Origin of the sequence: Pandoraea horticolens, from assembly GCF_902459555.1 — a bacterium.
Taxonomy (GTDB): Bacteria; Pseudomonadota; Gammaproteobacteria; order Burkholderiales; family Burkholderiaceae; genus Pandoraea; species Pandoraea horticolens.
This window is the reverse complement of record NZ_CABPSM010000002.1, coordinates 165,820-280,499: the sequence shown is the minus strand read 5'-3', so window position 1 is coordinate 280,499 and position 114,680 is coordinate 165,820. Positions and strand designations below refer to the sequence as shown.

At 62.9% G+C, this 114,680-nt stretch carries 109 protein-coding genes, 1 tRNA gene and 1 pseudogene (2 of these 111 only partly in view); 33 read left to right on the top strand and 78 right to left on the bottom strand.

The features are described 5' to 3' along the window. The 16 genes from PHO31112_RS05115 to PHO31112_RS05040 form a co-directional block, all read right to left on the bottom strand. Window positions 1–547, bottom strand: partial view of an NADH-quinone oxidoreductase subunit J gene (locus tag PHO31112_RS05115; protein ID WP_010807405.1) — the 5' portion only. 89 nt of this gene lie to the left of the window's left edge; the window shows 547 of its 636 coding nt (coding positions 1–547); its start codon is at window positions 545–547; its stop codon lies beyond the left edge, outside the window. 79 nt (window positions 548–626) lie between these two features. Continuing rightward, the gene (nuoI, locus tag PHO31112_RS05110) at window positions 627–1,118 is read right to left on the bottom strand and encodes an NADH-quinone oxidoreductase subunit NuoI (RefSeq protein ID WP_010807406.1); all 492 of its coding nucleotides are present in this window, start codon (window positions 1,116–1,118) and stop codon (window positions 627–629) included. A gap of 23 nt (window positions 1,119–1,141) precedes the next feature. Beyond that, a complete protein-coding gene (nuoH, locus tag PHO31112_RS05105; protein ID WP_150619509.1) occupies window positions 1,142–2,206 on the bottom strand; it encodes an NADH-quinone oxidoreductase subunit NuoH in 1,065 nt (354 codons plus the stop codon). After that, window positions 2,207–4,519, bottom strand: coding sequence for an NADH-quinone oxidoreductase subunit NuoG (gene nuoG, locus PHO31112_RS05100; protein ID WP_150619508.1), 2,313 nt, complete (start codon window positions 4,517–4,519; stop codon window positions 2,207–2,209). A 29-nt stretch (window positions 4,520–4,548) separates the two neighbouring features. Beyond that, window positions 4,549–5,841 carry an NADH-quinone oxidoreductase subunit NuoF gene (nuoF, locus tag PHO31112_RS05095; RefSeq protein ID WP_150619507.1) on the bottom strand — a complete coding sequence of 431 codons (1,293 nt, stop codon included), beginning with the start codon at window positions 5,839–5,841 and terminating at the stop codon, window positions 4,549–4,551. Beyond that, window positions 5,838–6,338 carry an NADH-quinone oxidoreductase subunit NuoE gene (nuoE, locus tag PHO31112_RS05090; protein WP_010807410.1) on the bottom strand — a complete coding sequence of 167 codons (501 nt, stop codon included), beginning with the start codon at window positions 6,336–6,338 and terminating at the stop codon, window positions 5,838–5,840. The genes nuoF and nuoE overlap by 4 nt, the downstream gene beginning before the upstream one ends. Window positions 6,339–6,509: 171 nt before the next feature. Next, window positions 6,510–7,763: an NADH-quinone oxidoreductase subunit D gene (locus tag PHO31112_RS05085; RefSeq protein WP_010807411.1), complete on the bottom strand. Its 1,254-nt coding sequence runs from the start codon at window positions 7,761–7,763 to the stop codon at window positions 6,510–6,512. A 9-nt stretch (window positions 7,764–7,772) separates the two neighbouring features. Next, window positions 7,773–8,372 (bottom strand): NADH-quinone oxidoreductase subunit C, encoded by a 600-nt coding sequence (locus PHO31112_RS05080; RefSeq protein WP_150619506.1) that lies wholly within the window; start codon window positions 8,370–8,372, stop codon window positions 7,773–7,775. Window positions 8,373–8,384: 12 nt separating this feature from the next. After that, the gene (locus PHO31112_RS05075; RefSeq protein WP_010807413.1) at window positions 8,385–8,864 is read right to left on the bottom strand and encodes a NuoB/complex I 20 kDa subunit family protein; all 480 of its coding nucleotides are present in this window, start codon (window positions 8,862–8,864) and stop codon (window positions 8,385–8,387) included. 47 nt (window positions 8,865–8,911) lie between these two features. Beyond that, complete coding sequence (locus PHO31112_RS05070; protein WP_010807414.1) at window positions 8,912–9,271, bottom strand: NADH-quinone oxidoreductase subunit A; 360 nt, start codon at window positions 9,269–9,271, stop codon at window positions 8,912–8,914. 130 nt (window positions 9,272–9,401) lie between these two features. Beyond that, window positions 9,402–9,486, bottom strand: a tRNA-Leu gene (locus PHO31112_RS05065). 141 nt (window positions 9,487–9,627) lie between these two features. Then, on the bottom strand, window positions 9,628–9,996 hold the full coding sequence (gene secG / locus PHO31112_RS05060; RefSeq protein ID WP_150619775.1) for a preprotein translocase subunit SecG: 369 nt from the start codon (window positions 9,994–9,996) through the stop codon (window positions 9,628–9,630). Window positions 9,997–10,090: 94 nt separating this feature from the next. Further along, window positions 10,091–10,858: a triose-phosphate isomerase gene (tpiA, locus tag PHO31112_RS05055; protein WP_150619774.1), complete on the bottom strand. Its 768-nt coding sequence runs from the start codon at window positions 10,856–10,858 to the stop codon at window positions 10,091–10,093. A 181-nt stretch (window positions 10,859–11,039) separates the two neighbouring features. Further along, window positions 11,040–12,044: an NAD(P)H-quinone oxidoreductase gene (locus PHO31112_RS05050; protein WP_150619505.1), complete on the bottom strand. Its 1,005-nt coding sequence runs from the start codon at window positions 12,042–12,044 to the stop codon at window positions 11,040–11,042. A 415-nt stretch (window positions 12,045–12,459) separates the two neighbouring features. After that, window positions 12,460–12,831 (bottom strand): response regulator transcription factor, encoded by a 372-nt coding sequence (locus PHO31112_RS27890; protein WP_281355080.1) that lies wholly within the window; start codon window positions 12,829–12,831, stop codon window positions 12,460–12,462. A gap of 245 nt (window positions 12,832–13,076) precedes the next feature. Beyond that, the gene (locus tag PHO31112_RS05040) at window positions 13,077–15,050 is read right to left on the bottom strand and encodes a sensor domain-containing diguanylate cyclase (RefSeq protein WP_150619503.1); all 1,974 of its coding nucleotides are present in this window, start codon (window positions 15,048–15,050) and stop codon (window positions 13,077–13,079) included. A 310-nt stretch (window positions 15,051–15,360) separates the two neighbouring features. Here PHO31112_RS05040 and mutS point away from each other — a divergent pair, with 310 nt between their 5' ends. Next, window positions 15,361–18,069 carry a DNA mismatch repair protein MutS gene (gene mutS / locus PHO31112_RS05035; protein WP_150619502.1) on the top strand — a complete coding sequence of 903 codons (2,709 nt, stop codon included), beginning with the start codon at window positions 15,361–15,363 and terminating at the stop codon, window positions 18,067–18,069. 6 nt (window positions 18,070–18,075) lie between these two features. Next, window positions 18,076–19,434, top strand: a complete 1,359-nt coding sequence (locus PHO31112_RS05030) for a hypothetical protein (RefSeq protein ID WP_150619501.1) — start codon at window positions 18,076–18,078, stop codon at window positions 19,432–19,434. A gap of 139 nt (window positions 19,435–19,573) precedes the next feature. Here PHO31112_RS05030 and PHO31112_RS05025 read toward each other — a convergent pair whose 3' ends face one another. Further along, window positions 19,574–20,101: an FKBP-type peptidyl-prolyl cis-trans isomerase gene (locus tag PHO31112_RS05025; RefSeq protein ID WP_010807422.1), complete on the bottom strand. Its 528-nt coding sequence runs from the start codon at window positions 20,099–20,101 to the stop codon at window positions 19,574–19,576. A gap of 199 nt (window positions 20,102–20,300) precedes the next feature. Between PHO31112_RS05025 and PHO31112_RS05020 the strand changes: the two genes are divergently transcribed. Next, window positions 20,301–21,521, top strand: a complete 1,221-nt coding sequence (locus PHO31112_RS05020) for a ribosomal protein uL16 3-hydroxylase (RefSeq protein WP_150619500.1) — start codon at window positions 20,301–20,303, stop codon at window positions 21,519–21,521. A gap of 178 nt (window positions 21,522–21,699) precedes the next feature. After that, complete coding sequence (locus PHO31112_RS05015) at window positions 21,700–21,960, top strand: hypothetical protein (RefSeq protein ID WP_150619499.1); 261 nt, start codon at window positions 21,700–21,702, stop codon at window positions 21,958–21,960. A 129-nt stretch (window positions 21,961–22,089) separates the two neighbouring features. Here the strand turns inward: PHO31112_RS05015 and PHO31112_RS05010 are convergent, their stop codons facing one another. The 10 genes from PHO31112_RS05010 to PHO31112_RS04965 all read right to left on the bottom strand — a co-directional run bounded on the left by PHO31112_RS05010 (window position 22,090) and on the right by PHO31112_RS04965 (window position 31,160). After that, complete coding sequence (locus PHO31112_RS05010; protein ID WP_150619498.1) at window positions 22,090–22,881, bottom strand: MBL fold metallo-hydrolase; 792 nt, start codon at window positions 22,879–22,881, stop codon at window positions 22,090–22,092. 8 nt (window positions 22,882–22,889) lie between these two features. Beyond that, window positions 22,890–24,032: an outer membrane protein assembly factor BamC gene (bamC, locus tag PHO31112_RS05005; protein WP_150619497.1), complete on the bottom strand. Its 1,143-nt coding sequence runs from the start codon at window positions 24,030–24,032 to the stop codon at window positions 22,890–22,892. 50 nt (window positions 24,033–24,082) lie between these two features. Further along, window positions 24,083–25,000, bottom strand: coding sequence for a 4-hydroxy-tetrahydrodipicolinate synthase (dapA, locus tag PHO31112_RS05000; RefSeq protein ID WP_150619496.1), 918 nt, complete (start codon window positions 24,998–25,000; stop codon window positions 24,083–24,085). Between the two features lie 42 nt (window positions 25,001–25,042). After that, complete coding sequence (locus PHO31112_RS04995; protein ID WP_150619495.1) at window positions 25,043–25,639, bottom strand: class I SAM-dependent methyltransferase; 597 nt, start codon at window positions 25,637–25,639, stop codon at window positions 25,043–25,045. Next, window positions 25,636–26,838 (bottom strand): tryptophan--tRNA ligase, encoded by a 1,203-nt coding sequence (locus PHO31112_RS04990; protein ID WP_150619494.1) that lies wholly within the window; start codon window positions 26,836–26,838, stop codon window positions 25,636–25,638. Before PHO31112_RS04990 ends, PHO31112_RS04995 begins: the two co-directional genes overlap by 4 nt. 25 nt (window positions 26,839–26,863) lie before the next feature. Further along, a complete protein-coding gene (locus tag PHO31112_RS04985) occupies window positions 26,864–27,529 on the bottom strand; it encodes a site-2 protease family protein (protein ID WP_150619493.1) in 666 nt (221 codons plus the stop codon). A gap of 73 nt (window positions 27,530–27,602) precedes the next feature. After that, window positions 27,603–28,229, bottom strand: coding sequence for an L-threonylcarbamoyladenylate synthase (locus PHO31112_RS04980; protein WP_150584678.1), 627 nt, complete (start codon window positions 28,227–28,229; stop codon window positions 27,603–27,605). 12 nt (window positions 28,230–28,241) lie between these two features. Further along, entirely contained in the window at window positions 28,242–29,075 is an 834-nt protein-coding gene (locus PHO31112_RS04975) for a 3',5'-nucleoside bisphosphate phosphatase (protein ID WP_150619492.1), read from the bottom strand. Between the two features lie 141 nt (window positions 29,076–29,216). Then, window positions 29,217–30,107 carry an alpha/beta fold hydrolase gene (locus PHO31112_RS04970; RefSeq protein ID WP_150619491.1) on the bottom strand — a complete coding sequence of 297 codons (891 nt, stop codon included), beginning with the start codon at window positions 30,105–30,107 and terminating at the stop codon, window positions 29,217–29,219. Window positions 30,108–30,188: 81 nt separating this feature from the next. Further along, the gene (locus tag PHO31112_RS04965) at window positions 30,189–31,160 is read right to left on the bottom strand and encodes a ferritin-like domain-containing protein (protein WP_150619490.1); all 972 of its coding nucleotides are present in this window, start codon (window positions 31,158–31,160) and stop codon (window positions 30,189–30,191) included. A gap of 49 nt (window positions 31,161–31,209) precedes the next feature. Between PHO31112_RS04965 and PHO31112_RS04960 the strand changes: the two genes are divergently transcribed. The 3 genes from PHO31112_RS04960 to PHO31112_RS04950 all read left to right on the top strand — a co-directional run bounded on the left by PHO31112_RS04960 (window position 31,210) and on the right by PHO31112_RS04950 (window position 33,415). After that, entirely contained in the window at window positions 31,210–31,734 is a 525-nt protein-coding gene (locus PHO31112_RS04960; RefSeq protein ID WP_039373653.1) for a gamma carbonic anhydrase family protein, read from the top strand. Between the two features lie 213 nt (window positions 31,735–31,947). Beyond that, window positions 31,948–32,883 (top strand): Hsp33 family molecular chaperone HslO, encoded by a 936-nt coding sequence (gene hslO, locus PHO31112_RS04955; RefSeq protein ID WP_150619489.1) that lies wholly within the window; start codon window positions 31,948–31,950, stop codon window positions 32,881–32,883. A 295-nt stretch (window positions 32,884–33,178) separates the two neighbouring features. Beyond that, a complete protein-coding gene (locus PHO31112_RS04950; RefSeq protein ID WP_150619488.1) occupies window positions 33,179–33,415 on the top strand; it encodes a hypothetical protein in 237 nt (78 codons plus the stop codon). An 83-nt stretch (window positions 33,416–33,498) separates the two neighbouring features. On the opposite strand, the gene ftsB is transcribed toward PHO31112_RS04950, so the two are convergent. The 9 genes from ftsB to PHO31112_RS04905 form a co-directional block, all read right to left on the bottom strand. Further along, entirely contained in the window at window positions 33,499–33,930 is a 432-nt protein-coding gene (ftsB, locus tag PHO31112_RS04945; protein WP_150619487.1) for a cell division protein FtsB, read from the bottom strand. A gap of 73 nt (window positions 33,931–34,003) precedes the next feature. Next, window positions 34,004–35,287, bottom strand: a complete 1,284-nt coding sequence (gene eno, locus PHO31112_RS04940; RefSeq protein WP_010807438.1) for a phosphopyruvate hydratase — start codon at window positions 35,285–35,287, stop codon at window positions 34,004–34,006. 387 nt (window positions 35,288–35,674) lie between these two features. Beyond that, complete coding sequence (gene kdsA, locus PHO31112_RS04935; RefSeq protein ID WP_150619486.1) at window positions 35,675–36,529, bottom strand: 3-deoxy-8-phosphooctulonate synthase; 855 nt, start codon at window positions 36,527–36,529, stop codon at window positions 35,675–35,677. Between the two features lie 36 nt (window positions 36,530–36,565). Further along, the gene (pyrG, locus tag PHO31112_RS04930) at window positions 36,566–38,224 is read right to left on the bottom strand and encodes a CTP synthase (RefSeq protein ID WP_150619485.1); all 1,659 of its coding nucleotides are present in this window, start codon (window positions 38,222–38,224) and stop codon (window positions 36,566–36,568) included. Window positions 38,225–38,403: 179 nt separating this feature from the next. Then, window positions 38,404–39,234 carry an alpha/beta fold hydrolase gene (locus PHO31112_RS04925; RefSeq protein ID WP_150619484.1) on the bottom strand — a complete coding sequence of 277 codons (831 nt, stop codon included), beginning with the start codon at window positions 39,232–39,234 and terminating at the stop codon, window positions 38,404–38,406. Window positions 39,235–39,496: 262 nt separating this feature from the next. Further along, window positions 39,497–42,394, bottom strand: a complete 2,898-nt coding sequence (locus tag PHO31112_RS04920) for a DNA internalization-related competence protein ComEC/Rec2 (protein WP_150619483.1) — start codon at window positions 42,392–42,394, stop codon at window positions 39,497–39,499. 44 nt (window positions 42,395–42,438) lie between these two features. Then, window positions 42,439–43,287 carry a TatD family hydrolase gene (locus PHO31112_RS04915; RefSeq protein WP_150619482.1) on the bottom strand — a complete coding sequence of 283 codons (849 nt, stop codon included), beginning with the start codon at window positions 43,285–43,287 and terminating at the stop codon, window positions 42,439–42,441. 210 nt (window positions 43,288–43,497) lie between these two features. Then, window positions 43,498–44,202: a lipoprotein-releasing ABC transporter ATP-binding protein LolD gene (gene lolD, locus PHO31112_RS04910; protein WP_150619481.1), complete on the bottom strand. Its 705-nt coding sequence runs from the start codon at window positions 44,200–44,202 to the stop codon at window positions 43,498–43,500. A 13-nt stretch (window positions 44,203–44,215) separates the two neighbouring features. Next, a complete protein-coding gene (locus PHO31112_RS04905) occupies window positions 44,216–45,469 on the bottom strand; it encodes a lipoprotein-releasing ABC transporter permease subunit (RefSeq protein WP_150619480.1) in 1,254 nt (417 codons plus the stop codon). Between the two features lie 173 nt (window positions 45,470–45,642). On the opposite strand from PHO31112_RS04905, the gene PHO31112_RS04900 reads away from it, so the two are divergent. Continuing rightward, the gene (locus PHO31112_RS04900; protein WP_150619479.1) at window positions 45,643–46,722 is read left to right on the top strand and encodes a regulator; all 1,080 of its coding nucleotides are present in this window, start codon (window positions 45,643–45,645) and stop codon (window positions 46,720–46,722) included. Next, window positions 46,719–48,416, top strand: a complete 1,698-nt coding sequence (gene recJ / locus PHO31112_RS04895; RefSeq protein WP_150619478.1) for a single-stranded-DNA-specific exonuclease RecJ — start codon at window positions 46,719–46,721, stop codon at window positions 48,414–48,416. The genes PHO31112_RS04900 and recJ overlap by 4 nt, the downstream gene beginning before the upstream one ends. 50 nt (window positions 48,417–48,466) lie before the next feature. On the opposite strand, the gene PHO31112_RS04890 is transcribed toward recJ, so the two are convergent. Beyond that, the gene (locus PHO31112_RS04890) at window positions 48,467–49,363 is read right to left on the bottom strand and encodes a LysR family transcriptional regulator (protein WP_150619477.1); all 897 of its coding nucleotides are present in this window, start codon (window positions 49,361–49,363) and stop codon (window positions 48,467–48,469) included. A 226-nt stretch (window positions 49,364–49,589) separates the two neighbouring features. Here PHO31112_RS04890 and PHO31112_RS04885 point away from each other — a divergent pair, with 226 nt between their 5' ends. The 4 genes from PHO31112_RS04885 (at window position 49,590) to lysS (ending at window position 53,041) form a co-directional block, all read left to right on the top strand. Continuing rightward, a complete protein-coding gene (locus PHO31112_RS04885) occupies window positions 49,590–49,811 on the top strand; it encodes a hypothetical protein (protein WP_150619476.1) in 222 nt (73 codons plus the stop codon). 81 nt (window positions 49,812–49,892) lie between these two features. Next, window positions 49,893–50,997 (top strand): peptide chain release factor 2 gene (gene prfB, locus PHO31112_RS04880; protein WP_174995541.1). Its coding sequence is split into 2 segments (ribosomal slippage): window positions 49,893–49,964 and window positions 49,966–50,997, totalling 1,104 coding nucleotides; the frame shifts between segments, so codons are not numbered across the junction. A 3-nt stretch (window positions 50,998–51,000) separates the two neighbouring features. Beyond that, entirely contained in the window at window positions 51,001–51,480 is a 480-nt protein-coding gene (locus tag PHO31112_RS04875) for an Ivy family c-type lysozyme inhibitor (protein ID WP_150619474.1), read from the top strand. 16 nt (window positions 51,481–51,496) lie between these two features. Continuing rightward, window positions 51,497–53,041 (top strand): lysine--tRNA ligase, encoded by a 1,545-nt coding sequence (gene lysS, locus PHO31112_RS04870; RefSeq protein WP_150619473.1) that lies wholly within the window; start codon window positions 51,497–51,499, stop codon window positions 53,039–53,041. A gap of 107 nt (window positions 53,042–53,148) precedes the next feature. Here the strand turns inward: lysS and PHO31112_RS04865 are convergent, their stop codons facing one another. Both PHO31112_RS04865 and PHO31112_RS04860 read right to left on the bottom strand, forming a co-directional pair. After that, complete coding sequence (locus tag PHO31112_RS04865; RefSeq protein ID WP_150619472.1) at window positions 53,149–54,135, bottom strand: hypothetical protein; 987 nt, start codon at window positions 54,133–54,135, stop codon at window positions 53,149–53,151. A gap of 111 nt (window positions 54,136–54,246) precedes the next feature. Further along, the gene (locus PHO31112_RS04860; protein WP_150619471.1) at window positions 54,247–54,849 is read right to left on the bottom strand and encodes a hypothetical protein; all 603 of its coding nucleotides are present in this window, start codon (window positions 54,847–54,849) and stop codon (window positions 54,247–54,249) included. 440 nt (window positions 54,850–55,289) lie between these two features. On the opposite strand from PHO31112_RS04860, the gene PHO31112_RS04855 reads away from it, so the two are divergent. Beyond that, window positions 55,290–56,036 carry a glycine zipper 2TM domain-containing protein gene (locus PHO31112_RS04855; protein WP_150619470.1) on the top strand — a complete coding sequence of 249 codons (747 nt, stop codon included), beginning with the start codon at window positions 55,290–55,292 and terminating at the stop codon, window positions 56,034–56,036. A gap of 124 nt (window positions 56,037–56,160) precedes the next feature. Here the strand turns inward: PHO31112_RS04855 and iscX are convergent, their stop codons facing one another. From iscX to uvrB, 12 genes are all read right to left on the bottom strand, one after another. After that, entirely contained in the window at window positions 56,161–56,352 is a 192-nt protein-coding gene (gene iscX, locus PHO31112_RS04850) for a Fe-S cluster assembly protein IscX (protein ID WP_150619469.1), read from the bottom strand. 53 nt (window positions 56,353–56,405) lie between these two features. Further along, a complete protein-coding gene (fdx, locus tag PHO31112_RS04845; protein ID WP_150619468.1) occupies window positions 56,406–56,747 on the bottom strand; it encodes an ISC system 2Fe-2S type ferredoxin in 342 nt (113 codons plus the stop codon). 23 nt (window positions 56,748–56,770) lie between these two features. Continuing rightward, window positions 56,771–58,648, bottom strand: coding sequence for a Fe-S protein assembly chaperone HscA (hscA, locus tag PHO31112_RS04840; protein ID WP_150619467.1), 1,878 nt, complete (start codon window positions 58,646–58,648; stop codon window positions 56,771–56,773). An 86-nt stretch (window positions 58,649–58,734) separates the two neighbouring features. Next, window positions 58,735–59,265, bottom strand: coding sequence for a Fe-S protein assembly co-chaperone HscB (gene hscB / locus PHO31112_RS04835; RefSeq protein ID WP_150619466.1), 531 nt, complete (start codon window positions 59,263–59,265; stop codon window positions 58,735–58,737). A 236-nt stretch (window positions 59,266–59,501) separates the two neighbouring features. After that, window positions 59,502–59,747, bottom strand: a complete 246-nt coding sequence (locus PHO31112_RS04830) for a DUF3565 domain-containing protein (RefSeq protein WP_150619465.1) — start codon at window positions 59,745–59,747, stop codon at window positions 59,502–59,504. Continuing rightward, a complete protein-coding gene (iscA, locus tag PHO31112_RS04825) occupies window positions 59,713–60,036 on the bottom strand; it encodes an iron-sulfur cluster assembly protein IscA (RefSeq protein ID WP_010807461.1) in 324 nt (107 codons plus the stop codon). Before iscA ends, PHO31112_RS04830 begins: the two co-directional genes overlap by 35 nt. Window positions 60,037–60,065: 29 nt before the next feature. Beyond that, window positions 60,066–60,473: a Fe-S cluster assembly scaffold IscU gene (iscU, locus tag PHO31112_RS04820; protein WP_010807462.1), complete on the bottom strand. Its 408-nt coding sequence runs from the start codon at window positions 60,471–60,473 to the stop codon at window positions 60,066–60,068. Window positions 60,474–60,491: 18 nt separating this feature from the next. Beyond that, a complete protein-coding gene (locus tag PHO31112_RS04815) occupies window positions 60,492–61,715 on the bottom strand; it encodes an IscS subfamily cysteine desulfurase (protein WP_150619464.1) in 1,224 nt (407 codons plus the stop codon). 31 nt (window positions 61,716–61,746) lie between these two features. Further along, window positions 61,747–62,274, bottom strand: coding sequence for a Fe-S cluster assembly transcriptional regulator IscR (gene iscR / locus PHO31112_RS04810; RefSeq protein WP_010807464.1), 528 nt, complete (start codon window positions 62,272–62,274; stop codon window positions 61,747–61,749). Window positions 62,275–62,387: 113 nt separating this feature from the next. After that, window positions 62,388–64,493, bottom strand: a complete 2,106-nt coding sequence (locus tag PHO31112_RS04805; protein WP_150619463.1) for a site-specific recombinase — start codon at window positions 64,491–64,493, stop codon at window positions 62,388–62,390. Window positions 64,494–64,687: 194 nt separating this feature from the next. Beyond that, a complete protein-coding gene (locus PHO31112_RS04800; RefSeq protein ID WP_174995539.1) occupies window positions 64,688–65,164 on the bottom strand; it encodes a low molecular weight protein-tyrosine-phosphatase in 477 nt (158 codons plus the stop codon). Window positions 65,165–65,200: 36 nt separating this feature from the next. After that, the gene (gene uvrB / locus PHO31112_RS04795; RefSeq protein WP_150619462.1) at window positions 65,201–67,288 is read right to left on the bottom strand and encodes an excinuclease ABC subunit UvrB; all 2,088 of its coding nucleotides are present in this window, start codon (window positions 67,286–67,288) and stop codon (window positions 65,201–65,203) included. 320 nt (window positions 67,289–67,608) lie between these two features. On the opposite strand from uvrB, the gene PHO31112_RS04790 reads away from it, so the two are divergent. Together PHO31112_RS04790 and PHO31112_RS04785 are read left to right on the top strand one after the other, a co-directional pair. Continuing rightward, the gene (locus tag PHO31112_RS04790) at window positions 67,609–68,808 is read left to right on the top strand and encodes an amino acid aminotransferase (protein ID WP_150619461.1); all 1,200 of its coding nucleotides are present in this window, start codon (window positions 67,609–67,611) and stop codon (window positions 68,806–68,808) included. Between the two features lie 219 nt (window positions 68,809–69,027). Next, on the top strand, window positions 69,028–70,269 hold the full coding sequence (locus PHO31112_RS04785) for a polyhydroxyalkanoate depolymerase (RefSeq protein WP_150619460.1): 1,242 nt from the start codon (window positions 69,028–69,030) through the stop codon (window positions 70,267–70,269). A 111-nt stretch (window positions 70,270–70,380) separates the two neighbouring features. On the opposite strand, the gene PHO31112_RS04780 is transcribed toward PHO31112_RS04785, so the two are convergent. Beyond that, window positions 70,381–71,019 (bottom strand): TetR/AcrR family transcriptional regulator, encoded by a 639-nt coding sequence (locus PHO31112_RS04780; RefSeq protein ID WP_150619459.1) that lies wholly within the window; start codon window positions 71,017–71,019, stop codon window positions 70,381–70,383. A 104-nt stretch (window positions 71,020–71,123) separates the two neighbouring features. Between PHO31112_RS04780 and rsxB the strand changes: the two genes are divergently transcribed. Continuing rightward, a complete protein-coding gene (gene rsxB / locus PHO31112_RS04775; RefSeq protein ID WP_150619458.1) occupies window positions 71,124–72,065 on the top strand; it encodes an electron transport complex subunit RsxB in 942 nt (313 codons plus the stop codon). A 62-nt stretch (window positions 72,066–72,127) separates the two neighbouring features. After that, window positions 72,128–72,772 (top strand): endonuclease III, encoded by a 645-nt coding sequence (gene nth, locus PHO31112_RS04770; protein ID WP_150619457.1) that lies wholly within the window; start codon window positions 72,128–72,130, stop codon window positions 72,770–72,772. Between the two features lie 119 nt (window positions 72,773–72,891). Here nth and PHO31112_RS04765 read toward each other — a convergent pair whose 3' ends face one another. Further along, window positions 72,892–73,485, bottom strand: coding sequence for a malonic semialdehyde reductase (locus PHO31112_RS04765; RefSeq protein WP_150619456.1), 594 nt, complete (start codon window positions 73,483–73,485; stop codon window positions 72,892–72,894). 91 nt (window positions 73,486–73,576) lie between these two features. After that, entirely contained in the window at window positions 73,577–74,530 is a 954-nt protein-coding gene (locus PHO31112_RS04760; RefSeq protein ID WP_150619455.1) for a DMT family transporter, read from the bottom strand. Between the two features lie 157 nt (window positions 74,531–74,687). Here PHO31112_RS04760 and PHO31112_RS04755 point away from each other — a divergent pair, with 157 nt between their 5' ends. Further along, the gene (locus PHO31112_RS04755; protein WP_010807475.1) at window positions 74,688–75,119 is read left to right on the top strand and encodes a DUF1841 family protein; all 432 of its coding nucleotides are present in this window, start codon (window positions 74,688–74,690) and stop codon (window positions 75,117–75,119) included. Window positions 75,120–75,219: 100 nt separating this feature from the next. On the opposite strand, the gene PHO31112_RS04750 is transcribed toward PHO31112_RS04755, so the two are convergent. Continuing rightward, entirely contained in the window at window positions 75,220–75,633 is a 414-nt protein-coding gene (locus PHO31112_RS04750; RefSeq protein ID WP_246177750.1) for a c-type cytochrome, read from the bottom strand. Between the two features lie 25 nt (window positions 75,634–75,658). Continuing rightward, window positions 75,659–76,024 carry a c-type cytochrome gene (locus tag PHO31112_RS04745; protein WP_010807477.1) on the bottom strand — a complete coding sequence of 122 codons (366 nt, stop codon included), beginning with the start codon at window positions 76,022–76,024 and terminating at the stop codon, window positions 75,659–75,661. A 281-nt stretch (window positions 76,025–76,305) separates the two neighbouring features. Here PHO31112_RS04745 and PHO31112_RS04740 point away from each other — a divergent pair, with 281 nt between their 5' ends. From PHO31112_RS04740 to PHO31112_RS04725, 4 genes are all read left to right on the top strand, one after another. Then, a complete protein-coding gene (locus tag PHO31112_RS04740; RefSeq protein ID WP_150619454.1) occupies window positions 76,306–77,148 on the top strand; it encodes an AAA family ATPase in 843 nt (280 codons plus the stop codon). Window positions 77,149–77,161: 13 nt separating this feature from the next. After that, entirely contained in the window at window positions 77,162–78,337 is a 1,176-nt protein-coding gene (locus PHO31112_RS04735) for a vWA domain-containing protein (protein ID WP_150619453.1), read from the top strand. Window positions 78,338–78,506: 169 nt separating this feature from the next. Next, window positions 78,507–79,703, top strand: coding sequence for a benzoate/H(+) symporter BenE family transporter (locus PHO31112_RS04730; protein ID WP_150619452.1), 1,197 nt, complete (start codon window positions 78,507–78,509; stop codon window positions 79,701–79,703). Between the two features lie 106 nt (window positions 79,704–79,809). Further along, window positions 79,810–80,148 (top strand): DUF2322 family protein, encoded by a 339-nt coding sequence (locus tag PHO31112_RS04725; RefSeq protein WP_150619771.1) that lies wholly within the window; start codon window positions 79,810–79,812, stop codon window positions 80,146–80,148. Between the two features lie 101 nt (window positions 80,149–80,249). Here PHO31112_RS04725 and PHO31112_RS04720 read toward each other — a convergent pair whose 3' ends face one another. From PHO31112_RS04720 to PHO31112_RS04700, 5 genes are all read right to left on the bottom strand, one after another. Beyond that, the gene (locus PHO31112_RS04720; RefSeq protein WP_150619451.1) at window positions 80,250–81,092 is read right to left on the bottom strand and encodes a class I SAM-dependent methyltransferase; all 843 of its coding nucleotides are present in this window, start codon (window positions 81,090–81,092) and stop codon (window positions 80,250–80,252) included. 104 nt (window positions 81,093–81,196) lie between these two features. Further along, window positions 81,197–81,724: a DNA-deoxyinosine glycosylase gene (locus PHO31112_RS04715; protein WP_150619450.1), complete on the bottom strand. Its 528-nt coding sequence runs from the start codon at window positions 81,722–81,724 to the stop codon at window positions 81,197–81,199. Window positions 81,725–81,729: 5 nt separating this feature from the next. Beyond that, a complete protein-coding gene (locus PHO31112_RS04710) occupies window positions 81,730–82,326 on the bottom strand; it encodes a chorismate--pyruvate lyase family protein (RefSeq protein ID WP_150619449.1) in 597 nt (198 codons plus the stop codon). Between the two features lie 180 nt (window positions 82,327–82,506). Beyond that, on the bottom strand, window positions 82,507–84,393 hold the full coding sequence (gene htpG / locus PHO31112_RS04705; RefSeq protein ID WP_150619448.1) for a molecular chaperone HtpG: 1,887 nt from the start codon (window positions 84,391–84,393) through the stop codon (window positions 82,507–82,509). Window positions 84,394–84,643: 250 nt separating this feature from the next. After that, a complete protein-coding gene (locus PHO31112_RS04700; RefSeq protein ID WP_150619447.1) occupies window positions 84,644–86,086 on the bottom strand; it encodes an aminotransferase-like domain-containing protein in 1,443 nt (480 codons plus the stop codon). Between the two features lie 190 nt (window positions 86,087–86,276). Between PHO31112_RS04700 and PHO31112_RS04695 the strand changes: the two genes are divergently transcribed. The 5 genes from PHO31112_RS04695 (at window position 86,277) to PHO31112_RS04675 (ending at window position 90,327) form a co-directional block, all read left to right on the top strand. Further along, entirely contained in the window at window positions 86,277–86,642 is a 366-nt protein-coding gene (locus PHO31112_RS04695) for a DUF2917 domain-containing protein (RefSeq protein ID WP_150619446.1), read from the top strand. A gap of 74 nt (window positions 86,643–86,716) precedes the next feature. Beyond that, entirely contained in the window at window positions 86,717–87,403 is a 687-nt protein-coding gene (locus tag PHO31112_RS04690) for a VOC family protein (protein WP_150619445.1), read from the top strand. An 87-nt stretch (window positions 87,404–87,490) separates the two neighbouring features. After that, window positions 87,491–88,387 carry a DMT family transporter gene (locus PHO31112_RS04685; RefSeq protein ID WP_150619444.1) on the top strand — a complete coding sequence of 299 codons (897 nt, stop codon included), beginning with the start codon at window positions 87,491–87,493 and terminating at the stop codon, window positions 88,385–88,387. Window positions 88,388–88,528: 141 nt separating this feature from the next. Continuing rightward, window positions 88,529–89,719 carry an aminotransferase-like domain-containing protein gene (locus PHO31112_RS04680; RefSeq protein ID WP_150619443.1) on the top strand — a complete coding sequence of 397 codons (1,191 nt, stop codon included), beginning with the start codon at window positions 88,529–88,531 and terminating at the stop codon, window positions 89,717–89,719. 152 nt (window positions 89,720–89,871) lie between these two features. Beyond that, entirely contained in the window at window positions 89,872–90,327 is a 456-nt protein-coding gene (locus PHO31112_RS04675) for a RidA family protein (protein ID WP_010807491.1), read from the top strand. 126 nt (window positions 90,328–90,453) lie between these two features. Here PHO31112_RS04675 and PHO31112_RS04670 read toward each other — a convergent pair whose 3' ends face one another. Next, window positions 90,454–91,719 carry an MFS transporter gene (locus PHO31112_RS04670; protein ID WP_150619442.1) on the bottom strand — a complete coding sequence of 422 codons (1,266 nt, stop codon included), beginning with the start codon at window positions 91,717–91,719 and terminating at the stop codon, window positions 90,454–90,456. 131 nt (window positions 91,720–91,850) lie between these two features. Here PHO31112_RS04670 and PHO31112_RS04665 point away from each other — a divergent pair, with 131 nt between their 5' ends. Next, on the top strand, window positions 91,851–92,774 hold the full coding sequence (locus tag PHO31112_RS04665; RefSeq protein WP_150619441.1) for a LysR substrate-binding domain-containing protein: 924 nt from the start codon (window positions 91,851–91,853) through the stop codon (window positions 92,772–92,774). A 7-nt stretch (window positions 92,775–92,781) separates the two neighbouring features. On the opposite strand, the gene PHO31112_RS04660 is transcribed toward PHO31112_RS04665, so the two are convergent. The 9 genes from PHO31112_RS04660 to PHO31112_RS04620 all read right to left on the bottom strand — a co-directional run bounded on the left by PHO31112_RS04660 (window position 92,782) and on the right by PHO31112_RS04620 (window position 103,477). Next, on the bottom strand, window positions 92,782–93,234 hold the full coding sequence (locus PHO31112_RS04660; RefSeq protein WP_150619440.1) for a CopD family protein: 453 nt from the start codon (window positions 93,232–93,234) through the stop codon (window positions 92,782–92,784). Between the two features lie 12 nt (window positions 93,235–93,246). After that, window positions 93,247–95,583 carry a DNA topoisomerase IV subunit A gene (parC, locus tag PHO31112_RS04655; RefSeq protein WP_150619439.1) on the bottom strand — a complete coding sequence of 779 codons (2,337 nt, stop codon included), beginning with the start codon at window positions 95,581–95,583 and terminating at the stop codon, window positions 93,247–93,249. A gap of 264 nt (window positions 95,584–95,847) precedes the next feature. Next, the gene (locus PHO31112_RS04650) at window positions 95,848–96,789 is read right to left on the bottom strand and encodes a lytic transglycosylase domain-containing protein (protein WP_150619438.1); all 942 of its coding nucleotides are present in this window, start codon (window positions 96,787–96,789) and stop codon (window positions 95,848–95,850) included. Beyond that, window positions 96,770–97,189 (bottom strand): DUF4399 domain-containing protein, encoded by a 420-nt coding sequence (locus PHO31112_RS04645; RefSeq protein ID WP_217427007.1) that lies wholly within the window; start codon window positions 97,187–97,189, stop codon window positions 96,770–96,772. The genes PHO31112_RS04650 and PHO31112_RS04645 overlap by 20 nt, the downstream gene beginning before the upstream one ends. Window positions 97,190–97,298: 109 nt before the next feature. Then, window positions 97,299–99,278 carry a DNA topoisomerase IV subunit B gene (locus PHO31112_RS04640; protein WP_150619437.1) on the bottom strand — a complete coding sequence of 660 codons (1,980 nt, stop codon included), beginning with the start codon at window positions 99,276–99,278 and terminating at the stop codon, window positions 97,299–97,301. A gap of 294 nt (window positions 99,279–99,572) precedes the next feature. Continuing rightward, window positions 99,573–101,504, bottom strand: coding sequence for an ATP-binding cassette domain-containing protein (locus tag PHO31112_RS04635; protein ID WP_150619436.1), 1,932 nt, complete (start codon window positions 101,502–101,504; stop codon window positions 99,573–99,575). Between the two features lie 96 nt (window positions 101,505–101,600). Next, the gene (locus PHO31112_RS04630; protein WP_010807500.1) at window positions 101,601–102,068 is read right to left on the bottom strand and encodes a GNAT family N-acetyltransferase; all 468 of its coding nucleotides are present in this window, start codon (window positions 102,066–102,068) and stop codon (window positions 101,601–101,603) included. Between the two features lie 103 nt (window positions 102,069–102,171). Then, on the bottom strand, window positions 102,172–102,405 hold the full coding sequence (locus tag PHO31112_RS04625; RefSeq protein ID WP_150619435.1) for a hypothetical protein: 234 nt from the start codon (window positions 102,403–102,405) through the stop codon (window positions 102,172–102,174). Window positions 102,406–102,961: 556 nt separating this feature from the next. Beyond that, window positions 102,962–103,477 (bottom strand): hypothetical protein, encoded by a 516-nt coding sequence (locus tag PHO31112_RS04620; RefSeq protein WP_150619434.1) that lies wholly within the window; start codon window positions 103,475–103,477, stop codon window positions 102,962–102,964. Between the two features lie 147 nt (window positions 103,478–103,624). On the opposite strand from PHO31112_RS04620, the gene PHO31112_RS04615 reads away from it, so the two are divergent. From PHO31112_RS04615 to PHO31112_RS28120, 3 genes and pseudogenes are all read left to right on the top strand, one after another. Further along, complete coding sequence (locus tag PHO31112_RS04615; protein WP_150619433.1) at window positions 103,625–103,822, top strand: hypothetical protein; 198 nt, start codon at window positions 103,625–103,627, stop codon at window positions 103,820–103,822. A 231-nt stretch (window positions 103,823–104,053) separates the two neighbouring features. Beyond that, complete coding sequence (locus tag PHO31112_RS04610; RefSeq protein ID WP_150619432.1) at window positions 104,054–105,772, top strand: glutamine--tRNA ligase/YqeY domain fusion protein; 1,719 nt, start codon at window positions 104,054–104,056, stop codon at window positions 105,770–105,772. 42 nt (window positions 105,773–105,814) lie between these two features. Continuing rightward, a pseudogene (locus PHO31112_RS28120) lies at window positions 105,815–106,777 on the top strand (urea transporter); the annotation flags it as partial. Between the two features lie 288 nt (window positions 106,778–107,065). Here PHO31112_RS28120 and PHO31112_RS04600 read toward each other — a convergent pair. After that, complete coding sequence (locus PHO31112_RS04600) at window positions 107,066–108,562, bottom strand: cryptochrome/photolyase family protein (RefSeq protein WP_150619431.1); 1,497 nt, start codon at window positions 108,560–108,562, stop codon at window positions 107,066–107,068. 111 nt (window positions 108,563–108,673) lie between these two features. Here PHO31112_RS04600 and PHO31112_RS04595 point away from each other — a divergent pair, with 111 nt between their 5' ends. Then, complete coding sequence (locus PHO31112_RS04595) at window positions 108,674–109,129, top strand: hypothetical protein (RefSeq protein WP_150619430.1); 456 nt, start codon at window positions 108,674–108,676, stop codon at window positions 109,127–109,129. A gap of 252 nt (window positions 109,130–109,381) precedes the next feature. Here PHO31112_RS04595 and PHO31112_RS04590 read toward each other — a convergent pair whose 3' ends face one another. The 6 genes from PHO31112_RS04590 to PHO31112_RS04565 all read right to left on the bottom strand — a co-directional run. Beyond that, window positions 109,382–109,891, bottom strand: coding sequence for an MgtC/SapB family protein (locus tag PHO31112_RS04590; protein ID WP_150619429.1), 510 nt, complete (start codon window positions 109,889–109,891; stop codon window positions 109,382–109,384). Between the two features lie 25 nt (window positions 109,892–109,916). Then, on the bottom strand, window positions 109,917–111,047 hold the full coding sequence (dinB, locus tag PHO31112_RS04585) for a DNA polymerase IV (RefSeq protein ID WP_150619428.1): 1,131 nt from the start codon (window positions 111,045–111,047) through the stop codon (window positions 109,917–109,919). A 71-nt stretch (window positions 111,048–111,118) separates the two neighbouring features. Then, the gene (locus tag PHO31112_RS04580) at window positions 111,119–111,805 is read right to left on the bottom strand and encodes a hypothetical protein (RefSeq protein ID WP_150619769.1); all 687 of its coding nucleotides are present in this window, start codon (window positions 111,803–111,805) and stop codon (window positions 111,119–111,121) included. 208 nt (window positions 111,806–112,013) lie between these two features. Beyond that, the gene (locus PHO31112_RS04575) at window positions 112,014–113,093 is read right to left on the bottom strand and encodes a CaiB/BaiF CoA transferase family protein (protein WP_150619768.1); all 1,080 of its coding nucleotides are present in this window, start codon (window positions 113,091–113,093) and stop codon (window positions 112,014–112,016) included. 102 nt (window positions 113,094–113,195) lie between these two features. Continuing rightward, a complete protein-coding gene (locus PHO31112_RS04570) occupies window positions 113,196–114,479 on the bottom strand; it encodes a CaiB/BaiF CoA transferase family protein (RefSeq protein ID WP_150619427.1) in 1,284 nt (427 codons plus the stop codon). A gap of 3 nt (window positions 114,480–114,482) precedes the next feature. After that, window positions 114,483–114,680, bottom strand: partial view of an aconitase family protein gene (locus PHO31112_RS04565; RefSeq protein ID WP_150619426.1) — the 3' portion only. The gene runs 1,830 nt beyond the window's last position; only the last 198 of its 2,028 coding nucleotides appear in the window; the start codon falls outside the window, past its right edge — the gene reads right to left on this strand; it ends in the stop codon at window positions 114,483–114,485.

Sequence of the window (114,680 nt, the reverse complement as noted above, 5' to 3'; positions counted from 1 at the left end):
CGCGCACCTGCTTGCTCGGGTCGGTCTGTTTGTGGTCCTTACGGGTACGCATCGTGAGCGCAACGGCTGCCACGACGGCCACCAGCAGGATCAGACCTGCCACTTCGAAGGCAAAGATATAGTCGGTGTACAGCGCGATACCGAGCGCTTTGGTGTTCGGCACGTCGGGGGCCGACACGGCCTTGACCGGCGCGCGCGTGGCGCCGTAGCCGCGCATCAGCACCAGCGACGCTTCGACGATCATGATCGCGCCGACCGTGCTCGCCAGCGGAATGAACTTGCCGAAGCCGCGTCGCAGTTCGTCGAGATTGATGTCGATCATCATCACCACGAACAGGAACAGCACCATCACCGCGCCGACGTAGACGAGCACCAGCATGATCGCCAGGAACTCGGCCTCGAGCAGCATCCAGATCGCCGCGGCGTTGAAGAAAGCCAGCACCAGGAACAGTGCCGACTGCACGGGGTTGCGCGAGGTCACGACCTTCAGGCCGGAGACCACGAGGATCAGCGCAAACACGTAGAAAAGAAAGGTTGTGAATTCCATAATCACCGGGTGTCGCGAGAATTAGCCAACGTCAATTGCCGTACCGGGCGCGCCATCGATCTGCCGCGCCCTGCCCTGCTTAACGGTACGGCGCATCGGCCGCCTTGGCCGCCGCGATTTCGTTTTCGTAACGATCGCCCACCGCGAGCAACATTTCCTTGGTGAAGTACAGATCGCCACGCTTCTCGCCGTGATACTCGAGAATGTGTGTCTCGACGATCGAGTCCACCGGGCAGCTTTCTTCGCAGAAGCCGCAGAAAATGCATTTGGTCAGATCGATGTCGTAACGCGTGGTACGGCGAGTGCCGTCGTCACGCACATCCGACTCGATCGTGATGGCCATTGCCGGGCACACCGCTTCGCACAACTTGCAGGCGATGCAGCGCTCTTCACCGTTCGGATAACGGCGCAGCGCATGCAAACCGCGAAAACGCGGCGACAGCGGCGTCTTCTCTTCCGGAAACTGCACCGTCACCTTACGAGCGAACGTGTAGCGCCCCGTGAGCGCCATGCCCTTGAGCAGTTCCAACAACAGGAAACTGCCGAAAAAGTCCTTGATTGCCCTTACCATGGGATTCCTCTACTCCGTTCGCCTCAGCCCCAGATGTTCCAGGGCGACATGATCCAGCCACCCACCACGATCACCCAAACGATCGTCAACGGCAGGAAAACTTTCCAGCCCAGACGCATGATCTGGTCGTAGCGGTAGCGCGGGAACGTCGCACGCACCCAGATGAACACCGACAGCAGCAGGAACACCTTGAACGCCAGCCAGAACACCCCCGGGATGAACGACAGGAAGCCGAACGGCGCACTCCAGCCCCCCAGGAACAACACCGAAGCCAGCGCCGAGATGATGATCATGTTGATGTACTCGGCCAGGAAGAACAGCGCGAAGCCCATGCCCGAGTACTCGATCATGTGACCGGCCACGATTTCCGACTCGCCTTCCACCACGTCGAACGGGTGGCGGTTCGTTTCCGCGATACCCGAGATGAAGTAGACGATGAACATCGGCAGCAGCGGCAGCCAGTTCCACGACAACAAGTTCAGCCCCATCCCGGCGAACATGCCGTGCTCTTGCGAGCGCACGATGTCCGACAGATTGAGCGAGCCAGCCGTCATCAGCACCGTCACCAGCGCGAAGCCCATGGCGATTTCGTACGAAATCATCTGGGCCGACGCGCGCATGGCGCCGAGGAAGGCGTACTTCGAGTTCGAGGCCCAGCCGGCGAGAATCACGCCGTACACACCGATCGACGAGATTGCGATGGCATAAAGCAGACCGGCGTTCACGTCGGCCAGTACCGCCCCCGGCTGGAACGGAATCACCGCCCAGATCGCAAAGGCCGGCAACACGGCCATCACCGGTGCGATGGCGTAAATGCCCTTGCTGACTTGCGACGGCGTGATGACTTCCTTGAGCAGGAGCTTCAACACGTCGGCGATCGGCTGAAGCAGACCGGCCGGACCCACGCGGTTCGGACCAAGACGCACATGCATCCAGCCGATGAGCTTACGCTCCCACAGAATCAGATACGCCACGCACAGCAGCAGGATCACGGCCACGACGAGAATGCGAACCAGCGCCCACACCGTCGGCCAGGCCACGCCCAGCAGTTGCGTGCCGTATTGATTGATGACTTCGTTCAGGCTCATTTACGCCTTCTCCACCGAAATTTCACCGAACATCGCGCCAAGCGCGGCGGACGCCGGCGTAGCCGCCGGAACGCGCACCACATTGGCAGGCAGCGTTTCCGAACGAGCGGCCGGCAGCGTAACCACGGCATCGCCCTGGCGCACGCGCACGGCGTCGCCGGCGGCGAGGCCCAGGCTGTCGAACAGTGCCGCCGGCAGCGTGGCACGCAGCGCAGCCTTGGCATCGTTCGTCAGTTGCAGCGACGGGGCACGGCGCACCAGTGCATCGGCAGCGTAGATCGGCACATCGGCCAGACGCTCCAGCCCCTGACCCGCCGCCTTCGGCGCAGTCAGTGCGGCCTTGGCGCGGTTGTCGAGCGCAGCCGCCGAGAAACCGGCGAGGGCTTCGTCGCGAACCTGCTCAGCCGTGTCTTGCTCGAAGCCTTGCAGCTTGAGGAGGTTGCCCAGCACGCGCAGCACCTTCCAGCCCGGACGCGTTTCGCCCAGCGCCCGCACCACACCGTTGAAGTGTTGCGGCAGACCTTCGGCGTTGACGAACGTACCGGCGGTTTCCGTGAACGGGGCGATCGGCAGCAGCACGTCGGCGTAGTCGAGGCCATGCTTGAACGGCGAGAGAGAGACAACCATCTTCGCGGCAGTCAAAGCCGTGAGTGCTTGCTTCGCATCGGCCGAGTCGTACTCCGGCTCGGCGTTCAGCAGCAGGTACGCCTGACGCGGCTGTGCGAACAGCGCGGCAGCGCCCTTCGCGTTCGTGGCCTTCACTGCGTAGCCGCCGACCGTGTTGGCGCCTTCGGTCAGGAAGCCCAGCGTGGCGCCGGTGATGTCAGCGATCACTTGCGCGATGGCGTGCAGTTGCGAGAACTGCGGATGCTGCACAGCGGCGTTCCCCAGCAGAATCGCGCGACGCTCACCGTTCGCCAGCGACGCAGCGATGGCCTTGGCCGTATCGCTAGCGCTCACTCCAGCCAGTTCTGCCGGGGCGGCAACGCCCTTGGCAGCGGCAGCAGCCACGGCGATACCGGCCAACTCGCTTACCCAGGCACCCGGTGCGGCGATGATCTTGTTGGCGAGCTTCACCAGCAGATCGTCGTCCGAGCCGTGCAGCACGTTGAGTTGGCCACCGGCCTTCACAGCGGAGCGCAGACGCGAGGCGAACAGCGGATGATCCTTGCGCAGGAACGAGCCGACGACCAGCGCGCTTTGCAGCGTGTCGAGTTCGGCGATCGGCAGGCCGAGCCACGGTGCGCCCTGGGTGCCGCCCGACACATCCGTCTGACGCAGACGGAAGTCGACGTTCTCGCTACCCAGCGCACGCACGAACTTTTGCAGCAGGTGCAGTTCTTCGATCGTGGCGTGCGGCGAGGCCAGTGCGGCGATGGCGTCGGCGCCGAAGTCGCGGATGATGTCCGTCAAACCGTGACCGACGTACTCGAGCGCCGTCTGCCAGTCGACTTCGTGCCACTCACCGCCTTGCTTGAGCATCGGCTTGGTGAGGCGATCGTCGCTGTTCAGACCTTCGTACGAGAAACGGTCCTTGTCCGAGATCCAGCATTCGTTGACCGCTTCGTTCTCGAGCGGCACAACGCGCATGACCTTGTTGTTCTTCACTTGCACCACGAGGTTCGCGCCCACGCCATCGTGAGGGCTCACTGACTTGCGGCGCGACAGCTCCCACGTACGGGCGCTGTAACGGAACGGCTTCGACGTCAGCGCACCGACCGGGCACAGGTCGATCATGTTGCCCGACAGTTCCGAGTCGACCGTCTTGCCGACGAACGAGGTGATTTCCGAGTGCTCGCCGCGCCCCAGCATGCCGAACTCCATGACACCGGCCACTTCCTGACCGAAACGCACGCAGCGGGTGCAGTGGATGCAGCGCGACATCTCTTCCATCGAGATGAGCGGGCCCACGTTCTTGTGGAACACCACGCGCTTCTCTTCCTGATAGCGCGACGCCGACTTGCCGTAACCGACGGCCAAGTCCTGCAGTTGGCACTCCCCCCCCTGATCGCAGATCGGGCAGTCGAGCGGGTGATTGATCAGCAGGAACTCCATCACCGATTGCTGTGCCTTCACAGCCTTCTCGGAGTTGGTGCGCACGATCATGCCGTTGGCCACCGGCGTTGCACAGGCCGGCACGGCCTTCGGGGCCTTTTCGACCTCGACCAGGCACATGCGGCAGTTCGCAGCGATGGACAGCTTCTTGTGGTAGCAGAAGTGAGGAATATAGGTGCCGTTCTTCTTGGCAGCCTGGATCACCATGCTGCCTTCGGGCACCTCGACCTTTTGGCCGTCAATTTCGATTTCAACCATAGCGGTTCAATGCCAAGCGTCAAAAGGGATTAGTGAGCGCCGACCAAGCAATGCTTGTGCTCGACGTGGTAGGCGAACTCGTCCCAGAAGTGTTTGAGCATGCCGCGCACCGGCATCGCTGCGGCGTCGCCCAGCGCGCAAATGGTACGGCCCATGATGTTCTCGGCCACCGAGTTGAGCAGGTCCAGATCTTCCTTGCGGCCTTCACCGTGCTCGATACGATTGACCACGCGCCACAGCCAGCCCGTGCCTTCACGGCACGGCGTGCACTGACCGCACGATTCTTCGTAGTAGAAGTACGACAGGCGCAGCAGCGAGCGCACCATGCAGCGTGTCTCGTCCATCACGATCACGGCGCCCGAGCCCAGCATCGATCCAGCCTTGGCGATGCTGTCGTAGTCCATCGTGGTTTCCATCATCAGCCCGGCCGGCACCACCGGTGCCGACGAGCCGCCCGGAATCACGGCCTTGAGTTTCTTGCCGCCACGCATGCCACCGGCAAGTTCCAGCAACTCGGAAAACGGCGTGCCCAGCGGCACTTCGTAGTTACCCGGCAACTCGACGTCGCCCGACACCGAGAAAATCTTGGTGCCGCCGTTGTTCGGCTTGCCCATTTCCAGATACTGCTGCGGGCCGGTGGCCAGCAGGAACGGAACAGCCGCGAACGTCTCGGTGTTGTTGATGGTCGTGGGCTTGCCGTACAGACCGAAGCTCGCCGGGAACGGCGGCTTGAAACGCGGTTGGCCCTTCTTGCCCTCGAGCGACTCGAGCAATGCGGTTTCTTCGCCGCAGATGTACGCGCCGTAACCATGGTGAGCGTGCAACTGGAACGAGAAGTCCGTGCCGAGAATGTTGTCGCCCAGATAACCAGCGGCGCGTGCTTCCTCGAGCGCCTCTTCGAAGCGTTCATACACTTCGTAGATTTCCCCGTGGATGTAGTTGTAACCGACGGTGATGCCCATGGCGAAACCGCCGATGGCCATGCCTTCGATCAGCGCATGCGGGTTGTAGCGCAGGATGTCGCGATCCTTGAACGTGCCGGGTTCGCCTTCGTCCGAGTTGCAGACGAGGTACTTCTGCCCCGGGAACGCACGCGGCATGAAGCTCCACTTCAGACCGGTCGGGAAGCCTGCGCCTCCACGGCCACGCAGGCCCGATGCCTTGACGTCGGCAATGACCTGCTCCGGCGTGAGGCCCTCCTTCAGAATGCGTGCGAGCTGCTGGTAACCACCGCGCTTGACGTAATCTTCCAGGTGCCAGTTCTCGCCATTGAGGCCGGCGAGAATCAACGGCTTGACGTGACGGTTGTGCAGAGACGTCATGCTTTCTCTCCCGCGGCGCCCTTGGCCTTGAGCTCGTCGATGAGCGCGTCGACCTTGGCTTCGTTCATGAAGCCGCACATGCGATGGTTGTTCACCAGCATGACGGGGGCATCGCCGCAAGCGCCCATGCACTCACCTTCCTTGACCGTGAAGAGACCATCCGGCGTGATGTCGTTGTACTCGACACCCAGCTTCTCCTTCAGGTACTTGGCCATCTCTTCGCCGCGCGTGAGCTGGCAAGGCAGGTTCGTGCACACGGTCAACTTGAACTTGCCCACGGGGCTCGTGTTGAACATGGTGTAGAAGGTTGCGACCTCTTGCACCGCGACTGCGGGCATCTCGAGGTAGTCCGCCACGAATTGCATCACTTCGGGCGACAACCAGCCTTTCTCGACCTGCGCTACGGCAAGTGCGTGCATTACCGCCGACTGTTTCTGCTCGGCAGGGTATTTGGCAACGGCACGGTCGATTTTCTTCAGGGCTTCGGGAGAAAGCATTTCCGATCCGACGGTTCTCTAAAACGTTATCCCCGCTCGTGCCAGCGCGGGCGAGCCGATCATCTCGGCTGCCCGCAACTCACAGGCACGGCAACTGGAACGGCAATGGTATCGACCTGCGAAACCCTGCCGAATTAAAACTTGCGGGCGCCTGGGGCGCCCGCTGCGCATTTAGCGATCAATCTCGCCGAACACGATGTCCTGGGTACCGATGATTGCGACAGCATCTGCAATCATGTGCCCCTTTGCCATCTCGTCGAGCGCAGAAAGGTGGGCGAAGCCCGGCGCGCGAATTTTCAGGCGGTACGGCTTGTTGGCACCGTCCGACACCAGATAGATGCCGAACTCGCCCTTCGGGTGCTCGATAGCGGCATACGTCTCGCCGGCGGGCACGTGGAAGCCTTCGGTGAAGAGCTTGAAGTGGTGAATCAGCTCTTCCATGTTCGACTTCATTTCCACTCGCGACGGCGGCGCCACCTTGTGATTGTCCGTAATCACCGGACCTTCATTGGCACGCAACCATTTCACGCACTGGCGGATCAGGCTGGCCGACTGGCGCATTTCTTCAACGCGCACCAGATAACGGTCGTAGCAGTCACCTTCCTTACCCACCGGGATGTCGAACTCGAGGCGGTCGTACACTTCGTACGGCTGCTTCTTGCGCAAATCCCAGGCAATGCCCGAGCCACGCAGCATCGCACCGGAGAAGCCAAGCTGCATGGCACGCTCGGGCGACACCACGCCGATACCGACCAGACGCTGTTTCCAGATACGGTTGTCGGTGAGCAACGTTTCGTACTCGTCGACACACTTCGGGAAGCGGATGGCGAAATCTTCGATGAAGTCCAGCAGCGAGCCTTCGCGCGCTTCGTTCATCTTCTTGATCGCACGTTCGTTGTGGAACTTCGACGCACGATACTTCGGCATCGTGTCCGGCAGATCGCGGTACACACCGCCCGGACGGTAGTAAGCCGCGTGCATACGCGCACCCGAGACGGCTTCATACACGTCGAACAGATCTTCGCGCTCACGGAAGGCGTACAGGAACACCGCCATCGCACCCACGTCGAGCGCGTGGGAACCGATCCACATCAGGTGATTCAGAACGCGCGTGATTTCGTCGAACATCACGCGGATGTATTGTGCGCGAATCGGCACTTCGACGCCGAGCAGCTTTTCGATCGCCATCACATAGGCGTGCTCGTTGCACATCATCGAGACGTAGTCCAGACGATCCATGTACGGCACGGATTGCAGGAACGTCTTCGATTCGGCGAGCTTCTCGGTCGCACGGTGCAACAGGCCGATGTGCGGATCGGCGCGCTGGATCACTTCGCCGTCCAGCTCCAGCACCAGGCGCAGCACACCGTGCGCTGCCGGGTGCTGCGGACCGAAGTTCAGAGTGTAGTTCTTGATGTCTGCCACAAGGCCACCTTAATGTTTCAGACCGGCGTAATGCTCTTCGCGGATGATGCGCGGCGTAATTTCGCGCGGCTCGATCGTCACCGGTTGGTAGATCACTCGCTTCTGTTCCGGGTCGTAACGCATCTCGACATAACCGGACGTCGGGAAGTCCTTGCGGAACGGGTGACCGATGAAACCGTAGTCCGTCAGAATACGGCGCAGGTCCGGGTGCCCCTCGAACACGATACCGACCAGATCGAAGGCTTCACGCTCGAACCAGTTGGCCGAACTCCACAGATCGATCAGCGATGCCACGACCGGCAGATCGTCTTCCGGTGCGAACACGCGCACACGCAGACGCCAGTTGTGGGTGAGCGAGAGCAGATGCGAGACGGCGGCATAGCGCGGGCCATCGTAGGCACCGTCGCCGTAGGCCGAATAGTCCAGACCGGCAACATCCATCAATTGCTCGAACTTCAGATCGGGATGATCGCGCAGCGTGCGCGCCACTTCGAGATAGTCGCTTGCCTTGACGGTCAATGTCAGCTCGTCGAGGGCTTCCACCAACTGCTCGGCACGAGTGCCAAGCACGTTTTGCAGGGTGGTCTTGAGTTGTTCTAGTGTAGACATGGGCGGGAGCGGTTATTTACGCGCGATCGTCGCAGTCCGCTTGATCTTCGACTGCAACTGGATGATGCCGTAGACAAGCGCCTCGGCCGTGGGCGGACAGCCCGGCACGTAGACGTCGACTGGCACGATGCGATCGCAACCGCGCACCACCGAGTAGGAATAGTGATAGTAACCGCCGCCGTTGGCGCACGACCCCATCGAGATCACCCAACGCGGCTCGGCCATCTGGTCGTACACCTTGCGCAGCGCGGGCGCCATCTTGTTGCACAACGTACCGGCCACAATCATCACGTCCGACTGACGCGGACTCGGGCGGAACACCACGCCAAACCGGTCCAGATCGTAACGCGCCGCGCCGGCGTGCATCATTTCAACGGCACAACACGCAAGACCGAACGTCATCGGCCAAAGCGAACCCGTGCGCGTCCAATTGATGAGTTTGTCAGCCGTGGTGGTGACGAACCCTTCGCGCAAAACCCCTTCGATGCTCATATGCTTACCCTGAATCCTTCTGCAATGCTGCCAATACGTTGACGGTCTTATTCCCAGTCAAGCGCACCGCGCTTCCACAGGAACACGAAACCGACGAGCAGTTCAAGCAGGAAACCCATCATGGAGATAAAGCCCACCCAGCCGATATCGCGCAGGGCCACGCCCCACGGAAACAGAAATGCCGTTTCGAGATCGAACAGGATGAAAAGGATGGCGACGAGATAGTAGCGCACATCGAACTTCATGCGCGCGTCTTCGAAAGCCTCGAAGCCGCACTCGTACGGAGAGAGTTTTTCGCTGTCGGGTTTGTTGGGGCCGAGGAATTTACCAACCCCAATCAGTACCGCCCCAAGACCGCCACCTACCAGAAGAAACAGCAGGACGGGATAATAGGTTCCGAGGTTCAACTCTACCCTCTTTCGGTTAGTTCAAAGAACCGCTCTCGTCGATGGCGTGGGGACCGGAAAGCGGATGAACGGTGAGCACAAAATAAAATGCCAGCCAAAGCATAAACGCAAGGCTGGCATCGTAGAACTGTGGTGCCGACGGCGAGACTCGAACTCGCACAGCTTTCGCCACTACCCCCTCAAGATAGCGTGTCTACCAATTTCACCACGTCGGCATTCATAGTCTGCAATCCGCTGTCACTTACGAATCGCTTCAAGACCGCTATAGTAGCGCCCTTCCACCTTTTGTTCAATGCACAAATCGATTTTTTTCGATTTTCTTTACAGCTTATTACTTGTCACAAAGCTATCTTCAATTACTTGGGCACGCCCTGCGGATTGGCCACAGAAGCCGGTGCCGGAACGCTTGCGGCAGCAGGTGCCGACGCCGTTGCCGGCGAAGTCGCGGCAGGCAAATTACCAAGGACACCGATGTTTGCTGCCGGCTTATACGAACCGAGATACGTGAGACCCAGCGTGGTCACGAAGAATATGGCCGCCAGCATTGCCGTGGTACGCGACAGAAAGTTTGCAGAGCCCGATGCACCGAAGAGACTACCCGACGAACCGCTACCGAATGCAGCGCCCATATCGGCGCCCTTGCCATGCTGAAGCAACACCAGACCGATGATGCCCAGCGCCGAAAGCACCTGCACCACGATCAACAACGTTTTCAACAACCCCATCTCATCACCCGTATAGAAGAATCCGATTTGCAGTGCATTTTTGACGCACTGCATCATGACTATTTCATGCCATTACGAAACATGGCATTGGCAATCAGCGCGACAGTCCCGCCTCGCAAATCGCCAGAAAATCGGCCGCCTTCAATGCCGCGCCGCCGATCAGACCACCATCGACGTCCGCCATCGAAAACAGTTCGGCCGCGTTGTCCGGCTTCACACTGCCACCGTACAACACCGCCACGTCCGTGACTGCCTCACCCTTCGCGCGCAACAGCGATCGCAGATGGGCATGCACCTCCTGCGCCTCGGCCGAGGTCGCCGTCTTGCCCGTACCAATCGCCCAGACCGGCTCGTAAGCGACGACGATCCGCGCGGCCTGCTCCACCGTCAGCGCTGCGAGTACCGCCTCGAGCTGACGCGTCACCACCGCCGTCGTCTTACCGGCCTCGCGCTCGGCAAGCGTCTCACCCACACATACGATCGGCGTCATGCCCGCATCGAGCACGCGCACCGTCTTGGCAGCAACATTCGCATCGGTCTCGGCGTGATACGTGCGACGCTCCGAGTGCCCCACGATCACGAACCGCGCACCAAACTCGGCAATCATCGGCGCCGCGACTTCGCCCGTGAAGGCACCGCTCAACTGCGCCGAGACATCCTGCGCACCAAAGCCCAACACCTGCCCAGAGAGGCGAACCTGGCATTGTGCGAGATAAGGGAACGGCACGCACACGGCCGCAATCACGCCCGGCGCGCTCAGCACCGGCGATGCCAGCAGGTCGCCCAGAAGCGCCTCGTTGCCGGCCAGACTGCCATGCAGTTTCCAATTGCCCACGACGAGCTTGCCAGCCTTGCGGCTGATGGTGCGAGCCGAAGCTGCGGTACCAGTTGTCACGCCTTATCCCCCGATGCGTATGGACGAAAAACCTCTCATTCTAGTGCGTCCGGGGCATGGGGGTCAATTTCGACGGCTTTCTAACGCGCAAATCCGCATGAAACACCCATTTCACGCGGATTTCAACCGTCAAACGACGCAAGCGTGCTTACCAGGTCAGCACGATCTTGCCGACGTGCGTACTGGTTTCCATCAAAGCGTGGGCTTTGTCCGCTTGTTCGGCCGGGAACGTCTGATAAATCACCGGACGAATCTTGCCTGCCGCGAACAGCGGCCAGACCTTCTCGTACAGGCGCTGTGCGATGGCCGCCTTGAATGCCACCGAGCGCGGGCGCAGCGTCGAGCCGGTCACCGTCAGGCGGCGGCGCAGTAACGCGCCCATATCCAGCGTGGCCTTGCTCCCGCCGAGCAGCGCGATGATGGCGATGCGCCCGTCAAAGGCCAGCGCCTGCACTTCACGCGGCAGATAGTCGCCGCCCACCATGTCGAGCACGACGTCCACGCCGCGATCGCGGGTGAGTTCCTTGGCGATGGCGACGAAATCTTCGGTCTTGTAATTGATGCCCCGCTCCGCGCCGAGTGCTTCGCATGCGCGAGCCTTCTCATCGGAACCGGCGGTCGCGAACACGCGATGACCGAGCGCCACGCCAAGCTGGATCGCCGTCACACCGATACCGCTCGTCCCTCCTTGCACCAGCAGCGTCTCCTTCTCGCCCGTCTCGGTCTCGCCGAGGTGGGCGCGATCGAACACGTTGCTCCACACGGTGAAGAACGTTTCCGGTAGCGACGCCGCCTCCACGTCCGACAACCCTTCTGGCACCGGCAGCACCTGCGCGAGCGGCGCGGCGCAATACTCGGCATAGCCACCGCCCTGCACCAGCGCGCACACGCGCGAACCAACTTTCAGACCCCAGCGGTTGTCTACCCCATCGAGCGCGCCTTCGACGATCTCGCCAGCGACTTCGAGTCCGGGCAGATCCGAAGCGCCCGGCGGCACCGGGTACTGGCCGATGCGCTGAAGCACGTCCGGACGGTTCACCCCCGACGCCGTCACCTTGATAAGCACTTCACCCGGCTTGAGTTCGGGACGCGGGCGCTCGGTGGGCTTGAGCACTTCCGGTGCGCCGTACTGGGTGATCTCGATCGCCTTCATCGTGTCTGTCCTCGGTTTTGGGGGCGAAGTCCTCGCATCGAAGCGGGTCGCCCATCTCGTGGGTGGTCAAGAGAATGATGCCTTCACCGCGCGCATTCAGGCACACGGGCAATGACACGCACCCTCCGCAAAAATTATGTCGAGCCGGTACCTTATCACCGACCGCGCGATCGTGTTGGCCGACGAAGCGAACCTCGCGCTCGTTCTCGATCAATCGGAATTATTCGGGACGTTGGGACGACATTGGCAACGCGCTCGCAGAGCGTTTGCGCGACGTGAGCCGATGCGCCTACTGTCCGGTTAACGGACGCGTCGCGCGGGATCGTAACGACCTTGTGCGACGCGCCGGATTGGGCCCCAAAGGAGGAAGCCGGTGGTTCGGGGCAAGCCAGCGACGCCTACCTCGGAAAGACCGTCAGGCGACGCCCTCCCCCCCTTCATCGATCAGCCCGTGCCGAATGGCGTAGCCGATCAGGTCTGCACTATCGTCGAGCGCGAGTTTGTGCAGGATATTGGCGACGTGTGCTGTGATCGTTCGCTCGCTCGAGTGCATGACATGAACGATCTCATTGACGGCCAGGCCGTCGACAAGCATGTGAAACACTTCGTTTTCGCGAACCGACAAACTCAGATACCTCGGATTGTCGTCCCGACCATCGATACGCTGCCGCGACCGCGGCGCCCGATGCGATGCCCGCGGTGGCTCACTGCGCGCTCCAGCCTCGCGCCACCCTGCGGCGGAAGCCGCCCGCGTAGTTGTCCGGCTTCGTCCGCCCTCAAGTTTCATGCCCGCCTCCTGTATGAAGACTTTCCCACGCCTGCTCCATCGACTGCCGCAAGCAGCCAACGTGCGGCGTCTTTCATTGTGCGACAGACAATTCACGCTCGTAACATTACAGAAGCTCATCGCAATGGCGCGTTCGATTGCCGTTGCCTAATGCGCGACGCGCATCGCAGGGCGGCCCTCCCGGCAAACGCACACGATGACGGTCGACATCCGCGAAACATCTCGCTGCCCCGGTGAGCGCCCGCTCACGCGAAGCGGCCCGGCACGCCATCGCTGAGCACGAAGCGCCCGCGTCCGCCGTGTTTCGCGTTGTAGAGCGCACGGTCTGCGGCCTGGAACAGCATGTCGGGCGTCTGGTCTTCACCGCGCGCGACCATCGCCACGCCGACACAAGCCCCCACGCTCACCTCACCGACGGACAGCATCATGGGCCGCGACGCCAGATCGAGAATCGACATCGCCGCGCGCTCGACGTCGACGACATCCTGAACATCCCCCATGATGACGGCAAATTCGTCACCACCGAAACGGGCGATGGCATCGCTCTCACGCACGCTCGCCACAAGCCGCTTGGCCAGCCGCCGAAGCAGTTCGTCGCCCAGCGCATGGCCCCAGGTGTCGTTGACCACCTTGAAGCGATCCAGATCGACGAACAGCAGCGCCTGCGCCCCGGCGCCTTCGCGCGCACGCCGCACGGCGTTGGCCAGCGCCTGATCGAACCCCTTGCGATTGAGCAGCCCCGTGAGGTGATCGGTGTGCGATTCGCGTCGCCAGCGCCGCTCGTTCGAACGCTCTACAGTGATGTCGCGCACAAATACGTGAACGCCGGCGAGCACGTTCTGCGACGCCCACTCCGGTTGATAACTCACTTCAAAGCAGCGATACGCGGCGTCTTCGCCGAAATCCCAGACGAAGGTCGCGGCCTCGCCCGCATATGCCCGCGACAGATAAGGCGCGAATTCACGATACAGCGACGGGCCGAACAACTCGCGCGCCGTGGCGCCGAGAATGCGTTCGCGCGAGTGGCGTAATCGCTGCTCACAGGCCCGGTTCACGAACGCGAAGCGCTCCTCACTGTCGAGAAACGCCACCAAATAGGGCACGCGGTCTGCGATCTCCTGCATGCGACGCACGTTCGCGCGTGCAGCCTCGCGCGATATTTCCAGCGCCTCCGTATGATCGCCCAACTGCTCCATCATGTCGCGAAACGTGTTCGCGAGTGCCCCGATCTCATCGGCCCGCTGCACGGGCAGCGATTGCACGGCACGCATATCGCCGGCGCTGCGCTGTACGAGATCGCGCAGCGTGTCGAGCGGACGCAACATGCGCCGCGCCATCCACCACATTGCAAACGCCGCAATACCGATGGCGGCGATCGCGAGCATGATGACGCGGCGCCGCACCCGCGCGAGCGGATCGAAGGCTTCGGCGCCGGGCACCACCGCCACGACCGACCACCCGGTCGTCGTCATGATCGCGCGCGCGACCAGCGGGTGCATGTGGACGATCTCGTGCCGGCCGGGATCGCGTATGCCGCACAACGTCTGCGCCGGCCCCACCGGGGTGAGAATCTTGGTCACGTCGGCCTGAATGACATACCGCGCCGGATTTTCGTTGGTGACCAAACAGTAACGCCCCGTCTCGCCGATGGCATTGCTTGCCAGATCGACGATGAAGTTCTGCCGCAGCAGATTGACCGCCCCACCGATCACGGCCGTCACCTTACCCTGTGCATCGGTGACGGGCACAGCGAGCACGATGCCCGGCGAGCGCGTGATCTTGCCCGCAATCACGCTTGAGGCCGCCTGCGGCGCGCCTGCGAGCAGTTGCCGGAAGTAATCGCGATCAGCAATATTGAAGGGCGTGGCGGGGAACGTCGAGTCGTAGAGCACGCGGCCGTCGGGAGCGGCCACGAAAAGCGTGTTGAACGTTTCCGGCATCGACACCGACATGCTGGCAAAGGTGTCGAACTGCGCGGGTGTTATGGCGTGGAGATCGCCGATATGGCGGGACATACGATGCAGTGCGAGAAACTTCCCCCGTAATTTGTCGTCGAGTTGCTCGGCCACGAGCTTGACCTGCGAGTCAAGCTGCGCCTGCATCGAATTTCGCAATTCCCCGTAAACGAAAAACTCGATGCCAACGGCCACACCGACGATCAATACCATCGAGACGAGCGCTGTCGCCAACGCGACTCGTCCCTTCAACGACTTCACCATACTGACCCGTGCGAGAGTAGCTTGCGCTGCTTTTTGGTAATTTTTGCGGAGCTTACCAACCGAAACGGCACATTTTCGGGAAACTTGAGAGTCATCCCGCCGCCTTCACGCGACATGTTTCCGGACACCCGAAGGCAACATCGCAGCACGTCGCATGACAGACCGGGTCAAACCCGTCGTAAAATTGCGCATCCAACGCGCCACGATGGTGCGAACCGGCGCGCTGCATGCCGGCTCACCGCGAGATCCTCCCGGCAGGTGCCACCTGCCTAAGGCACCGTGCCCCGACTCGCCCGACCCGAATTCACTCATGACGAGCACCCAAGCTACCCCTGCCCCCGCCCCCGTCTCCGCCGCACCGATGACGCCGATGATGCAGCAGTACACGCGCATCAAGGCCGAGCATCCGAACATGCTCGTCTTCTATCGCATGGGCGACTTCTACGAGCTGTTCCATGACGACGCCGCCAAGGCGGCGCGCCTGCTCGACCTCACGCTCACCGCGCGCGGCCAGTCCGGCGGCCAACCGATCCGCATGGCCGGCGTTCCCCATCACGCCGTGGAGCAATATCTGGGCAAGCTGGTCAAGCTCGGGGAATCGGTCGCCATCTGCGAGCAGATCGGTGACCCGGCCACGGCCAAGGGCCCCGTGGAGCGCAAAGTCGTGCGCATCGTCACCCCCGGCACACTGACCGACGCCGCCCTGCTCAGCGACAAGGTCGATCAGTATCTGCTCGCTGTGCAGATGCCCCCGGCTCGGCGCGCCAGCGAATGCATCGCCGGCCTCGCGTGGCTATCGCTCGCCAGCGGCGAACTGCGCCTGATGGAAGTGGCCGCCGATAAGCTGCCGCGAGAGCTGGAGCGCATCCGCCCGGCCGAGACACTCGTGCCGGATAGCGCCTTGAAAACATTCGAGGGCCTTTCCCTCGGCACCACGACCCGGGTGCCCGACTGGCATTTCGACACGGCTGCCGGCACGCAGCGTCTGCGCGATCAACTCGGCGTTGCCAGTCTGACGGCCTTCGGTTGCGATGGTCTGAACCCCGCGCTCGGTGCGGCCGGTGCGCTGCTGCAATACGCAGCCGCTACGCAGGGCCAGTCGCTGCGCCATGTGCAAAGTCTGAACGTGGAGCGGGAAGCGGCCTATATTGGCCTGGACGCCGCCACCCGGCGCAATCTGGAACTCACCGAGACGCTGCGCGGCACCGAATCGCCAACGCTGCTCTCGCTGCTCGACACCTGCGGCACCACGATGGGCAGCCGCCTGATGCGTCATTGGCTTCACCACCCGATGCGAGATCAGCAGGTGCCGCAGTCGCGCCAACTGGCCATCGCCACGTTGCTCGAAGGCCCCGGCACGTGGCGCGCACTGAACAGCGAACTGCGGCATGTGGCGGACGTCGAACGGATTACGGCACGTCTGGCACTGCTCACGGCGCGTCCACGCGATCTGTCGAGCCTGCGCGATGCCTTGCGCCGTCTGCCCGAGCTACACACCACACTGCGCGCCGTCGAAGCGAGCTCGCCACTGCTCGCCATCCTGCACGAAGACCTCGCCATTCCCGACGCCGCACTCGCGCTGCTCACGAGCGCCATTGCGGAAGACCCGGCCGCCATGGTGCGCGACGGCGGCGTCATCGCACGCGGCTACGATGCCGACCTCGACGAGTTGCGCGACATCTCGGAGAACTGCGGACAGTTCCTCATTGATCTGGAAACGCGCGAGCGTGCCCGTACCGGCATCAACAATTTGCGTGTCGAGTTCAACAAGGTGCATGGCTTTTATATTGAAGTCACGCGCGGCCAGACCGACAAGGTGCCCGACGACTATCGTCGCCGTCAGACGCTCAAGAATGCCGAGCGCTACATCACGCCGGAACTGAAGACATTCGAAGACAAGGCGCTGTCTGCGCAGGAGCGTTCGCTCGCCCGGGAAAAACTGCTGTACGACGCGCTGTTGCAAGCTCTGTTGCCGCACATCACTGAGTTCAAACGCATTGCGCAGGCACTCGCCCAACTCGACGTTCTCTCCGCACTGGCCGAACGCGCCGAGACACTGGGCTGGGTAAAACCCGAGTTAGTGCAAGAGCGCGTGGTGGACATTCGTCAGGGCCGTCATCCGGTCGTCGAGCAACAGGTTGAGCGCTTCATCGCCAACGATTGTTCGCTGGGCGATGCCCGCCGTCTGCTGCTCATCACCGGCCCGAACATGGGCGGTAAGTCAACGTTCATGCGTCAGACCGCGCTGATCGCCCTGCTCGCTTACGTGGGCTGCTACGTGCCCGCCGAGGCCGTGCGCCTCGGGCCGCTCGATGCCATCTTCACACGTATCGGCGCCTCGGACGACCTCGCGGGCGGACGCTCGACGTTCATGGTCGAAATGACCGAATCGGCGGCGATTCTGCATACGGCAACCGACCAGAGCCTGGTGCTGATGGACGAAATCGGACGCGGCACATCGACGTTCGATGGCCTCGCGCTCGCATGGGCGATTGCGCGGCACCTGCTCGGTCACAATCGCTGCTACACGTTGTTCGCCACGCACTATTTCGAACTGACGCAACTCCCGGACGAATTCCCGCAATGCGCGAACGTGCATCTGTCGGCCGTGGAACATGGCGAAGGCATTGTGTTCCTGCACGCGGTTCAGGATGGCCCCGCGAGCCAGAGCTACGGCTTGCAGGTCGCGCAGCTCGCCGGGGTGCCGATGCCGGTCATTCGCGCGGCGCGCAAGCATCTTGCGTTGCTCGAACAGCAGGCGCTCGATCCGGCCGCACCGCAACTCGATCTGTTCGCGACGCGCGTGCCCATCGAGGACGATCTTGACGACGATTCCGGCGGCGCGACGGCACGTCAAGAGACGCCTGATACGACGCCTCGGGCCGCCGCGCTCGACCCGGACGCCGAGGCCGCGCTGGCGCGTCTGGCACAGATCGATCCGGACGACCTTCGTCCCCGCGAAGCGCTTGAACTGTTGTATGAACTGCGAGGCCTGATGGACGGCCGCGCGAACCACTGACTTTCCATGTTGAAACTGCGTCGCCTGCGTGCTCCTTGCCACACTCGCTCCGGCTTGTTGGCGGTGTGCTTCGCGGCACTTGCGCTGACGACGGGCTCGACATTGGCAGCGGCGTCGCAGAACAACGCGAAGCCTGCCGTAAAGGCTGCGGCCAAGAGCGCGCCCAAACCGCCGCCGTTTGATTTTGCCGTACTCGGCAATACCCCGTTCGGGAATGCCGAAGTGCCCGTGGTGCGCAGCGTGCTGACCAATATCGGCGACACGCAGGCCGCATTCGTCGTTCACGCGGGCAATATCAAAGACGTCGCGGAGTCGTGCCGTGACGAACTCATCACGCAGCGCCTGAGTCTGCTCGCCAGTTCTCCCAAGCCGCTTATCTATGTGCCCGGCGCTAACGACTGGGCCGATTGCCAGCGCGCCAGCGAGGGAAGCTACAACCCCGTGGAGCGTCTCGATTTTCTGCGCGATCACGCGTTCAACGACGATGCGCTGCTCGGCCCAGGCCCCGTGGGTTACGCACAGTTCGATATCACGCGTCAGAGCGACATGGCACGCTTTCGCCAGTATCACGAGAACGTGCGGTGGTTCTATCGCGGCGTGGTGTTCGTCGGCCTGAACCTTCCGGGCAACAACAACAATTACCGCTCGGCCGGGGGACGCAACGGCGAATACGAAGATCGGGTCATTGCAACGCGTGTCTGGTTGCAGCATGCGACGGCCTACGCACAACAGAAGGACGCCATTGGCATCGTCATCGTCGCGCAAGCCGACCCGGAGTTCGAACCGGCGCGCAGCGGTGGTCTGGGCGGCATCTTCTCGGAGCGGTCCGGACGGCGTGGGATTGATGGCTACAAGGATTTCCGTGCGCAGTTGCTGCGCCTTGCCAATCGCTTCAAAGGGCCGATCCTGTTGATCGACAGCGGCAAGACGATGCGCCACACGCAACCGTTGCGCGATGCCCACGGCGCGCCGGTCAAGTCATTCACACAGCTGAGTAGCTACGGCTCGCCCACGGCAAACCGCTGGGTGCGCGTGCGCGTCGATCCGCGTACGCCGCAACTGTTCCGCTTCGAGAGCGTGACGCTCCCTCCCAATAGCGCGGCAGCGGCCAACGCTCAGCGCGGCAGTGGCACGGCACCGGCAGCAGTCGTCACGCCGAATCCCGAGCCCGGCAGAACGTCCGCCAGCCTCCCAGGCGTCACGCCCTACGCCGCGCCGTACTCCGCGCTCTATCCGCCGTCCGGTCTGGCCACCGGCGCCAGTTCGGTCAGCTCGGTCAGTTCGGACCCCAATCAGGGCGTCACGCCCATCGGCCCCGCGCGCGCGCCCAACACGGCCACACATCCCGCCGCGCACAGCCGCTGAGCGAGGCCCTTGAAATGCAAACGCCGAGCCCGGCGCATCGCGATAGGCAATGCGCCGGACCCGGCGAATGTTCTGATACGGCTTTCGCACGTCGTGCGTCGCCTGCCTTGCCCTGGGGTAGCAGAGCGACGCCGAAAACTCAGTGCAGCGTCGGTGCGTCGTCTTCGTCTTCGTCGACGACCTCGAGACCCGACGCGCCATGCGCGTGCTGGTGCTCGATTTCCTCTTCCGTCGCCTGACGCACGTCGGTCACCTTCAGATCGAACCGCAGCGCCATGCCCGCGAGCGGATGATTGCCGTCGAGCACGACCTTGTCGTCGGCAACGTCCGTCACCGTGTAGATCAACGTGTCGGACTCATCGTCACCATCTTCCGGCGTGCCTTCGAACTGCATGCCGACTTCCAGCGGCTCCGGGAAGCGGCCACGCTCTTCGACCTTGATCAACTCGGAATCGTAGTCGCCGAACGCGTCGGCCGGTTCCAGTTGCAGTTGCGCCTCATAGCCAACGTCCTGCCCATCGAGCGCTTCCTCGATCTTGGGGAACGTGCCATCATAGCCGCCGTGCAGATAAACCATCGGCTCGGCGCCGCTTTCTTCGATCAGGTTGCCCTGAGCGTCCGACAACTTGTAAGTCACCGAGACGACGGTATTCTTTTCGATCTTCATCAAACTCTCCGGAAAACAGCCCGCATTATACGCGCAGCCGTATGACAGCGCCCCGGCAGCAACCTAAGGTGACATCGAGGTCCGCGAGCGAGCGCACCGCGTGTTCGCATTGTGTTCATTCCTGCACCTCGCGCAAGCACGCGCCGGGCTGCCATCGGGTGACCGACGACGCCGTCACTTTTAACGCATCGATCTACGCATGACGACATCCCACTCCACATCGCCCCTGCTCGGCGGCCTCGCGCCCGAAGCTTTCATGAAGCGCTACTGGCACAAGCGCCCGCTACTCATCCGGCAAGCGATCCCCGGCTTTACGGCACCGCTCTCGCGCGACGCGCTGTTCGCACTCGCCGCGCAGGACGACGTCGAATCTCGACTCATCAGCCACGCGCGCAAGCGCTGGCAACTCGAGCACGGCCCGTTCGACACCACCGATTTGCCGCCGCTCACGCGCAAACAATGGACGCTTCTCGTGCAAGGCGTGAATCTGCACGCGCCGGCCGTCGACGCCCTCATGCAACAGTTTCGCTTCATTCCCGACGCTCGTCTCGATGACGTGATGATCAGCTACGCCACCGATGGCGGCGGCGTCGGGCCGCATCTCGACTCCTACGACGTCTTTCTGCTTCAAGCGCATGGCAAGCGCCGCTGGCGCATCGGGCCGCAACGTGACACCACATGGCTCGAGGGTGTGCCGCTGCGCATCCTGAAGCACTTCGACGCCGAAGAGGAGTGGGTGCTCGAGCCAGGCGACATGCTGTATCTGCCGCCAGGCTATGCGCATGACGGTGTCGCCGAAGGCGAGTGCATGACGTACTCGATCGGTTTTCGCGCGCCGCTAGAGCAGGAGATGCTTCAGAACTTCCTGTACTACCTTGCCGAGAACGCCCCCGAATTGCCGTTCGCACGTCATTTCGCTGGGCGATACGCCGATCCGTCGCAATCTGCCGTCAAGCATCCTGCCGCGCTGCCCGATGCCATGATCGACACGCTCGTCTCGCAACTCGAAAAGGTGCGTTGGGGACAGAAAGAGGTGGAGGACTTCCTTGGGCGCTGGTTGAGCGAACCAAAGTCGCATGTGTTTTTCGACCCGCCGGAAACGCCGCTTTCAGAGACGCGTTTCGTGCGCGAAGCGTCGTTGCGCGGCCTGGCGCTCTCGGCGAAGACACAATTGTTGTATCGACGCAACCGATACTACGTCAACGGTGAGCCGCTCGAAGTCCCCGTCAGTGCAAGATCGACGTTACGGCGCCTTGCCGACCACCGTCGATTGAATGCCGAGGAATGTGCGAATTTCGAGCAAAATAGCCAAGAAATCGTCGAAATTCTGTACGATTGGTATGCTTCGGGATGGCTGCAACTCGAACCAGACTCGAAGACCGTGCGAAAGTTGCGCGCCGTAAGGAAAAAAGCGGGGTAAATGCGCGAGATTGACGTGACGCGTCGGGGAAAACCCAATATAATTTCTCGCCAAGCAGCTTGCATGACCAAGGGTAATCCTCAATTGCCAATGTCTCGCAATCGGCTTTGCGCTGGCAAGAGCGTATTACCGTAATTAATATTCATTCGCTTGTCTTCTACCATAAAAGGACGTGATCATGAAGAAGTCTCTCCTCGTCGCTTCGTTGTTGGCTATCGCCCTGACCGCCTGCGGCAAGAAGGAAGAAGCCGCCGCTCCGGCCGCTGACGCTGCCGCTTCGGCTGCTACGGCTGCTGCTGATGCGGCCGCTTCGGCTGCTGGCGCTGCTGCTAACACGGTCGCTTCGGCTGCTGGTGCTGCCGCTGACACGGTCGCTTCGGCTGCTGGTGCTGCTGCTGACACGGTCGCTTCGGCCGCTGAAGCTGCTGCCAGCAAGTAAGCTTTCGCTGCCGCAAGGCAGTTGAGCAAAAAAAGCCGGTCTTTCGACCGGCTTTTTTTCATTCCTGCGCTTCGTATCCGCCCTGGGCACCCCGCCCTGCCGACCGCTCAATGCGACGGGCCTACGCCGCTAGCACGTCAACCAGTCAAAGCCCCCTGCCTGCGTCGCCACGAGTATCTCCGTTGCCTCAGTGCCGATGACAGCGGACATCGCCGCCATGGCCAGTTCAGGCGTGTTGTTCTGCTCGCTCAAATGCGCGCAAATCACGCGCTGCAGCTTCGCTCTGTCGATCGCCGCCAGAATCTCCGCGGCCGCCTCGTTCGCCAGATGACCGTAGATACCACCAATTCGCGCTTTGAGCGACGCCGGATACTTGCTATTGGCCAGCATCTCGCGATCATGGTTGCATTCGAGCACCAAGGCATCGCAGCCGCCCAGTGTGGCGATCAAGTGAGCGGTCGGGCACCCGGCATCCGTGAGCACGCCCAAGCGGCGTACGCCGTCGGAAAACACGAACTGAAGCGGTTCACGCGCATCGTGAGGCACGGTGTAGGGGTGAAGCTCGATACCCCCTACCGCCAAAGGCTCGTCGGAACGACACCAGCGTACGAGCGCATCGTCGTCGCCAGCCTTGAGGGTTGCGTGTGCTTTGACGGCCTGCCCCGTTCCCCAACTCATGATGAGAGGAATCCGGTACTTGCGCGTGAGGGAAAGGGCACTGCCGACGTGGTCGGCATGCTCATGCGTGATGACGATGGCGTCGAGCGACGTCACATCGATCGAGCGTGCCGCGAGGCGCCGCTCGACTTCCCGCATCGAGAAACCGCAATCGAGAAGAATACGTGTCGTGGAGGCGCCTTCCGACGCCTCCACCAGCAGGGCATTACCTTCGCTGCCACTGCCTAAACTGGCGAATCGCACACCCCGCCTTAACGGAGCTGGTTGCCAATCACGCTGATGATCGTCTGCGCGATCTGCGAATTGTCGACGTTACCCTTGTCGTCCAGCACTTGCACGCGCGTCTGGTTGTCGCCGCGCCCTTGCACGTTCACGCTGTACTTCTTGGCCTTCTTGCTGTCCTGCACTTCCTTCGCATGGAACAGGCTATAGAAGAAACCATTGTCCTTGGCGAGCGTTGCCGGATCGACGTAGCTCACGAAGTACAGACCCTTCGCACGGTCGCGATCGTCCACGGTGAAGTTACCGCGATCGAGCGCCACACCGACGCGACGCCATGCGCGATCGAACGGCTCGTTGATATCAAGATAGGCCGCGTCCGCCGTCTTCACGACCTGGCTCGTCGGCACGCCCGTCTTGGCGCCCTCAACCTGGGCTTGGGCTTGCTCCACCTGCGCGCCGAAGCGTTGCATCAGCTTGGTCAGGAAGATCGCCTCGAGGCCCGGATCATTCGGCGCCGGCTCCCACTTGGTCGTGTCCTTCTGCGAGTTCGTGAACACTTCCACCATGCGACGATGCGTGATGTAGACGTCCGTGCCGCCATTCGGATCACGTTCCACGCGGGTGCGGAAGCGGTCGCGTTCGCCGGTCGAGTACAGACCGTCGAGCACCTTGCCAAGCAGATCCCGGATGATGTCCTGATTCAGCTTGGCACGATTCTCTGCCCAATCGGTTTCCATCACGCCCGTGTCAGGCGAGTCGATCGTCAGCACGAAGCCATTCTCTTGCCAGAATTCACGCAGCGTCGGCCACAGATCGCCAGGAGCCTTCTGAATCACCAGCCAGCGCTCGTTGCCATCGCGCACGACCTTCATGCCAGGCACAGCCGGCAGCACGGTGTCCGTCGGGTTCGTCGCCACGACCTTCTGCTGCGTCTCGTAGGTCGACAGCGTGGCGGCACCGGCCGGTGTCACGTACTTGCGATCAGCGGCCTGAACGTTCGTCAGATCCGGTGGAACGTCGAGCGAGGGGCCGGTCTTCGAGCTTTTGTAGTCCACCTTATCTGAGGACAAGGCACCCGAGAGGGAACTGCATCCGGCGACGAGGGCCAACGAGGCAATAGCGGCCCATGCCAGCACGGGACGAGCTACGGAATTACTGACGATTCGTTTCATGAGTCGCAAAAAAAGGGTGGGCAATCGAACCCGGGTGCTTGAACGACAGCTTAGACAACGGCGATGTTGGCCGACTTGAGAGCACCCAGCACCGTGTCCTGGTACGCCTGCGCAAGCGGCGTGAGCGGCAGGCGGATGCCCGACGCGATCATGCCCATCTGTTGCAGCGCCCACTTCACGGGGATCGGATTGGCTTCGACGAACATGGCACGGTGCAGTTCAAACAACTGGAATTGCAGTTCCCGTGCCTTGGCCACATTGCCGGCCAGCGCAGCGACGCACAATTCGTGCATCGCACGCGGCGCCACGTTGGCAGTGACCGAGATATTACCCTGACCGCCCATGAGCATGAGCGCAACTGCCGTCAGGTCGTCGCCGCTATACACGGCAAAGCTCTTCGGGGCACGCCGGATCAGGTCGATACCACGATCCAGATTACCCGTGGCGTCTTTCACGCCGACGATGCCGGGCACTTGCGCCAGACGCAGCAGCGTATCGTTGCTGGCGTCTGCCACGGTACGGCCGGGCACATTATAGAGGATGACCGGCAGCTCAACGGCTTCGGCAATGGCGCGGAAGTGCTGGTACTGGCCTTCCTGAGTGGGCTTGTTGTAGTACGGCACGACCTGAAGCGATGCATCGGCGCCGACCTGCTTTGCGTGCTTCGTCAGCTCGATGGCCTCGGCCGTCGAATTACCGCCCGTGCCGGCGATCACCGGCACCTTGCGCCCGCGCGACGCGCCGGCTTCCGCCGTTTGCTGCACGGCGATCTCAATGAGTTCGCAATGCTCTTCGACGTTCACGGTCGGCGATTCACCCGACGTACCGACGATCACGATGCCGTCAGTGCCTTCATCGACATGCCAATTGATCAGGTTACGCAGTGCTTCACGGTCAAGGCTGCCGTCTTCTGCCATCGGTGTGACAATCGCGACGATACTGCCTTGAATCGGAGTTTGGGTAGTCATGGTTGATCGAACAATTCAGCGATAAGGGTGGATTGTAGCGGATTACGCGGTCGCCTCGTACAGCGCGGCAGTGCCGGGGTTTTCCCCGGGGGTGGCGCGCGTCGCGCACAGACGCTGGACGCACGCCGCATGTGGTGCCGGCAACGTGACATCCTCGAAGGCGGTCACGCGCAAATCCGCCATGCGCGCCGCGTCAAGCAATTCACCCGGCGCCAGCAGAAACAGCGGATTGGACGGTTTTCCGTATCTTTCGTTTCCCTGCGCAAAGGTTTCGTAAATCAGCACGCCGCCCGGCGCCACACTGGCGGCAATGTGCGAGAGCAACGGCCGGTGCAGATAATTCGTGACAACGACGGCATCGAACGTTGCGCCCTCGGCCAACGGCCAAGGCGCGCCTTCGAGATCGGCCGCCAGTGTTGTGACGTTCGGCAGCATTGACATGGTGGCAAGCGCCGCCTCGTCGCGATCGATGGCGGTGACGTGCGCACCCCGTGCCGCAAGCCAGCGCGCGTGACGCCCGTGGCCGCACGCCAGATCGAGGACACGCGCCCCCGATGGAATCAGATGCGCCCAACGCACCAGCCACGGCGACGGAGCGCCCACGCCGTGCATCATGCCGGGAACGCCAGCATGCGTCATGAATATTGCAGCCCCATGGCTTCGCGCACGTCGCGCATGATTTCCTGCGCGGATTTTCGAGCTTTCTCACAGCCATCGGCCACGATGGCGCGCAGCAACGACGGATCGTCCATGTACTTTTGCGCGCGCTCGAGCATTGGTTGCTGCTCGCGCAGAATGCCGTCGATGACCGGCTGCTTGCACTCGAGGCAACCGATACCGGCGCTGCGGCAGCCCTTCTGCACCCAGTCGCGCGTATCGTCGTCGCTGTAGACCTGATGCAGTTGCCACACCGGGCACTTCTCGGGATCGCCCGGATCGGTGCGACGCACACGCGCCGGATCGGTCGGCATCGTACGCACCTTCTTGGTGATCGATTCCGCGTCTTCGCGCAGACCAATGGTGTTGTTATAGGATTTCGACATCTTCTGGCCGTCGAGCCCCGGCATGCGCGACGCTGGCGTGAGCAACGCCTGCGGCTCGACCAGAATCAGCTTGCGCGCGCCTTCGAGGTAGCCAAAGAGCCGTTCGCGGTCTCCCAGCGGCAGCGACTGCGACTCGGAGAGCATCGCGCGGGCCTGCTCGAGCGCTTCATCGTCCCCCTGCTCCTGATAGGCCGTACGCAGTTCCAGATACAGCTTCGAGCGCTTGCCGCCGAGCTTGCGCGCAGCCGCCAGCGCCTTCTCCTCGAAGCCGGCTTCGCGGCCGTAAAGGTAGTTGAAGCGACGCGCGATCTCGCGGGTCATTTCCACGTGCGGCACCTGATCTTCCCCCACCGGCACATGCAGCGCGCGGTAAAGCAGAATGTCGGCCGCCATGAGCACGGGATACCCCAGGAAGCCGTACGTCGACAGGTCTTTTTCCTTGAGCTTCTCGATCTGCTCCTTGTATGTCGGCACGCGTTCGAGCCAGCCCAACGGGGTGCTCATGCCGATGAGCAGCGCCAGTTCGGCGTGCTCGGGCACCTTGCTCTGGATGAAGAGCGTGGCCTGGTTCGGATCGATGCCTGCCGCCAGCCAGTCGATCAGCATGTCCCATACGTTCTGCTCGATGACTTCCGGCGTTTCATAGTGCGTGGTGAGCGCATGCCAGTCGACCACACAGAAGTAGCACGGGTACTCCGACTGAAGCCGAATCCAGTTCTTGAGCACGCCGTGATAGTGGCCGAGGTGCAGACGACCGGTCGGTCGCATGCCGGAAAAAACGCGTTCGGGGTACATGGTCTTGTTGTGTTCTGCAAAAACTTCAGGAAACCAGCGAAAGCAGCGGCGTGAGCATCCAGACGATGACGTCTCGCCCCCATTGGATGAGCGGCCACAGCCACACACGGCCAAGCACGCCGCTCACCACCAGCGCCATCACGATGAAAAAGCCGAAGGGTTCCACCCGCGAGAGCGTGTAGGCAGCACGCGCCGGCAGCAGCGACACGAGCACGCGGCCGCCATCGAGCGGCGGCACGGGAAACAGGTTGAACATGCACATCACGAGGTTCACCAGCAGCCCCGCCTGCGCCATCATCATGAAGAACGGCTCGTGAACGCCGACCACTTGCAGGCCCAGTCCGAACACGGCCCAAAGTATCGCCTGAACGAAATTGCAGAGCGGACCGGCGAGCGCCACCCAGATCGTATCGACGCGCGGATTGCGCAAGCTGCCGAAGGCCACCGGCACCGGCTTCGCGTAGCCGAACAGAAATGCCCCGCTCGTCATGAAGTAAAGCGCGAGCGGCACGAGCACCGTACCGATCGGGTCGATATGCTTGAGGGGATTGAGCGTCACACGTCCCATCAGATAGGCCGTGGGGTCGCCGAAATACTTGGCGACGTAGCCGTGCGCGGCCTCGTGCAACGTAATCGCAAAGAGGACGGGGAGCGCGTAGACCGCAATGGTCTGGATCAGGTCTGCATTCATAGCCGGGTATTGTAACAAGCAGACCCGCACGCCAGTATTACCGCGCATTGCAAAGATGGCGGTATGCGTCCCGTCACGACAGCCCGAATGGCGCCAGCGAGCCGCGCCCGCGACGCAACACCTCGGGCGGCGTCACTGTCAGATCGATCACCGTCGACGGCTCTTTCGGACAAGCGCCGCCATCGATCACCAGATCCAGTTGCTTTTCCAGCCGCTCGCGAATCTCTTCAGGGTCGTTCAGCGGCTCGGTTTCACCCGGCAAAATCAGCGTAGTGGCGAGCAGCGGCTGGCCCAGCTCCTCGAGCAACGCGAGCGTAATGGCATGCTCCGGCACCCGTAAACCAATGGTCTTTCGCGATGGATGGGAGAGACGGCGCGGCACTTCCTTCGTCGCCTCGAGAATGAAGACGTACGGCCCCGGCGTGGTCGCCTTGATCAATCGGTACTGCCGGTTGTCCACCATGGCGAACTCCGCCAACTCCGACAGATCGCGCACCAGCAGCGACAGCAGTTGCTTCTCGTCGAGGCCACGAATACGGCGCAGACGATCGACGGCTTGTTTATCGTCGATATGACAGGCGATCGCGTAGCTCGAATCGGTCGGCAACGCCACGATGCCGCCCTTGTCGATGATTTGGGCGGCCTGCTTGATGAGTCGTGACTGAGGATTTTCCGGATGAATCTGGAAGAATTGCGACATAGCGTCGGAAGGTTACTGCCAGCGGCTCCAGACCGGGGTGAGATCGTCGGGCAACGCAGGCAGCTTGCCGAGGAGCGCGCGGCTCTCGGTCGGTCCATGGAAATCCGAGCCGCGCGACGCCAGAAAATTGTACTGACGCGCGACATCGGCATACTCGCGATACTGCTCCGGCGTGTGGCTGCCGGTAATTACTTCAATCGCTTCGCCGCCAAGTTCGCGGAACTGATCGAACAGTACCCCGAATTCGAGTGGTGAAAATTTATAACGGCCCGGGTGCGCCACGACGGCAATGCCGCCCGCGCCACGAATCCATTTCACGGAATCTTCGAGCGTTGCCCAGCGGTGCGGCACATAGCCGGGACGCCCCTCGGCAAGATACTTCGCGAACACGTCCGAGACCGACGCGCATTTGCCTATTTCCACCAGATACCGCGCGAAGTGGGTGCGCGAAATCAGGTCAGGATTGCCAACGTAGCGCAGCGCCCCTTCGTAGGCGTTCGGAATACCCGCCGCAGCCAGTTGCTCGCTCATCTGCTCGGCGCGTGTCGCCCGCCCGCCGCGCGTGGCCGCAAGGCCATCGATCAGCGTGGGGTTGTCGGGGTCGATGTTCAACCCGACGATATGCACCGTGCGATTGGCCCACGTGATGGAAATCTCCACGCCGCTCACGTAACGCATGCCAAGCGCCTCGGCCGCCGCACGCGCTTCGCGCTGGCCGCCGATCTCATCGTGATCCGTCAATGCCCACAGGTCGACACCGGCCTCGAAAGCGACCTGCGCGACTTCAGACGGCGTAAGCGTACCGTCCGAGACTTTGGAATGACAATGAAGATCCGCGTTGAGCATGATGAGCCGCCAGGCTGTGACACGTCTGACCCGCCGGACACCGGCGAGTGACGTTGTAATGACGGCTTCATTCTACCTCTCAAGTGCACGCTGCGCGAGTTGCTCGCGCACTAGCGCTCGCTCACACCCGCATATATCGGCTTACGCCCGGCAGAAGTCGTCGATCAGCCGTGCCACGGCTTCCGGTTGATCATGATGCAGCATGTGGCCCGCATCGGCCACGAAGGCTTCCGTCAAATTCGGAAAGACCTCAAAACGCTCGCGGAACGCTTCCTTCCCCTGCGCCCCGACGAAGTGCTGCAGCACTTCCGACTCCGTCGCCTCCACATGCAGCACCGGTGCGCTCACGTTGCTCCACACCGCCATTGCCTCATCGAGCCGGTACGGATACGGATTCGCGATCTTGTGCGCCGCGTCGGCAAGCAAATGCCATTGCCCGTCGCGCGCCTGGCGTGCCCACCGTTGGGCCAGCCACGCCGCCCGTTCGGGGGGGAGACGCGGATTCGTCTTGCGCAGCCGCGCGGCCACCGCGTCAAGCGTAGCGTACGGACGCAGCGTCGGCACGCTTTGCAGATCGTCGAGCCACCGACCCAACTGACGAATCGCCGCAATCGGCTGGGACGGCGGCAGACCGAAGCCCTCCAGATTCACGAGCCGCCGAACCCGAGCCGGCCTCACCCCGGCATACAGGCAGGCGACATTCCCGCCCATGCTGTGACCGATCAGGTTGATGGCGTCGCCGGGCTCAGTGTAGACGTCGAGCAGGGCCTCGAGATCGGCGAGATAGTCGGGAAACCAGTAGCTGCCACAGCGGCCGTCAGCCACCGGCCAGTCCGTGAGGCCGAAGCCGCGCCAGTCGGGGGCAAGCAGATGCCAGCGCTGCGCCAGCGTTTCGGCCACGAACTGGAACGACGCCGACACGTCCATCCACCCGTGTAGTAAAAACAGCTTCGGTGCACCGGGCGTGCCCCACTGCCGGACATGATGGCGCAGGCCGCGCACAGTCAGAAATTCGGATCGCGAATCGGTCATGACGCTGGCGGATAGTGAAGAGCGAAACGATTGAGGAACGCCGAGTATATCGGCTCAAAAATTGGCGCATCGGCCACGCCGTCACTCACCCGCCTGAAGGGCTGCGAGTTCGTCGTCGTCGAAGCCCGCCGCCCGGCGTGCCTCCAGATTGAACGGCCCTCGCAGGCGCGGCGCACGGTACTGGACGGCCAGCCGGGAATACGTCTCGATGGGATCGCATCCGGCGCGCTCGCAGCCCCAGCGATACCAACGGTTACCGATGGCGACATGCCCGATTTCGTCGCGCAGGATGATGTCGAGAATGGCCGCACCGGCGGCGTCGCCTGCGCTGGCGAGCTTCGCCTTGATCGGCGGGCTGGCGTCCAATCCGCGCGCCTCCAGCGTACGCGGCACCAGGGCAAGGCGCGCCAGCCAGTCACCGGACGTCCTGCGCGCCATCTCCCACAGACCGTCGTGCGCCGGGAAGCATCCGTAGGCGTAGGCATCGCCCAACGATTTCAGATGCGTCGAGAGCAGCGTGAAGTGATACGCTTCCTCCGCGGCGACCCGCAGCCAGTCGTCGTAATACGCGGCAGGCAGGCCATCGAAGCGCCATAGGGCGTCGAGCGCGAGATTGATCGCGTTGAATTCGATATGGGCGAGCGCGTGCAGCAATGCGGCGCGCCCTTCCACCGACGTGACAGCGCGGTGCTTCAGTTCTCGCGGAGACACCAACTGCGGCAATGCCGGACGTCCCGGAATGCCCGCATCGCGCGCTTCGGCTTCGCCAGCCGGATCGGACGACCCTGTCCCCCCGTTCACTTCAGCGGCTTCAGCCGCATCGAAGCGCCGTTCTGGGAGCCAGTGCACGGCGCCTTCGCGCACTGCATCGCGAAGCGCCGCCACGCCCTCAGCCTTCTCATACGGATCGCACAGGCGCAGAAGCCCGAGCGCGCGCTCGCGGGCACAACCGGGCACGACGAAGGTGTCGCCAGACGGGGAGTATTGGATGGAACTGCCGGAAAAGGCGTTGCGGGCAGCATCGCCGCCGGGCACGGGAGTGAAATCGGCCATGACGTTACAATAGCTATTTCGTCGATTTTAACCGCGAACCGAAGCCGCTATGCCGATCTATAAACTTGGAGACAAGACCCCGCAGATCCACGAGAGTGCTTTCGTGGCCGACACTGCCACCATCATTGGCGAGGTGATCCTCGCCGAGAACAGCAGCGTTTGGCCGGGGGTGGCGATCCGCGGCGACAACGAGCCGATCAAGGTCGGTGTGGGCACGAACGTACAGGAAGGTGCCGTCCTGCATGCCGACCCGGGCTATCCGCTCACGCTGGCCAACGGCGTAAGCGTCGGCCATCAAGCGATGCTGCACGGCTGTACGGTGGGCGAGAACTCGCTGATCGGCATTCAGGCCGTGCTGCTCAATGGCGCGGTCATCGGCCGCGACAGCCTGGTGGGCGCAGGGGCGCTGGTCACCGAACGCAAGACCTTTCCCGACCGCTCCCTGATTCTGGGCGTGCCCGCCAAGGTCGTACGCGAACTGACCGACGAAGAAGTCGCCAACCTGAAGCGCAACGCGGATGTCTACGCGACACGCCGTCAGGTCTTCAAGGAACAACTGGTGCGTATCGGCTGAGCGAACCATCGGCGGCAACGCGCGTCGGCAGACCGGCGCACGGGCCTGCGCTGCCGGCGTGTTGAAAATGCGGTGCGCGCCCCCAAATAACGCAACATTGACGCGCTAATCACCGGCTTTTGTGCGACATCTGGCCCGTTTGTGCGGTTTTTGTTTCCTACACCGCCGCTCGCCACATTGACCGCCGTTGCCGCATTTTTCAGGAATTCAACCGTGTCCGATCAACTTCAGAAATTCATGTTCGACGCCGCCCCGGTGCGCGGCGAGTACGTCAGCCTCGACGCCACCTGGCGCGCGGTGCTGGAGCGCCATGACTATCCGCTGCCGATACGCCATCTGCTCGGTGAAATGATGGCCGCCGCAGCACTGCTCACGGCCAACGTCAAATTCGACGGCGCCCTGATTCTGCAATTGCACGGCGACGGCCCCGTCACCATGATCGTGGTCGAATGCAACGCCGACCTGACGATGCGCGCCACGGCGAAGTACAGCGGTGAGATTCCCGAGGATGCGACGCTCAAGTCGCTCGTCAACGTCAACGGCCGCGCGCACTTCGCCATCACGCTCGACCCCCGCGTCAAGCAACCGGGCCAGCAGCCATACCAAGGCATCGTGCCGCTGTCCGACGAACATGGCCCCCTGCCCGACATGGCATCGGTACTCGAGCACTACATGCACCATTCGGAGCAACTCGACACGCGCCTGTGGCTGGCATCGGACGACAACCACACGGTCGGTATCCTGTTGCAAAAGCTGCCCGGGCATGGCGGTACGGCAGGGGCCGGCGCCGAGCTAGCCTCTGAGTTCGATGAGGACACCTGGAATCGTGTCTGTCAGTTGGGTAACACACTCAAGCGCGACGAAATGCTGAGTACCGATCGTGAAACGCTGCTGCATCGCCTGTTCTGGGAAGAAACGGTACGTGTATTCGAGCCGCAAGTCGCGTCGTTTCGCTGCACTTGTTCGCGTGAGCGGGTCGCCAACATGCTGCGTACGCTAGGCGAGGCGGAGGTCATGAGCGTGTTCGACGAGCGTCCGAACGTCGAAGTGGCGTGCGAGTTCTGCCGCCAGACCTACCATTTCGACAAGGTGGATGCGGCGCAGCTTTTTGCCGAGCAGTCGCACACCGCACCGTCCGTGCAGCATTGAAAGGCAATGAGATCGCCGGCGCGGAACGACCCGCGCGCTGGCGAATCTCACGTCATGACATAGCGTGAGGCATTCGGCCTCACTGCAGCGCTGCCAATCCACGGGGATTCGTTCATGTCGCGACTCGCTCCCAACGCACACGCCGCCGATTCGCTACGCGTCCGGCGAGTTCAGTCAGTCACCGGCGCACTCGGCGCATGGGCGCTGATGCTCGTCGCCGGCTGTGCTCCGTTGCAAATTCCGCCCCCCGACGCGCCGGCGGCTCGTCTTCCGCAGGCGGCAAGACGCCCCCGCATTGACCGAAGCGCAGAAACAAGACCTGACACGCCTGAACAAGCGCATCTACGATGAGCAGGAAACGGCCATCGAGCGCGAACGCGCACAGCGTGCGTTTGACGACGCCATACGCAGCTACAACAGCAACGCCTACTTCTACGGCGGCTGGGGAAGCCCTGGATGGTACGGCCCCAACTGGTATGGCCCCGGATGGTATGGCCCGCGCTCTTCGGTTGGCATCGGTATCGGCTTCTGAGCGACACGGTGGCATGAAATAAAAAAGGCGTTCCCGAGGGAACGCCTTTTCGTTTTACCGTCCGCACGTCATGCCAGCGGCGATCAGTGATGCTGAGTCTTGTGCGCTGACTGCGCCTTACCTTTCGTTTGCGACGATGGCGTAGCGGCAGGCGGGGCAGCCGCGACCGACTTGTGCGCCGGTTCGGTCGACGACACGCGCGGTGCCTCGGCGCCGGATGCCGCCTGCGGACCACCGGTGCCGTCAGGTGCGACGAACTGCACGAACACTTCGCCGTCCTTGACCATGCCCAGCTCGAAACGAGCGCGTTCCTCGATCGCTGCCGTGCCTTCCTGCAGATCCTGCACTTCACCGGCAAGGCGATCGTTACGTTCCTTCAACTGCTCGTTCTTTTGCTGTTCGGCGCTCAACTCGTCGCGCAGTTCGTGCACGTATAACCAACCACCGTGGCCGAACCAGAGCGGATACTGGATCGCCGCCAGAAGCAGCACCAGTACCAAGGTCACCATTCGCATGCTTTCGCCTGGCAAGAATTCCGGGAAGTGCGTCTCGACCGGCGTCGTGGCTCAGCTTCCCGGGGAAACGGAATTAGCGCAGATTGTAAAACGTTTCCTTGCCTGGATACGAAGCGATATCGCCAAGATCTTCTTCGATACGAAGCAACTGGTTGTACTTGGCGATACGGTCGCTGCGCGAGAGCGAACCGGTCTTGATCTGACCGGCGTTCGTACCGACGGCGATGTCGGCGATCGTCGAGTCTTCGGTTTCGCCCGAACGGTGCGACACCACGGCCGTGTAACCGGCGCGCTTGGCCATTTCGATGGCGGCGAAGGTCTCGGTGAGCGTACCGATCTGGTTGATCTTGATAAGGATCGAGTTGGCGACGCCTTGCTCGATACCCTGCTTCAGGATCTTCGTGTTGGTCACGAACAGATCGTCACCGACCAGTTGCACCTTCTTGCCCAGCTTCTCGGTCAGGATCTTCCAGCCGGCCCAGTCGTCTTCCGACATGCCGTCTTCGATCGAGACGATCGGGAACTTGTCGCACAGATTGGCGAGGTAGTCGGCGAACTCTTCCGAGGTCAGCGACAAGCCTTCACCGGCGAGTTCGTACTTGCCGTTCTTGAAGAACTCGGTCGACGCGCAGTCCAGGGCCAGCAGCACGTCGTCACCCAGGCGATAACCTGCGTTTTCGACGGCTTGCTGAATGGTCGTCAGGCACTCTTCGTTCGACGCGAAGTTCGGTGCGAAACCGCCTTCGTCGCCCACGGCCGTGCTCATGCCCTTCTCGGAAATGATCTTCTTCAGCGCGTGGAAGATTTCGGCGCCGCAACGCAGGGCTTCACGGAAGCTCGTCTGACCGACGGGCATCACCATGAATTCCTGGATGTCCAGGCTGTTGTTGGCGTGTGCACCGCCGTTGACGATGTTCATCATCGGCACCGGCATTTGCATGGCGCCCGAACCGCCGAAGTAGCGGTACAGCGGCAGACCGGCTTCCTCCGCCGCCGCCTTGGCCACAGCCATCGACACGGCAAGCGTGGCGTTCGCGCCGAGGCGCGACTTGTTGTCCGTGCCGTCGAGTTCGATCAGGGTCTTGTCCAGGAAGGCTTGTTCTGCTGCATCCAAGCCCATGATCGCTTCCGAAATCTCGGTATTGATGTGCTCGACTGCCTTCTGCACACCCTTGCCAAGATAGCGCTCCTTATCGCCGTCGCGCAGTTCGATCGCTTCGCGCGAGCCGGTCGATGCGCCCGACGGCACTGCCGCACGGCCCATCACGCCCGACTCCAGCAGCACGTCGCACTCGACCGTCGGATTGCCGCGCGAGTCCAGCACTTCGCGCCCGATGATATCTACGATTGCACTCATGTATTCCTCGGTAACTGAATGACAAAAACGCTAAAGGGAACCTGCATCGCGCCGCAGCCCGTCACATGCCTCGCGCACGTCGGGCGCACGCGCCGAATCCTGACGTGGGCGCCGATGCCGCACTTCTGCGCGCACCGGCCGAACCATACCTAGACGGGGAACAACGGCGCCTCGAAATGAGGCACGGCGGCCTGTGGGATGACATCGATGGACGGTGCGCTCGGCGTGCGGCACACAGGCATCTCCTCGAGGGCCCGCCTTCGCGGCGGCCACCGATGACCGCTGCGCGACAAGCTTAGCGACTCGACGCCGTACTGCCAAGGCGTCGAAGCGCTATACCCGTCCTGTGAGCGTTCTGATATTGGCCCCAGGACGGTGTGTCTCATTTCAGTTGAAATTATTTTCCAGGAACTCACCCTGCTTCACTGCCGCGTCAATGGTCTTGAGCGTAGTGAGCAGTTCTCGCATGCGTCCGAGCGGCACGGCGTTGGGGCCGTCCGAGAGGGCGCAGGCCGGGTCCGGGTGTGTTTCCATGAACAGGCCCGACACGCCCACGGCCACGGCCGCGCGCGACAGCACCGGCACGAACTCGCGCTGACCGCCCGAACTGGTGCCTTGACCGCCCGGCAGTTGTACTGAATGCGTTGCATCGAACACGACCGGCGCCCCGGTCTCGCGCATGATCGCGAGCGAGCGCATGTCCGAAACCAGATTGTTGTAGCCGAACGAGACACCTCGCTCGCAAGCCATGAACACGTCATCGGGCAGACCGGCTTCGCGCGCGGCGTCACGGGCCTTGTCGATGACGTTGATCATGTCGTGCGGTGCGAGAAACTGCCCCTTCTTGATGTTCACCGGCTTGCCGGACTGAGCGCAGGCACGGATGAAATCGGTCTGACGGCACAGGAACGCAGGTGTTTGCAGCACATCGACGATGGGCGCGGCCACGGCCACGTCTTCTTCGGTATGCACATCGGTCAGCACCGGCACGCCGAGTTGACGGCGCACTTCCTCGAGAATCTTCAGACCAGCCTCGCGCCCAGGGCCGCGATACGACTTGCCCGAGCTGCGATTCGCCTTGTCGAACGACGACTTGTAGATGAACGGGATGCCAAGCGCGCTTGTCATTTCCTTGAGCTGCCCCGCGACGTCGATGGTCATTTGCTCCGACTCGACGACGCAGGTGCCTGCGATCAGGAAAAATGGCTTATCCAGGCCAACGTCGAAACCGCACAGTTTCATGGGAACTCCTTGTCTCTCGCTCGCGGCAGCTCAGTCTCAGGCGGCCTTCTTGCGCGCTTGCTGACCTGCCAGCGCCGCTTCAACATAAGCCTTGAAGAGCGGGTGGCCGTCGCGCGGCGTCGAGGTGAATTCCGGGTGGAACTGAACGCCCACGAACCACGGGTGCACCTGCTGCGGCAGTTCCATCATCTCCGGCAGGTTCTCGGTCGGCGTACGCGCCGAAATCACCATGCCGACAGCTTCGAGCTGCGGAACGTAATGGTTGTTGACTTCGTAACGGTGGCGGTGACGCTCGTTGACCGTGTCGCCATAGATGCGCGAGGCCATCGTTTCGGCTTTGATCGGCACGCGCTGCGAGCCCAGGCGCATCGTGCCGCCCAGATCCGAATTTTCGGTACGCTGCTCGATCTTGCCGTCGCGGTCCTGCCACTCGGTAATGAGGGCGACGACCGGATGCGGCGTCGACGGATCAAACTCCGTGCTGTTGGCCTCGGCCAGCTTGGCCACGTCGCGTGCGAACTCGATCACGGCGAGCTGCATGCCGAGACAGATGCCCAGATACGGCACGCGGTTCTCGCGAGCGTAGCGGATCGCCTTGATCTTGCCTTCGGTACCGCGGCGACCGAAACCGCCCGGCACGAGAATGGCGTCCAGATGCTTGAGCGCATCCGTACCGTCCTTCTCGATCTGTTCGGAATCGATGTACTCGATATTCACGCGCGTTTCCGTGTGAATGGCGGCGTGACGCAGCGCTTCGATAAGCGACTTGTACGACTCGGTCAGATCGACGTACTTGCCGACCATGCCGATGGTGACATCATGCTTCGGATTTTCGACAGCGTGCACCAGGCGAGTCCACATGGACAAGTCGGCCGGCTTGGCTTCGATCTTCAGTTCGTCGCAGATGATCTTGTCCATGCCCTGGTCATGAAGCATCTGCGGAATCTTATAGATCGTGTCGACATCCCAGACCGAGATCACGGCGTCCTGCGGAATGTTCGCGAACAGCGAAATCTTGGCGCACTCGTCTTCCGGAATCTGACGGTCGGCACGACACAGCAGCACGTCCGGCGAAATACCGATTTCGCGCAGCTTCTGCACACTGTGTTGCGTCGGCTTGGTCTTGAGTTCGCCTGCCGTCGCAATGTACGGCACGAGTGTCAGGTGCACGAAGGCCACGCTGTTGCGGCCCAGGCGCAGATTCATCTGACGTGCGGCTTCGAGGAACGGCAGCGATTCGATATCGCCGACCGTACCGCCGATTTCGACGATGGCCACGTCCGGATGGCCGTCCCAGGTCGAACGCGCACCGCGCTCGACGAAGGCCTGAATTTCGTTGGTGATGTGCGGAATGACCTGAACGGTCTTGCCGAGATATTCGCCACGGCGCTCCTTGCGGATCACCGATTCGTAGATCTGGCCCGTCGTGAAGTTGTTCGCACGGCGCATCTTGGCGCTGATGAAGCGCTCATAGTGGCCCAGATCGAGATCGGTTTCCGCACCATCCTCAGTGACAAACACCTCGCCGTGCTGAAACGGGCTCATCGTGCCCGGGTCGACGTTGATGTAGGGATCAAGCTTGAGGAGGGTGACTTTGAGGCCACGCGATTCTAGAATCGCGGCCAGAGATGCGGCAGCAATTCCCTTACCAAGAGAGGAAACCACGCCGCCCGTGACAAAAACGAATTTGGTCATCGCAGTAATTGCTCGCGGGAAAGCCGGATTATACCCGAAAGCTTCCTTGCCCTCGAGGTGCGGCGCGGCAAATTTTGGCCTTGACAGGCATCGCGCGCGCCACCTCGGTACGGCAGGCACGCTACGGCGTGAATCTGTCCGGCTCGGCTATCGTCGGGCGCGGGCCACCCGCACAAGTCTCATGCCGCGAGCGGATGCCGGTGCTCGCCGCGCAGTTCCGCGAGCATGTCGCGCACCGCCGCGGCGGTCTCCAGCGGGTGCTCCATCGGAAAGAGATGGGTGCCGTGGACATAGCGGAAATGGGTGCCCACGATGCGGCGCGTCGCCCCGATTCCCGCCTGCCGCAACTCGCGCGATTCAGTACCTGCCAGAAAACCGACCGGCACCGGTACGCCGCGCATGGCCCTTACGGCGAGCCGCGGCGGCAGCGTCAGATAGATTCGATATTCGATTTCGCGGGCGAATGCCAAACGCCGGGCCTCGCCCTCCCCCGTCGGCAACGTGCCGCAATCGATGTAGTCACGCAGCACATCCTGATCCCAACTGGCGAACACCGGCTTGCTGGCGAAATGCCGCCATGCCGCCTCCCAGTCGGGCCAGCGATCGCGGCGCCGCTTGGTCACGCCGGCAGGCGACAGCCGTTCGTAAAGCCCGGTGAGCATCCCCAGCCGCAGCATTTGCATGCGCCACCCCGGCGTAACGATAGGGGAGTCGATCATCACCACGCCCCGTACGCACTGTGGCGCCTTGAGCGCAGCCATGAGACTCAGGAAACCGCCGAGTGAATGTCCGACGAGCCAGACCGGCTCCCCGAGATATTCGCGCTCGAGCGTGTCGACCAACTCGTTGCGCAAATAGCGCCAGCCAGGCGTGACCGGATAGCGTGGGTCGTGACCGATACGGTCGATGGCACACACGTCGTACTCGTCGGCCAACGCGCCGAGCATCTTGCGATAGACGCCAGCGGGGAAGCCATTGCCGTGCGAAAAATGGATGATCTCTCTTGTCATGGAATTCTTCATGTTGCCAGGCCGGTCCGATGGGAATTTCACCGGCGTTGGACTGCGCGACGCTACCCCGCGGCTTCGCCGCCTTCGCCCTGCCCGCTCAGTTCACCTACCCGAATCCACTGTCGGGCAACCCGGCCGTCTGGCACTTGCCGAACCATTCTAGCGAACCGTCCGTCGAGTGCCGATAGAGGTTTCAGTCGAATCGCGAAACCTGGGCCGGACTGCCGCCACGTTCCCACCCCCGCGCTGTCAGGCACCGCCCCTACACGTCCGGCTCAGCGGCGTGCCAGTATCGCCGGCATTGCTCACGGTAGGACAGTACCTCGATCCCATCTCCGGTGATCGAGAACCGAACGCCTCCGTGCGCCACCGTTTGCCAAATCCGAGCGCCTGCCGCCCGATAGCGCGCAACCACAACTGGCCTCGGATGCCCGAAGCGATTCCGATAGCCCGTTTGAAACACCACATGGTCCGGCGACACCGCCTCCACGAATGCAAACGTCGACGAGGTCAAACTCCCATGATGCGGCACGAGCAGGACGTCCGAGCGCAAATCCGCCCCGAAGCGCGCCAGCATGCTGCGCTCCTGGGGTGCTTCGGCGTCCGCTGCGAGTAGCGCACTGTGCTTCCCATTCGATACGCGCAGCACGCAACTCACACCGTTTGGCCCGACGCGCCCCCCCCAGCCATCGCGCAACGTCGCAGTGTCCGGATGCAGAAACCGGAACGTCACGCCGTCCCACGTCCACTGCTGTCCCGCAAGGCAAGTTCGATGCGCGGCGGCAGCGCGGCGCACCCGATGCGTCGCAGGCAGCGACGAAAATACCTGCGCGTGCGGATACGCTCTCAACACACTCAACGCACCGCCAAAGTGATCGTCGTGGGCGTGGCTGACGACGAAACGGTCGAGCCGCTCGACACCCTGCGCGCGGAGATAGGGGACGATCACGCGACGCCCCGCATCGCTGCGCCGTCCCAACGGCGGGCCGGCGTCAAAGAGCAGCGTGCGCGTTGCCGTCTCGACAAGCACGGCATTGCCTTGTCCGACATCGAGCATGGTGACGCGAAACGCCTCGGCGCCGGGGCGCGGCGACGAAGCGAGCCATGCCGGCACCATCAGCGCAAAACCCGCGAAGCGAACACCGACCCGCCAAGCCTTCGCGCAGTGCATTCCGACAGGCAGCGGCATCAGGCACGCGATCACACCACCGACCGCCGCCACCTGCGCCCAAGGCGGGGCGACCCCTGCACGCCAAACGGCCCATGGCAATGCCGCCAGCATGCCAAGCCAATCCGCCAGCCAGACGACCACCGCATGCGCCAGCGCCAATGCCCAATGTGCCAACGTCGCGGGCAAGAGCAGGCTAGCCAGCGCCAGCGGCGTCACGATCAATGTCATCACCGGAATGGCGACTGCATTCGCCAACGGCCCCAGCAACGGCACCGCGCCAAACCACGCAAGCGTCAACGGCACGAGTCCAATCGTGACCGCGTATTGCGCGCGCGCCGCCTGCCACAGAGAGGCAAATGCCGCGGCTCGCCAGCGGCCAAACACGCCGATGCTGTGCGCGCTGCTCGCCGCGCCTCGCGCGCTAAGCGGCCTTTCGGGCGCATGGGGTGAAACAGCGGGGTGGGACGCCTCCGACGCATCCCGTGCATTGAACGCACCGGGCATAGTGGAGGCATTCGCCCCTTCAGACGCCCCGCGCCGCCGTGCTACCCGCCACCGGTTGCGACGTCGCGCGGCCAAGACCAGGGTAGCGACAGCGCCGAATGAGAGCCACAGGCCCGGTGTGACCACGGCCCAAGGATCGAGTGCAACGATGACGGCCAACGCCCACATCAGCACGTAAGACGGCGCAGCGAATCGACCATTGAGCAGCGCCAGAACCAGAATCGCTACCATGCCGACGGCCCGACGCACCGGCACACCCCACCCGGCGACCGCCCCATACGCCACCGCGGCAAGCAAACCGGCAACCGCAGCGGCCTTCGGCGCCGGCCACCATAGAGGCAATCCGAAATGCCTGCCGCATGCCCGACGCCACAGCGCTCCGATGAGCGCGGCAAACGCCCCTGCAACCAGCGATACGTGCAGTCCCGAGATCGCCAGCAAGTGACTCACCCCCGTATCGGCAAACACTTGCCAGTCGTCGTCCGCAATGTCGCCACGCTCTCCCAGCGCAAGCGCCATCAACACGCCGCCATATCGCGCCGATGGCCCGAGCGCGATCCGAAAGTCGTCGCGCAGCCGCTCGCGCCACGCGGCGAAACGGTATCCCGGCATCGGCCGGGATTGCAGACGCCGTGCGCCCCCTGCCTTCGACGCCCTGCCCCCGCCATAGGAAGTGCGTACATATCCTGTCGCACGGACGCCCCGTGCAAGCGCCATCAATTCGGCGTCGAATCCGTGCCAGTTTGCAAAGCCTCTGGGGGACGTCAATCGCACGGGCAATTGCCATCGCTCGCCTGCCCGCAGCCGTCCCACGCCTCTCGGACCCACGCTCTCGGCAGGCAATCCTTGCGTTTGCCCGACGTCGGCAGCTCGCACCACTTTCTGGCGACCGAAAGACGAATGCCCCGGCCAGACCAGTTCGATGTGCGTCGGCACATGCACTGGCCCGCACGACGCCGCTCCGCTCTTCGGATCGCGTCGCTCGCCACGCGTCCCGGATATCGACTCCGCCATCTCCGATGCTGGCAACGCGCACCCATCGCCTGTGAGATACGCGCGTTCCACATCGAACGCGAACCGCAATCCGTCGCCCGCCGACACGGGCAGTTCAGCCACGGTGCCGACGACCATCAGGTCTTTCCCCTCAAGCACGGTGGAGAAACGATCGCTCAATCGCACTTCTGCCCGAAGCGCCGCCCATGAATACCCGAGCGTCGCTGCACACAGCGCGAGCGCCGTCACCACACACCACTTACGCCATCCTTCAACGGCACACACAGCACTTCGTGCCGGGTGAGCGCCGCTAGCGTTCGTCGACGCGCCCGCGCCAGCGCGCCCGCTTCGTGTCACCGCCCACAGTGCGCACGCCAACAATACGCCCCCGGCGAGACCTATGGCCGTAGCGAGTACCCGCCCGCCGGGCAAGGCCGAAGCCTGTTGCAGCCACCAGACGCCCGCGACCCACGCAAGCAGCACAACTCTCATGACGTCACCAAGTCATGTCTCAAAGACCGCGCGACGCCGCAGCGTCAGCGCACAGGTTCGTCGGAGATGAGGGAGGTGTGTGCAGCAGGCCCGTCACCGGGTGTCATGGCCATGGCCCCCGGCAGACGCGGCAGCACGCGCCACGCATTGGCACACGTCGCCTTCGACAGCGCGTCGATCGACACATCGCGCAGGTCCGCCAGCACCCGCGCGATGCGTGGCAGTTCGACCGGGCTGTTGCGCTGCTTGTAACGCCAGGCCGGCGCAATGTCGGGCGCGTCGGTCTCCAGCACGAGGGCATCGAGCGCCACGTCCACCGCGAGACGACGGATCTGTAAGGCACGATCGAACGTCATCTGACCGCCAACCCCCAGACAGAAGCCGCGTTCGATAAACATATCCGCCTGCTGGCGGCTGCCGTTGAAGGCGTGAGCGATACCACCGCGCGGCGTGAAGATGCGCAGTTGCTTGAGCAAAGCGTCCTGCGAGCGGCGTACATGAAGGATGACGGGCAAATCGAAGTCGCGCGCGATCTTCAATTGCTCGACGTAGAAGAACTGCTGACGCTCGGGATCAAGCGTCCTGACGAAAAAATCCAGCCCGATCTCGCCGATGCCGACAAAACGCGGATCGCCCATCGCCCGCTCGACGGCGCGGCGCAACGTGGCAATGTCCTCATCACGCGCGCGCGGCGTGTAGAGCGGGTGAATGCCCAGCGCATAAGCGCCCCCGGAGATCGCCCCGGCAGCAGCGCGCGCCGCGTCGAACGTCGCGCATTCGACAGCGGGCACCACCAATCCCACCACGCCCGCAGCGGCAGTGTCGGCAATTACAGTCGCGCGGTCGGCGTCAAACTCGGCCGCATCGAGATGGCAATGGGTATCGATCCACATGGTCAGGTGTCCTTGAGCGTCAATTCTACGGGTCGATGACAAGGCTCGCACGCCGCGCCATCGATGACCATCGGAAAACACCGCGTTACGGTCTAGGACGTTGCCGAAACTGATGTTCCTTCGCTCACGCCTGAAAAGCAAAACGCCGGGGATCTCCCGGCGCTTCGCCAATTTCGCCCGACATCCGGGGCCTGCGTGCTCGCCCGATGTTCAGGCCGGTTCGAGCACGCCTTCGCGCAGCCGCAACGCGCGGTCGCAACGACGGGCCAGATCGATATCGTGCGTCACAATCACGAAGCTGGTCTTCAGTGTCTCGGACAGCTCGAGCATCAGTTCGAACACCGTCTCGGCGGTATGACCGTCAAGGTTGCCGGTCGGCTCATCGGCCAGCACGCAAGCCGGCTGCGTCACCAGGGCTCGCGCCATCGCCACGCGCTGACGTTCGCCCCCCGACAGCTCCGACGGGCGATGCTTCACGCGCGGGCCCAGCCCGACGCGCTCAAGCATCGCTTGCGCCGTTTTGCGCGCTTGCTCGGTCGGCAAACGACGAATCCGCAGCGGCATCGCCACGTTATCAAGCGCCGAGAATTCGGCCAGCAGATGGTGAAACTGATAGACGAAGCCGAGCGACTGATTGCGCTGCGCCGTCTTGTCACGCTCTTTGAGCGACGAGAACGGCTTACCCAGCAGCGACACCTCGCCACGCGACGGGTCGTCGAGTCCGCCCAGCACATGCAGCAGCGTGCTCTTGCCCGACCCCGACGCGCCCACGATCGCCACCTTCTCACCGGGTAACACGTCGAGACTCGCGCCGCTGAGCACCGTCACATTCAGTTCGCCTTGCCGGAACGTCTTGTGCAAGTCGCGCGCACTCAGCACCGGGCCGTCGTATGCAAGGTTCGATACGGGAGCCATGGGTTTGTTCGCCTCATTCATAGCGCAGAGCCTCCGCCGGCTTGACGCGCGAAGCACGCCAACTCGGGTAGATCGTCGCGAGCGCCGAGAGGATGAAGGAAATCACCCCGATGCGGATCACGTCCGTCGATTGCAGATCCGAAGGCAATTCGGAGATGAAGTAAATGTCTTGCGGCAGGAAGTGTATGCCAAGCAAGCGCTCGATGAACGGCACGATGGTGCCGATGTTGACCGACACCAGACAACCCAGCGCCACCCCGAGCAACGCCCCGGCGAAACCGACGGTCACGCCCTGGACGATGAATATCTTCATGATCGAACCGGGCTGTGCACCGAGCGTGCGCAGAATAGCGATATCCGCGTACTTGTCGGTCACCGTCATCACGAGCGAGGACACCAGATTGAAAGCGGCCACGGCGATGATGAGCGTCAGGATGATGAACATCATGCGCTTTTCGGTCTGCACGGCGATGAACCAGTTCTTGTTCTGCTGCGTCCAGTCGCGCACCCACATGTTGCCGGTCAGCGTCTTGGCAAGGTCACGCGCCACGAGCGGCGCCTGCTCCATGTCCTGAATTTTCAGACGCACCCCCGTCGGGCCATCAAGACGGAACAGCGTCTCGGCGTCGTGCAGATCGATAAGCGCGAGCGAGCTGTCGTATTCATAGTGCCCCGCCGTGAAGATAGCCACCACGATGAATTGCTTCACGCGCGGCAGCACCCCGGCCGGGGTAATGGTTCCCTGTGGCGCCACCAGCGTGATCTTGTCGCCGATGGTCACACCCAGCGCCCGGGCCAGTTCACGCCCGAGCACGATGCCGAAGCTGCCCGGGGTCAGGTTGGCGAGCGTGCCGTCCGTAATCTGCTTGCCGAGATCGGAGACCTTGGCTTCCTCGCTGGGAACGATACCGCGCAGCACCACGCCGCGCACGTTGTCTTCGCGTGTGAGCATGGCCTGCTCGCCCACGTAGGGAGCGGCGGCAATGACGTTCTTGTTCTGTAGCGCTTCGGCGGCCGTGCGCTGCCAGTCGGGCAAATTGCCGTCGACGGCGAAGACCTCGATGTGCGCCAGCACGGAGAGCATGCGGTCCCGAACTTCCTTCTGAAAGCCGTTCATCACCGAGAGCACCACAATGAGCGCCGCCACGCCCAGCGCAATGCCGGCCATGGAGATGAAGGAAATGAAGGAAATGAAACCGTTGCCGGATGATCGCTTGCCGGTGCGCGTATAGCGCCAGCCGATCTGCCATTCGTATGGGAATTTCAAACGGATTCCTGATTCTTGATAAGGATCGATCGGAGCGTAGCGGCGCCGGTCTGCACCGGCATCCGGGGCCCCCGCGCCCGGCCCCTGCCCGGCGCGAAGGACGGCACGTTCCGTACCTGACGTCAGGGTCACCCAACTGCCAGCGCGAAGTTTGCCATACAATTCGCCTCGACATGGATACACCTGCCCTGCACTTTCTCTTGCCGTTCGCGCTGCCCGCGTCGGCCCACTTGCCCGCACTGCTGGCCGGATTGGAGTTGCCCGCGCTCGAAAAGTTGCTCGCGCGCGGCGTCCAGTCGGCGCAAGACGTGCCGGAAGACCCATTTGTTCCCACGCTGCCGCATGAACGCTGGCTGGCCGACGCCTTTGGCCTGCCCGGTGTGCCGTCGCGCGCGCCGCTCGCCCCCTTCATGCTGCTGGAAGACAGCGGCACGCTCGACACCCGCTTCTGGTACTGTGCGCAGCCTGCGCACATCCATATCGCCACTGACCATCTGGTGCTGACGGCCCCGTCCGAACTGGCGTTGAGCGCCGAGGACTCGGCCGCCCTCTTCGCCACGGCGCATGCGCTGTTCGCCGAGGAAGGCGCCGAGCTGATCGCCCCGCGTCCCAACCGGTGGTACCTGAGCGCGCCGGCGCTGGGCGACCTGCTCACCGCGTCGCCCGCGCGGGCTGCCGGCCGGAACGTCGATACCTGGCTGCCGCAAGGTAAGGCCGAACTGACGTGGCGCAAGTGGCAAAACGAAGTGCAGATGGCCTGGTACGACCATCCGGCCAATCAGGCTCGCGAAGCACGCCATCTGCCGCCGGTCAATGCCCTCTGGCTGTACGCCGGGGGCCAGCGCATCGCCGCACCGCGTCTGAACCGGCCTTGCGTGACCATTCTGGCGGACGACCCCGCGACACGCGGCCTGGCCACCCACCTGCAAATCGCCTTGCACGGCACCGACGCCGGCCTCGCCGCCGCGGACGGCCGGACCCTTGTGCAGATCGACACCCTGACGCCGCATTTCCTCGTGGAAGACTGGGCGCGCTGGCGCGATGCCCTCGTCGACATCGACCGCATGTGGCTGGCGCCTGCACTTGAGCGCATCACCAAGGGGCAAGCACGAGAAGTCGCACTCACCTTGTGCGGCGACAGCCACAGCGTGACGATTCGCTCGCGCAGCGGTGACCTGCGCAAGTTCTGGCGCCGACAGCCGCTCGGCGCCCGCATGGCGCCGCTCGCCCGGCTTGGCGAGGAAGTGACATGACCGACATCGTCACCCGCCATGTCGACGACGCGACGGCCGACGCCCTCTCGCGCGACGGCGTTCACCCGGTGCTCGCCCGCCTGTTCGCCTCGCGCGGGGTGGCCGAGAGCGCCGAGACGGAAACGGCGCTCGCCCGTCTGATACCTCCCGCACAGCTCAAGGGGGCGCAAGACGCCGCCGTCTTCCTTGCCAACGCTATCGCCGCCGGCAAACGCATGCTGGTGGTGGCCGATTACGATTGCGACGGCGCAACCGCCTGTGCCGTGGCCGTGCGCGGTCTGCGTATGTTCGGTGCAAAGGTCGAGTATCTGGTGCCGAACCGATTCGAATACGGCTACGGCCTGACGCCCGAAATCGTGGCGTTGGCCGCGCAAGGCAAACAAGGGCCACCCGACGTATTGATTACGGTCGACAACGGCATTGCCAGCCTCGAGGGCGTGGCCGCCGCGCAAGCGCTCGGTATCGAAGTCGTGGTGACGGATCACCACTTGCCGGGCAGCGAATTGCCCAACGCCCGTTGCATCGTCAACCCGAACCAGCCCGGCTGCGAATTCCCGAGCAAGAATCTGGCCGGTGTCGGCGTGATGTTCTACGTCCTGCTCGCGCTTCGGGCCGAGTTGCGCGCACGCGGCGCGTTCGATGCGAGCGAACAACCCCGTCTCGACACATTGCTCGATCTGGTCGCACTGGGCACGGTCGCGGACGTCGTCAAACTTGACGCCAACAACCGCATTCTGGTGGCGCAGGGACTTTCGCGGATGCGCGCGGGCCGCATGCATCCGGGCATCAACGCCCTCTTTCGCGCGGCCGCCCGCAATGCGCGGCAGGCAGGCAGCTTCGATCTGGGCTTCGGCCTCGGCCCGCGCCTGAACGCCGCCGGACGCCTCGCCGACATGTCGCTCGGCATCGAGTGTCTTCTGACGGACGACGACGGCCGCGCGTGGACGCTCGCGCAAGAACTCGATGCGATGAATCGCGAACGCCGCGAAATCGAAGCCGGAATGCAGCAGGAAGCGCTCGCCGATCTGGCGCGCTTCGATCCTCGCGCCGCCACCACGCTCTGCGCTTTCAACGAGACGTGGCATCAGGGCGTGATCGGGATCGTCGCCGCGCGTCTCAAAGAGAAGTTCTATCGTCCGACCATCGTGTTCGCCCCTGGCGACGACGGGCAGATCAAGGGTTCCGGCCGCTCGATTCCCGGTTTCCACCTGCGCGACGCACTCGATCTGGTCACGAAACGCGAACCGGGCCTGATCGTCAAGTTTGGCGGCCATGCGATGGCCGCTGGCCTCACGATAGCCGCCGACGCCCTGCCGCGCTTTCAGGCGGCATTCGAGGCGGTCGGACAGGCGTGGCTCGACGAGAAGACACTGTCTCGCGTGATCGAAACGGATGGCGACATTGGTGACGAGTGCTTCGTACCGCCTTTCGTCGCGCTGCTCGACGCGCAAGTGTGGGGGCAAGGCTTCCCGCCACCGGTGTTCTCGGGCGAGTTCGATGTGCTCTCGCAAGCCATCCTCAAGGACAAGCACCTGAAGCTGCAACTCGGTCGTGGACGCATGCGCTTCAATGCCATCTGGTTCAATCACGCCGACACGTTGCCAAGCCGTGCGCGGTTCGCGTATCGACTGGCGGCAGACACCTTCAACGGCGTGTCGCGCGTGCAGATGATCGTCGAGCACGCGCAGGCCTGACGCGACGCATCGCCCGCACGTATCAAGGGCGTTCCCGCCTGGCGGGAAAACTACGCGGGCTGCGCCTCGGCAACGTACTCGTGCATCACGCGCAAGAAGGCTTCACGCGCGGGATGCACATCGACACCGCGATGCCTGACGAAGAAGTTAGGCACGGCTGCGAGGTCCTCCATCGCGTGTCCCACGATGTTCGCCTCCTGCCGGTATCGCAGATAGATGCCGCGCGGCACGAGCGAGTAACCCACGCCCGCGCCAACACACGCCACGATGGTCGCGTAACTGCCATAGCTCAGAATGCGGCCCGGCGTGACGGCGTTCGCCGCCAGCCATTGCTCCATCGTGGCGCGATACGGGCAGCCCGGCGGCCACATCAGGAGAGTGGCGCCCGACAGGTCCGACGCTTCGAGCACCCGTCCCGCCCGCGCCGGCGCCACCAGCACGATCGGCTCGCGGTAAACCTCATCGGACACGACAACAGCCTGCGCCTGAGCCTCGAGGCAGGCCGTGCCCGCAATCAGGGCGGCGTCGACACGGCCGTGCTGGATCTCGTCGAGCAAGTTGAGCGACGTGTCGGTCACCAGATTCAGACGAACCTTCGGATACGCGGCATGGAACCGCGCCAGCACCGCGGGCAAGCGCGACGTTGCCGACGATTCGATGGCTCCCAGCGAAAAGTCGCCGGACGGCTCGCTGGCCGGATTGAGCGCCGCGCTGGCTTCGCGCGAAAGCGCCAGAATCCGCTCGGCATAGCCCAGCAGCGTGCGTCCGCTCGGCGTGAGTTGCAAACGCCGCCCTTGCCGGTGAAAGAGCTTGACGCCCACTGTGTGCTCAAGCGCCCGGATGCGCGCCGTAACATTCGACTGCACACAGTGCAGCGCTTCGGCGGCGCCAAGCACACTGCCTTCGTCGACGATGGCCTTGAAGGTCTGAAGTTGCAGAAAGTCCATGAACGTCTCCCGGGCCAGGCCGCAGACAATAGGAAGGATTGGGATCGAATCGACCCATGTTAAGCGGCGAGCGGCGACACTTCAATAATAGTGAACAAAAATACCTCAACATTTCACTTTTTTGGCACAACGGAAAGGCATAAACTTCGGGTTATCCCTAGTGCGACATCTGCCACGGCATCCCGCCCCCGGTCAGTACGTCGCCACTCCCGAAGGAAGCCATATCATGTTCCGCCCTCTGCCCGCCGCTACCCAAGTCAGCACCTTCATACCGGTGGTGGCTGCGCCGGTCACGCCGCTCGGCCTGTTCTTCCGTGCCGTCGATCAATGGCGCCAGCACTATGAACAGACGTTGCAAGCGGAAGCCCTCGCCTCGTTCGACGACACGTCGCTCGCGGACGCCGGCTACGCCCGCGACGCCTTCGGTCTGCGTCACGCCGCACGCTGAGGTATCCCTGAAATGTAGGGGGAATGGGGGCTTCGCTGCGCTATAATTGCGCTTTTCCCGAATTCGCAACCGTCATAGCTCATGGAAGCCGAACGCCTTAACGCCCTTGAATCCCTGCTCGCCGACCTGCGCACCCGCGTTGGCGAGCTCAGGGGGTATCTTTGACTTCGATGCCAAGCAAGCTCGCCTGATTGAAGTCAACAAAGAACTCGAAGACCCCAACATCTGGAACGATTCCAAGCGTGCGCAGGCACTGGGCAAGGAAAAGAAGGCGCTCGATAGCGTCGTCACCAACCTGACCGAACTCGACGCCAGCCTTTCCGATACGCAGGAACTGTTCGAAATGTCCCGCGACGAGGGCGATGAAGACTCGTTGCTGGCGCTCGAAAGCGACACGCAGGGTCTCGCCGCACGCGTGGGCGAGATGGAGTTCCGCCGGATGTTCAACAACCCGGCCGACCCGAACAATTGCTTCATCGACATCCAGGCCGGCGCCGGCGGCACCGAGGCCAACGACTGGGCCGGCATGCTGCTGCGCCAATACCTGCGTTATTGCGAGCGCAAAGGCTTCAAGGCCGAAGTGCTCGAAGTGTCGGACGGCGACGTCGCCGGCATCAAGAGCGCTTCGCTGAAGGTCACTGGCGACTACGCCTACGGCTATCTGCGTACGGAAACCGGCGTGCATCGTTTGGTGCGCAAGTCGCCGTTCGACTCGTCGGGCGGTCGCCACACGTCGTTCGCCAGCCTGTTCGTGTACCCGGAAGTGGATGATTCGATCGACATCGACATCAATCCGGCCGACGTGCGTACCGACACGTATCGCGCCTCCGGTGCGGGCGGTCAGCACATCAACAAGACCGACTCCGCCGTTCGTCTGACGCACATCCCGACCGGCATTGTCGTGGCCTGCCAGAACGACCGTTCGCAGCACCGCAACCGCGCCGAAGCGTGGGACATGCTCCGCTCGCGCCTGTTCGAACACGAGATGCGCAAGCGTCGCGCCGAGCAGGACAAGCTGGAGTCGAGCAAGACCGACGTGGGCTGGGGCCATCAGATTCGCTCGTACGTGCTCGACCAGTCGCGCGTCAAGGACCTGCGCACTGGCGTGGAAACCGGCAATACCGGCAAGGTACTCGACGGTGACCTGGACGACTTCATCTCCGCGAGTCTCAAGCAGGGAGTGTAAGGAATGGCGTTTGTCCGCACGCTAGCCGTGTGGGTGGTGAGTGCGTTGTGTATGCAGCGCGCCGCCATTGCTGCCCCGGCCAGCACGCCAGGCGCACCCGGTGCAAATGCCGAGACGGGACCGTACCTGCATGAACTGCTCAAGCGCCCGGACTTCTCGGGCGCGTACGCACGCATCGTCGCGCCGCGCGGTGTTCCCGCGTGGGTGCGTCAGGGGGGTACGTCAACGCCGTCGCAACGCGTGAGCGTGGCCGGCAAGCCCTGGTTGCTGGTGCAAAGCTGCAAGCCGCACGACTGCCCTAGCGAATACGTTCACATTTTGTATGAGCCGCGCTCACAGGCGATCGCGGCGTTGTTCGTGCGAGACCCGAGTGCGGCGGCCAATGCCGGAGCGCATCAGGATCGCACGGAACTGATCTGGCTGGGCGCGCCCGACGGCTCGCTCAAGAATGCCCTGCTGCACACGCTGCGTTTTACCGAATAACTTCATCGCTCGCATCATGACCGATCAAAACACTCCGGCCCAAACGGCCACTCCGGCTGGCGACCTGCCGCAGGACGACAACAAGCTCATCGCGGAGCGTCGCGAGAAGCTGCAGACATTGCGCGCCAACGGCGTAGCGTTCCCGAACGATTTCCGTCCCGAGAACCACGCCGGCGATCTGCAAGCGCGCTTCCAGGACGTGGATAACGAAACGCTCGAAGCCGAACCCATCCCCGTGTCGGTGGCCGGGCGCATGATGCTCAAGCGTGTGATGGGCAAGGCCGCCTTCGCCACGGTGCAGGACGGCAGCGGTCAGATCCAGTTCTTCATCGGCCGTGACGACGTCGGCGCCGATTCCATGGCCGCCTTCAAGGGCTGGGACATCGGCGACATCATCGCCGCGACCGGCACGCTGTTCCGCACGCGCACCGGCGAACTGTCGGTCAAGGTGAAGGAACTGCGCCTGCTCGCCAAGGCCCTGCGCCCGCTGCCGGACAAATTCCACGGCCTGTCGGATCAGGAAACGAAGTACCGTCAACGCTACGTCGACCTGATCACCTCGCCCGAGACGCGCAGCACGTTCCGCGCTCGCGCCAAGGCCATCGCCTCGATCCGCAAGCACATGACGGACGCCGACTTCATGGAAGTCGAAACCCCGATGCTGCATCCGATTCCGGGCGGCGCCGCAGCCAAGCCGTTCATCACGCATCACAACGCGCTCGACATGCAGATGTATCTGCGTATCGCGCCGGAACTGTATCTGAAGCGCCTGATCGTCGGCGGCTTCGAGCGTGTGTTCGAGATCAACCGTAATTTCCGCAATGAAGGCGTGTCGCCGCGCCACAATCCGGAATTCACGATGATGGAGTTTTACGCAGCCTATACGGACTACCGTTGGCTGATGGACTTCACCGAATCGCTGATCCGCAACGCGGCGATCGACGCGCGCGGCACGGCAACCATCCAGTATCAGGGCCGCGAACTGGACTTGTCCAAGCCGTTCCATCGCCTGACGATCGTCGAGGCCATCCGCGAGTACGCGCCGGAATTCACCGACGCGCAACTGGCCGATATCGACTTCGTGCGCGGCGCATTGGGTAAGTACGGCGTGAAGGTCGATGCGCCTCAGTTCAAGAGCGCCGGTCTGGGCGCGCTGCAACTGGCACTGTTCGAAGAGACCGCCGAGAGCCAATTGTGGGAGCCGACCTTCATCATCGACTACCCGGTGGAAGTCTCGCCGCTGGCACGCGCATCGGACACGCTGCCGGGCATCACCGAGCGCTTCGAGCTGTTCATCACGGGCCGCGAGATCGCGAACGGATTCTCGGAACTGAACGATCCGGAAGATCAGGCTGCACGCTTCCGCGCGCAAGTCGAGCAAAAGGACGCCGGCGACGAAGAAGCCATGTATTACGACGCCGATTACATTCGCGCGCTCGAGTACGGCATGCCCCCCACGGGCGGCTGCGGTATCGGCATCGACCGTCTGATCATGCTGCTCACCGACAGCCCGAACATTCGCGACGTGCTGCTCTTCCCGCACCTGCGTCGCGAAGACTGATCGCAGGGCCGCAGACGAGTTCCCTCGCCTCGCGCGCTACGGTCACCATGAAAATGCCGCAGCCCTCGTCAGGGTGCTGCGGCGTTTTTTCGTCTCGAGGCCAACTGTCAACGGCCGAAGAGGCTCTTGAGACGCCCGGCAGCCGGTGAGTCGGTGGACGCATCCGGCGCGTCGTTATCGTCGACGGCATGCGATGTGACCTCGGCGGGCGTGGTTGACGACGGAGTCAATGCATCGGCGTCCGTTCGCTCCACGGTTCGCGTGACATTTGCCAGACAGTCGGTCAGCCCGCCTGCATGCATGTGAAACGACACGATACGCACCGTGGCATCGTCCATCAGCATGCCCTGTGCGTCAGTCATCAAATGCGGCAAGACGGCGCGTCCGACGGCACGGAACAATTCAGGATTCGGGTTGGCTCGCCACGACGTTTCGTCAATCTCCGGCATCAGGGCTTGCCACGATGGCGCCAATGCTCTCCAGCCGAGATCGTATTCCAGCGCGGCCATCGTCCCCGGTGCATACGTCTCCTGAGACAGGTACGTCGACGGAAGCGCGAGACGCTGCGCGGTAGGGAACTCACTGGTGTTGTCGCTGCCAGCCGCGTGAAGCGTCTGCCCGCTATTCGCAGAGGCTTCGGGGGGCGGCGACGTCCGCGTGTCGCTTGCTTGACGCGAGCGATTGCCAAGGCCCAGACACGACATGCGTCCCGCGATCTCCGACGGCACCTCGCCCGCGTGCAGCGTCTTGGGGCAGCCTTCCACGGGCCTCACCGCATCCAGCAACTCGACCCATAATGCACTCGGGCGATTCCTGTCCAGAAACGCCACGCGATCGTGCTCTGAGTGAAGATGCATCTCCGTGGTGCCCAACACTCGAACTTCGACAGGGGCTTGCATCGGCAAGAATGGATGGCACATCGCAGCCGATGTCCCGGATACCTGCCGAGGCTCACAACGCGCGTACTGAATTCGCGCGCCGGCGAAATCGTCGGCGAGTTGGGTGTGACATAACACCGGCAACGACGCTTCGACAGCACCGGGAGCGGGGGCGAGGGGCGCAAGGCCCATCGAATATGGGGTCAACGCAGGCATGCGTTCTCTCCTGTGACGGCATCGAATTGTGCCGTCAAGCAGTCTAGAAACGCGGGCGCTCCCCGTTTGTCGCTTCCAGTGCGCGACTTACGAGAAATGGGAAAATGCTTCTTAAAATGCCGGTTCACCGCGATAAGCGGACGGCCAGTCGCCATCCAGTCGCAGCCAGCTACGCGAGATGGGCAGAATCGCACCGCTCGAGCCTTCCTCCGCCAACTGGCGTAGCGCGAGCGAGGACAGTGTCTTCGTGTCGGTCGGAAATGCGAGAAGAAATGTGCGATTAACGGCGATGGCGGCAAACTCCGCCACGTCGAAGTGTTCGACCATCGACTGGTAAAGATTACCCAGCACCAGACCGCCGGCAGGCGCCATCCAGTTACCGCGACAGCCACCGATCAGGGTACCGTCGTCTAGCCGGGCAATGCCAAACTCGAAGTGCCGCGCCGACCATGCGCGCGAGAGGTTCGATGCCGCTTGCGCAAACGCCGCTTCGAACGTCAGACCGGCGTCATGCAGATCCTGGGATTGCAGCCGGCGCAGCCCTGCCGGGCCATCGAGCACGAGTGTGACGAAAACGTCGTCGGAAAACGGCTCGCTGACGTCGCCCGCCGGATCATTCGTGTCGACCCAGGTGCGTTGCACCACATACGGATAGACGTGCGGATAGGCAGCAACATCGAGTGGCGTGTCCAGCGAGGGCAATGTATCGATCATGACGTTGGAGCAAATGGGCGCAAATGACGTTCACAGACAATAGGTGCCATTATGCGCGCGCCACCACCGCCGCACATGCACTGCAATCAACAACATCGTCAACGGCAACAGCCACAGGCCCCACAACCCCATCAGACGACGTCGCCTGACGATTCACGTCGTCCGCCCGCCCCCCACGACTTGTTTCATTTGTTAAGACACGCCCTCACGACCGGCGCGAGGAATACCGTCACCCAAGGAAAATCTCCATATGTCTCATAGACTTATCATGCCATTGCATCGCACCTGAGCAGGTGTCGCTGCGATGCACATCTTACATCGCGTTACAAAATGAAACGTACGCCGCGCTTGCCTTGACGGAAACTTTTCTTATGCGAAACCCCCGTGCCCGCCAGCACGTAGAAAGGGGTTCGCAACAACCGCACGATGGAGAAAACAACATGGATAACGATCTGCAACCGCGTCGCATGCATCCCTTGGTCGCTGCCGCTGCCGGCAGTATCGTCGTCGTCAGTCTGCTCGGCGTCGCCGCGATCACAGGCGTGCTGCCTGTGGCCAAGAGTACCGACGGCCCCACGCCGACCAGCAACAATTCGCAGTACGCACTGACCTCGTCGACACAACCGTCATCGTCTTCGCTGCAATCGCCGCAGGCGCAGCCGCAAGCCTCGCAAGTGGCGCCGCAACAAGCACCGCAGCAGGCCTCGCAACAGACACCGCAGCAAGCGCCGCAGCAACCGTCCCAACAAGCGCAGTACGCGCCGCCGCAGGCGCCGGCACAACGTGTCCCTGCCCCGCAGCGGTCGTACGCGCAAACGTCGGAAGCACCCGCGAAACAACGGGCGGCGACGTGTTCGACGTGCGGCACCGTGCAGTCGATCGAACCGATCCGCACGCAGGGTAGCGCTTCGGGTCTGGGCGCCGTCGGTGGCGCAGTCGCCGGTGGTCTGCTGGGCAATCAATTCGGTGCCGGTAACGGTCGTACCGCGATGACGGTGGTCGGCGCACTGGGCGGTGGTCTGGCCGGCAACGAAGTCGAGAAGCGCGTGCGCTCCGAGACCGTCTATCGCGTGTACGTGCGCATGGATACCGGCACGACGCGCTACTGGACGTATCAGTCGGCACCAGGCGTGCAACCGGGCGACCGTGTGCGCCTCGAAAACAACGGGCTAGTGCGCGCGGGATGATCGCGGCAGCCGATACCTCATCCTCGACGTCCACCGTAACTCGCATCGCGGAAAACGCAAAAGCCGCTCGATAGAGCGGCTTTTGTTTTGTCGGAACCGTTGATCCCAACGCAATAGGCGGTCGTCAGACTTCGTCGATCCACGCCATCTGGATGGCTTCCAGCACCTTTTCACCGGCACGGTCCGGCGAATCGTCGAAACCGTCGAGCGCCATCACCCATTGGTGAAGATCGGTAAAGCGAACGTACTGCGGATCGACATCGGGATGCGCCTCGGTGAGCGAAATCGCGATGTCCTGAATGTCAGTCCATTTCATGGGGCAGGCTCCTTTTCTCCTGACTTGTCACCACACAACGCCAGCGGCGTTGCTTAGTGATTTTCCTTGGCGTGGTTGATCGTGTACTTCGGAATCTCGACGACCAGATCCCCGTCGGCAGGCACCAGCGCCTGACACGACAAGCGCGATGTCGGCTCCAGGCCCCAGGCCTTGTCGAGCAGATCCTCTTCTTCGTCTTCGGCCGGCGCCAGCGTCTCGAAGCCCTCGCGCACGATCACGTGACACGTGGTGCACGCGCACGACAATTCGCACGCATGTTCGATCTCGATGCCGTTGTCCAGCAATGCTCTGCACACGGAGATGCCCGTCGGCACTTCCAGCACGGCGCCTTCCGGGCACAGCTCGACGTGAGGCAATACAACGATTTGAGGCATAACTTTGGATTTCCGTGTGTGTCTTACAGTTTGTCGATGTCCGCCACGCGCCGGCCGGCCAGCGCTGCGCGGATGCTCTTGTCCATGCGGCGTGCGGCAAACTCGTCCGTCGCGTGCGAGAGCGTTTCGGTCGCCGTCTTAATCGCGGTCTGATCGTCGCCGGAGGCCTTCTGGCGCAAGTCAGCCAGCAGGCCATCGATCTTGGCGCGCTCACCGGCATCGAGCAATTCCGGGTCCGCCTGCAAAGCGCTATCGATCGCCACCAGCAAACGCTCGGCTTCCACCTGCTGTTCACGTAGCGCGCGTGCACGCATGTCCTGTTCGGCCGAACCGAAGCTGTCCTGCAGCATGCGCGAAATGTCGTCGTCTGCCAGACCGTACGACGGCTTGACCTCGATGGAGGCCGCCACACCCGAATGCATCTCTTGCGCCGAGACGGAAAGCAGCCCGTCGGCGTCGACCTGATACGTCACGCGAATGCGTGCCGCACCGGCCGTCATCGGCGGAATGCCGCGCAGCTCGAACCGGGCCAGCGAGCGGCAATCCGAGGCCAGTTCACGCTCACCTTGCAGCACGTGAATGGCCATCGCCGTCTGGCCGTCCTTGAACGTGGTGAATTCCTGGGCACGGGCCACCGGAATCGTCGCGTTGCGCGGAATGATTTTTTCGACGAGGCCGCCCATCGTCTCGACACCGAGCGAGAGCGGAATGACGTCGAGCAGCAGCCAGTCTTCCCCTTCCGCCTGATTGCCGGCCAGCAAGTTGGCTTGCACCGCAGCGCCGAGCGCCACCACCTGATCCGGGTCGAGATCGATCAGCGGCTCACGACCGAAGAAACTTGCGACGGCCGCGCGCACTTGCGGCATGCGCGTCGCGCCCCCCACAAGGACAACGCCCTTCACGTCTTCCTGTCCCATGCCGGCGTCACGCAACGCCTTGCGCATCGGGCCGATCGTGCGTTGCACGAGCGGCGCGCCAAGCACGGTGAATTGCTCGCGCGTGAGTTGCAGCGCAACGTTGCGCCCACCAGACAACGCGAGCGAAATGGGGGCTTGCTCGGCGTCGGTCAACGCTTCCTTGGCGGTGCGCGCATGATCGAGAAGGCCACGCACGTCCTCGGGCGTGAGCGAAGCCGCGTCGAGACCGGCGGCTTCCAGCACCCAGCGGTAGATCATCTGGTCGAAGTCGTCGCCACCGAGCGCGGAATCGCCGCCCGCGGCGAGCACTTCGAACACGCCCTTCGTCAAACGAAGGATCGAGATATCGAACGTGCCGCCGCCCAGATCATAGACGGCGTAGAGGCCTTCCGCCCCATTGTCGAGCCCGTACGCAATCGCCGCCGCCGTCGGCTCATTGAGCAAACGCAGAACGTTGAGGCCGGCCAGACGCGCGGCGTCCTTGGTGGCTTGACGCTGCGCGTCGTCAAAGTACGCGGGCACGGTAATCACGGCGCCCACCAGATCGTCGCCGAGCGTGTCTTCGGCACGCTGACGCAGCGTGGCCAGAATTTCGGCAGACACTTCCACCGGACTCTTCACGCCACCTGCGGTCGTCATCTGCACCATACCGGGCGCGTCGACGAATTCGTACGGCGCATTGTCGGCGTGAGCGACATCGGCCAAACCCCGGCCCATGAAGCGTTTGACGGAGACGATGGTATTACGCGGATCGGTGGCCGCAGCCGCCTTGGCGTCGTGGCCGATCTGGGTGCGGTGACCGCCCAGATAACGCACGACGGACGGCAGCAGCACGCGGCCCTGGTCGTCGGGGAGGACTTCGGCCACACCGCTGCGCACGGAGGCCACGAGCGAATGCGTCGTGCCCAGGTCGATGCCCACGGCGAGTCGCCGCTGGTGCGGCGCAGGGGACATGCCGGGTTCGGAAATTTGCAGAAGGGCCATGACTTTGCAATGCGGGCGGCGCGCTCGCGCGTGCGCCCTGTTCTCAAGCAGTTCTCAATGACATGTGACGGCGCCGCACCGGGCCGTCACGCGTTTTCCAGCATTTCGATGCGCTGCGCGATGTCGTCTTCGGCGCGCGCAATGAACATCAGTTGCCGCACGGCTTCCGCCGACGGCTGCCACGCGCTGCTCTCGAGCCAGTCGCCCAGCTTGGCGAGCCGCACGCGACGATCGTCGCGCAGGGATCGGGCGAGCGCTTCGAGGGCGTTGATATTGCGTGCAGCGACGGCGTCGTCGATCGCTTCGCGCCACTCCATCTGCTGCATCAGGAAATCGGGGGCCATCGCGGTGTTGTTCTCCGCGCCCACATCGATGCCTTCCAACGTAAGCAGGTACGTCGCGCGTTGTAACGGGTCGCGTAACGTGCGATAGGCGGCGTTCGCCTGCGCAGCCCATTGCATGGCCACGCGCCGTTCGGCGTCGCTCGCGCTCGCGAATCGATCCGGATGCACGCGCGATTGCACGGCACGGTAAGCCGCCTCGAGCGCCTCGGTATCGAGCGCAAAGCGCTGCGGCAAATCGAACAGTGTGAAATAGTTGTCAGTCAACGCACTCATCGCGCACTCTTCATTCGTCACGGGCGTCGATGCGATATGCCGTCGCGTCACGCCACCCGCCTTCGGCCCGTAAAAAAAGCGGCTCGCGCCGCCTTGCTGCCTACGCTACTGCTCACCGCCCGGCGGGCTCGCCACGTCTGCCGTCGCTGAGACGGTATGCGCTGCGATCTCACTGCGCGGCCTAATACACCTAACCCACTCGACACACCCAACGTGCCTAATCTGCTGGTCGGGCCTCACGCATCCGCCGGCTCGCCGCGTTCGCACTTGCGACAGGGCAACGTAGTGCCGAGCACCGCTTCACGGCCTGAAGGGGTTTGCGTCCATGTCCGGATCTGCCACGGGGGAAGATGCCGGACATGTTGCCCATGCCCGCACGCCAGTTGCGCAACCCATTGGCCTTCGTCGTCTTGCCGAAAACCGACGATCTCGCGCAACGGCGCGGCGTCAGACGCGGAAAGACTCGCCGCAGCCGCACTCATCCTTGACGTTCGGATTATTGAAGCGGAACCCTTCGTTCAGGCCTTCGCGCGCGAAGTCCAGCTCGGTGCCGTCGATGTACGGCAGGCTCTTCGGATCGACGATCACCTTCACGCCATGGCTCTCGAAGACCGTGTCTTCGCCCGCCACGTCATCGGCGTACTCCAGCTTGTAGGCCAGGCCCGAGCAACCGGTCGTCTTCACGCCCAGCCGCAGGCCCACGCCCTTGCCGCGCCGCGTCAGATAACGCGAAACGTGCTGCGCGGCCTTCTCGGTCAATGTAATGGCCATCTTGCCGATTCCTTTATCCGTCGTGCCGCTCAGGCAGCCTTTGCCGGCTCGGCCGACTGGCCGTGCTTCTGCTTGTAATCGGCCACGGCCGCCTTGATAGCGTCTTCGGCCAGAATCGAGCAGTGAATCTTCACCGGCGGCAGCGCCAGTTCCTGCGCGATCTGGGTGTTCTTGATGTCGAGCGCCTGATCCAGCGTCTTGCCCTTGACCCACTCGGTCACGAGCGACGACGAAGCAATCGCCGAGCCGCAGCCGTAGGTCTTGAACTTGGCGTCTTCGATCACGCCGGCTTCGTTCACACGAATCTGCAGCTTCATCACGTCACCGCAAGCCGGGGCGCCGACCATACCGGTACCGACAGCGTCGTCGCCCTTTTCGAACGAGCCAACGTTACGCGGGTTTTCGTAGTGATCCAGAACTTCCTTGCTGTACGACATGGCTAACTCCTTGAATGCTCAGTGTGCGGCCCATTGGATCGAATTCAGATCGACCCCGTCCATGTACATTTCCCACAGCGGCGACAGATCGCGCAGCTTGCCGATCTTGCCCTTGAGCAGTTCGACCACGTAGTCGACTTCCTGCTCGGTCGTGAAACGACCCACCGTGAAGCGAATCGAGCTGTGCGCCAGTTCGTCGTTGCGACCCAGGGCACGCAATACGTATGAAGGCTCCAGCGAGGCCGACGTGCACGCCGAACCCGACGACACCGCGACATCCTTGATCGCCATGATCAGCGATTCGCCTTCGACAAAATTGAAGCTGATGTTCAGGTTGTGCGGCACACGTTGTTCCATGTCGCCGTTCACATACACCTCTTTCATTTCCGTCAGACCGCGCAGCAGACGATCGCGCAGCATGCGCACACGCTCGTTCTCTACTGCCATTTCTTCACGTGCGAGACGGAACGCCTCGCCCATGCCGACGATCTGGTGCGTGGCCAGCGTGCCCGAACGCATGCCGCGTTCATGACCGCCGCCGTGAATCTGTGCCTCGATACGCACACGCGGCTTACGACGCACATACAGCGCGCCGATACCCTTCGGGCCATACGTCTTGTGCGCCGAGAACGACATCAGATCGACCTTCAGCTTGGCCAGATCGATCGGCATCTTCCCGGTCGCCTGAGCGGCGTCAACGTGGAAAATGATGCCCTTCTCGCGGCAGATCTCGCCGAGGGTGCCAATATCCTGAATGACGCCGATTTCGTTGTTCACGGCCATGACCGAGACAAGGATCGTGTCCGAACGCAATGCCGACTTGAAAACGTCCAGATCGAGCAGACCGTCGTCCTTCACGTCCAGATACGTGACTGTGAAGCCCTCGCGCTCAAGCTCGCGCATCGTGTCGAGTACGGCCTTGTGCTCGGTCTTCACCGTGACGAGGTGCTTGCCCTTGCCTTGGTAGAAGTGCGCCGCGCCCTTGATCGCGAGATTGTTCGACTCGGTGGCGCCCGACGTCCAGACGATCTCGCGCGGATCGGCATTCACCAGCTTGGCGACTTCCTCGCGTGCCTCTTCCACCGCTTGCTCGGCAGCCCAGCCGAACGAGTGGCTGCGCGATGCCGGGTTGCCGAACTGCTCGCGCAGGTAGGGCAACATCTTGTCCACGACGCGCGGGTCAATCGGCGTCGTAGCGCTGTAGTCCATATAGATGGGGAGGTTGAGGGTGTCGTTTTTCATGGGGTGCTCCAGGATCGTGCCGTGGCGCCTGTTATGAACGGGCCATATCGAAGACCGAATTGGGAATGCGCGTAGCGATGGTCTGGCTGTTAGTACCGGACTCGCGGGTGTCGCGCAGAACGGCCTGCTGGGCCTGCTTGCTACGTTGCTGCTCGACGAGGTCGCGCAGCGAAACGGAATCGAGATACTCGACCATCTTCTGGTTGAGCGTCGCCCACAACTCGTGCGTCATGCAGTGGCCGCGATGGCCGTCCTGGCCCTTCTCGCAGTTGCCCTTGCTGCCGCACTGGGTGGCATCGAGCGGTTCGTCCACCGCAATGATGATGTCAGCAACCGTCACCTCTTCCGCTCGACGCGCAAGGCTGTAACCACCGCCCGGCCCGCGCACGCTCTCCACGATCTCGTGGCGGCGCAGCTTACCGAACAACTGCTCCAGGTAAGAGAGGGAAATTCGCTGACGCTGACTAATGCCCGCAAGCGTCACGGGACCCGCGTCCTGGCGCATGGCCAGGTCGATCATCGCCGTAACGGCGAAACGGCCTTTCGTGGTAAGTCTCATGATGCAGGGGCTTAATCTCGACTATTTTCGTCAAGTATAAATTCCCTACGAATTTAGTCAAGTACTTCTGGCCCATTTTTTGCGGAAGTTCCCTCACCCGTTCGTGAAATTTCTCATTTTTCGGGACGGGCATCCAACTGCGGGGAGCGCAGAGGAAACAACAGTACCAGTGGATTGCGCAGCACGGCGCGCCAGATGGCGCGATGGATTTGCCGGCGGTCGCCCAATCGCAGTGGACGCGATCGGAGCGCCATGTGGAATGCTAACGCAAAACTGACGCCGACGTTGAGCAAGGCCATCGACCCGACACCGGCCACCGCCAGCCAAAGGGCCGGATCGCGCAGCACCGGCATGCCCAGCACCCCAATGGAGGTCGCAATCGAGCCCGTTGACAACGTCACGTGGCGCACCTCGAATGGCAGCGCGAACGCTGTCAGCACAGCCGGCACCAGCCCCAGCATGAAGCCGAGGGTCAGATTCCCGAGCACAGGGGCGATGTGACGACGGCACCCATCCGCCAGCCGCGCCGCCCCGTTGCGGCCGAAGACGAAGCGCAGACGCCGGTTGTAGGCCAGCACATCCCCGATGCCATGCAGCGCGAACCAGTTGTCCGCCCAGCCCGAAATCAGACTCGAGAACCACAGCAGCACGCCAGTCAAGATCGCAAAGAGCGGCGTGACACCAAAAATCGAGAACGAAGTGAGCGTCGCGTGGGCCTTTTCGGGCGAAATCGTATTCACACCCAGCGCCGCCGACACCGCCCACTGCACCAGCAGGCAGAATGGAAACACCATCGCCAGATTGCCGAAGATGGCCGCCGCCTGCGTACGCACGAGGGCGATCACCTCGCCGACGAAGGCGTCCATGCCGGCGGGCGTGTCGACATCGTCGAGCTTGCTGGCAATGGCCGGCGCCGTCATCGCCGGCTGCTTGGTCGCCAGCGTGAAGTGGCAGAAGTGCATGAACAGAAAGCAAAGCGCGTAGTTGGCGCCGGCGAGGAAACCCTCGACAACTGTCGGCAGGTGCATGCTCACAATCAGAAACTTCACGTAGACGGTCACCACCGTCACGAGGCCACCGCCGCAGGCCATCTTCAACATGGCGAAGTATTCGCTGCGATTGCGGGCGATGTAGTGCTCGCCCGTCTCGGCACTGCGCTCCACGACCTTGCGCGCCAGCAGTCCGAACGAGGTCCGCGCCAGTTCGCCCACACTCTGGCTAGCCTGATTCGCGCGCACCAGGTCGGCAAACAGTCGCACGCGCGCCGTAGCGCGATCCTCTTCGGCCTGGGTCAGCCACGCCTCGAGCAGACGCTCGAGCCGGCGAATACGCGCCTTGGCCCGCTCCACCTGAAACACGATATCCACGCTCACGCCGTTCTCGTCGAGATGCGCGTACACCTGACGCGCCGCGCGGCCGCAATCGTCGAGCAGCGCGCGAAACACGTTGATGTGCTGCACGAAGTGCTGCGACGGCGGCGCACCGTGCGCAAACGCCTGCCCGGCCTCTTCGAGTTCCTGCATGGCGCGTCCGAGCCGGTAGAACGGCGAGTCGGTGACACGCGGATATGTCAGGCGGGAACGCACCGCCTGCGACAGCCCGGTCGACGCAATCTGGTTGACCAAGTGATGCATCGCGGCCAGCAGATCGTCGGCGAACGGATTCCAGTCGGCGTCGTCATCCTCGTCCTCGCCGTAATGCAGCAGTGCGATGAGATCGGCCAGCAACTCGGGCGGCATGGCGGCGATCCAATCGGCCGCGTCGCCGTCGGGGAACATGAGCGAGCACAACGCAGAGAGATCGCGTCGCGTCGGCGGCGGTGGAATCAGCGCCTTCTCGATACGCTCGACCAGCGCGCCCCAAAATCCCGGCCGCACAGGCAAGCCCGTATCGCACAGCAACGAAATCGCGTCGCTCTCGTGAATGACGCTACGCAGTGTGCGAGCTACAGGCAAGCGCCACGCTGGATTCCGGTCGAGCATTTGCAGCAGATAGCGCAGGCGGGTATGCGGACGATAACGCGCCGCCTCGCCCGCCTCGCGCACTTCATTGACGAGCGCGCCGCGCTTTTGCACCCAATGTGACAATTCGATCAGCCACTGATTACGGACGGCCAGCGGCGCAGATGGGTCGGCGTGCGCGAGCAGTTCGTCGAGCTGATGGCCGGCGTGACGCGAGGCGCGCCATTTACGCCAGTACGAATTGAGCGAATTGAGCATCGATTGGAGAACGGGAGAAAAGAGATGGAGGCGCTGAGGCAAAACCGGAGATACCTGGCATACCGGGGTTATCGAAGATCGCGCCGAACCGGCGCCACCGCACCGGTGCTGGGGCGAATGATAGCCTCACCGACACGTGTCGCGAAAGATGCGCGGTCACGCCTCACGCGCCCTCCCCCACGGGAATGCGCGCATCAGGCGTCCCTTTCCAGTCGCGCGAGCAGGCCGTCGAGACCGTCTTCAATATAATCGAGCACGGTCTCGAAGCCTTGCGCGCCACCGTAATACGGATCGGGGACTTCGGTGGCGTCGTGATGCGTCGCAAAGTCCATCAACCGCACAATCTTGTGACGATACTCAACCGGACAACGTGCCGTGAGTTCTGCGACATTCGCGTCGTCCATCGCCACGATCCATTCGAAGCGCACGAAGTCGCCGGCGTCGACGCGACGCGCCCGCAGTTCGCTTAAATCGTAGCCGCGCCGCTGCGCTGCCGCCTGCGTGCGGGCATCGGGCGCATGGCCGATGTGATAGCTATGCGTGCCGGCCGAATCGACAACGATCAGATCCGCCAGTCCGGCCTCGACCAGACGATGACGAAAAATGCCGTCGGCGCTGGGCGAGCGGCAAATGTTGCCCATACACACGAAGAGAACGGAGGTGTGTTTCATTGCGTTATCCGGACGTTGTGCCGTGCAAAGCGGCCATCAGATCTTCGGGCCCAGTTCCGCCTCGCTCGCGCCGTCGGTCCCGAACACCAGCGCCTTGACGTGCAGCAATTGATCACGCACTTTGGCAGCCTTCTCGAATTCCAGATTCCGGGCGTGTTCCTGCATCTGCTTCTCGAGCTTCTTGATCTCGCGCGCCAGTTGCTTTTCCGACATGTCCTGATAGTGCGCCTGCTCCTTGGCCTCGGCCAGCTCCGCCTTGGCGTCCTGCGGATCGTAGACACCGTCGATGATGTCCTTGATGCGCTTCTTCACCCCCGTCGGTACGATGCCGTTCGCCTCGTTGTGCGCCATCTGCTTGGCACGGCGACGCTCCGTCTCGCTGATCGCACGCTTCATCGAGTCGGTCATCTTGTCGCCGTACAGGATGGCCGTTCCATTGACGTTGCGCGCCGCCCGCCCGATCGTCTGAATCAATGACCGCTCGGCGCGCAGGAAACCTTCCTTGTCCGCGTCCAGAATCGCCACGAGCGACACCTCCGGAATATCCAGCCCCTCGCGCAGCAAGTTGATCCCGACCAGTACGTCGAATGCGCCCAAGCGCAAATCGCGAATGATCTCTACGCGTTCGACGGTATCGATGTCGCTATGCAGATAACGGACCTTCACACCGTTATCGGACAGATACTCGGTGAGTTGCTCCGCCATACGCTTCGTGAGCGTGGTGACGAGCACGCGCTCTCCCACCGCCACACGCTTGTTGATTTCGGTGAGGACGTCGTCCACCTGCGTACGTGCCGGACGCACCATGATGATCGGATCGATCAGCCCGGTAGGACGCACCACCTGCTCCACCACCTGGCCCGTGCGCTTGGCCTCGTAATCTGCCGGGGTTGCGGAGACGAAGATCGCCTGACGCATCTTGCGTTCGTACTCGGCAAATTTGAGCGGACGGTTGTCCAGCGCCGACGGCAGGCGGAAGCCGTAGTTGACGAGATTTTCCTTGCGCGCCCGGTCGCCGTTGTACATACCGTTGAACTGTCCGATGAGGACATGCGACTCGTCGAGGAACATCAGCGCGTCGGGCGGCAAATAGTCCACAAGCGTCGGCGGCGGCTCGCCCGGCGCGGCTCCGGACAAATGCCGCGAATAGTTCTCGATGCCCTTGCAGAAGCCCAGCTCCTGCAACATCTCCAAATCGAACCGGGTGCGTTGCTCCAGCCGCTGTGCCTCGACCAGCTTGCTTTCCTTGTAAAAGAAGTCGAGCCGGTCGCGCAATTCGGCCTTGATCGTCTCGATGGCGCGCAGCACCGTATCTCGTGGGGTCACGTAGTGTGAGGACGGATACACCGTGAATCGCGGCACTTTCTGCCGCACACGCCCGGTGAGCGGGTCGAAGAGTTGCAGCGTGTCGACTTCGTCGTCGAACAACTCGACGCGCAGCGCCAGTTCGGCGTGTTCCGCCGGGAAGATATCGATGGTGTCGCCGCGCACACGGAACGTACCCCGTCCGAAATCCGTTTCGTTGCGCGTGTACTGCATGGCGATCAGTCGCGCGATGACGTCGCGCTGGCCAATCTTGTCGCCCTGACGCACCGTCAGAATCATCTGGTGGTATTCGGTCGGATTCCCGATACCGTAGATGGCAGAGACGGTGGCCACGATCACCACATCGCGGCGCTCCAGCAAGCTCTTCGTCGCCGAAAGACGCATCTGCTCGATGTGTTCGTTGACAGACGAATCCTTCTCGATGAAGAGATCGCGCTGCGGTACATACGCTTCCGGCTGGTAATAGTCGTAGTACGAGACGAAATACTCCACCGCATTTCGCGGGAAGAATTCGCGGAACTCCGAGTAAAGCTGGGCGGCAAGCGTCTTGTTTGGCGCAAATACGATGGCCGGGCGGCCAAGCCGCGCGATCACGTTCGCCATCGTGAACGTCTTGCCCGAACCGGTCACGCCGAGCAACGTCTGGAACGCGAGCCCGTCCTCCACGCCTTCGGTCAACTGCGCAATGGCCGCGGGCTGGTCGCCGGCGGCCGGGAACGGGCAGTAGAGTTGGTAGGGAGAATCCGGGAACGTTAGGAACTTGCTTTCGTCGAGATCGTGTTCAGCCGCAGGGGTCATGGCGGGGGTGCGAGCATGAGAGACGTAATTTGGCATTCTAGCGCGTCGGACGATTCCCTGAGTTCGATAGGTGACAACGGGGTCATCAGCGGCACGCCCGCCGACCTGCGGCGACGTCGCACGGCGTACCTTGCTGAGATTTCGTCAATTTCTGGCAATCCGTGGCAGTTTTCGTGTCGAAATCGCATGAATTCACGCTTTGCCAGGCAGCGTTTACCACAAGCGCGGGCAATCTTCGCTAAAATAGTCCGTTGGGCCGATCCTGCGTAAGTTGCAGCCGACCCGCTGCATTTTCCTACTACCTGTCTCGAGCCGTCGAAATGACTCTCTTCTCCGCTGTCGAACTCGCCCCGCGCGACCCTATCCTTGGCCTGAACGAAGCCTACAACGCCGATCACCGTACCGAAAAAGTGAATCTGGGCGTGGGCGTGTATTTCAATGCGGAAGGCAAACTGCCCCTGCTCAAGGCCGTGAAGGCAGCGGAAGAACAACGCGTGGCCGCAGGTCTGCCGCGCGGCTATCTGCCGATCGAAGGCATTGCCGCATACGACAAGGCCGTGCAGGAAATGCTGTTCGGCAAGGATTCCCCCGTGCTGGCGGAAGGCCGCGTGATCACCGCCCAAGCACTGGGCGGCACGGGCGCCCTCAAGATTGGCGCCGACTTCCTCAAGCAACTGAACCCGAACGCCGCCGTCGCCATCAGCGACCCGAGCTGGGAAAACCACCGCGCCCTGTTCACGCAAGCCGGCTTCAACGTCGTCTCGTACCCGTACTACGACGCCGAATCGCACGGCGTGAACCTGCCGGGCATGCTCGACATGCTCGGCAAGGAACCGGAAGGCACCATCGTCGTGCTGCACGCGTGCTGCCACAACCCGACGGGCGTTGACCTGACGATGGACCAGTGGGCGCAGGTCGTGGAAGTCGTGAAGGCCCGCAAGCTGGTGCCGTTCCTCGACATCGCCTACCAGGGCTTCGGCGACGGCATCGACGCCGATGCCGCCGTGGTGCGCTTGTTCGCCGCCGCCGGCCTGAACTTCTTCGTATCCAGCTCGTTCTCCAAATCGTTCTCGCTGTATGGCGAACGTGTCGGCGCCCTGTCCATCGTGACGGGCAGCAAGGACGAATCGACCCGCGTGCTCTCGCAACTCAAGCGCGTGATCCGCACCAATTACTCGAACCCGCCGACGCACGGCGGCTCGGTCGTCGCCGCCGTGCTGAGCAACCCTGAACTGCGCGCCATGTGGGAAGAGGAACTGGCCGAAATGCGCGAGCGCATCCGCGCCATGCGTCTGGCACTGGTCGAGAAGCTGCGCGCCCATGGCGTGCAACGCGATTTCTCGTTCGTCATCAAGCAACGCGGCATGTTCTCTTACTCGGGCCTCACCGCCGATCAGGTCGAGCGTCTTCGTGAAGAGTTCGGCATCTATGCCGTGAGCACGGGCCGTATCTGCGTGGCCGCGCTCAACGACAAGAACATCGACGTCGTCGCTTCGGCCATCGCCAAAGTGCTGCGCTGATCGCCGCTGGCCTCATCGATGAAAAGCCCGCCCCATCCGGCGGGCTTTTTTTGCGCTTCGTTTGTTGCACTGCAGCAACGATAGTTAATAACAATCGGTGAAATAAACTAAAACTATCGCGATGATGCGGAAATGCCATATATCAGGGTTATGCTGCGTTGCACCGCCGCGATAAACGGTTGCATAATTCCCAACATCATTCGCCCCAGGGCACATAACATGCTGTATCAGATTCATGAGTACAACCGCGCGTGGCTGAATCCTCTCACCACGTGGGCAAAGGCGGCCGCGACGACTTTCGTCAACCCAGGCAGCCTGCTTGCCATGATGCCGGGCGCCCCCCGCATCGCCGCCGGGTACGAATTGCTCTATCGGCTTGGCAAGGACTACGAAAAACCCGAATTCAATATCAAGGCAGTCGAAGTCGACGGTCATAACATCCCCGTCGTGGAAATGACGGCGATGGAGAAACCGTTCTGCCGCTTGCTGCGATTCAAGCGATACGCGGACGACGCGAGCGCCGTGGGGCAACTCAAGGACGATCCGGTCGTGCTGGTGGTGGCTCCGCTGTCGGGGCACCACGCCACGCTGTTGCGCGACACCGTCACGACGCTGCTCAAGGACCACAAGGTCTACATCACCGACTGGGTCGATGCACGCATGGTGCCGCTTGAAGACGGCGAGTTCCATCTGGACGATTACGTCGCGTACATCCAGGATTTCATTCGCCACATCGGCGCGGAAAACCTGCACGTCATTTCGGTGTGCCAGCCCACCGTGCCGGTACTTGGCGCCATCTCGCTCATGGCATCGAACGGCGAAACGACGCCCAAGACCATGACGATGATGGGCGGCCCGATCGATGCGCGCAAAAGCCCGACATCGGTCAACTCGCTCGCGACGAACAAGTCATACGAGTGGTTCGAGAATCATGTGATCCATCCGGTGCCGGCCAACTATCCGGGTTCGGGCCGATTGGTCTATCCGGGGTTCCTGCAGCACGCCGGGTTCGTCGCAATGAATCCGGATCGCCATGTGAAGTCGCACTGGGACTTCTATCTCGATCTGATGCGCGGCGACAACGACGATGCCGACTCGCATCGCCGGTTCTACGACGAGTACAACGCCGTGCTCGACATGGCGGCCGAGTACTACCTCGACACGATCAAGACCGTGTTCCAGGACTTCAGCCTCGCGCGTGGCACGTGGGATGTGGCCGGCCAGCGTGTCCGTCCGCAGGACATCAAGACGACCGCGCTCTTCACCATCGAGGGCGAGCTGGACGACATCTCGGGCAGCGGTCAGACGCAGGCGGCACACGAGCTGTGCACCGGCATCCCGGTCAAGCGCCGGGCGCATTTCACTGCGCCATCGTGCGGCCATTACGGAATCTTCTCCGGCAGCCGCTGGCGCAACGTGATTTATCCACAGATCCGCGACTTCATCGCGAAGCACGCCTGAACGGTATTCGTTTTTTCGACCACCATACCAAAACCGCCGCGTGGGCTCAGGCCCACGCGGCGGTTTTGTTTTTGACTTGCAGCGAGGCCAACGCAGACCGCAGCGCTCAGGTCATCGCGTACGTAGCGAATCCAACAGCATTTGCGTATTGAAGGCCGAGTACGTCTTGCGCGAATCGGCGGCCATCACGTCGCGTCCCATCACGATCGAGAGCGTGTGGCGGTTCGACATCACGTAATAGCCCATTGCCGAGATCGTCACGTACAAATCCACAGGGTCCACGCCCAGGCGGATTTCACCACTGGCTTCGCCGCGCTTGAGCGTCTGCGCGAGCAACTCGATAATCGGCGAGACCTGCTGACGAATCTCCGTCGACTGACGCATCGACTTCGCTTCGTGCAGATTTTCGTTGTTGATGAGCTGAATCAGTTCCGGATGATCGGTGTAGTAGTCCCACACGAAGTGAGCCAGTTCGGCCACGGCGTCGAGCGGGGCGAGCACGTCGAGCTTCAGCGCGTGTTCCGCGCGGTTAAATTCACCGTAGACCTCTTCGAGCACGGCCAGATAGAGCTGGTCCTTGTTGCCGAAGTAGTAATACAGCATGCGTTCATTGATATCCGCTCGGCGCGCGATGCTGTCCACGCGCGCACCGCTCGAACCACGTTCGGCAAACTCCTCGATCGCCGCAGCGAGAATGCGCTGTCGGGTGCGTTCGGGGTCCCGTTTGATCTTGGTTTCTGGTGTCGTCATGATCGGACGGTCGGTCTCAACGGGCGGAATTATGGCACAACGATTTCAGTGTTTCTGCAAAATGCAGGATAATTCGACTTTCCGCCGAATCCCCCACTAAAGACGTGTCCGAAGTCAGCGCGCTCGCGCAGCGCATCGATGCCCTATTGCCCCAGACGCAGTGCACCAAGTGCGGTTACGCGGGTTGCCGTCCGTATGCCGACGCCATCGCCAGCGGGCAAGCCAGCTATAACCAATGCCCGCCGGGCGGCGCCGAGGGCGTGGCGCGTCTCGCCAAGCTGCTCGACCGCCCCGTGATTCCGCTCAATCCGGCGAATGGTGCAGAGCGGCCCCGCCCACGCGCCATCATCGACGAATCGTTGTGTATCGGCTGCACGCTCTGCCTGCAGGCGTGCCCCGTCGACGCCATCGTGGGTGCCGCCAAATTGATGCACACGGTCATCGAAGACCGCTGCACGGGCTGCGACCTGTGTGTGCCGCCCTGCCCCGTCGACTGCATCGACATGGTGCCGGTCACCGGCGAGCGCACCGGTTGGCAGGCCTGGTCACAGACACAGGCCGACGAGGCCCGCTCGCATTTCGAGGTCCATCAGGCACGGCTCGATAAGGAAAAGGCGCAACGTGAAGCGCGTCTGGCCGCGCGCGCGGCCCGCGCCGCACCTGGCGCGCCCGCTTCTGCACCCACTTCTGCACCCACTTCTGCACCCGCTTCTGCGCCCGGTGCGTCGCGAGCCACTGAGACACTGACGACGGCTTCGCCGGTTTCATCCGGTGGCACGCAAACACCGGATTCGTCACCGGCGCTCGACGAGGCTGCTGCCGCCGCAGCCCGCAAGCAGGCCATCATTCAAGCCGCATTGACGCGCGCACGTCAGAAGAAAGCCGCACTGGCCGCCGAAGGGCTTGGCCCAAAAAATACGGAGAATGTCTCTGCGGCTGTCCAGGCGCAGATCGACGAGGCCGAAGCACGCCGCAAGCGGCTGGGTCTTGCGGGAAACAATGACGCGTCTCCCCCGGATACCCCTGACACCTCGGGCAAGGCCTAGACGCGCCGCTGCACGCCCCATCCTCCGACACCAAGACCGCCCAACCCCTCGCGCCACCCGCCATGAACGACGCCAAACGCCGTGCCCTGTTCGAGACGCTGCAACAACTCAATCCGCATCCGACAACGGAGCTGGAGTACACGTCGCCGTTCGAATTGCTGATCGCCGTGTTGCTCTCGGCGCAGGCGACCGACGTCTCCGTGAACAAAGCCACTCGCAAGCTTTACGCGGTGGCGAACACGCCGGCGAAGATGCTCGCGCTCGGCGAGGCGGGTGTCTCCGATTACATCAAGACGATCGGCCTGTACCGTACGAAGGCCAAGAACGTCATTGCTACGTGTCGGTTGCTGCTCGATTTGCACGGCGGTGAGGTGCCTCGCTCGCGTGAGGCCCTGGAAGCGCTGCCGGGCGTCGGCCGGAAGACGGCGAACGTGGTGCTCAACACCGCGTTCGGCGAGGATACGATTGCCGTCGATACGCACATCTTCCGCGTGGCGAACCGAACGGGCCTCGCACCCGGTAAGGACCCGCTGGCGGTGGAACTGGCGCTCGAACGCGTCACCCCGCGCGAATTCAAACACGACGCGCATCACTGGCTCATCCTGCACGGCCGCTATGTGTGCAAGGCGCGCAAGCCCGAGTGCTGGCATTGCGCCATCGAACCGCTGTGTGACTTCCGGCCCAAGACGCCCGCACCGAAGGCCTGATCCGCCCCCTCCCCAGACAAACGCGAAGGCCTTGAACGACAACGGGCAGTCCCGGCATCGGGACCGCCCGTCTTATTTAGCGCGCCGTAACAACGTTCTCGGCGCGTCGCGTGTCCGGCTTAAATGATGCGGGCCGCCTCATCGAACGACAGACGCGGATTGCGCGGGAACAGCTTGTCGTGATCGCCGTACCCCAGATTACAGATGAAGTTGACACGCCAGTCGGTACCGGCGAAGAACGTGTCGTTGACCTTCTGTGCGTCGAAACCGGCCATCGGGCCGCAGTCGAGACCCAGCGCGCGGGCGGCAAGAATGAAGTAACCGCCTTGCAGCGAGCTGTTCATATGTGCAGCGCCAGCGGCCTTGGCAGCGTCGCCCGAGAACATCGGCACCATCTTCTCGGCCCCATTCGGGAACAGCTTGGGCAGATGTTCGTAGAACTTCAGGTCGAACGCGACGATGGCCGTCACGGGCGCCGTGCGGGTCTTGTCGACGTTGCCCGGCGCCATGCATTCAAGCAGCTTGGCCTTCGCTTCAGCACTCTTCACGAAGACGATGCGCGCGGGCGTGGTGTTGGCCGACGTCGGGCCCCATTTCATGAGGTCGTACAGCTCGCGCAACGTATCGTCGCTGACCGGCTTGTCGAGCCACACATTGTGCGTGCGGGCATGGGTGAATAATTGGGCGATAGCTTCTTTGGCAATACTGCTCATGACGGTAGACCTCGGCTGATGAATGGCAAACGATGCGCGATTGTACCGTCGCCATGCAACACTCGCTGACGCGACAAAAATCCCCGCGAGTTCAGGCGCTTGCAGACTCGCTGCGTGCCCCGCGCGCAGATAGCCAGACCACCCCGGCCAGAATCAGCACGCCGCCGCCAAGCTGCGGCGCAGTGAGAGTTTCGCCCAGCAGCACGGCGGCAAGCAGCACCGTGACCACCGGTTCCAGCGTCGAGAGCATCGACGCACGCCCTGCCCCGAGACGCTGCAGTCCGGCGAAGAACGTCAGAATCGCGATGACCGTCGAACACACCGCGATGGCAACGAGCGCCGCCCAGCCGCCGGCCCCGGCCGGCCACTGCAACGGCCCCCCCTGCGACATACGCACCGCCGCCATCGCCCCGAAGGAGACGGTTGCCGCCACACAGACGAGCGCAGCGGTGGCACGGGCATCGACGCCCTTCGTCAGCCTCGCGCCCACCACGATATAGCCCGAATAGATCAGCGCCGAGGCCACGGCCAGCACCATGCCCAGCGGTTGCCCTTGCCCGCCGCCAACCGTGAACGCGGTGCCAAGCGAGCAGAGCGCGAGTGCGCCCAGCTTCACGGGCGTCAGGCGCTCATGCAGAAAAATGGCCGCCAGTATCGTCACGAACACCGGATAGAGATAAAGCAGCAGCGCAACCAGCGACGCCTGCGCGTACTGCAACGCCCCGAAGAAGCAAAGCGACTGGCCGACGTAGCCGATGCCGCCCATGAGCGCAATGCCAAGCGCACGGCGGCGCGACGGAAAGCGCACCCGCTGCAACCGGCACCAGACCAGCAGCAGGATGGTGGCCACGAAGAAGCGGAACAGCAGCATCGCGAAGATGTCCGCGCCGGAGGCCGTGGCCGCTCGCGCAAAGATGGCCATGGCGCCGAAGGCTGACGCCGACACGGCAATCAATGCAACGCCGGCCCAGGCCGAAGGCGGGGGCGCCGAGTGTGTGATGGAGGTGTCGCCGGCGGCGGCCGGCGCGCGGGGGCTTTGCGACATGATTGGGAAAATTGAGCGACAATACGGCCAGTTTTCATGCGATATCGGCGCTTTCCGCCCACTAGGGCGCGCCCGGCGCACGCCGGCCATCGATTCGCCATTGTAGTCATGGGATGGCGCGCCGCAAGATGCCTCACCCGAACCCCACGGAGTCCCCATGTTCAATCCGAGCCGAGACGAAGTCCGGCAATTCTTCTGCACCACCTGGCAAAAGCAGCGCAGCGGCAGCATCCTCACGCCGCTTGAGACGATTGCCGCCGACTGGATCCACGAACATCCCGAGTATCACGACGCCTTGTCCGACACCGAAGAAGCCAGCGCCCGCGATTACTCGCCCGAAGCCGGGCAGACCAACCCGTTCCTGCATCTGTCGATGCATCTGGCGATCAGCGAGCAGGTCTCCATCGATCAGCCGCCGGGCATTCGTGCCGCGTACGAGAAGCTGACCCAGCGCCTCGACTCCCCGCATGACGCACAGCACCGCATCATGGAATGCCTGGGGCAAACGCTCTGGGAGGCACAACGTACCGGCCAGCCGCCGGACTCCGATGCCTATCTGCAGCGCATCGAGCAGCAAGCCTCGCGTTGAGAGAAGACAGACGCGAGCCCCGCCCGCAAGCGAAGACACAAAAGCAGACGACGGTTGCCTTCGGCGCAACCGTCGTTTTTTTATGCCGGCGCCGGGCCGCTCACTTCTTCGTCACGAGATCGCCGGGCAGCGATTCGATATAGGCCGAAATGTCCTTGAGTTCCTGCGAGGTGAACGGACGCGGCTTGCCGTCCTTACCGAGCGTTGCGGGATTGGACATGACCTGCGTCTTCATGATCGCGTTACTGCGGCCAAACACCAGACTGGTTTCGTTCTGATAGGCACGCAGCGCGTTATACACGTAGTCCGCATATTGCCCCGCCAGCTTCGGATACTCCGGCGTGATCGGTGCGTTCAGATTGGCGCCGTGGCAGCTTACGCACATGCCTTTGTCGACGAGCGCTTTGCCGTTGGCGATGTTGCCGGCGGCATACGCCGGGCTAATGCCACCCACGAGCACGGCGCCGAGCGCCAGGGATGCCGCAACGGCGGCCTTTACCATCGAATGCTTCATCGTGTTCTCCTCGGCCACGCACGTTTTACTTCTGGGGATTGACCGGCGTCGACGCCGATTGCGCCGCGTAGTACGCGGCAATGTCGACGATGTCCTGATCGGTCAACGTGGCTGCGATGCCATGCATCGTCTGGAACTTGCGGTCACCCTTCGCGTACTCCTTCAGGGCGTTCTCGATGTACTTCGCATTCTGTCCGCCGATCCGGGGCACGTGATACACCTCGGGAAATGCGGTGCGATAGTCGGGAATGCCGTGGCAGCCGATACACATGGCCACCTTGTCCTTTGCCGCGTCCAGATTGGGCTTGAGTTCGGCCGCGTGAAGCGCGCCAAGCGACGTGAGCGACGTGCTGCCAAGCGCCAGCGCCATCATGGTGAGGAACTTTTTCATGGTCTTCTTGGGAACGTTTTTGGTTGGAATACCGGCCCGCAACACGCAGATCGACGTCCCGACTCCAAGGCCGCCGACCTGTGAAAAAAGCAATCGATTGTAACCCACACCCCGGCCCCCGGAAACTCGGGGCTGACCCGCACAGTTCTCCGAAGTTTTTCCGCAAGCCATTGATACAAAGACAGATTTTGACTGTCCCGGCGAGGCTCATGCGCAATGTCTTATACTGAACTTTTTCCCTGCCCGGCCGGTTGGCCGGCTGTTTGCGGACGGCACAGACAATGCGCTTCGAAGGCTCTTCCCAGTACGTCGCCACCGACGACCTCAAGCTCGCCGTGAACGCGGCGGCCACGCTGCAACGACCGCTGCTCATCAAGGGCGAACCCGGCACCGGCAAGACCATGCTCGCGGAGGAAGTCGCCGCCGCGCTCGATATGCCGTTGCTGCAATGGCATGTGAAGTCCACGACCAAAGCCCAGCAAGGGTTGTACGAGTACGACGCCGTCTCGCGACTGCGCGATTCGCAACTGGGCGACGAGCGGGTGCGCGACATCGCGAACTACATCGTCAAGGGCGTGCTCTGGCAGGCCTTCGAGGCAGATCATCCCGTCGTGCTGCTCATCGACGAAATCGACAAGGCCGACATCGAGTTCCCCAACGACTTGCTGCGCGAACTCGACCGCATGGAGTTCTATGTCTACGAGACGCGCCAGCTCGTGAAAGCGCGCCACCGCCCGCTCGTCATCATCACGTCGAACAACGAGAAAGAGCTGCCCGACGCCTTCCTGCGCCGCTGTTTCTTCCACTACATCAAATTCCCCGATCCGGCGACGATGCAGTCGATCATCGACGTGCATTTCCCAAACATTCGCCGCGAACTGGTGGGTGCCGCGATGGCGACATTCTTCGAAGTGCGCGAGATTCCAGGGCTCAAGAAAAAGCCGTCGACGTCGGAGCTGATCGACTGGCTCAAGCTGCTGATGGCCGAGGAAATCGGCCCCGAAGCGTTGCGCAGCGCCGACAACAAGCTGGCGATCCCGCCGCTTGCAGGCGCCCTCGTCAAGAACGAACAGGATATGCATCTGTTCGAGCGCCTCGTCTTCATGAACCGCGCCAACCGGTAAGCGCGCCACCGTCATGCTGATCGACTTCTTCTACACCTTGCGCGCGGCGAAACTGCCGGTCTCGGTCAAGGAATACCTGACGCTGCTCGAAGCGCTGCACCGTCAGGTGATCGCGCCCTCGCTCGACGAGTTCTACTATCTGGCGCGCCTCTCGCTCGTCAAGGACGAGAAGCACTACGACAAGTTCGATCAGGCGTTCGGTGCGTATTTCAAGGGCGTGCAGCAGGTTGTCGACGCCTCGGGCGAGGTGCCGCTCGATTGGCTCGAGAAGCGCATGCAACGCGAGTTGTCCCCCGAAGACCGCGCGCGCATTCAGGCGCTGGGCGGGATCGACAAGCTCATGGAGCGGCTCAGACAACTGTTCGACGAGCAGAAAGGCCGCCACGAAGGCGGGAACAAATGGATCGGCACGGGCGGCACGTCGCCATTCGGCAACGGCGGGTTCAATCCGGAAGGCATCCGCATCGGCGGCGAGAGCAACGGCAACCGCACGGCGGTGAAGGTGTGGGATCAACGCACCTATCGCGACTACGACGACACCGTCGAACTCGGCACCCGCAACATCAAAGTCGCGCTGCGACGCCTGCGCAAGTTTGCGCGCGAGGGGGCGGCGCAGGAGCTGGATCTCGACGACACCATTCGCTCGACAGCGGCCAACGCCGGCTGGCTCGATCTGAAACTGGTGCCGGAGCGCCACAACAACGTGAAGGTGCTGATGCTGCTCGACGTCGGCGGTTCGATGGACGACCATATCGCACGTACCGAAGAGTTGTTTTCTGCGGCGAAATCCGAATTCAAGCATCTCGAGTTCTACTACTTCCACAACTGTGTCTACGACTATCTGTGGCGGCAGAATCGACGCCGTCACAACGAACGCTTCGAGACGTGGGACGTGCTGCGCAAGTACCCGGCCGACTACAAGCTGATCTTCGTGGGCGATGCCACGATGAGTCCGTACGAGGTGCTGCAACCGGGCGGTTCGGTGGAATACAACAACAAGGAAGCCGGCGCCGTATGGCTGCGCCGCTTCATCGACCGCTTCCCGCATCACGCATGGCTCAATCCGGAGCCCGAGGCGATATGGCAATATCGTCAGTCGATCTCGGTCATCCGGCAGCTCTTTGCAGGCCGCATGTATCCGATTACGCTGGCCGGGCTGGAATCGGCCATGCGCGTGTTGAGCAAGTGAGCCCGAATCCAAACCTCCCAACCTCATCACCGCGGATCGAACGCCGGCCCGAGACTGCCGGCGGCATGTCTCACCACCCGGCGTCGCGTAACGTGGCGCGGCATCACAACAACAACAACAACAACAACAACAACAACAACAACAACGCAACGAGAGGCCCTCTTTCACCATGACGTCCAGCACCACTCCCTTGCCCCCCCTTCGGCCATTGGCGGATACGTCGCCGTCGGCGATCGTCGCCGGCTTCGTGGCCATGATGACGGGCTACACCAGCTCGCTCGTTCTGATGTTCCAGGCCGGACAGGCCGCCCACCTCAGCGCTGCGCAGATTTCGTCATGGATATGGGCGCTCTCGATCGGCATGGGCGTGACGACCATCGGGCTATCGCTGCGCTATCGCACCCCGGTGGTCATCGCGTGGTCGACGCCCGGCGCCGCTCTGCTGATTACCTCACTGCCCGGCGTGCCCTATGGCGAGGCCATCGGCGCGTTCATCGTCTGCAATGCCCTCATCGCCCTGTGCGGACTCACGGGCGGCTTCGAGACGATCATGCGCCGCGTGCCGCCTGCGCTGGCGTCGGCGCTGCTCGCCGGGATTCTGTTTCGCATCGGGCTGGAGATCTTCGTCGCGGCCCAGCATCAAACGGCGCTCGTGCTCTCGATGTTCTTCACGTATCTCGTCGTCAAGCGCTTTGCGTCGCGCTACGCGATTCTGCTTGCACTGATCGTGGGCACGGCGGTCGCAGGCGGGCTCGGCCTGCTCGACTTCAGCCACTTCGACGTCTCGCTCGCCAAGCCCGTCTGGACCACGCCGTCGTTCTCGCTGTCGGCGACGATCAGCATCGCGATCCCGTTGTTTGTGGTGGCGATGGCATCGCAAAACGTACCCGGTCTGGCCGTGCTTCGCGCAGACGGCTACCAAGTGCCGGCGTCGCCGCTCATTTCGACGACGGGCATCGCGTCGGTACTGCTCGCACCGTTCGGCTCGCACGGCATTCATCTGGCCGCCATCACCGCCGCCATCTGTACCGGACGCGAAGCGCACGAAGATCCGGCCAAGCGCTACACCGCCGCCGTGTGGTCGGGCATGTTCTATCTGATCGCCGGCACATTCGGGGCGACCATCGCCGCCCTGTTCGCCGCCTTCCCGAAGGCGCTGGTGGTCTCGATCGCCGCCCTCGCCCTGTTCGGCTCGATCATGAACGGCCTGGCCAATGCCATGCACGACACGAAGCAACGCGAAGCCGCGCTCATCACGTTCATGGTGACAGCCTCGGGCCTGACGCTGCTATCCATCGGCTCGGCGTTCTGGGGATTGATCGCGGGCGGGCTCACGCTGGCGATCCTGCAAGGGCGGCGTGCATGATTGCCGTGTGAACGCGGCAGCAAGCCGCGCGGGCCGAGGTGATACCATTCGGCCCGCACCGTTTTTTCGAATTCAACGTAACCGCAGGAGCAGCGCAACCATGGCAGTGATCGAACCGACCCCGGTCTTCAAGGACAACCTCGCACAGATGGCCGCCATCGGCAGCATCGAGGGCATCGCTCGTATCGAACTGCGCGACGTCAAGGGCGCGGTCGTGGCGACCATCGAGAACGCGCCGGGCAAGCAAGGCTCGCTCGCCGTGTACCACTATCTCAAGCAGGCCTTCGGCACGCTCGACGCCAAGGCTGCCGAGCACGGTCTGGCCGTCTTCGGCGAGCACACCGCCGACGCTCGCCACCGTCCGGGCGCGCATCCGAACGTCGACCGTCTTCTGGCCATCGTGGCCGGCGGCGAAGCGTTGAGCATCAACGAAATCGCTGCCTGAAACAGCGGCCTGCGTCGCACCCAAAGAAAAGCCAGCCTCGCGGCTGGCTTTTTTACGTCTCCTGCACGCACATCACGCGGCACAGGATCGGCGGGCAAACGTCAGATCGTCAACACCGGTCCACCGTCGCCGTTAGCCGAGCGAAGCTGCTTGACCCAACGCTTGGCCGGCAGGCCCGTGGCGGCTTCCACCACCTTCGCGCGAGCTTCCACGTCCTTCCACTCGACCGACAGCAGCGGGCCGTTGAACGCCAGCACGATGACATTGCCGTCGTGCACTTCCGGGAATTCGATCACACGGTTATCGAAAGCCTGACGCAGACGACGAATGTTCTTCGGATAGCTGTCGTGATCCCCGAACAGGTTCATCGTCAGCATGCCCGGCTCGCGCAACGTGGCACGGCAAGCCTTGTAGAACGCCGGCGTGTCGTGCACCGGGCCGCGTGCGGTCGCATCGTAGAGATCGACTTGCAGCACGTCGAGCGCGCCGTGATTCGCCGGATCGGTGACGAAATCCCAGGCATCCGCTTCCACCACCTTCAGATAACGCGAGTTGTCCGGCAGGCTAAACATCGTGCGCGCAGCAACGACCACGGCCGGGTTCAGTTCAACGGCCGTGACCTGCGTGCGCGGGAAATGCTGGTGCGAAAACTTAGTGATCGAGCCTGTGCCGAGACCCAACTGCACCACGTGCTTCGGCGCGCGCATGAACAGCAACCATGCCATCATCTGCTGCGCATATTCCAGCTCGATACGGTCGGGCTTGGACAGACGCATCGCCCCTTGCACCCACTCCGTGCCGAAATGCAGGTAACGCACGCCACCCAGTTCAGAGAATGTCACCGGCGCGAAGCGCGGCTTATAAGCGGGACGGGGAGCACGCGTGGTGCGCTCGTCGCTGACGAACGCTTCGGCTTCGATGGATTTGCGTTTGATGAGGGTCATGTGTCCTTCTGTGAAACTCGGGAAATTCCGATGGGTTCGCATTGTACCGGGTTCGCGCAGGACAGCCGTCAGGCGGGCCGTATCGCCACCGGCCGCAGGGCGATTCAGGCAGACGCCTTCGTCCCCAGCCAGCCGCGCAATGCGAGCCATGCGTCGCGTTTCGTCGCATAGGGAATCGTATAGGCCGGACTGCTCGACGGCAGCAGCACGACCGGCATCGTCACGCCGCTTTGTGCTAACGCGCGTTGCCCGATACGGGCGGCCGTTCCACCGTTGAATGCCACCGCACGCAGCGACGGCAACGTAGCGATCAGGCCCGCGAGATCGCTGCCGGCATGCAAGCGTATGTTGCTGTCGAGACTGCCTTCGCGACGCGCCTCTGCCACCACATCCCACAGTCCGACGCCGTGCGTGCGCAGCACCGCCAGCCGCGCGGCATACGGCAGTGACGGCAACGGCTCACCGATCACCTCTCCCACCAGATGCCAGAAGCGATTCTGCGGATGCGCGTAGTACTGCTGGTGCGCGAGCGACACCTCGCCGGGCAGGCTACCGAGAACAAGCACGCGCGTCTGCGCGTCCGCCACGGGCGGAAAGTTGCGTTTGAGGTCAGGGATAGGAGACGTCGCCATGGCGTTCAGTCGTGCGCCGACACACCCTGCGCAGCCTGCAAACGCCGCCAGAATCGCGGCAGAAACGCCTCGGTCACCAGCAGCGGCGCACCGTGCCGCACGAACACCGAGCGGCGCGCCCACAGGCGCGCGTGCGGCGTTGCGCCAACGAGCGGATCGCGGGCATCGCGTCGTGCACGGCCGTGCAGCAAATGGCGCGGCCCCAACGGGCTCGACACCAGCATGGAACGTATGACCGTAGGGTCGTGATAGAGCAGATCGGCCAGCGGGCGCGTACGCAGACGACGCATCGCCTGCCAGATCGAACGGCTATACGTGAGCGGCGTGACGCTGTGCGCCACGACCACCGGCTCGTCATCGATCAGCAAGATGACATCGCGGGCCCACATCGGCGTACGCAACGGCACGCCAATGGCGCGGCACTGGTCGGCGTCGGCGGGCATCACGCGCTCTGCCACCACGCGCACGCTCACCCGGCCAAGTGCCGACAAATGGCGTGTGAGCGCACCGCCCCGGGTCAGCCAGTCCTTATGACGACGCGAGAGCGCCGGCGCCGGGACAGCCTGCCAGCGCCGCCCGCCTACATCGAATCGGAAAGTCATGGCTCGGCATTATAAAGGCGCTGCGCGACGACGTGCCGTCCACAAAACGGCCGTCCCCCCTCGCGGGAAATCCACTGGGGCCCGGCCGGCAGGAGGCTCGCCGGAAATACAAAGCCCCCGCGACATTTCGACGCGGGGGCCTTTGAACTACGCTGTCTTCGATGGCTGCGACGATTGCGATTAACGTGCGGCGAGCAGCAACGCGTTGGTACGCTTCACAAACGCGGCCGGATCTTCGAGGCTGCCACCTTCGGCAAGCAACGCCTGATCGAACAGCAGTTCGGTCCAGTCGGACAGATCGGCGCTATCCGCCGTAAGGCGCTGGATCAGCGCATGCTCCGGGTTGATTTCGAGAATCGGACGGAACGCCGGCATCTTCTGCCCGGCCGCCTTCATCAGACGCTGGAGCGTGCCGCTCATATCGTTCTCGTCCGACACCAGGCACGACGGCGAATCGGTCAGACGGAACGTCACGCGCACGTCCTTAGCCTTATCGCCGAGCACTTCCTTCATCTTCTCGACAAGCGGCTTGAGGTCGTCGCTGGTCTTTTCCTGTGCCGCCTTCTCGCCGGCATCCTCGAGCGCGCCCAGATCCAGATCGCCACGCGCCACGCTCACGAGTGCCTTACCGTCGAACTCATGCACGTACGAGAGCATCCACTCGTCCACGCGATCGGTGAGCAACAGCACTTCCACGCCCTTCTTGCGGAAGACTTCCAGATGCGGGCTGTGGCTTGCCGCCACCCAGCTTTCGGCCGTGACGTAGTAGATCTTGTCCTGACCTTCTTTCATCCGGCTGACGTAATCGGCAAACGATACGCTTTGCTCGGCCGAGTCGTTATGCGTGCTGGCAAAACGCAGCAGCTTGGCGATGCGCTCGCGGTTCGCGTGATCTTCGCCCGTGCCTTCCTTGAGCACCTGGCCGAACGCGCCCCAGAACTGCGTGTACTTGTCTTGCTGGTTCTCGGCCAGGTCTTCGAGCAGACCGAGCACGCGCTTCGCGCAGCCTTCCCGGATCGCCTTCACATCGCGGCTTTCCTGCAAGATTTCGCGCGAGACGTTCAGCGGCAGATCGGCCGAGTCCACCACCCCGCGCACGAAGCGCAGATAGTTCGGCAGCAGTTGATCCGCGTCGTCCATGATGAACACGCGCTTGACGTACAGCTTCAGGCCGCCTTGCGAATTGCGATCCCACAGATCGTAAGGGGCGTGGCCCGGCACATACAGCAGTTGTGTATATTCGCTGCGGCCTTCGACACGGTTGTGCGTCCAGGCCAGCGGCGCCTGCATATCGTGGGCGATGTGCTGGTAGAACTGCGTGTACTGCTCGTCGGTGATCTCGCTCTTGCTGCGCGTCCACAGCGCGCTTGCCTGATTGACGGTCTCGTCCGTCTCGGCGGGGACCATCGCCTTCTTCTCTTCGTCCCACGTCTCGCCGCGCATGACGATCGGCAGCGAAATGTGGTCGGAGTATTTGCGGATGATCGATTGGAGTTGCCACGACGAGAGCAGTTCGTCTTCGCCTTCGCGCAGGTGCAGCGTGATGGCCGTGCCGCGCGGGGCACGCTCGATGGTTTCGACCGAGAAATCGCCCTCGCCAGTCGACGACCAGCGCACACCTTCCGACGCCGGCAGACCGGCACGGCGCGATTCGACCGTCATACGGTCGGCGACGATGAAGCCCGAGTAGAAGCCCACGCCGAACTGGCCAATGAGCGCGGCGTCCTTCTGCTGATCGCCCGACAGGCGCGAGAAGAACTCCTTGGTGCCGGACTTGGCGATCGTGCCGAGATGCGAGATCGCTTCCTCGCGGCTCATGCCGATGCCGTTGTCCTCGATGGTGACGGTGCGGGCGTTCTTGTCGAACGACACGCGAATCTTGAGTTCCGGATCCTGCTCGTACAGCGCAGCGTTGTTGATGGCTTCGAAGCGAAGCTTGTCAGCGGCGTCCGACGCGTTGGAGATCAGTTCGCGCAGGAAGATTTCCTTGTTGCTGTACAGCGAATGAATCATCAGTTGCAGAAGCTGTTTGACTTCTGCCTGAAAGCTCATGGTTTCTTGCGCCATGGTCGGGAACCCTCGTGAATCGGTGAAATGGATGGAATGTCGACGCTGACCGCCGCCCGGCGCACTTGCGCGCGCGCTGCCAAAACGACGGTACAGATCGGAACATAGGGACAGGCAGCCGGCATTTCAAGGCCGCCGGCAGGGTTATTTCGGTGCGAGTTGCGCGAAGATACGGAAAATTACAGCGAATCCCGCCGGAATCCGGGGCTGTCGGGGCCGCCCGCCGGTCGGCGGGCCGTCTTCCGGCCGTTCAGGCGGCCAATTCGAGCTGTCGCGAGAGGAATGTCAGCATAGCGGGATCGCTGGAGCACGCGATGTTCATACGCATCCACGTACTCGGCGTCTGACGCGGCGAGAACAACGCACCCGGCGCAAACAGGAAACCCGCTTCGTGTCCGGCAGCGGCAACTGCGCTGGTATCGACACCGGTGTCGACCCAGAGGAACATGCCGGACGTCGGATCGCCAAACATACGCAGGCCGATGCGCTCGAGATGCCGCCGCGTGTTGTCGCGCACGTCGTCGAGACGCGAGCGCAACCGCTCCACGTGACGCCGGTAATGCCCCTCGGTGAGCGCCTTGTAGACGATCCGTTCGTTGATCTCCGGTGTGGTCGACCCCGACAGCATCTTGTGATCGATGAAAGTCTTCGCCAACTCGGGAGAACACGCCACGAACGCCACGCGCAGATTCGCGGCAAGTGTCTTCGAGAAACTGCCTAGGTAGATCACTCGCTTGAGCTGATCGAGGCTCGCCAGACGCGCCACTTGCTGGTGCGGCGGGCACAGGTCGCAGTAAATGTCGTCTTCGAGCACCATGAAGTCGTACTGTTCCGCCAGACGCAGAATCTGGAAAGCGCGCGCCGGCGTCAGCGACGTGCCGGTCGGATTCTGAAGAATCGAATTGATGATCAGCAACTTGGGGCGATGCTGCTGCACCAGACGCTCCAGCGCCTGCATGTCCATCCCGTCCGGCGTGTACGGCACGCCGACGGTATGGGCGTCTTGCGACGCAATACGGCCGAACATCACGAACCAGGCCGGATCTCCCACAAGCACGGTATCGCCCGCGCGCACGTACAGACGCAGCAGAAAATCCACCGCCTGCGTAATGCCGGACGTCAGCACGATCTGCTCGGGCCGCGCACCGATTTCGAGTTCCGCGAGTTGCGTTTGAAGTTGAACGCGCAACGGCAGAAAACCGTGCGGATTGCCGGTTTGCAGCAGGTGCGCACTCGACTGACGGCTCATCGAACGCATGGCCGACGTCATCATGTCGGCGTCTAGCCAGCCCGGCGGCAGATAGCCCATGCCCGGACCACGCTCTGGCGCCACCGAGTGCAGCATGCTGCGCACGAGCCAGGCCACGTCGATGGGGCCCTTCGCCATCATCGGCACGGCAGCGTTCTGCGGCGGCATCACGGGTCGCTCGCGCACGTAGAACCCCGAGCCGCGGCGCGCCTCGAGATACCCCTGCGCGACCAGCCGCTCATACGCCTCGACGACAGAAAAGCGCGACACGCGCTTGTCTTCCGCGAGCGAGCGGATAGACGGCATGCGCATGCCCGGTAGAAACACACGCTCCTCGATGCGCAGAATCGCCCAGTGCACGAGCTGGTCGACGAGCGTCATGCGCGCGGTGTCGAGCGCGGCGTTGTCCGCCAGCGCCAACGGAGAAATACGGTTCGTCGTCATCGTCTGTCCACCTCTGTCCGGTTGACGGCACCTCACTACCGAAGTGTCCGCCCATTTCCGCCCATGGCTCGCCACTCTACGCCAGCCAAATTCGCTGTCAATCCCGAACTGTACCGAAAATTTCATTGACATCTGTATCGGTACTGTACCGGAGTTAAACGATAAAGTGTCCCCTCAACTGGAGACCGCTATGCGTGAAATCCGAATCTTCGAACTGGACCGGGAACGAACTGTCTTCTGGCAGAGCCCGGCTGCCGAGTTGCCACAATCGCTTCAGGTGCTGCAGGGCCTGTTGTGGCTGACCGTGGAAGGCGAGCCCGCCGACCACTGGCTGCGTGCCGGCGAGAGCTTCGAGATTCGCCACGGTCAGCGGGTGTGGCTCGGCACATGGCAGGATGGCGTGCGCCTGCGCGTGAGTCAGCCGGCGAAGACGCTCTCGCCACTGACCGAAAAGCCGGCCCGGCGTGTGGGCGAGCGCCTCGGCTGGCGCATCGCGTTGCGCGATCTGGCGGCGCGTGTGGCCAATCGGACGATGGCGCGGCTCGCGCGCGGATGAATCGATGACCCGTTAAAGGCACAAGGCGGAGAACGACGCGGAGTAAGCTATCGGTTTTATCGCCTGAACCCACTATGTCTGCACCTCACGCCCTGAAACTGGATCATCTCGTCGTTGCCGCGCAAACGCTGGAGGCGGGCGAAGCCCACGTCATCGAGCAACTCGGCCTCACGGACGTTGTGCCACAGCGTGGCGGCAAGCACGCGCGCATGGGCACCCATAACAGTTTGCTGGGGCTGTGGGGCGGCGCCTATCTGGAGATCATCGCCATCGATCCCGACGCCCCGCCGCCCAGCCGTGCGCGCTGGTTCGGGCTCGACGACGAGGCCGTTCAGGCCCGTCTCGCCCGTGGACCTTATCTGGCGCATTGGGTGGCGCGGGTGGACCGTCCGCGCTCACTGCCGCGCTGGCAGGCCCAATATCCGCAGCGACTGGCGCCGGTTATCGAAATGCAACGCGGGGCGCTGACCTGGCAGATCGGCGTACCCGACGACGGCAGCCTGCCTGCGTGGCAAAGCGCCGGACACGGCGTACTGCCGACGCTGATTCAATGGGACTCCCCGCAGCACCCGGCCGATATGCTGCCCAGCGCCGATTGTGCCGTTACGCTATTGCGTGGCTTCCATCCGCAGGCAGCAGTGATCAATGAACAATTGCAATGGCTTGGCGCGGACACCCTCGTCAATGTCGAAGCCACGCTGGTAGAGCCGTCGCTCGCCGCAGAAATCGATACGCCCGAAGGGCCGCGCACGCTGCGTTAGGGCGCCGAGCAACACCCAGTGACACCGAGCGCCCGGCACAATGCCTGCCGGGCGGACAACCGAGAACGAGACACACGAGGCAACACCATGAATTCGCGCGAATCCCGGGGCATGCTGATCGGGCTGATCGGCGTGCTGATCTTCAGTCTGACGTTGCCGATGACGCGTATCGTCGTCGCGGAGGTCAATCCGCTGCTCAACGGACTGGGACGTGCGCTGGTGGCCGCCGTTTTCGCGGGCGCCCTGCTCTGGTGGCGCCGCGAACCGTGGCCCACACGGCCACAACTCAAGAGTCTTGCCATCACCTCGCTGGGTGTGATCGTCGCGTTCCCCGTGTTCTCTGCATGGGCGATGCAGACGATTCCAGCGTCGCACGGCGCGGTCGTCAACGGCTTGCAGCCGTTTTTCGTGGCGATTTACGCCTATTGGCTCGGCGGTGAACGTCCGTCGCGCGGCTTCTGGGTCTTTGCACTCGCCGGCAGCGCGCTGGTGATTGCGTTCGCACTGCGCGCCGGAGGCGGCAGCCTGCACGCGGCTGACGGCCTGATGCTGCTCGCCGTAGTGATCGGCGCCCTCGGGTATGCCGAAGGCGGCAAGCTCGCCCGCGAGATGGGCGGCTGGCAGGTGATCTGCTGGGCGCTCGTGGTGTGCGCGCCGATACTGTTGCTGCCGGTGGGCTGGCTCGCGTGGCGGCAACCGTGGCCCGTGAGCGGCAAAGCCTGGGGCGCGTTTGCCTACGTCACCCTCTTCTCTCAGTTCATTGGCTTTTTCGCGTGGTATGCCGGTCTCGCCATGGGCGGAATTGCGCGCGTGGGCCAAGTACAATTGCTTCAGATTTTCTTCACGATTGCGCTGTCCGCCCTCTTTTTCGGCGAACAGGTCGACGCGGCAACGTGGCTCTTCGCCGCCGGCGTCGTACTGACCATCGCACTCGGCAAAAACATGAAGATCGGCGCCTCGCGACTCACGAGCAAACCGGTCTGAAGGCACGTCGCAGTGCATGCGATCCCTGCACCGTGACGCGCCTGCCCCCCGGCGTTTGCGCTTGCCCTCACGTGCCCGGCACACGCAACGCCCGATACTCGCGGCCGCTCAGAAAGGCCGCATTCTCAAAGCGAGACCATCATGCATGATTGGCAATATTCCGAACGTGCCCGTAATCTGACCAGCTCGGCCATTCGCGAAATTCTGAAGGTCACCGAACGCCCCGAAGTCATTTCGTTCGCCGGCGGCCTGCCCTCACCCGCCACCTTCCCCGTCGCCCAGATGCGCGCCGCCGCCGAGCACGTACTGACCGAATCACCGCAGGCTGCGCTGCAATACAGCCCCACCGAAGGCTTCGCGCCGCTGCGCGAGTGGATCGCCAAGCGCTACTCGCGCGACGGCCTGACGCTCGTTCCCGAGAACATCCTGATTACGACGGGCTCGCAACAAGGCCTCGACCTCATCGGCAAGATCTTCGTCGACGAAGGCAGCCGCGTGCTGGTGGAAGCGCCAAGCTATCTGGGCGCGCTGCAATCGTTCTCGCTGTTCGCGCCAGCGTATGTGCCGGTGCCGACCGACGACCAAGGCCTGCTGCCCGAAGCGCTCACCCCCGAGATCGTTAATGGCGCACGCTTTCTGTACGCCATGCCGAACTTCCAGAACCCCACCGGACGCCGTCTGTCGATGGCGCGCCGCGAGGCGTTGGCCGCCGTTGCCAAGCGGGCCGGCCTGGCGATCATCGAAGACGATCCGTACGGCGAACTCGACTACGAAGGTCAGCGTCTGCCCAGTCTCATGTCGCTCGCCCCTGACCACGTGCTGTATATGGGCTCGTTCTCGAAGGTCCTCGCGCCGGGATTGCGGCTCGGCTTCATCATCGGCCCGCAGGCCGTGATCGCCAAGCTCGTGCAGGCCAAGCAGGCCGCCGATCTGCACACGCCGGGCCTCACCCAGCGCATCGTGTACGAGGTGGTGAAAGACGGCTTCCTCGACACGCACATCCCGTCGATCCGCAAGCTCTATGCGGCGCAGGCCAAGGCAATGCTCGCCTCGCTGGCAAGGCATATGCCGGCTGACGCCACCTGGACGACGCCGGCAGGCGGAATGTTCATCTGGTTGACATTGCCCGCCGGCATCGACACCATGCAGTTGCTGGACAAAGCGATTGCGCAGAATGTGGCGTTCGTGCCCGGCGCGCCGTTCTATGTCGGCACGCCGCAATCGAATACGCTGCGGCTGTCGTTTGTCACCGTGCCGCCCGAGAAGATCGAGGCGGGCGTTGCGCGCCTCGGCGCCCTCGTCGCCGAAGCGCTCACGCGTCGCGCCGCCTGAATCGTCTGCCCAGCGCGTCTTATTTGCCGACCTGAAGGGAATTCGGGCCGGCGATCGACGGCGCGTCTGGCGCAAGTCGCCGCACCAGCCCCATACCGACCTGTCCGACCGATCGATCGGTCCGATTCAACGCATCTGCAAGGAAGCCGTACATGTCCGTCTACGACAAACTGAAGCAACTGGGTATCGAACTGCCGAGCGCCGGCGCCCCCGCTGCCGCCTACGTGATGAGCGCACAAACCGGCAATACCGTATTCCTCTCGGGCCATCTGCCGAAGAAGGACGGCAAGGTCTGGACAGGCAAGCTCGGCAAGGATGTCAGCGTCGACGAGGGTAAAGCTGCCGCCCGTGCCGTCGCCATCGAGCTGATCGCCACGCTGCACGCCCACACGGGCGACCTGAACAAGGTCAAGCGCGTTGTGAAGCTGATGAGCCTCGTCAACTCGACGCAGGAATTCACCGATCAGCATCTGGTCACGAACGGCGCATCGGAACTGATCGCGGAAGTGTTCGGTGACGCCGGCAAGCATGCACGTTCGGCCTTTGGCGTTGCACAGATTCCGCTGGGCGCATGCGTCGAGATCGAGCTGATCGCCGAACTCGCGTAATGACGGCGCAGTGTGAGGTGCGTCGCATCGCGATCATCCTCGCACACCCAATGACAACAGCCACCCTCGGGTGGCTGTTGTTTTATGGGCGTGCGGAGTATGCGTGGCGCGCGTGGTCCGCGTAGATCAGCGTGACTGACCGCTGCCGTAAGCGCGACGCATGGCAACCGCAACGGCAAGCGACAGCACCACCGCGACGGCGAGCAACGCCACGACACCCTGCCAGCCATGCGACTTGAGCATCACGCCAGAGTAACTGCCCAACAGGCTCGAGCCCAGATAGTAGAAGAACAGGTACAGCGCCGAGGCAATCGCCCGCCCTTCCGTCGCGCGGCGTCCCACCCAACTGCTGGCGACGGTATGCGCGCCGAAGAAGCCGAATGTGAAGATCGCCAGGCCGATCACCACCCCCGACACCTGTGAGGAGAGCATGGTGACGAGCCCCACGAGGGCCAACGCGACCAGCACCCACAGCAGGCGGGGGCGGCCCACGCGATCCGACAGCGGCCCGGCAATGAACGAGCCGGCCACGCCGATGAGATACATCGTGAAGATCGCGCCGATCGCGGCATGCGGTAAATGGAACGGCGCCGCCGACAGATGGAAGCCCAGATAATTGTAGACACTGACAAAGCTGCCCATCATCAGCCCGGCGAACAAATACAGCCCCAACAGCGCCGGATCGCCCAGATGGCGCCATGCATGGCCGAGGGCTTCGCGCACAGTCATATGACGCGGGGTAAAGCGGCGCGAATGCGGCAGGCTGCGAGCGAACTCCAGCCCCATCGCCAAACACACCAGCCCGATCACCGCGACCGACACGCGCCACGAAAACATGTCCGCCACGAATGCGGCGAGCACGCGTCCGGCCATGCCGCCGAGAATGTTGCCCCCGATGTACAACCCCATCGACATGCCAAGCGATCGCTGATCGATCTCCTCGCTCAGATACGCCATCGCAATTGCCGGCAATCCGGAGAGCGCCAACCCTTTGAGGGCGCCGAGAATCACGACCGTCCCGAAGTTGGTGGAGAACGCACTCGCGAGCGTCAGCACCGACGAACTCAGCAGCGCGATCGTCATCATCCGCTTGCGGCTCACGCGATCTGCCGCAACGCATGTGACGAGCAAACCGAGCGCCATCATCATCGTGGCGGCCGAAACCGACCAACTCGCTTGCGCTGGCGTGATGCCGAACGTGGTGGTCAACAACGGTAGCAGCGACTGCATACAATACAACTGCGCAAACGTCGAAAAGCCACCGAAAAAGAGCGCCCGGCTGATGACGGCATATTCGCGCGTGCCGCGTGCAACACCTGCCGGGAGCTTGGGTGCCGACGCGCTACCGGCCGACACGCCGTTGGGAAGAGGAAGGGAGTTCGTTGATGCCATGATGCTGGTTCGCCTCGCGCGAACCCAGGATGAAAGGTATGGAACAGATGATAAGTTTGCCGTTACCCCACGTCCAATATATATTTAGGCGATATTTCCATATATAAAACAGATCAATCGAGGCTCGACGTATGGAACTGCGCCATCTCCGCTACTTCGTCACCGTCGCTGAAGAGTTGCATTTCAGCCGGGCGGCGCAAAAACTCAATATCGGCCAGCCACCGCTCTCGATGCAGATTCGTGCGTTGGAGGAAGAGCTAGGCGTGCCGCTCTTCGAACGCTCGCAGCGGCGTGTCTTCCTGACCACCGCCGGACGCGCGTTTCTCGTGCGAGCGCGTCAGATCCTGGCCGACGCCGACGCGGCCCGTCTGGAGGTGCAGCAAATTGCGGGACTCGACGCCGGAGAATTGCGCATCGCGTTCACAACCTCCGCACCGATGACGAATCTGATGAAACGCGTGCTCACCGGCTACCGGCAGCGGTATCCGCGTGTGACGCTGACGCTGAGCGAATCTCCGTCGGAACGCCAGCGGGACGCGCTCGCCGAGCGCACGCTCGACATTGGCCTGCTGCGTCAGGCGGACAACGCGCCACCGGTGGCGGGATTGAGTTTCGAGACGTTGATCGATGAAGCGCTGGTTGTGGTCCTGCATCAGGGGCATGCACTATCCAGCCGTACTAGCTTATCCATTGCGGATCTGGCCAACGAAGCGTTCATCATGCATCCGCCCGGTGTCGGTACTGCCGTCGATGGGAAAATCCGGCAGATGTGCGAGCGCGCGGGGTTCACACCACGCGTGGTGCAGGAAGCGCGCGAGTCGACAACCATCGTCGCGCTCGCGGCAAGCGGGTTGGGCGTTGCCGTCCTGCCCGCCGCCGTACGATGCATCCAGATCGAGGGGGCATGCTTCATGGACCTCAGTGAGCCCGATGCCCATACGCCCTTGCTGGTGGCTAGGCGCCGCGACGACGCCAGCCCCTTAGTGCAGGCGTTTGTCGCGATGTGCCACGAAGTGGCAGGCAGTCTTCACGAGACCAGCCGGCTAGCCGGCTGACCCGCGATCAACCGCGCAGGGAAGCTGCCAGACCGATAACGACGACGCCCAACACGAGGTTGAGGATCACCAACCGGCGGATGCCGTTCACCGCAGCCGCACCGTCAGGCCACGACTGCGCCTGCACCGCACGTTGCAGACGCGGGAACAGGGCAAAGCGAACGTGACCGAAGACGAGCATCATCAACACGCCGATGCCTGCCATCGCGTGCACGGGCCAACGGGCGTGCAGACCGCCCATCCCGAGCATCATGTGACCGCCCGACAGCAGGATCACCACGATGGCCACGCTCACCCACGTGAAAAATCGCGTGAGTGCCGCCTCCCACAACGGCAGGCGTTGCTGCGGCGAGAGTTCGGACGACGCAGGCCGCAAACAGGCCAGCGCGAAGAACATCCCTCCGATCCAGACGGCAACGCTGACCAGATGCAAGAAAAGGCTGAAGGCATAAACACTCATGCATGACTCCCGTCAGGATGCCGAGGGCGCGGCCGGCAACACCGGCTCGAGCGAACGCGGCTTGAATGTGGCGAACTTGACCGCTGGCGAGCGCCCCTTGCGGGCGCGCTTGCCGATGTTCGGCGCCAGAGATGCGCCCGAGAGTGTCTCGGACTGCACCTTGCCGCCGCGAACTTCGCCGTACACCGTGACACCGGTTTGGCTGATGGGCACGGCCGACACCAGCGTCTGCTTGTCTTCGAGACCGATCAGCGTGACACCGCGCCCGCCGCCCGTGAGCGACTTCATCTCGTCCATGCCGAACACGAGCAGACGGCCGTCGCTCGACAGACAGGCCACTGCGCTCGCCCCTTGCCAGATCGGCGTCGGCGCCAGCGGCTGAGCGCCGTCGTCAATGGTCATGAACGACTTGCCGGCCTTCACGCGGCTGACCATGTCGCCCAGCTTCGTCGTGAAACCGAAACCTGCCGAGGTGGCGAGCAACAGCGGCTGATCGCCCGATGCCGCGTAGTAGTGCAGCAAACGCGAACCCGATTCCAGTTCGATCAGCGACGTGAGCGGCACACCGTCGCCCCGTCCGCCGGGCAATTGCGCCACGGCCACCGAATAAACGCGGCCGTTGCTGCCCCAGGCGATCAGCGGATCGACGGTGCGGCATTCGAAGGCACCGTACAGGGCATCGCCTTGCTTGAACGAGAAGCCTTGTGCATCCAGGCCGTGGCCCTTCAAGGCACGCACCCAGCCCTTGGCAGACACCACGACCGTGACCGGCTCATCGACCACGCGGGCTTCGGCGACGGCACGCTTTTCTTCCTGAATCAGCGTACGGCGCTCGTCGCCGAACTGCTTCGCGTCGGTTTCGATTTCCTTGATGATCAGACGCTTCATCGTGCTGTCGTTGGCAAGCAACTCTTCGAGCTTCGCCTTCTCGTCGCGCAACGAGGCCAGCTCCTGCTCGATCTTGATCGCTTCGAGACGCGCCAACTGACGCAGCCGGATTTCCAGAATGTCTTCCGCCTGCCGCTCGCTCAACTTGAACGCGCTCATCAGCGCGGCTTTCGGCTCGTCCGACTCGCGAATGATGCGAATGACCTCGTCGATATTCAGGAAGACGATCATCCGGCCTTCGAGAATATGAATTCGGTCATTGACCTTGCCCAGACGATGGCGCGAGCGGCGCGTCACCGTCTCGAAGCGGAATCCGATCCACTCGGTGATGATGTCGCGCAACGACTTCTGTGCCGGACGGCCATCGGCGCCCACCATGACGAGGTTGACCGACGCGCTCGACTCCAGGCTCGTGTGCGCCAGGAGCATCGTGACAAATTCCTGCTGGTCGATGCGGCTCGACTTCGGCTCGAACACCAGCCGCACGGGCGCGTCCTTGCCCGATTCGTCGCGAACCGTGTCGAGCATGCCAAGCACCGACTGCTTGAGGTTCTGCTGCTCCGGCGTAAGCGTCTTCTTGCCGAGCTTGATCTTCGGGTTGGTGATTTCCTCGATTTCCTCGAGCACCTTCTGACCCGAGGTATTCGGCGGCAACTCGTACACGACGGCTTGCCACTGGCCGCGGGCCATCTCTTCGATCTTCCAGCGCGCACGCATCTTGAGACTGCCACGGCCACTCTCGTAGGCGGCGCGGATTTCCGCAGCGCTCGAAATCAACTGACCGCCGCCCGGGAAGTCCGGGCCCTGCACGTACGTCATCAACTCGGCATCGTCGAGCTTCGGGTTGCGGATCAACGCAACCGCCGCCGACGCGACTTCACGCAAATTGTGCGACGGGATTTCGGTTGCCAGCCCCACAGCAATCCCCGATGCCCCATTGAGCAGCACGAATGGCAGTCGGGCGGGCAACAGGCGCGGCTCTTCTGTCGAGCCATCGTAGTTCGGCACGAAGTCCACCGTGCCCGCATCGATTTCGTCGAGCAGCAGTTTCGCGATCGGCGTCAGACGCGCTTCGGTGTAGCGCATGGCTGCCGCGCCGTCGCCGTCGCGCGAGCCAAAGTTGCCCTGACCGTCGATGAGCGGGTAGCGCATCGAGAAATCTTGCGCAAGACGCACCAACGCGTCATAGGCGGACTGGTCGCCGTGCGGGTGAAACTTGCCGAGCACGTCGCCGACCACACGCGCCGACTTCACCGGCTTGGCGTCGGCCGCAAGGCCCATTTCGTTCATCGCGAACAGAATCCGGCGCTGCACCGGCTTCTGGCCGTCGCAGACGTCCGGCAGTGCTCGGCCTTTAACCACGCTAATTGCGTAGTCTAGATAAGCGCGCTCGGCATAGGCGCCAAGCGTCAGCGTGTCGTCATCCGACGGTTGCGTAAAGAGATCTTCTACTTGTTCCATAAAACCTGTGGGTTTGCTGCGAACGTTTGACGAGAGTTCGGGTGGACGTTGACCGCGAGATCATACCAAGCTCGTCGGCACATTTCGGCAAAAACACGTCCGATTGACAAAGCGAGACGCGATTTCAGCGAGGAGGCGATGGGAATCGGGAAGACTCCGCTCACATTTCAGACGAATCCGAGTGCCAATACGGTGGAATCGACATGCGACAGCGCAGCCATCACGCTCGCGAACCTCCGGTACCAAAGTCGGTGGAATGGCGTTTCAGTCGGTCGACGCGGAAGACAGTGCCTTGGGCGACGAGTCACGTACCGACGCGTTCGGCAGGGTGGCAGGCACGACAGGAAGGCCGGACGGCGCACCGAGAATGACGTGAATGCGGCCGTTGCGCGAACCGCTCACGCGAGCGCGACCGACCTGTCCCGTGTCGCCGCTGGCCCGGATCACACCATTGCCGGGCTCAGCATTCGACGCCTCGGGATTGAAACGTCGATACAGTTCGAGTACGGTAGCCACGTAGTCGCGCGTCTCCGCGTAAGGCGGGATCTGATCGGCGTGACGCGCCACGGCGCCCTCGCCGGCGTTGTACGACGCGAGGACAAGCTCGAGACGATCGGGATAGCGCGCCTGCAGATCGCGCAGATAGCGCGCTCCGGTCGAGACGTTGATATGCGGATCGACGAGTTTTTCCGCGACCGTGCGCTTCCCGTCGGCACGTACACCGTAACGCTCGCCCGTGGCCGGAAGTACCTGCATCAGACCGACGGCTCCCTTGGGCGATACCGCAGCGCTGTCGAATCCCGACTCCGCCGCAATGACGGCCTTGAGCAACGCGGCGTCCACTTGAAAACGCTGCGCCGCCTGCGCGATCAGGGGCGCCAGTTTTTTCAGATTGGGGTGACGCGCAAGGGCGTCGTACAGACGCGAGCGATCGGTACCGCTGACAACGCCGCCCTGCGACGCCCGCAGATCGGCATTACCGCCCGCCCCGACGACCAGGCGGTAACGCGCATCGAGTTTGCGCGCCGCCAGATGGGCGACGCCATTCTCGTCGACGTAACCGTAGAGTTCGGCGTGCGCAAACGGCGTCGCGACAAGCAGCGCGGCCGCCAGCGCCAACCCTGCGAACTTGCGCAGAGAGACCTGCCGGGGCAGCGCGCGAAGGCGATCCGCCGTCAAAAAATGGTTATTGCTGACCTTTGACATGCACCTTGATCGTCTGGCTCATCGCCGGACCGTACGACTGGTGCGCACCGTTGGCGAACTGCATCGTCAACGTGTGATCGCCCGGCGTCAAATTGACGCTCGTCTCGGTCTGGCCTTTGCCAAAATGCAGGTGCGTATCGTCGGTGGGGACGACCTGACCTGCGGGAATGGAATCGCCGTCGATGATGAGGTGGTGATGACCGGTGTTGGGCGTCATATCGCCCGCCGGCTTGATCGCCATTCCCTCGACGCCGAACTTGACCACAACCGGGTTCGACACCGTTGCCCCATTCGCCGGAGCAACGAAAAAGACGCGCGGCTGAGGCGATTGTGCCAAAGCGGTAACGCTTGCGCCTGCAAGCAACAACGGCACGAAAATGCAACGCATTGAACGCAACATAACGCGACTCCCGGTAAGAGTAAGACTCGGATTATCCCACTATGTGAGCGCTCACGCTGGTGTGCTCATGCGTGAGGCCCCCGCCATTGAAACGACACCCGCGAAAAGGTTAGATGTCGGCTTCCACTTCATTGCCCTTGGCTTCGAGCCAGCTGCGCCGTTGCGCCGCTTCGCCCTTGCCCATGAGCATATTCATCCGCGCCACGGTCGCGTCGAAATCGAGTCCGCCGAGTGCCACGGGGCTCAACCGGCGGGTGTCGGGATTCATGGTGGTTTCCCACAACTGCGCCGCGCTCATTTCTCCCAGCCCCTTGAAGCGGCTGATCGACCATGCGGATTCGCGCACACCATCCTTGCGCAACTTGTCGAGAATCGCTTCGAGTTCGCCTTCGTCGAGCGCGTAGAGCTTCTGCGCGGGCTTCTTGCCACGTGCCGGTGCGTCTACGCGATACAGCGGCGGACGTGCCACATACACGTGTCCCTTCGCGATCAATTGCGGGAAATGACGGAAGAACAGCGTGAGCAGCAACACCTGAATGTGCGAACCGTCGACGTCGGCATCCGAGAGGATGCAGATCTTGCCGTAGCGTAGATTCGACAAATCGGGCGTGTCGTTCGCGCCATGCGGGTCGACGCCGATGGCCACGGCGATGTCATGCACTTCGTTGTTCGCGAAGAGCCTGTCGCGCTCGGTTTCCCAGGTGTTGAGAACTTTGCCGCGCAACGGCAGAATCGCCTGGAATTCCTTGTCGCGGCCCATTTTCGCCGAGCCGCCCGCCGAATCGCCCTCGACCAGGAAAAGTTCGTTACGCGTAATGTCTTCGGTCTCGCAATCGGTCAGCTTGCCCGGCAATACGGCGACACCGGAACTCTTCTTCTTCTCGATCTTCTGGCCCGCACGCGTGCGCGCCTGCGCCTGACGAATCACGAGTTCGGCAAGCTTCTTGCCGTGCTCGACGTGATGGTTGAGCCACAGTTCGAGCGCAGGACGCGTGAACGACGACACGAGACGCACGGCGTCTCGGCTGTTCAGACGCTCCTTGATCTGCCCCTGGAATTGCGGATCTAGCACCTTCGCGGACAGCACAAACGACACTCGCGAAAAGACGTCCTCGGGCAGCAACTTCACGCCCTTGGGCTGAAGATTATGCAGTTCGATGAAGCCGCGCACGGCCTGAAACAGCCCTTCGCGCAACCCCGATTCGTGAGTGCCGCCTGCCGGCGTGGGAATCAGGTTGACGTACGACTCGCGCACCGGCGCGCCGTCTTCGGTCCATGCCACGACCCACGCTGCGCCCTCGCCTTCGGCAAAGCTGTCTTCGCTGCCATCGGCAAATCGCTCGCCCTCGAACAACGGGATGAGCGGCTCTGCGCCGCCCAGCGATTCGACCAGATAGCCGCGCAGACCGTGTTCATAGAACCACGTCTGCTCTTCGCCGCTCTTCTCCTGACGCAACGTGACGCGCACGCCCGGCAACAGCACGGCTTTTGAGCGCAGCAGGCGCTGCAGTTCACCCAGCGGCAACGTGGGGCTATCGAAGTATTTCGTGTCCGGCCAGACGGTGACGCGCGTGCCGCTCTTCTTCTCGCCCCGTTGTGCCGCGCGCGAATGCAACGCCACGCTGACGTTTCCGCCATTGGCGAATTCGAGTTCGGAGACCTGGCCCTCACGCCAGACCGTCACGGCCAGACGCGTCGCCAGCGCGTTCGTCACCGACACGCCAACGCCGTGCAAGCCGCCGGAGAAGGTGTAAGCGCCGCCGGCGGCCTTGTCGAACTTGCCGCCGGCATGCAGACGCGTGAACACGATTTCAACGACTGGCACCCCCTCTTCCGGGTGGATGCCGACGGGAATGCCACGGCCGTCATCCTCGACGCTCACCGAACCATCCTTGTTCAGCGTGACGAGAATCTGCTTGCCGAAACCGCCAAGCGCTTCGTCGGACGCGTTGTCGATGACTTCCTGAATGATGTGCAGCGGATTTTCGGTGCGGGTGTACATGCCCGGGCGCTGCTTGACCGGTTCAAGGCCTTTCAGGACCTTGATGGACGCTTCGCTGTACTGGGCAGGCGTATTTTTTTTCGACATAGCGTGACTGAATTGGGGTACGACGCCCTGTGATTATCCACACATCCTGTGGACAACCACGGGGAAAACCCATTAACACATGAAAAAAGCGACGCCGGATCAACGACTTGAGTTGCGGCGCCCACATAATGGGCACTCTGCGCGCTCAGCGCCCGGCTTGGGTGGGCCGGGAGGCGAGCCGCGCCTGATGAATCGCGGCCTATTGTACTGTCACTCGCAACACGCTCGAATGACAACCCGTGCCGGCCAACACAATGCGGCCTGATATCCGGCCGCAAGCGCTTCGGCCAATCGTCAGGCGCTCTCGCCGCGCTGCTTGGCTTCGAGCACTTCCCAGCGTTCGAGCGCTTCGAGCAACTCCAGTTCGATGGCCTCGAAACGTTCGGACAACGCCGCCCCGGCTGCCGGATCTTTCACAAAGATTGACCCATCTTCAATCTTCGCAGCGGCGTCCTTTTGTTCCGTTTCCAATGCGGCGATGCGCTCCGGAAGACTGTCGAGTTCGCGCTGTTCCTTGTAGCTCAGCTTGACCGTGCGATTGGCGCCGCGCTTCGACGCGCCGGGCACCTCCTTGGCGGCCTCGTCGGCCGGCGCACGCTGCGCAGCGAGCGCGGCAGAGCGTTCGCTCTGCACCTGCCAGTCGGTGAACCCGCCGACATACTCGCGCCAGTTGCCGTCGCCTTCCGCGGCGATGACCGAGGTCACCACATTATCCAGGAACGTCCGATCGTGACTCACGAGGAACACCGTGCCGCTGTAATCCTCGAGCAGTTCTTCGAGCAGTTCCAGGGTCGGGATGTCCAGATCGTTGGTCGGTTCGTCGAGCACCAGCACGTTGGCCGGGCGCGCAAACAATCGGGCGAGCAGCAGACGGTTTCGCTCGCCGCCCGAGAGCGACTTCACCGGGGAGCGGGCACGCTCCGGCGAGAACAGGAAGTCGCCGAGATAGCTCATGACATGCTTGCGCACGCCGCTGATTTCGATCCAGTCGCTGCCCGGACTGATCGTATCGAGCAAACTCTTCTCGGGGTCGAGTTGCGCGCGCATCTGATCGAAATACGCCACCTGCAAATTGGTGCCGACGCGAATCTGTCCGCTATCCGGCGCGATTTCGCCGAGGATGAGCTTGAGCATCGTCGTCTTGCCGACGCCGTTCGGACCGACGAGGCCGACCTTGTCGCCACGCATGAGGGTCGCCGTAAAATTGCGCACGATGACGCGTTCGCCGTAAGACTTTGTGACGTTGGTCAGTTCCGCCACGATCTTGCCGGACTTCTCGGCCTGCGCCACATCCATGCGCACGTTGCCTTGAATTTCACGGCGCTCGGCGCGCTCGTTGCGCATCGTCTTCAAACGCTCGATACGCGACACACTGCGCGTGCGGCGCGCTTCGACGCCCTTGCGAATCCACACTTCTTCCTGCGCGAGCAGCTTGTCGAATTTCTCGTTCTCCACCCGCTCGACTTCAAGCTGCGCGGCTTTGCGCTCCTGATACTGCGTGAAGTTGCCGGGGTACGAGAGCAAGCGTCCGCGGTCGAGTTCGACGATACGCGTGGCAACGCGGTCGAGGAAACTGCGATCGTGGGTGATGAACAGCAGCGCACCGCGATAACCGATGAGCAGGTCTTCCAGCCAGCGGATCGCTTCGAAATCGAGGTGGTTGGTCGGCTCGTCGAGCAGCAGCACATCGGGTTTGGCTACCCACGCCTGAGCCAGCGAAACACGTTTTTGCATCCCGCCGGAGAGCGCTCCCACGCGAGCGTGCCCGTCGAGGCCAAGCTGGGCGATGGTCGTCTCGACGCGCGTCTTGACTTGCCATGCGTCGGCGGCGTCGAGCGACGACTGCAGGGTATTGAGACGCACGAGCAGCGCATCGTGCTCTGCCCCATCGGGGGCGTCGGCCAGCGCCTCGGCTGTGCGATCGTAATCGGAGAGCAGCAGGTGCAAGTCGCCGAGGCCGAGCGCGACGGCGTCGAACACCGTCTGATCGGCATCGAACTCGGGTTCTTGCGGCACATAGACCGTATGGAGTCCAGCCTGACGAGCGACCAGCCCGTCGTCGGGCACGGTCAAGCCCGCCACGATCTTGAGCAGCGAAGATTTACCTGCGCCGTTGCGCCCGATAAGCCCGACGCGCTCACCGGCTTCGAGCGAAAAATCGGCATTGTCGAGCAATGCCACGTGACCGAACGCCAGTTGGGCGCCCGTGATGGAATACAAGGCCATGTGTCGGGGAACGGGAGAACTACGATGGGAGGTATTGTAGTGCCGGGCGCGAAGGCCCGGCCGATATTGCACGGCTATTGCACCGCTACGGTACTGTCATTGCGCCGCCGGCGCGCGCAGCATTTCGATATGCATGATGCCGTCTTCGTCATACGGCTCGCTGACCTTGACGAACCCGAATGCGCCATAAAACGCTTCCAGATAGGCTTGAGCGCCGATGCGCAGCGGGGCCGACGGCCACTGCACCTCGGCAATGGCGATCGCCCGGGTCAGCAGCTCGCGCCCGAGCCCGGTACCGCGATGCGACGCCGCCGTGATCACACGCCCGATCGACGCTTCGTCGTAAGCAAGCCCCGGCGGCAACAGGCGGAGATACGCAGCAATTTGCGGCTGATCCGATGCGTCGCGCACTTGCGCGACGAGATGCAGGCTATGGAGATCGCGTCCGTCGACGTCCTGATAGGGGCACTGTTGCTCGACTACGAATACGGCGCTTCGCGCCGCCAGAATGCGATAAAGCAGCGTGCTCCCCAACTCGTCGAACGACTTGCAAATCCATTCCATTCCCGACGCCCCCGCCTCTCGTTGTGAAAGGCGGGACTATAGCACCGTCGCAAAGCGACGATGCCAGCATCGCGCACATGGAATGAACTGCGGGGAACCCGGCTTACTGATAGTAGACGATGCCCTGCTCAATGTCGGCACGGGCATTACGCTCGGCGTCATCAAGGGCGTTACCTTGCGTAGCAAAGCCGTAGGCAGTCTGAACCTGATAGGCACCGACTCTTTCCATACCTTGACGGGTCGGGCGATGAATCTCGTAGAACGCGTCCCACCGGGCGTTGTCACGCTCCACGGCATGGACGCTGTACTGGAATTCTTGATATTGCGTTGTTTTCATTTTGTATCCTTCTCACTGCATAAAATTTGACTAATAACTATCCCTCTCGAATCGGCTTACGGTGATGAGAGTGCAGATTTGCACAAATGTTTCCGTGAAGTGCACGCAGCCTATCGGGCAAATATGACAAGCACACGGCATTCGCGTGACTGACATACGGCAGACGGCACTGCTGAACGCTGCATACGGCACAAGACCCTATGCACACCGTCACTGCGCAACGTAAGGCGCAATGGGGGCGTTCTGTGTACGACTTCCTGTTTCGGGGAACGATGCACTGCCGCCCGGTCGAGGGCAGCGGCAAGAACGTTGGTCACATGGAATCGCGCCAAGCATTCAGGGCGGCATGTGGTAGCACGGTCGTGCGGCACATGTGTAGTGATAATCGTGCCACACGTCGGCTATCTCCGGACGGGGTCTGAACCTGCCCGGCAATTCATGCCACGGGTGACTGCCACCCATTGAATCCGAAGATGACGGACAAATGAGCACAGTTGGCGAATAATACCAGAAAAATCCTGCTCGTGCACCGAAGCAGCGCAATCTCGATCTGTGGCTACGGTGTGGCCGTGCGGTCGTCGATTTGGGCCAGTACCCAGTACATATAGCCCGCGAACGCCCCGAAGATCACGTGCCCGGCCACCATCGTCCAGCCGCGCGACTCGATGAACCACGGAAACAGCTGCGTCATGACGTAAAAGTTGACGACGTATGCGACGAGCCCGAAAACCGCGCCCGCAACCGACACCGTGACCACATCCGAGTCCAGCCGGAACGGTGCGATGATCGCGCCCAGCACCACGCCGAGCACGACGCCGATGGCCGCGTGGACCAGGAGTGCCATGGAGACGATGGAAAGGTCGAATGTGGCCGGCTGAGACAGAATGCCCGGCCCCAGCACAATGGCGGCGACCATTCGAGGCGGCACCCACGGGCTCTGGCCTGAGACCAGCAGCACCATGAGCATTTCCACCGCAGAAAAGAAGGCGCAGGCGACAAAGCCGGCAATAGCGGCCGCCACCCAGTCGGGTGAGCGGTGCGTGTAGCGATGCGAGTGGAGGTGCAGTTCCATGATGTCCTCCCTTGAAGGTCACTCACAGGCCGCCGGCAGCACCGGCAGTCTTTTCAGGATAGAACAATCCGGGCGCGGCGACGGCTGACCGGCGCTATATACTCGGTGTCACACCCCGCCGCCGGCGGGACTTTCGGGAGATATCGTATGTCCAGTCTTCTTGGCCTGCTCGTCGCTATCGTACTCGTTGGGATTCCCGTCTGGCGTATTCTGACCCGGCTCGGCCTGTCGCCATGGTTGACGGTGCTGGCCTTCATCCCAGTCGTGAACATCATCTCTCTCTGGCTGCTGTCCTATGCCAACTGGCCAGGTCTGCGCACCGCAGTCCAGGCACCGAACGTCTGACGTCTGACGCCTGAGCGCCGGTGCCCCGCGCGTGCGAGGCATCGGCCACCTGCCCGCCTGTACGAGTTCGTGCCCGTCCGGGCCACTTCCCGACGCCACGTTCTCCGCGTTTCCAAGGGTCAAGTCTCCACGCTGCCCCCCCACATCCCCGCCGTGTTACCGCGCGAACGCTCGCCCGTGGTGCAATGCGGTACGGTAGAATATTCGCCAAACTCCAAACACTGGTCAGGCATGAGCACAGAGCTGAACGCGGCATCCAACTTCATCCGCAACATCATTGACGAAGACAATCGCTCGGGCAAATGGGGCCAGCGCGTTGAAACGCGCTTCCCGCCGGAGCCCAATGGCTATCTGCACATCGGTCACGCAAAGGCCATCTGCGTGAACTTCGGAATGGCACGCGACTACGATGGCGTGTGCCATCTGCGCTTCGACGACACGAACCCGGAAAAGGAAGAGACCGAATACGTCGACTCGATCATTGAAATGGTCAAGTGGCTCGGTTTCAGCTATCAGACGCCGCAGAAGGAACACCTCTACTTCGCAAGCGACTACTTCGACAAGCTGTATCAGGGCGCCGAGATCCTGATTCAGCGCGGCAAGGCGTACGTCGACAGTCAAAGCGCCGACGACATGCGCGCCAACCGTGGCACGCTGACCGAGCCGGGCAAGGATTCGCCGTTCCGCAACCGTTCGGTCGAAGAGAACCTCGATCTGTTCCGTCGCATGCGTGCAGGCGAGTTTGCCGACGGCACGCATGTGCTGCGCGCCAAGATCGACATGGCCTCGCCGAACATCAACCTGCGCGACCCGGCCATCTACCGCATCCGTCACGCGCATCACCATCGTACGGGCGACGCCTGGTGCATCTACCCGATGTACACCTACGCGCACCCGCTCGAAGACGCCATCGAGAACATCACGCACAGCCTGTGCACGCTGGAGTTCGAAGATCAGCGTCCGTTCTACGACTGGGTGCTGGGCGAGTTGGCCGATGCCGGCATGTTCACGCGTCCGACGCCGCAGCAAATCGAATTTGCGCGTCTGCAACTGACTTATGCCATCACGAGCAAGCGCAAGCTGCGTCAGTTGGTCGACGAAAAACACGTCGACGGTTGGGACGACCCGCGCATGCCCACGCTCGTTGGCCTGCGCCGTCGCGGCTTCTCGCCCGAAAGCCTGCAATTGTTCTGCGAGCGTATCGGCGTGGCGAAGTCGGCGTCGTGGATCGACATGAGCATTCTCGAGCAGGCCCTGCGCGACGACCTCGATCCGAAGGCCCCGCGCGCGACGGCAGTGCTTGATCCGCTCAAGCTCATCATCGACAACTACACGGAAGGCAAGCAGGAAGACTGCCAGGCCCCCGTGCACCCGCACTTCCCGGAGCGCGGCATGCGCACGTTCCCGATCTCGCGCGAGTTGTGGATCGAGCGTGAAGACTTCCAGGCAGAGCCGGTGAAGGGCTTCTTTCGACTGTTCCCCGGTAACAAGGTGCGTCTGCGCTACGGTTACGTGGTGGAATGCACGAGCTTCGATACCGATGCCAACGGCAACGTCACCGCCGTGCACTGCAACTACTTCGAAGACAGCCGTTCGGGCACACCGGGCGCGGACAACTACAAGGTCAAGGGCAACATCCATTGGGTGAGTGCGCCGCATGCCGTTGCCGCCGAGGTGCGCATCTACGACCGGCTGTTCCTCGACCCGAATCCGGATGCTGGCGACAAGAACTTCCTCGACACCATCAATCCGAACGCGAAGCGTGTCACGCAAGCCTTTGTCGAACCGGGTCTGATGCACGTTGCACCGGAAGATCGCGTGCAGTTCGAGCGTCATGGGTACTTTGTCGCCGACCGCCACGATTCGGTGCCGGGCAAGCCGGTATTCAACCGGATCGTATCGCTCAAGGATAGCTGGGCAGTCAAACCCGCAAAGGGTGGCGGCAAGTAATCGCCGCATAGCGGATGCCCGCCGAACAAGACCCGCGCCCTCGTGCGCGGGTCTTGCTTTTCCGGGCTCGATTCGCGGAAGTCAGCCGCAGCATGCGATGAAATACCGACTATAAGGCGCCGACGCGCCAGGACAGACCGGTTCGGCGTAGGTTCGCGCTCATCGCTCGTGTGCCTTTGGGGTGTTTCGCCCGCTCAGGCGCCTCGCGTCGCGAACCCACCGTCAACGCCCTCCCGAGCCGCCGCTGTCCGACCACGCCAATACCTCGTTCCTCGCTCCTCCCGGCGTCCCCGGCACCACCTTCCTCGGGTGCACCTTGCGAATGAGCACCGCCGGCTGGCTGATGTGCTTTACGGCACGGTCGCGAACTTCGCACAGATCTACTTCATTCCATCGGCAGGCATCGGCCTGTTGTTGCTCGCCGTGCTCGCGCTGGCCGACTTACGTGCAGCACTTTCCGGGATGACGGCAAGTGTCGCCGCATCGTGTCTGGCGATCATGCTACGGCTGCCACGCGAGCTGCGCCGCAGCGGGATACCCGGGTACAACGGCGCGTTGACCGGCATTGCCTTCGGCGCCCTGTGGCAACCCGACGCCGTGTTCGCCGCATGGCTAGCGGTTTGCGTCTGCCTGACCGTCTTCACTATGGCCGCACTCGCGCGCTACAGACTCCCTGCCCTGACCGGCCCATTCGTGGGTGTCCATGGCGCTCACGTGGGCCGCGCAGCCCTGGCTGACGTTACTACCACGCACCGGGGGGGCACTCTCATGCGACGCGGGCACGCCCGGCTTCGTCTTCTGCTCGGTTGGTCAGATCGTCTTCGTGGCACCGCTAGTCCTGGGTCTGCTCCCGGGTACGTGCTCGCGCTCCAGAATGTGCGCACCACGTTGTGGGCGCTGGCAGCGGGCGTCGCCGTCGGGTCGGGGCTCGCCGCGCTGGCAACGATTTGGCCCGCGATGGCCGGGCAAGCCGGCGGGATTGGCGTGAATGCGTTTCTTGCGGCACTCGGAGTGGGCGCGTTTGCACGGCCGCTCAACGCCGCCAGCCCGATTCCCCATAAAAAAATGCCCGGAACGTTGACGCTCCGGGCACTCGCTCATCGCAAACCCCGTGTGGTTTTGGCCTGCCTTCGCTCGTTTCCGAGCAATTCTTGTTGTACTGCTTCCTCCCTGACGCTCACAAACGCCCCCCGACGTTGTGAACCGCTACCGAAGCCCAGGCCTCTTGAGTGCCCTACTCGTATCAACGGTCGTACGCGGAAAAAGTTGACGGGGGTATACACCGATCTTTCGTCACTCCACGCCCACGTCATCGATACGCTTGCCGGTAACGGCCGGTGTCTTCACGACAGCGTATCGCGCGAGCGTCTCTTTTCGGGCCACATCGTGAGCAACTACCGGTTGCGGATAGTCGCGCCCCAGTGTGACCTTGCCGCCAAGCAGCGTCTGCGCATCCGCTCGCCACGGCGCGTGCAACGCCTTGTCGGGCAAATTGGCCAGCTCCGGCACATACTTCCGGATGAAGCGGCCGTGCGGGTCGAACGTCTCCGACTGGGTTGTCGGGTTGAAGATGCGGAAATACGGCTGCGCATCGCACCCGGTCGACGCCGCCCATTGCCAGCCACCGTTATTCGCCGCCAAATCGAAATCGTTCAGGGCGCGTGCGAAGTACGCCTCGCCCCGTCGCCAATCGATGCCCAGATCCTTGACCAGAAAGCTTGCCGTGACCATGCGAAGGCGGTTGTGCATATAGCCCGTCTGGTTGATCTGACGCATGGCTGCATCCACCAGCGGATACCCCGTTCGGCCCTCGCACCAAGCTTGAAAATTCGCGTCGGCTGCCATCCCGGAAGCCCACTCGATAGCGTCGTAAGCGGGTTTGAACGCCTTCCCGACGACGTGCGGATAATGGTGCAGGATCATGAAATAGAACTCGCGCCAGATGAGTTCACTCAGCCACTTCCGGGCGCCGCTTCCGGCATCACCCTCCTGGAACATCGCAGCGTGCGCTTCGCGGGCGAGCGTGCGGATCGAGATCGTGCCGAAACGCAGGTGCACCGACAGGTAGCTCGGCCCGCGCACGGCGGGATAATCGCGTCGCTCATGGTAATGCGCCATGCGCGGCAAAAAATCGTCCAGCAATTGGCGAGCGCCTGACTCCCCGGCCGGGACCGCCATCCGGCGAGCTTCCGACACGTCGAAACCCAATGACGCGAGCGAAGGAAGCGCCTCGGCATCATTCGGTGGCACGGCCAGATGTTGCAAGTCACGCGTGCGCCCGTGAGGTGCCAGATCGACCGGACGCACCTGCTTCAACCATGCCCGCTGGTAAGGCGTGAACACGCTGTACGGCTCACCCTGCGATGTGAGAATCTCGCTGGCCTCGAAGATCACCTGATCCTTGAGCGCCTCGAATGCAATGCCGAGATCGTCGAGCGAGCGCGCCACGAAACGATCGCGCGCCACTGCCGCCGGTTCGTAGTCTCGCCCGGCAAAGACGGCCTGAACGCCCAGCGACTTTGCCAGCGAGGGAATCGCTACGGTGGGATCGCCGTGACGCACGATCAGCGCGCCCCCGGCATCGGCCAGGGTGCGAGCCAACTCGGCCACGCTGTCGTGAATGAATGCGACACGGCGATCGTCGGCCGGCAAACCTTTGAGAATCATCGTGTCGAAAACAAACACGACATACACCTCGCGGCACGTTGACAGCGCCTGCGTCAGCGTTGCGTTATCGGTGCAACGCAGGTCGCGCCGCATCCAGACCAGCCCTTTTTCGAATTCGCTCATGTCGGATTGGCGCGACACCCACGCGCCGTTATCGGTTGATTCGGGACGAATCCGCCAAATCCCTTACCATAGCGAGATCGCGGACTTCATGCCATCGGCCTCGATTACCTCATGACTCGGAAGTTTCCGAATTTGGCCCGCACGCAACTTGTCGTGCCCGCCCTGTTCTGTGTCGCTATCGCCCTGCTTGTCACTGGCTGCGCCACCCCATTGAAACCGAACACCGCGCCTGCTGCGACGCGTCCTCCCGCGCCCGACGCCGCCACCTTGCGTGAGCGTCATCTGGCCGCCGCCGACGCCGCAGCCGACCAGTACCGGACATGCCTTTACGGCCACGTTGCGCGCTATATCGATCTCGTGCCCGATTCTGCCCGGCTGGCGGACGAAGCCGCCGCGGAGTGCGCGCCGATCACCGAGCGATTCCGCCGCGAGCGGCAAGCCGCCATTGTGACGTACACCTCAGCAGCCGACGCGTCGCAGCAAGCCGATGCCGCCGCGCTCTCGCTCAAGGCCGACGGTCTGCGGGTCGCACGCGCTCGCGCCACAGAGCTGCGCGCGCTACGGTGAGGGATCATCCGATCTCGCGGCAAACCTACGTAGTCCTCCCGACGTGCTTTCCCTAATCGGGCAAGCCCCGATTGGCGAATGACCCGTCGCTGACCAAAATGAAATCGCCCTCTTATGTCCTTTTGAGGGTACTGCGACAACGTCATTTGCCCGCTTCGGCGGGCATTTTTCTTCGGTATCCGCAGGATTTTGCCCGTGACGTCCGGGGCGAGGAGGCTGCGATGTGCATCTTATGCAGACGCAGGATGGATGTCACTTGCCGTCGCGCTCACGCGGCGCCGACGCGTCCTCGTCAGACGAAGGCTCTTGCAACGCGTCGCGCCCCAGCCAGCGGTGCGCGAGCACTTCGATGCGCCCGCCGAGTGCCAACACGATAAGCAGCAGGAGCATCGCCACCAGCGCGATATGCCAGCGGCCCAGGCCGCAGATGATGCCGATCCCTGTCGTACTCCATAGCGCCGCCGCCGTGGTGAACCCATGCACTGACGCGCCGTGACTCGGACGGATGATGCAACCCGCGCCAAGAAAACCGATGCCGGCAACGATGCCCTGAATCACCCGGCTGACCGACGAGTCGTCGTAGATCAACGACGACCCCGGAAACGGCACGACCGCCAGCACGAACAACGCCGAGCCGAACGACACGATCGCCAGCGTTCGCAAGCCGACAGACTTGTGATGCAAATTTCGATTGAGCCCGACAAGGCCACCAAGAATCAATGCCGCCGTCAGCCGCAATGTGACTTCGATGATCTCCGTCATCCCTCACCTCGCTCGCTTACGCGATCTATGCCTGTGATGCCGCATTATCGCCCGGCGGCGGCGTGGTGAGTGAGGTGCAGCCCTCCTCGTCGTCGAACAGTCGCAACTGGCGTGCTGCCTGAGCTTCCAGCAGGCGCACACCCACGCCCATCAGGCGCACCGGGCGGCGTTTGCGGCCCGCCGCTTCCGCCAGCAACTCCCGGCATTGCACGGGGTCGACAGTCAGCGCACCTGCTTCGGCAGTCGTGCGCGAGAAGTCGGCGAAACGAATTTTGACAAAGATTTTCGCGATGGCCAGCGGCTCGCTGCGACGCGCCCGCTCGATGCGCTCGAACAATTGACGAAGCAGCGGTTCGAGCGCCGTCTCGCATTCGGCGAGCGTTCGCAGATCGCGCGTGTAGGTCGTCTCGACACTGATCGATTTTCGCTCGCGATCCGGACTCACCTCGCGCGTGTCGATGCCGCGGCAGCGCTCGAACAGACGCTGACCGAACACGCCGAAACGCTCGGTGAGATTGGCCATCGAGTGACTTCGCAAGTCGCCGCACGAATCCACGCCCAGTGCGCGGAGCTTCTCTGCCGTCACCTTGCCTACGCCGAACAGGCGCTCGACGGGCAGCGCAGCCACGAACGCATCGACTTGCGCGGGCTTGACGACGAACATGCCGTCGGGCTTGCGCCAATCGCTGGCGATCTTGGCAATGAACTTGTTCGGCGCCACCCCGGCAGAGACGGTCAGCCCGACTTCGGCGGCAACGCGGGCGCGGATCTCGCGAGCGATCAGCGTCGCGGAACCATCGCAATGCTCGCTGTCAGTGACATCCAGATACGCCTCGTCCAGCGAAAGCGGTTCGACGAGATCCGTGAAATCGCGATAGATCGCCATGATGCGCTGCGAGGCTTCCTGATACCGGCTCATCCTGGGGGGAATGATGCGCAGCGTAGGACACAGCTTGAGCGCCTGAGCCGACGGCATGGCGGAGCGCACGCCAAAGGCGCGCGCCTCATAATTGCACGTGGCGACCACACCTCGCTGATCTGGCTGGCCACCAACGGCCAGTGGAATTCCCCGCAACGACGGATCGTCACGCATCTCGACAGAGGCGTAAAAGCAGTCGGCGTCGCAGTGAATGATCTTGCGTATTGGGGATGACATGGCGAGCGGCGAAAACACTGTGCAAATATACAGCATCCGCACAACATTTGCGCCCCATCAGTGACGCCCCATCATCGCACAGGCAGGAACTGGAGAAACTGCGCACCGAGCAGATTCTGAACATAGCCGATGCCCGCACGGCGGTACTTTTCGTCGAGCATCTCGGCCAGCAGGTCGAGGCGGCCGATGACCTTGCCGAACTCCCGTTCAAAGCTCACGTTGCGCACATCGGCGATTTCATTCGCCAGCAATAACGGCTTGCCTGCGGGGTCACGACGGCTCGCCAGCAGCCACGCGGCAATTTCCACGTTGCGTGCCGCGTTATAGATCCGCTGCGCATCGAGACCGTCGCTCAGATAAAACACGGTCGTTCCACCGTGCGCGGTGATGATCGTGTCCGACAGGCTGAAGACGAAAGCGGCCACACGATCACCATTGAACGTCGGGTCGAGCGACAGCGACAGCGCTTTCACGTCGCGCAGATCCTGTAGCGCCAGCACGCTACGCCGCCCTTCGACGGCAGCGCGCAATTGCGTCATCGCCTGGGCCTGACTCGTGGCCCCGCTCTTGCGCCATTCGCGCGGGTTACGCCTGTAGAGCTTGTCGGCCAGCACGTACAGGCTCTCGAGATTGGCCCGCATACCCAGCGTCGCCACGCGATTGATATCCGTCTGCGCAAGATCGGCCGTCGTCATCGCTGTCGAGCGAACTTTCCCGTGATCTGCCGATGCGTCCTGATAGGACACACATCCGATCATCGTCGTGCTTGCCGCCGCGCTGACGAGCGCAACCGCCAATCGTCCTCTCGCGGCGTGGGTGAACCAGTGTCGATGTCGTTGTAAGGCGAGCCGTCGGGTCATGAGCGTATCGGTGTCGGTAAGCGACGACTCTACGCGATGGAAGGCCGCACCTCGCGCCTCACCTCCCTGAAAATTGTGACATTCGGTAACCTGTCGCGGCCCGGCATCAGGGCATGAGCGCTTCTCGTGCCTGAACAAACAGCGGGTGCGTCATGGCCTCCTCCAGACGTAGCACCGGCGTGACGCAGCAATCGGCATCGGCGAAGCGCGACGTCCAATCGGCTTGCGACGCGCTCGCAAACACCACCGCAAGTTCACCCTGAAGTGCGCGTGCATCGTCGCCACCAATGACTTGGCCCAGCGACCAGTGCCGCGACTTCCAGTCGCTGCGCCCGAGTACATCGCACAAGGTCTGCCAGAACTTGAGTTCGAGTGCCCCGACGGCCATGTGGCGTCCGTCCTGCGTGCGATACACCTGATAGCAAGGCACACCGCCGTTGAGCAAATCCATGCCCGCTCGCGACACATGCCCCTGCCGGTGCAACGCCACGGCGGGGACGAGGTTCGCGCGAAACACCTCGTGCGTCATCGAGATATCCAGCCATCGGCCGCGCCCCGTGCGCTGTGCCGAAACGAGCGCCGCCAACACGGCTTGCGCCGCCTGCCCACCGCCGTACAAGTCGCCAATCTGGAAGTTCGGGACGATTGGCGCGTCCGCCGTGTCCCCCAACTGGTCGAGCACCCCCGCATAGCCGATGTAATTGATATCGTGCCCCGCCGCCTGCGCCATCGGTCCATGCTGTCCGTAGCCGGAAATCGACGCCATCACCAGCGAGGGTCTGAGGCGTGCAAGCGTCTCATAGTCGAAGCCAAGCCGTGCCATCACGCCGGGGCGAAATCCTTCGAGCAACACGTCGGCACGAGACACCCAATCTTGAAACGTCGCGCGGTCGGCATCGTTCTTCAGGTCGAGCCGCTCCACCGACTTGCCGCGATTGAGCAGACGCCAGAAGGCGCTCGGCGGTGGTTCGTCCTCGCCGAGCATCATCTCGCGGGCGTAGTCGCCTGCGCCCTTGTCCTCGATCTTGATGACCTGCGCGCCCAGTTCGGCGAGACGAAGGCCAGCGAGCGGACCGGGTAACAGACGGGTGAGATCCAGAACGGTAATACCGGCAAGCGGTGCGTCGGCCACGGCAGACGGTACCGACGATTCACGTGCGTGAGATAGATCGAGTGATTCGGTCATGGCGTGCGGAGAAGGAGTGAGCGTCAATGCCCACACCGTACCGCGCCGTGCCATCTGCCCGCAAGCAGACGACACGTCATCCTCACTCGGAAAATGCCGAATTCAGCCTCGACTGGCGCCGTCTTCCCACAAAACGGGACCGGTGTGATCATTGGCGCCGGAGGCATCGTCCGGCAGGGTTTCATTCACCGGTCCCGCCACCACCCCCTCGCTCAACAGACGGGCGATCTGGGTGTCCAGATACCCCAGATCGCGCAGGATTTCATTCGTATGCTCCCCCGCCGCCGGTAGCGCACGGCGCGCCGGCAAGCGTTGCCCCGCCATCGTGATCGGCAACAGCGGCACCTGCGTGTGCTCGCCGTTCTCAGTCACCAGATCGCCCAATCCGCCGCTCGCGAGCAGATGCGGATCGTCGAACAGCGCCTGCGGTGCGACGATCAGCGCGAACGGCAGACCATGACGCTCGAACGCGGCCGCCAGATAGCCCGCGTCGAACCCTTGCATCATCTCGCGCAGCAAGGGCAGCAGCCAGTCACGCGCCAGCACCCGGCCGTTGTTTGTCGCGAGCCTCGCATCGTCGGCCAGATCCTGACGGCCGAACACGTCGCAAAACGTCCGCCATTGGTTGTCGCTCACGACAGCGAGGAAGATCTGCACGCCGTCGCGTGCCGTGAACACGTCGTAGATTCCCCAGGCCGACAGGCGCGCAGGCATCGGGTCGGGCGCCACTCCCGTCACGGCATACTGCTGCATGTGCTGCGCCGCGAGCAGCACGCAGTTCTCGAACAGCGCGCCTTGCACCTCCTGCCCGCGTCCGGTCGTCTTGCGTTCATACAGCGCCGCCAGCGCGGCGAGTGCACCGAACACCCCCCCCATGATGTCGTTGACCGACGCCCCTGCGCGCAGCGGCTGCCCGGGCGGCCCGGTCATATAGGCCAGCCCGGCCATCATCTGCACCACTTCGTCGAGCGCGGTGCGCGCCGCGTAAGGGCCTGGCAAGAAACCTTTGAGCGAGACATAGACAAGCGCGGGATTCAGGCGCGACAACGTCGCGTAATCCAACCCCATCTGACGCATTCGCCCCGGCTTGAAGTTCTCGGTCAGCACGTCGGCCGTGCTCACCAGACGCAGAATCAATTCGCGCCCTTCGGGCCGGGTGACATCCACGGCGAGACTGCGCTTGTTGCGATTGAACGCGCGGAAGAAGCCCGCCCCCGTGCCCAGCAGACGCCGCGTCGCGTCGCCGCCCACGGGTTCCACCTTGATGACGTCGGCGCCGAGATCGCCGAGCACCATGCCGCACGTGGGGCCCATGACCATATGGGAAAACTCCACGACGCGAATGCCTCGCAACGGCGTTGGCGCCGCAGGGGAATCATGCGGCATCGACTACCCTCCCGAACCTGCTCTCGACGCTTCGCCACACGGCCGGCCTGGCGGCCTCGCGGCATGCGGGACGAATCCGTCGCGTCGTAGTTGATCGAAGCCGACGATGTACCCCGCCAAGGCACTCGCCGCCACCGTGGCCGGACTCCCCAGCCACATCTGTCCCGGCCCGGAACGTCCGGGGAAATTCCGGTTCTGCGC

Coding starts and splice junctions, on each gene's coding strand:
- nuoI (WP_010807406.1), bottom strand. CDS start 1,118: ATGGTAAGGGCAATCAAGGACTTTTTCGGCAGTTTCCTGTTGTTGGAA.
- nuoH (WP_150619509.1), bottom strand. CDS start 2,206: ATGAGCCTGAACGAAGTCATCAATCAATACGGCACGCAACTGCTGGGC.
- nuoG (WP_150619508.1), bottom strand. CDS start 4,519: ATGGTTGAAATCGAAATTGACGGCCAAAAGGTCGAGGTGCCCGAAGGC.
- nuoF (WP_150619507.1), bottom strand. CDS start 5,841: ATGACGTCTCTGCACAACCGTCACGTCAAGCCGTTGATTCTCGCCGGC.
- nuoE (WP_010807410.1), bottom strand. CDS start 6,338: ATGCTTTCTCCCGAAGCCCTGAAGAAAATCGACCGTGCCGTTGCCAAA.
- PHO31112_RS05080 (WP_150619506.1), bottom strand. CDS start 8,372: ATGTCTACACTAGAACAACTCAAGACCACCCTGCAAAACGTGCTTGGC.
- PHO31112_RS05075 (WP_010807413.1), bottom strand. CDS start 8,864: ATGAGCATCGAAGGGGTTTTGCGCGAAGGGTTCGTCACCACCACGGCT.
- secG (WP_150619775.1), bottom strand. CDS start 9,996: ATGGGGTTGTTGAAAACGTTGTTGATCGTGGTGCAGGTGCTTTCGGCG.
- PHO31112_RS05050 (WP_150619505.1), bottom strand. CDS start 12,044: ATGAAGGCGATCGAGATCACCCAGTACGGCGCACCGGAAGTGCTCAAG.
- PHO31112_RS27890 (WP_281355080.1), bottom strand. CDS start 12,831: ATGAAACTTGAGGGCGGACGAAGCCGGACAACTACGCGGGCGGCTTCC.
- PHO31112_RS05040 (WP_150619503.1), bottom strand. CDS start 15,050: ATGGTGAAGTCGTTGAAGGGACGAGTCGCGTTGGCGACAGCGCTCGTC.
- mutS (WP_150619502.1), top strand. CDS start 15,361: ATGACGAGCACCCAAGCTACCCCTGCCCCCGCCCCCGTCTCCGCCGCA.
- PHO31112_RS05030 (WP_150619501.1), top strand. CDS start 18,076: ATGTTGAAACTGCGTCGCCTGCGTGCTCCTTGCCACACTCGCTCCGGC.
- PHO31112_RS05025 (WP_010807422.1), bottom strand. CDS start 20,101: ATGAAGATCGAAAAGAATACCGTCGTCTCGGTGACTTACAAGTTGTCG.
- PHO31112_RS05020 (WP_150619500.1), top strand. CDS start 20,301: ATGACGACATCCCACTCCACATCGCCCCTGCTCGGCGGCCTCGCGCCC.
- PHO31112_RS05015 (WP_150619499.1), top strand. CDS start 21,700: ATGAAGAAGTCTCTCCTCGTCGCTTCGTTGTTGGCTATCGCCCTGACC.
- bamC (WP_150619497.1), bottom strand. CDS start 24,032: ATGAAACGAATCGTCAGTAATTCCGTAGCTCGTCCCGTGCTGGCATGG.
- dapA (WP_150619496.1), bottom strand. CDS start 25,000: ATGACTACCCAAACTCCGATTCAAGGCAGTATCGTCGCGATTGTCACA.
- PHO31112_RS04995 (WP_150619495.1), bottom strand. CDS start 25,639: ATGACGCATGCTGGCGTTCCCGGCATGATGCACGGCGTGGGCGCTCCG.
- PHO31112_RS04990 (WP_150619494.1), bottom strand. CDS start 26,838: ATGTACCCCGAACGCGTTTTTTCCGGCATGCGACCGACCGGTCGTCTG.
- PHO31112_RS04985 (WP_150619493.1), bottom strand. CDS start 27,529: ATGAATGCAGACCTGATCCAGACCATTGCGGTCTACGCGCTCCCCGTC.
- PHO31112_RS04980 (WP_150584678.1), bottom strand. CDS start 28,229: ATGTCGCAATTCTTCCAGATTCATCCGGAAAATCCTCAGTCACGACTC.
- PHO31112_RS04975 (WP_150619492.1), bottom strand. CDS start 29,075: ATGCTCAACGCGGATCTTCATTGTCATTCCAAAGTCTCGGACGGTACG.
- PHO31112_RS04970 (WP_150619491.1), bottom strand. CDS start 30,107: ATGACCGATTCGCGATCCGAATTTCTGACTGTGCGCGGCCTGCGCCAT.
- PHO31112_RS04965 (WP_150619490.1), bottom strand. CDS start 31,160: ATGGCCGATTTCACTCCCGTGCCCGGCGGCGATGCTGCCCGCAACGCC.
- PHO31112_RS04960 (WP_039373653.1), top strand. CDS start 31,210: ATGCCGATCTATAAACTTGGAGACAAGACCCCGCAGATCCACGAGAGT.
- ftsB (WP_150619487.1), bottom strand. CDS start 33,930: ATGCGAATGGTGACCTTGGTACTGGTGCTGCTTCTGGCGGCGATCCAG.
- eno (WP_010807438.1), bottom strand. CDS start 35,287: ATGAGTGCAATCGTAGATATCATCGGGCGCGAAGTGCTGGACTCGCGC.
- kdsA (WP_150619486.1), bottom strand. CDS start 36,529: ATGAAACTGTGCGGTTTCGACGTTGGCCTGGATAAGCCATTTTTCCTG.
- pyrG (WP_150619485.1), bottom strand. CDS start 38,224: ATGACCAAATTCGTTTTTGTCACGGGCGGCGTGGTTTCCTCTCTTGGT.
- PHO31112_RS04925 (WP_150619484.1), bottom strand. CDS start 39,234: ATGACAAGAGAGATCATCCATTTTTCGCACGGCAATGGCTTCCCCGCT.
- PHO31112_RS04920 (WP_150619483.1), bottom strand. CDS start 42,394: ATGAGAGTTGTGCTGCTTGCGTGGGTCGCGGGCGTCTGGTGGCTGCAA.
- PHO31112_RS04915 (WP_150619482.1), bottom strand. CDS start 43,287: ATGTGGATCGATACCCATTGCCATCTCGATGCGGCCGAGTTTGACGCC.
- lolD (WP_150619481.1), bottom strand. CDS start 44,202: ATGGCTCCCGTATCGAACCTTGCATACGACGGCCCGGTGCTGAGTGCG.
- PHO31112_RS04900 (WP_150619479.1), top strand. CDS start 45,643: ATGGATACACCTGCCCTGCACTTTCTCTTGCCGTTCGCGCTGCCCGCG.
- recJ (WP_150619478.1), top strand. CDS start 46,719: ATGACCGACATCGTCACCCGCCATGTCGACGACGCGACGGCCGACGCC.
- PHO31112_RS04890 (WP_150619477.1), bottom strand. CDS start 49,363: ATGGACTTTCTGCAACTTCAGACCTTCAAGGCCATCGTCGACGAAGGC.
- PHO31112_RS04885 (WP_150619476.1), top strand. CDS start 49,590: ATGTTCCGCCCTCTGCCCGCCGCTACCCAAGTCAGCACCTTCATACCG.
- PHO31112_RS04875 (WP_150619474.1), top strand. CDS start 51,001: ATGGCGTTTGTCCGCACGCTAGCCGTGTGGGTGGTGAGTGCGTTGTGT.
- lysS (WP_150619473.1), top strand. CDS start 51,497: ATGACCGATCAAAACACTCCGGCCCAAACGGCCACTCCGGCTGGCGAC.
- PHO31112_RS04865 (WP_150619472.1), bottom strand. CDS start 54,135: ATGCCTGCGTTGACCCCATATTCGATGGGCCTTGCGCCCCTCGCCCCC.
- PHO31112_RS04860 (WP_150619471.1), bottom strand. CDS start 54,849: ATGATCGATACATTGCCCTCGCTGGACACGCCACTCGATGTTGCTGCC.
- PHO31112_RS04855 (WP_150619470.1), top strand. CDS start 55,290: ATGGATAACGATCTGCAACCGCGTCGCATGCATCCCTTGGTCGCTGCC.
- iscX (WP_150619469.1), bottom strand. CDS start 56,352: ATGAAATGGACTGACATTCAGGACATCGCGATTTCGCTCACCGAGGCG.
- fdx (WP_150619468.1), bottom strand. CDS start 56,747: ATGCCTCAAATCGTTGTATTGCCTCACGTCGAGCTGTGCCCGGAAGGC.
- hscA (WP_150619467.1), bottom strand. CDS start 58,648: ATGGCCCTTCTGCAAATTTCCGAACCCGGCATGTCCCCTGCGCCGCAC.
- hscB (WP_150619466.1), bottom strand. CDS start 59,265: ATGAGTGCGTTGACTGACAACTATTTCACACTGTTCGATTTGCCGCAG.
- PHO31112_RS04830 (WP_150619465.1), bottom strand. CDS start 59,747: ATGAGTGCGGCTGCGGCGAGTCTTTCCGCGTCTGACGCCGCGCCGTTG.
- iscA (WP_010807461.1), bottom strand. CDS start 60,036: ATGGCCATTACATTGACCGAGAAGGCCGCGCAGCACGTTTCGCGTTAT.
- iscU (WP_010807462.1), bottom strand. CDS start 60,473: ATGTCGTACAGCAAGGAAGTTCTGGATCACTACGAAAACCCGCGTAAC.
- PHO31112_RS04815 (WP_150619464.1), bottom strand. CDS start 61,715: ATGAAAAACGACACCCTCAACCTCCCCATCTATATGGACTACAGCGCT.
- iscR (WP_010807464.1), bottom strand. CDS start 62,274: ATGAGACTTACCACGAAAGGCCGTTTCGCCGTTACGGCGATGATCGAC.
- PHO31112_RS04805 (WP_150619463.1), bottom strand. CDS start 64,493: ATGCTCAATTCGCTCAATTCGTACTGGCGTAAATGGCGCGCCTCGCGT.
- PHO31112_RS04800 (WP_174995539.1), bottom strand. CDS start 65,164: ATGAAACACACCTCCGTTCTCTTCGTGTGTATGGGCAACATTTGCCGC.
- uvrB (WP_150619462.1), bottom strand. CDS start 67,288: ATGACCCCTGCGGCTGAACACGATCTCGACGAAAGCAAGTTCCTAACG.
- PHO31112_RS04790 (WP_150619461.1), top strand. CDS start 67,609: ATGACTCTCTTCTCCGCTGTCGAACTCGCCCCGCGCGACCCTATCCTT.
- PHO31112_RS04785 (WP_150619460.1), top strand. CDS start 69,028: ATGCTGTATCAGATTCATGAGTACAACCGCGCGTGGCTGAATCCTCTC.
- PHO31112_RS04780 (WP_150619459.1), bottom strand. CDS start 71,019: ATGACGACACCAGAAACCAAGATCAAACGGGACCCCGAACGCACCCGA.
- nth (WP_150619457.1), top strand. CDS start 72,128: ATGAACGACGCCAAACGCCGTGCCCTGTTCGAGACGCTGCAACAACTC.
- PHO31112_RS04765 (WP_150619456.1), bottom strand. CDS start 73,485: ATGAGCAGTATTGCCAAAGAAGCTATCGCCCAATTATTCACCCATGCC.
- PHO31112_RS04760 (WP_150619455.1), bottom strand. CDS start 74,530: ATGTCGCAAAGCCCCCGCGCGCCGGCCGCCGCCGGCGACACCTCCATC.
- PHO31112_RS04755 (WP_010807475.1), top strand. CDS start 74,688: ATGTTCAATCCGAGCCGAGACGAAGTCCGGCAATTCTTCTGCACCACC.
- PHO31112_RS04750 (WP_246177750.1), bottom strand. CDS start 75,633: ATGAAGCATTCGATGGTAAAGGCCGCCGTTGCGGCATCCCTGGCGCTC.
- PHO31112_RS04745 (WP_010807477.1), bottom strand. CDS start 76,024: ATGAAAAAGTTCCTCACCATGATGGCGCTGGCGCTTGGCAGCACGTCG.
- PHO31112_RS04740 (WP_150619454.1), top strand. CDS start 76,306: ATGCGCTTCGAAGGCTCTTCCCAGTACGTCGCCACCGACGACCTCAAG.
- PHO31112_RS04735 (WP_150619453.1), top strand. CDS start 77,162: ATGCTGATCGACTTCTTCTACACCTTGCGCGCGGCGAAACTGCCGGTC.
- PHO31112_RS04730 (WP_150619452.1), top strand. CDS start 78,507: ATGACGTCCAGCACCACTCCCTTGCCCCCCCTTCGGCCATTGGCGGAT.
- PHO31112_RS04720 (WP_150619451.1), bottom strand. CDS start 81,092: ATGACCCTCATCAAACGCAAATCCATCGAAGCCGAAGCGTTCGTCAGC.
- PHO31112_RS04715 (WP_150619450.1), bottom strand. CDS start 81,724: ATGGCGACGTCTCCTATCCCTGACCTCAAACGCAACTTTCCGCCCGTG.
- PHO31112_RS04710 (WP_150619449.1), bottom strand. CDS start 82,326: ATGACTTTCCGATTCGATGTAGGCGGGCGGCGCTGGCAGGCTGTCCCG.
- htpG (WP_150619448.1), bottom strand. CDS start 84,393: ATGGCGCAAGAAACCATGAGCTTTCAGGCAGAAGTCAAACAGCTTCTG.
- PHO31112_RS04700 (WP_150619447.1), bottom strand. CDS start 86,086: ATGACGACGAACCGTATTTCTCCGTTGGCGCTGGCGGACAACGCCGCG.
- PHO31112_RS04695 (WP_150619446.1), top strand. CDS start 86,277: ATGCGTGAAATCCGAATCTTCGAACTGGACCGGGAACGAACTGTCTTC.
- PHO31112_RS04690 (WP_150619445.1), top strand. CDS start 86,717: ATGTCTGCACCTCACGCCCTGAAACTGGATCATCTCGTCGTTGCCGCG.
- PHO31112_RS04685 (WP_150619444.1), top strand. CDS start 87,491: ATGAATTCGCGCGAATCCCGGGGCATGCTGATCGGGCTGATCGGCGTG.
- PHO31112_RS04680 (WP_150619443.1), top strand. CDS start 88,529: ATGCATGATTGGCAATATTCCGAACGTGCCCGTAATCTGACCAGCTCG.
- PHO31112_RS04675 (WP_010807491.1), top strand. CDS start 89,872: ATGTCCGTCTACGACAAACTGAAGCAACTGGGTATCGAACTGCCGAGC.
- PHO31112_RS04670 (WP_150619442.1), bottom strand. CDS start 91,719: ATGGCATCAACGAACTCCCTTCCTCTTCCCAACGGCGTGTCGGCCGGT.
- PHO31112_RS04665 (WP_150619441.1), top strand. CDS start 91,851: ATGGAACTGCGCCATCTCCGCTACTTCGTCACCGTCGCTGAAGAGTTG.
- PHO31112_RS04660 (WP_150619440.1), bottom strand. CDS start 93,234: ATGAGTGTTTATGCCTTCAGCCTTTTCTTGCATCTGGTCAGCGTTGCC.
- parC (WP_150619439.1), bottom strand. CDS start 95,583: ATGGAACAAGTAGAAGATCTCTTTACGCAACCGTCGGATGACGACACG.
- PHO31112_RS04650 (WP_150619438.1), bottom strand. CDS start 96,789: ATGTCAAAGGTCAGCAATAACCATTTTTTGACGGCGGATCGCCTTCGC.
- PHO31112_RS04645 (WP_217427007.1), bottom strand. CDS start 97,189: ATGTTGCGTTCAATGCGTTGCATTTTCGTGCCGTTGTTGCTTGCAGGC.
- PHO31112_RS04640 (WP_150619437.1), bottom strand. CDS start 99,278: ATGTCGAAAAAAAATACGCCTGCCCAGTACAGCGAAGCGTCCATCAAG.
- PHO31112_RS04635 (WP_150619436.1), bottom strand. CDS start 101,504: ATGGCCTTGTATTCCATCACGGGCGCCCAACTGGCGTTCGGTCACGTG.
- PHO31112_RS04630 (WP_010807500.1), bottom strand. CDS start 102,068: ATGGAATGGATTTGCAAGTCGTTCGACGAGTTGGGGAGCACGCTGCTT.
- PHO31112_RS04625 (WP_150619435.1), bottom strand. CDS start 102,405: ATGAAAACAACGCAATATCAAGAATTCCAGTACAGCGTCCATGCCGTG.
- PHO31112_RS04620 (WP_150619434.1), bottom strand. CDS start 103,477: ATGGAACTGCACCTCCACTCGCATCGCTACACGCACCGCTCACCCGAC.
- PHO31112_RS04615 (WP_150619433.1), top strand. CDS start 103,625: ATGTCCAGTCTTCTTGGCCTGCTCGTCGCTATCGTACTCGTTGGGATT.
- PHO31112_RS04610 (WP_150619432.1), top strand. CDS start 104,054: ATGAGCACAGAGCTGAACGCGGCATCCAACTTCATCCGCAACATCATT.
- PHO31112_RS04600 (WP_150619431.1), bottom strand. CDS start 108,562: ATGAGCGAATTCGAAAAAGGGCTGGTCTGGATGCGGCGCGACCTGCGT.
- PHO31112_RS04595 (WP_150619430.1), top strand. CDS start 108,674: ATGACTCGGAAGTTTCCGAATTTGGCCCGCACGCAACTTGTCGTGCCC.
- PHO31112_RS04590 (WP_150619429.1), bottom strand. CDS start 109,891: ATGACGGAGATCATCGAAGTCACATTGCGGCTGACGGCGGCATTGATT.
- dinB (WP_150619428.1), bottom strand. CDS start 111,047: ATGTCATCCCCAATACGCAAGATCATTCACTGCGACGCCGACTGCTTT.
- PHO31112_RS04580 (WP_150619769.1), bottom strand. CDS start 111,805: ATGATCGGATGTGTGTCCTATCAGGACGCATCGGCAGATCACGGGAAA.
- PHO31112_RS04575 (WP_150619768.1), bottom strand. CDS start 113,093: ATGACCGAATCACTCGATCTATCTCACGCACGTGAATCGTCGGTACCG.
- PHO31112_RS04570 (WP_150619427.1), bottom strand. CDS start 114,479: ATGCCGCATGATTCCCCTGCGGCGCCAACGCCGTTGCGAGGCATTCGC.